At 44.2% G+C, this 115,343-nt stretch carries 102 protein-coding genes, 1 tRNA gene, 9 pseudogenes and 1 riboswitch (1 of these 113 running past the window's edge); of the genes and pseudogenes, 31 read left to right on the forward strand and 81 right to left on the reverse strand.

What is annotated here, in order from left to right:
* Nucleotides 1-518: 518 nt before the first annotated feature.
* The 22 genes from ACGF63_RS10665 to ACGF63_RS10770 form a co-directional block, all read right to left on the reverse strand.
* Nucleotides 519-698 (reverse strand): hypothetical protein, encoded by a 180-nt coding sequence (locus ACGF63_RS10665; protein WP_239002364.1) that lies wholly within the window; start codon nucleotides 696-698, stop codon nucleotides 519-521.
* Nucleotides 699-865: 167 nt separating this feature from the next.
* Complete coding sequence (locus tag ACGF63_RS10670; RefSeq protein WP_387630584.1) at nucleotides 866-1,063, reverse strand: hypothetical protein; 198 nt, start codon at nucleotides 1,061-1,063, stop codon at nucleotides 866-868.
* 50 nt (nucleotides 1,064-1,113) lie between these two features.
* Nucleotides 1,114-1,995, reverse strand: a complete 882-nt coding sequence (locus ACGF63_RS10675) for a DUF6282 family protein (RefSeq protein WP_152962547.1) — start codon at nucleotides 1,993-1,995, stop codon at nucleotides 1,114-1,116.
* Nucleotides 1,992-2,669 carry an RraA family protein gene (locus tag ACGF63_RS10680; RefSeq protein WP_118987873.1) on the reverse strand — a complete coding sequence of 226 codons (678 nt, stop codon included), beginning with the start codon at nucleotides 2,667-2,669 and terminating at the stop codon, nucleotides 1,992-1,994. The genes ACGF63_RS10675 and ACGF63_RS10680 overlap by 4 nt, the downstream gene beginning before the upstream one ends.
* Nucleotides 2,669-4,834 carry an isocitrate/isopropylmalate dehydrogenase family protein gene (locus ACGF63_RS10685; protein ID WP_152962548.1) on the reverse strand — a complete coding sequence of 722 codons (2,166 nt, stop codon included), beginning with the start codon at nucleotides 4,832-4,834 and terminating at the stop codon, nucleotides 2,669-2,671. The genes ACGF63_RS10680 and ACGF63_RS10685 overlap by 1 nt, the downstream gene beginning before the upstream one ends.
* Nucleotides 4,831-5,574: an alpha/beta hydrolase gene (locus tag ACGF63_RS10690; protein WP_152962549.1), complete on the reverse strand. Its 744-nt coding sequence runs from the start codon at nucleotides 5,572-5,574 to the stop codon at nucleotides 4,831-4,833. The genes ACGF63_RS10685 and ACGF63_RS10690 overlap by 4 nt, the downstream gene beginning before the upstream one ends.
* Nucleotides 5,571-6,509, reverse strand: a complete 939-nt coding sequence (locus ACGF63_RS10695; protein ID WP_152962550.1) for a 3-hydroxy-3-methylglutaryl-CoA lyase — start codon at nucleotides 6,507-6,509, stop codon at nucleotides 5,571-5,573. Before ACGF63_RS10695 ends, ACGF63_RS10690 begins: the two co-directional genes overlap by 4 nt.
* On the reverse strand, nucleotides 6,502-7,737 hold the full coding sequence (locus ACGF63_RS10700) for a multidrug effflux MFS transporter (RefSeq protein ID WP_152962551.1): 1,236 nt from the start codon (nucleotides 7,735-7,737) through the stop codon (nucleotides 6,502-6,504). Before ACGF63_RS10700 ends, ACGF63_RS10695 begins: the two co-directional genes overlap by 8 nt.
* Before the next feature lie 701 nt (nucleotides 7,738-8,438).
* Complete coding sequence (locus ACGF63_RS10705) at nucleotides 8,439-9,188, reverse strand: creatininase family protein (protein ID WP_387630589.1); 750 nt, start codon at nucleotides 9,186-9,188, stop codon at nucleotides 8,439-8,441.
* 16 nt (nucleotides 9,189-9,204) lie between these two features.
* Nucleotides 9,205-10,032 carry a dihydroorotate dehydrogenase gene (locus tag ACGF63_RS10710; protein WP_241826068.1) on the reverse strand — a complete coding sequence of 276 codons (828 nt, stop codon included), beginning with the start codon at nucleotides 10,030-10,032 and terminating at the stop codon, nucleotides 9,205-9,207.
* Between the two features lie 123 nt (nucleotides 10,033-10,155).
* Nucleotides 10,156-10,653, reverse strand: a complete 498-nt coding sequence (locus ACGF63_RS10715) for a hypothetical protein (protein WP_036842361.1) — start codon at nucleotides 10,651-10,653, stop codon at nucleotides 10,156-10,158.
* A gap of 35 nt (nucleotides 10,654-10,688) precedes the next feature.
* Nucleotides 10,689-12,437 carry an aminotransferase class III-fold pyridoxal phosphate-dependent enzyme gene (locus ACGF63_RS10720; protein WP_387630592.1) on the reverse strand — a complete coding sequence of 583 codons (1,749 nt, stop codon included), beginning with the start codon at nucleotides 12,435-12,437 and terminating at the stop codon, nucleotides 10,689-10,691.
* A gap of 50 nt (nucleotides 12,438-12,487) precedes the next feature.
* On the reverse strand, nucleotides 12,488-14,188 hold the full coding sequence (locus ACGF63_RS10725) for a beta-ketoacyl synthase N-terminal-like domain-containing protein (protein ID WP_387630594.1): 1,701 nt from the start codon (nucleotides 14,186-14,188) through the stop codon (nucleotides 12,488-12,490).
* A 36-nt stretch (nucleotides 14,189-14,224) separates the two neighbouring features.
* A complete protein-coding gene (locus ACGF63_RS10730; protein ID WP_387630597.1) occupies nucleotides 14,225-18,307 on the reverse strand; it encodes an SDR family NAD(P)-dependent oxidoreductase in 4,083 nt (1,360 codons plus the stop codon).
* Nucleotides 18,300-21,578 carry an amino acid adenylation domain-containing protein gene (locus ACGF63_RS10735; protein WP_387630600.1) on the reverse strand — a complete coding sequence of 1,093 codons (3,279 nt, stop codon included), beginning with the start codon at nucleotides 21,576-21,578 and terminating at the stop codon, nucleotides 18,300-18,302. Before ACGF63_RS10735 ends, ACGF63_RS10730 begins: the two co-directional genes overlap by 8 nt.
* 113 nt (nucleotides 21,579-21,691) lie before the next feature.
* A complete protein-coding gene (locus ACGF63_RS10740; protein ID WP_152962556.1) occupies nucleotides 21,692-23,443 on the reverse strand; it encodes a beta-ketoacyl reductase in 1,752 nt (583 codons plus the stop codon).
* A gap of 99 nt (nucleotides 23,444-23,542) precedes the next feature.
* Nucleotides 23,543-24,859, reverse strand: coding sequence for a condensation domain-containing protein (locus ACGF63_RS10745; protein ID WP_387630604.1), 1,317 nt, complete (start codon nucleotides 24,857-24,859; stop codon nucleotides 23,543-23,545).
* Nucleotides 24,860-25,400: 541 nt separating this feature from the next.
* The gene (locus ACGF63_RS10750; protein ID WP_036842340.1) at nucleotides 25,401-26,879 is read right to left on the reverse strand and encodes an MFS transporter; all 1,479 of its coding nucleotides are present in this window, start codon (nucleotides 26,877-26,879) and stop codon (nucleotides 25,401-25,403) included.
* Between the two features lie 50 nt (nucleotides 26,880-26,929).
* Nucleotides 26,930-27,535, reverse strand: a complete 606-nt coding sequence (locus tag ACGF63_RS10755) for a DUF1062 domain-containing protein (protein ID WP_051477058.1) — start codon at nucleotides 27,533-27,535, stop codon at nucleotides 26,930-26,932.
* A gap of 295 nt (nucleotides 27,536-27,830) precedes the next feature.
* Complete coding sequence (locus tag ACGF63_RS10760) at nucleotides 27,831-28,715, reverse strand: bifunctional metallophosphatase/5'-nucleotidase (RefSeq protein ID WP_387630607.1); 885 nt, start codon at nucleotides 28,713-28,715, stop codon at nucleotides 27,831-27,833.
* A gap of 18 nt (nucleotides 28,716-28,733) precedes the next feature.
* Nucleotides 28,734-29,501, reverse strand: a complete 768-nt coding sequence (locus ACGF63_RS10765) for a ribonuclease (protein WP_387630610.1) — start codon at nucleotides 29,499-29,501, stop codon at nucleotides 28,734-28,736.
* A gap of 75 nt (nucleotides 29,502-29,576) precedes the next feature.
* Nucleotides 29,577-31,532 carry a bifunctional 2',3'-cyclic-nucleotide 2'-phosphodiesterase/3'-nucleotidase gene (locus ACGF63_RS10770; protein WP_036842335.1) on the reverse strand — a complete coding sequence of 652 codons (1,956 nt, stop codon included), beginning with the start codon at nucleotides 31,530-31,532 and terminating at the stop codon, nucleotides 29,577-29,579.
* An 808-nt stretch (nucleotides 31,533-32,340) separates the two neighbouring features.
* Here ACGF63_RS10770 and rdgC point away from each other — a divergent pair.
* The 3 genes from rdgC (at nucleotide 32,341) to ACGF63_RS10785 (ending at nucleotide 35,791) form a co-directional block, all read left to right on the forward strand.
* Nucleotides 32,341-33,252, forward strand: coding sequence for a recombination-associated protein RdgC (rdgC, locus tag ACGF63_RS10775; protein ID WP_036842333.1), 912 nt, complete (start codon nucleotides 32,341-32,343; stop codon nucleotides 33,250-33,252).
* A gap of 530 nt (nucleotides 33,253-33,782) precedes the next feature.
* On the forward strand, nucleotides 33,783-34,634 hold the full coding sequence (locus ACGF63_RS10780) for a bifunctional 2-polyprenyl-6-hydroxyphenol methylase/3-demethylubiquinol 3-O-methyltransferase UbiG (RefSeq protein WP_036842331.1): 852 nt from the start codon (nucleotides 33,783-33,785) through the stop codon (nucleotides 34,632-34,634).
* A 134-nt stretch (nucleotides 34,635-34,768) separates the two neighbouring features.
* Nucleotides 34,769-35,791, forward strand: a complete 1,023-nt coding sequence (locus tag ACGF63_RS10785; protein ID WP_387630614.1) for a Fic family protein — start codon at nucleotides 34,769-34,771, stop codon at nucleotides 35,789-35,791.
* Nucleotides 35,792-35,929: 138 nt separating this feature from the next.
* Here the strand turns inward: ACGF63_RS10785 and ACGF63_RS10790 are convergent, their stop codons facing one another.
* The 3 genes from ACGF63_RS10790 to ACGF63_RS10800 form a co-directional block, all read right to left on the reverse strand.
* Nucleotides 35,930-37,678 (reverse strand): glycoside hydrolase family 39, encoded by a 1,749-nt coding sequence (locus tag ACGF63_RS10790; protein WP_387630617.1) that lies wholly within the window; start codon nucleotides 37,676-37,678, stop codon nucleotides 35,930-35,932.
* A gap of 222 nt (nucleotides 37,679-37,900) precedes the next feature.
* Nucleotides 37,901-39,655: a glycoside hydrolase family 39 gene (locus tag ACGF63_RS10795; RefSeq protein WP_387630619.1), complete on the reverse strand. Its 1,755-nt coding sequence runs from the start codon at nucleotides 39,653-39,655 to the stop codon at nucleotides 37,901-37,903.
* Between the two features lie 787 nt (nucleotides 39,656-40,442).
* Nucleotides 40,443-40,763 carry a DNA-binding transcriptional regulator gene (locus ACGF63_RS10800; protein ID WP_036842324.1) on the reverse strand — a complete coding sequence of 107 codons (321 nt, stop codon included), beginning with the start codon at nucleotides 40,761-40,763 and terminating at the stop codon, nucleotides 40,443-40,445.
* 62 nt (nucleotides 40,764-40,825) lie between these two features.
* Between ACGF63_RS10800 and ACGF63_RS10805 the strand changes: the two are divergent.
* A pseudogene (locus ACGF63_RS10805) lies at nucleotides 40,826-41,129 on the forward strand (3-oxoadipyl-CoA thiolase); the annotation flags it as partial.
* Between the two features lie 17 nt (nucleotides 41,130-41,146).
* Here ACGF63_RS10805 and ACGF63_RS10810 read toward each other — a convergent pair.
* The gene (locus ACGF63_RS10810; RefSeq protein ID WP_387630622.1) at nucleotides 41,147-42,043 is read right to left on the reverse strand and encodes a LysR family transcriptional regulator; all 897 of its coding nucleotides are present in this window, start codon (nucleotides 42,041-42,043) and stop codon (nucleotides 41,147-41,149) included.
* A 178-nt stretch (nucleotides 42,044-42,221) separates the two neighbouring features.
* Here ACGF63_RS10810 and ACGF63_RS10815 point away from each other — a divergent pair, with 178 nt between their 5' ends.
* Nucleotides 42,222-43,406, forward strand: a complete 1,185-nt coding sequence (locus ACGF63_RS10815; RefSeq protein WP_331251344.1) for an MFS transporter — start codon at nucleotides 42,222-42,224, stop codon at nucleotides 43,404-43,406.
* A 373-nt stretch (nucleotides 43,407-43,779) separates the two neighbouring features.
* Here ACGF63_RS10815 and ltrA read toward each other — a convergent pair.
* From ltrA to exbB, 7 genes and pseudogenes are all read right to left on the reverse strand, one after another.
* A pseudogene (gene ltrA, locus ACGF63_RS10820) lies at nucleotides 43,780-45,113 on the reverse strand (group II intron reverse transcriptase/maturase).
* Nucleotides 45,114-45,141: 28 nt separating this feature from the next.
* Nucleotides 45,142-45,267: a hypothetical protein gene (locus ACGF63_RS10825; protein WP_387630626.1), complete on the reverse strand. Its 126-nt coding sequence runs from the start codon at nucleotides 45,265-45,267 to the stop codon at nucleotides 45,142-45,144.
* A gap of 599 nt (nucleotides 45,268-45,866) precedes the next feature.
* Nucleotides 45,867-46,061 (reverse strand): annotated as a pseudogene (locus ACGF63_RS10830) (transposon DNA-invertase); the annotation flags it as partial.
* Nucleotides 46,062-46,193: 132 nt separating this feature from the next.
* Nucleotides 46,194-46,481, reverse strand: coding sequence for a helix-turn-helix domain-containing protein (locus ACGF63_RS10835; RefSeq protein WP_132355883.1), 288 nt, complete (start codon nucleotides 46,479-46,481; stop codon nucleotides 46,194-46,196).
* Nucleotides 46,471-46,791 (reverse strand): type II toxin-antitoxin system RelE/ParE family toxin, encoded by a 321-nt coding sequence (locus ACGF63_RS10840; RefSeq protein WP_152962564.1) that lies wholly within the window; start codon nucleotides 46,789-46,791, stop codon nucleotides 46,471-46,473. Before ACGF63_RS10840 ends, ACGF63_RS10835 begins: the two co-directional genes overlap by 11 nt.
* A gap of 604 nt (nucleotides 46,792-47,395) precedes the next feature.
* Nucleotides 47,396-47,821 carry a TonB system transport protein ExbD gene (exbD, locus tag ACGF63_RS10845; protein ID WP_021324166.1) on the reverse strand — a complete coding sequence of 142 codons (426 nt, stop codon included), beginning with the start codon at nucleotides 47,819-47,821 and terminating at the stop codon, nucleotides 47,396-47,398.
* Between the two features lie 3 nt (nucleotides 47,822-47,824).
* Nucleotides 47,825-48,796, reverse strand: a complete 972-nt coding sequence (exbB, locus tag ACGF63_RS10850; protein WP_152962726.1) for a tonB-system energizer ExbB — start codon at nucleotides 48,794-48,796, stop codon at nucleotides 47,825-47,827.
* A 352-nt stretch (nucleotides 48,797-49,148) separates the two neighbouring features.
* On the opposite strand from exbB, the gene metC reads away from it, so the two are divergent.
* The 5 genes from metC (at nucleotide 49,149) to dkgA (ending at nucleotide 53,249) form a co-directional block, all read left to right on the forward strand.
* Nucleotides 49,149-50,342, forward strand: a complete 1,194-nt coding sequence (gene metC / locus ACGF63_RS10855) for a cystathionine beta-lyase (RefSeq protein ID WP_036842310.1) — start codon at nucleotides 49,149-49,151, stop codon at nucleotides 50,340-50,342.
* A gap of 131 nt (nucleotides 50,343-50,473) precedes the next feature.
* A complete protein-coding gene (locus tag ACGF63_RS10860) occupies nucleotides 50,474-50,824 on the forward strand; it encodes a type II toxin-antitoxin system PrlF family antitoxin (protein ID WP_387630630.1) in 351 nt (116 codons plus the stop codon).
* A gap of 6 nt (nucleotides 50,825-50,830) precedes the next feature.
* Entirely contained in the window at nucleotides 50,831-51,325 is a 495-nt protein-coding gene (locus ACGF63_RS10865) for a type II toxin-antitoxin system YhaV family toxin (protein WP_387630632.1), read from the forward strand.
* Nucleotides 51,326-51,432: 107 nt separating this feature from the next.
* On the forward strand, nucleotides 51,433-52,104 hold the full coding sequence (locus ACGF63_RS10870; protein ID WP_036842303.1) for a DedA family protein: 672 nt from the start codon (nucleotides 51,433-51,435) through the stop codon (nucleotides 52,102-52,104).
* 290 nt (nucleotides 52,105-52,394) lie between these two features.
* Nucleotides 52,395-53,249 (forward strand): 2,5-didehydrogluconate reductase DkgA, encoded by an 855-nt coding sequence (dkgA, locus tag ACGF63_RS10875; RefSeq protein ID WP_152962572.1) that lies wholly within the window; start codon nucleotides 52,395-52,397, stop codon nucleotides 53,247-53,249.
* A gap of 108 nt (nucleotides 53,250-53,357) precedes the next feature.
* On the opposite strand, the gene ftsP is transcribed toward dkgA, so the two are convergent.
* From ftsP to nudF, 7 genes are all read right to left on the reverse strand, one after another.
* Nucleotides 53,358-54,779 (reverse strand): cell division protein FtsP, encoded by a 1,422-nt coding sequence (gene ftsP / locus ACGF63_RS10880; RefSeq protein ID WP_387630635.1) that lies wholly within the window; start codon nucleotides 54,777-54,779, stop codon nucleotides 53,358-53,360.
* Between the two features lie 380 nt (nucleotides 54,780-55,159).
* Nucleotides 55,160-55,903 (reverse strand): 1-acylglycerol-3-phosphate O-acyltransferase, encoded by a 744-nt coding sequence (locus ACGF63_RS10885; protein WP_387630638.1) that lies wholly within the window; start codon nucleotides 55,901-55,903, stop codon nucleotides 55,160-55,162.
* A 55-nt stretch (nucleotides 55,904-55,958) separates the two neighbouring features.
* The gene (gene parC, locus ACGF63_RS10890) at nucleotides 55,959-58,220 is read right to left on the reverse strand and encodes a DNA topoisomerase IV subunit A (protein ID WP_036842296.1); all 2,262 of its coding nucleotides are present in this window, start codon (nucleotides 58,218-58,220) and stop codon (nucleotides 55,959-55,961) included.
* Between the two features lie 43 nt (nucleotides 58,221-58,263).
* Nucleotides 58,264-60,159, reverse strand: coding sequence for a DNA topoisomerase IV subunit B (gene parE / locus ACGF63_RS10895; protein ID WP_036842295.1), 1,896 nt, complete (start codon nucleotides 60,157-60,159; stop codon nucleotides 58,264-58,266).
* A 72-nt stretch (nucleotides 60,160-60,231) separates the two neighbouring features.
* Nucleotides 60,232-60,840 carry an esterase YqiA gene (gene yqiA / locus ACGF63_RS10900; protein WP_387630642.1) on the reverse strand — a complete coding sequence of 203 codons (609 nt, stop codon included), beginning with the start codon at nucleotides 60,838-60,840 and terminating at the stop codon, nucleotides 60,232-60,234.
* A gap of 131 nt (nucleotides 60,841-60,971) precedes the next feature.
* On the reverse strand, nucleotides 60,972-61,811 hold the full coding sequence (gene cpdA, locus ACGF63_RS10905; RefSeq protein ID WP_387630645.1) for a 3',5'-cyclic-AMP phosphodiesterase: 840 nt from the start codon (nucleotides 61,809-61,811) through the stop codon (nucleotides 60,972-60,974).
* Between the two features lie 99 nt (nucleotides 61,812-61,910).
* On the reverse strand, nucleotides 61,911-62,552 hold the full coding sequence (gene nudF, locus ACGF63_RS10910) for an ADP-ribose diphosphatase (RefSeq protein ID WP_152962577.1): 642 nt from the start codon (nucleotides 62,550-62,552) through the stop codon (nucleotides 61,911-61,913).
* 217 nt (nucleotides 62,553-62,769) lie between these two features.
* Here nudF and tolC point away from each other — a divergent pair, with 217 nt between their 5' ends.
* Nucleotides 62,770-64,161, forward strand: coding sequence for an outer membrane channel protein TolC (gene tolC, locus ACGF63_RS10915; RefSeq protein ID WP_152962578.1), 1,392 nt, complete (start codon nucleotides 62,770-62,772; stop codon nucleotides 64,159-64,161).
* A 121-nt stretch (nucleotides 64,162-64,282) separates the two neighbouring features.
* On the opposite strand, the gene ACGF63_RS10920 is transcribed toward tolC, so the two are convergent.
* Nucleotides 64,283-64,684 (reverse strand): DUF2628 domain-containing protein, encoded by a 402-nt coding sequence (locus ACGF63_RS10920; protein ID WP_387630649.1) that lies wholly within the window; start codon nucleotides 64,682-64,684, stop codon nucleotides 64,283-64,285.
* A gap of 431 nt (nucleotides 64,685-65,115) precedes the next feature.
* On the opposite strand from ACGF63_RS10920, the gene ACGF63_RS10925 reads away from it, so the two are divergent.
* The 3 genes and pseudogenes from ACGF63_RS10925 to ACGF63_RS10935 form a co-directional block, all read left to right on the forward strand.
* Complete coding sequence (locus ACGF63_RS10925) at nucleotides 65,116-65,829, forward strand: DUF1190 family protein (RefSeq protein WP_036842287.1); 714 nt, start codon at nucleotides 65,116-65,118, stop codon at nucleotides 65,827-65,829.
* A 6-nt stretch (nucleotides 65,830-65,835) separates the two neighbouring features.
* Nucleotides 65,836-66,996, forward strand: a complete 1,161-nt coding sequence (locus ACGF63_RS10930) for a glutathionylspermidine synthase family protein (RefSeq protein ID WP_152962581.1) — start codon at nucleotides 65,836-65,838, stop codon at nucleotides 66,994-66,996.
* A 131-nt stretch (nucleotides 66,997-67,127) separates the two neighbouring features.
* A pseudogene (locus ACGF63_RS10935) lies at nucleotides 67,128-67,577 on the forward strand (Hcp family type VI secretion system effector); the annotation flags it as partial.
* A 134-nt stretch (nucleotides 67,578-67,711) separates the two neighbouring features.
* Here the strand turns inward: ACGF63_RS10935 and ACGF63_RS10940 are convergent.
* The 3 genes from ACGF63_RS10940 to ACGF63_RS10950 form a co-directional block, all read right to left on the reverse strand.
* Nucleotides 67,712-68,146 (reverse strand): hypothetical protein, encoded by a 435-nt coding sequence (locus tag ACGF63_RS10940; RefSeq protein ID WP_387630652.1) that lies wholly within the window; start codon nucleotides 68,144-68,146, stop codon nucleotides 67,712-67,714.
* A gap of 147 nt (nucleotides 68,147-68,293) precedes the next feature.
* Complete coding sequence (locus ACGF63_RS10945; protein ID WP_387630654.1) at nucleotides 68,294-68,641, reverse strand: hypothetical protein; 348 nt, start codon at nucleotides 68,639-68,641, stop codon at nucleotides 68,294-68,296.
* Between the two features lie 65 nt (nucleotides 68,642-68,706).
* On the reverse strand, nucleotides 68,707-69,282 hold the full coding sequence (locus ACGF63_RS10950; RefSeq protein WP_387630657.1) for a hypothetical protein: 576 nt from the start codon (nucleotides 69,280-69,282) through the stop codon (nucleotides 68,707-68,709).
* Nucleotides 69,283-69,312: 30 nt separating this feature from the next.
* Between ACGF63_RS10950 and ACGF63_RS10955 the strand changes: the two genes are divergently transcribed.
* Entirely contained in the window at nucleotides 69,313-69,558 is a 246-nt protein-coding gene (locus ACGF63_RS10955; RefSeq protein ID WP_387630659.1) for a CopG family ribbon-helix-helix protein, read from the forward strand.
* Nucleotides 69,559-69,664: 106 nt separating this feature from the next.
* On the opposite strand, the gene ACGF63_RS10960 is transcribed toward ACGF63_RS10955, so the two are convergent.
* From ACGF63_RS10960 to ribB, 3 genes are all read right to left on the reverse strand, one after another.
* A complete protein-coding gene (locus ACGF63_RS10960; RefSeq protein WP_387630662.1) occupies nucleotides 69,665-69,898 on the reverse strand; it encodes a hypothetical protein in 234 nt (77 codons plus the stop codon).
* 233 nt (nucleotides 69,899-70,131) lie between these two features.
* The gene (gene ygiD / locus ACGF63_RS10965) at nucleotides 70,132-70,917 is read right to left on the reverse strand and encodes a 4,5-DOPA dioxygenase extradiol (RefSeq protein ID WP_387630665.1); all 786 of its coding nucleotides are present in this window, start codon (nucleotides 70,915-70,917) and stop codon (nucleotides 70,132-70,134) included.
* Nucleotides 70,918-71,111: 194 nt separating this feature from the next.
* Nucleotides 71,112-71,765: a 3,4-dihydroxy-2-butanone-4-phosphate synthase gene (gene ribB, locus ACGF63_RS10970; RefSeq protein WP_387630667.1), complete on the reverse strand. Its 654-nt coding sequence runs from the start codon at nucleotides 71,763-71,765 to the stop codon at nucleotides 71,112-71,114.
* A 153-nt stretch (nucleotides 71,766-71,918) separates the two neighbouring features.
* Nucleotides 71,919-72,096: riboswitch (FMN riboswitch) on the reverse strand.
* Nucleotides 72,097-72,231: 135 nt separating this feature from the next.
* Here ribB and ACGF63_RS10975 point away from each other — a divergent pair.
* The 4 genes and pseudogenes from ACGF63_RS10975 (at nucleotide 72,232) to ACGF63_RS10990 (ending at nucleotide 74,021) form a co-directional block, all read left to right on the forward strand.
* On the forward strand, nucleotides 72,232-72,519 hold the full coding sequence (locus ACGF63_RS10975; protein ID WP_387630670.1) for an accessory factor UbiK family protein: 288 nt from the start codon (nucleotides 72,232-72,234) through the stop codon (nucleotides 72,517-72,519).
* A 673-nt stretch (nucleotides 72,520-73,192) separates the two neighbouring features.
* Entirely contained in the window at nucleotides 73,193-73,561 is a 369-nt protein-coding gene (locus ACGF63_RS10980) for a hypothetical protein (protein WP_387630765.1), read from the forward strand.
* Nucleotides 73,446-73,700, forward strand: a pseudogene (locus ACGF63_RS10985) (hypothetical protein); the annotation flags it as partial. The gene ACGF63_RS10980 and the pseudogene ACGF63_RS10985, both read left to right, overlap by 116 nt.
* A gap of 49 nt (nucleotides 73,701-73,749) precedes the next feature.
* A pseudogene (locus ACGF63_RS10990) lies at nucleotides 73,750-74,021 on the forward strand (PAAR domain-containing protein).
* A gap of 998 nt (nucleotides 74,022-75,019) precedes the next feature.
* On the opposite strand, the gene ACGF63_RS10995 reads toward ACGF63_RS10990, so the two are convergent.
* The 4 genes from ACGF63_RS10995 to ACGF63_RS11010 all read right to left on the reverse strand — a co-directional run bounded on the left by ACGF63_RS10995 (nucleotide 75,020) and on the right by ACGF63_RS11010 (nucleotide 80,744).
* The gene (locus tag ACGF63_RS10995) at nucleotides 75,020-75,160 is read right to left on the reverse strand and encodes a hypothetical protein (protein ID WP_157890161.1); all 141 of its coding nucleotides are present in this window, start codon (nucleotides 75,158-75,160) and stop codon (nucleotides 75,020-75,022) included.
* A gap of 264 nt (nucleotides 75,161-75,424) precedes the next feature.
* Complete coding sequence (gene hldE, locus ACGF63_RS11000; RefSeq protein WP_152962588.1) at nucleotides 75,425-76,849, reverse strand: bifunctional D-glycero-beta-D-manno-heptose-7-phosphate kinase/D-glycero-beta-D-manno-heptose 1-phosphate adenylyltransferase HldE; 1,425 nt, start codon at nucleotides 76,847-76,849, stop codon at nucleotides 75,425-75,427.
* An 84-nt stretch (nucleotides 76,850-76,933) separates the two neighbouring features.
* Nucleotides 76,934-79,777 carry a bifunctional [glutamate--ammonia ligase]-adenylyl-L-tyrosine phosphorylase/[glutamate--ammonia-ligase] adenylyltransferase gene (glnE, locus tag ACGF63_RS11005; protein ID WP_387630674.1) on the reverse strand — a complete coding sequence of 948 codons (2,844 nt, stop codon included), beginning with the start codon at nucleotides 79,775-79,777 and terminating at the stop codon, nucleotides 76,934-76,936.
* 16 nt (nucleotides 79,778-79,793) lie between these two features.
* Nucleotides 79,794-80,744: an inorganic triphosphatase gene (locus ACGF63_RS11010; protein ID WP_387630676.1), complete on the reverse strand. Its 951-nt coding sequence runs from the start codon at nucleotides 80,742-80,744 to the stop codon at nucleotides 79,794-79,796.
* A gap of 266 nt (nucleotides 80,745-81,010) precedes the next feature.
* Here ACGF63_RS11010 and ACGF63_RS11015 point away from each other — a divergent pair, with 266 nt between their 5' ends.
* On the forward strand, nucleotides 81,011-81,631 hold the full coding sequence (locus tag ACGF63_RS11015; RefSeq protein WP_036842256.1) for a TIGR04211 family SH3 domain-containing protein: 621 nt from the start codon (nucleotides 81,011-81,013) through the stop codon (nucleotides 81,629-81,631).
* A 14-nt stretch (nucleotides 81,632-81,645) separates the two neighbouring features.
* Nucleotides 81,646-82,872 carry a multifunctional CCA addition/repair protein gene (locus ACGF63_RS11020; RefSeq protein ID WP_387630679.1) on the forward strand — a complete coding sequence of 409 codons (1,227 nt, stop codon included), beginning with the start codon at nucleotides 81,646-81,648 and terminating at the stop codon, nucleotides 82,870-82,872.
* Between the two features lie 93 nt (nucleotides 82,873-82,965).
* Here ACGF63_RS11020 and bacA read toward each other — a convergent pair whose 3' ends face one another.
* Nucleotides 82,966-83,784 carry an undecaprenyl-diphosphate phosphatase gene (bacA, locus tag ACGF63_RS11025; RefSeq protein WP_387630682.1) on the reverse strand — a complete coding sequence of 273 codons (819 nt, stop codon included), beginning with the start codon at nucleotides 83,782-83,784 and terminating at the stop codon, nucleotides 82,966-82,968.
* 178 nt (nucleotides 83,785-83,962) lie between these two features.
* On the reverse strand, nucleotides 83,963-84,313 hold the full coding sequence (gene folB, locus ACGF63_RS11030) for a bifunctional dihydroneopterin aldolase/7,8-dihydroneopterin epimerase (RefSeq protein WP_387630760.1): 351 nt from the start codon (nucleotides 84,311-84,313) through the stop codon (nucleotides 83,963-83,965).
* A gap of 106 nt (nucleotides 84,314-84,419) precedes the next feature.
* Here folB and plsY point away from each other — a divergent pair, with 106 nt between their 5' ends.
* Complete coding sequence (gene plsY / locus ACGF63_RS11035; protein ID WP_036842251.1) at nucleotides 84,420-85,076, forward strand: glycerol-3-phosphate 1-O-acyltransferase PlsY; 657 nt, start codon at nucleotides 84,420-84,422, stop codon at nucleotides 85,074-85,076.
* A 72-nt stretch (nucleotides 85,077-85,148) separates the two neighbouring features.
* Here plsY and tsaD read toward each other — a convergent pair whose 3' ends face one another.
* Nucleotides 85,149-86,162 (reverse strand): tRNA (adenosine(37)-N6)-threonylcarbamoyltransferase complex transferase subunit TsaD, encoded by a 1,014-nt coding sequence (gene tsaD / locus ACGF63_RS11040; protein ID WP_036842249.1) that lies wholly within the window; start codon nucleotides 86,160-86,162, stop codon nucleotides 85,149-85,151.
* A 306-nt stretch (nucleotides 86,163-86,468) separates the two neighbouring features.
* On the opposite strand from tsaD, the gene rpsU reads away from it, so the two are divergent.
* The 6 genes from rpsU (at nucleotide 86,469) to ACGF63_RS11070 (ending at nucleotide 92,103) form a co-directional block, all read left to right on the forward strand.
* A complete protein-coding gene (gene rpsU, locus ACGF63_RS11045; RefSeq protein ID WP_001144069.1) occupies nucleotides 86,469-86,684 on the forward strand; it encodes a 30S ribosomal protein S21 in 216 nt (71 codons plus the stop codon).
* A 121-nt stretch (nucleotides 86,685-86,805) separates the two neighbouring features.
* Complete coding sequence (dnaG, locus tag ACGF63_RS11050) at nucleotides 86,806-88,551, forward strand: DNA primase (RefSeq protein ID WP_387630686.1); 1,746 nt, start codon at nucleotides 86,806-86,808, stop codon at nucleotides 88,549-88,551.
* 170 nt (nucleotides 88,552-88,721) lie between these two features.
* Nucleotides 88,722-90,572, forward strand: a complete 1,851-nt coding sequence (gene rpoD, locus ACGF63_RS11055; RefSeq protein ID WP_387630689.1) for an RNA polymerase sigma factor RpoD — start codon at nucleotides 88,722-88,724, stop codon at nucleotides 90,570-90,572.
* A gap of 328 nt (nucleotides 90,573-90,900) precedes the next feature.
* Nucleotides 90,901-90,977: transfer RNA gene (locus ACGF63_RS11060), tRNA-Ile, on the forward strand.
* Nucleotides 90,978-91,624: 647 nt separating this feature from the next.
* Nucleotides 91,625-91,774: a hypothetical protein gene (locus ACGF63_RS11065; RefSeq protein WP_387630691.1), complete on the forward strand. Its 150-nt coding sequence runs from the start codon at nucleotides 91,625-91,627 to the stop codon at nucleotides 91,772-91,774.
* A gap of 8 nt (nucleotides 91,775-91,782) precedes the next feature.
* Nucleotides 91,783-92,103 carry a helix-turn-helix transcriptional regulator gene (locus tag ACGF63_RS11070; protein ID WP_265513297.1) on the forward strand — a complete coding sequence of 107 codons (321 nt, stop codon included), beginning with the start codon at nucleotides 91,783-91,785 and terminating at the stop codon, nucleotides 92,101-92,103.
* A gap of 547 nt (nucleotides 92,104-92,650) precedes the next feature.
* Here the strand turns inward: ACGF63_RS11070 and dinQ are convergent.
* From dinQ to ACGF63_RS11175, 21 genes and pseudogenes are all read right to left on the reverse strand, one after another.
* Nucleotides 92,651-92,743, reverse strand: a complete 93-nt coding sequence (gene dinQ, locus ACGF63_RS11075; protein WP_274521077.1) for a damage-inducible type I toxin DinQ — start codon at nucleotides 92,741-92,743, stop codon at nucleotides 92,651-92,653.
* 422 nt (nucleotides 92,744-93,165) lie between these two features.
* Nucleotides 93,166-94,685: pseudogene (locus ACGF63_RS11080) on the reverse strand (hypothetical protein).
* Nucleotides 94,685-95,221, reverse strand: a complete 537-nt coding sequence (locus tag ACGF63_RS11085) for a hypothetical protein (protein ID WP_118985428.1) — start codon at nucleotides 95,219-95,221, stop codon at nucleotides 94,685-94,687. Before ACGF63_RS11085 ends, ACGF63_RS11080 begins: the two are co-directional and overlap by 1 nt.
* The gene (locus tag ACGF63_RS11090) at nucleotides 95,193-95,921 is read right to left on the reverse strand and encodes a hypothetical protein (RefSeq protein ID WP_387630695.1); all 729 of its coding nucleotides are present in this window, start codon (nucleotides 95,919-95,921) and stop codon (nucleotides 95,193-95,195) included. The genes ACGF63_RS11085 and ACGF63_RS11090 overlap by 29 nt, the downstream gene beginning before the upstream one ends.
* Nucleotides 95,921-96,175 (reverse strand): annotated as a pseudogene (locus ACGF63_RS11095) (tail fiber assembly protein); the annotation flags it as partial. The gene ACGF63_RS11090 and the pseudogene ACGF63_RS11095, both read right to left, overlap by 1 nt.
* A 15-nt stretch (nucleotides 96,176-96,190) precedes the next feature.
* Nucleotides 96,191-96,541 (reverse strand): hypothetical protein, encoded by a 351-nt coding sequence (locus ACGF63_RS11100; protein WP_387630698.1) that lies wholly within the window; start codon nucleotides 96,539-96,541, stop codon nucleotides 96,191-96,193.
* Nucleotides 96,541-98,349 carry a phage tail protein gene (locus tag ACGF63_RS11105; RefSeq protein WP_387630700.1) on the reverse strand — a complete coding sequence of 603 codons (1,809 nt, stop codon included), beginning with the start codon at nucleotides 98,347-98,349 and terminating at the stop codon, nucleotides 96,541-96,543. Before ACGF63_RS11105 ends, ACGF63_RS11100 begins: the two co-directional genes overlap by 1 nt.
* A 9-nt stretch (nucleotides 98,350-98,358) precedes the next feature.
* Nucleotides 98,359-99,015: a phage tail protein gene (locus tag ACGF63_RS11110; protein WP_387630703.1), complete on the reverse strand. Its 657-nt coding sequence runs from the start codon at nucleotides 99,013-99,015 to the stop codon at nucleotides 98,359-98,361.
* A complete protein-coding gene (locus ACGF63_RS11115) occupies nucleotides 99,008-100,192 on the reverse strand; it encodes a baseplate J/gp47 family protein (RefSeq protein WP_387630705.1) in 1,185 nt (394 codons plus the stop codon). Before ACGF63_RS11115 ends, ACGF63_RS11110 begins: the two co-directional genes overlap by 8 nt.
* Entirely contained in the window at nucleotides 100,182-100,517 is a 336-nt protein-coding gene (locus ACGF63_RS11120; protein ID WP_387630708.1) for a DUF2590 family protein, read from the reverse strand. Before ACGF63_RS11120 ends, ACGF63_RS11115 begins: the two co-directional genes overlap by 11 nt.
* The gene (locus tag ACGF63_RS11125) at nucleotides 100,510-102,615 is read right to left on the reverse strand and encodes a phage tail tape measure protein (RefSeq protein ID WP_387630710.1); all 2,106 of its coding nucleotides are present in this window, start codon (nucleotides 102,613-102,615) and stop codon (nucleotides 100,510-100,512) included. The genes ACGF63_RS11120 and ACGF63_RS11125 overlap by 8 nt, the downstream gene beginning before the upstream one ends.
* Nucleotides 102,612-102,752: a DUF6890 family protein gene (locus tag ACGF63_RS11130; protein WP_157975293.1), complete on the reverse strand. Its 141-nt coding sequence runs from the start codon at nucleotides 102,750-102,752 to the stop codon at nucleotides 102,612-102,614. The genes ACGF63_RS11125 and ACGF63_RS11130 overlap by 4 nt, the downstream gene beginning before the upstream one ends.
* 50 nt (nucleotides 102,753-102,802) lie before the next feature.
* On the reverse strand, nucleotides 102,803-103,072 hold the full coding sequence (locus ACGF63_RS11135; protein ID WP_118985435.1) for a putative phage tail assembly chaperone: 270 nt from the start codon (nucleotides 103,070-103,072) through the stop codon (nucleotides 102,803-102,805).
* 101 nt (nucleotides 103,073-103,173) lie between these two features.
* A complete protein-coding gene (locus tag ACGF63_RS11140) occupies nucleotides 103,174-103,566 on the reverse strand; it encodes a hypothetical protein (protein ID WP_387630713.1) in 393 nt (130 codons plus the stop codon).
* Complete coding sequence (locus tag ACGF63_RS11145) at nucleotides 103,563-103,901, reverse strand: M15 family metallopeptidase (protein ID WP_118985437.1); 339 nt, start codon at nucleotides 103,899-103,901, stop codon at nucleotides 103,563-103,565. The genes ACGF63_RS11140 and ACGF63_RS11145 overlap by 4 nt, the downstream gene beginning before the upstream one ends.
* Nucleotides 103,898-104,191 (reverse strand): phage holin family protein, encoded by a 294-nt coding sequence (locus ACGF63_RS11150; protein ID WP_118985438.1) that lies wholly within the window; start codon nucleotides 104,189-104,191, stop codon nucleotides 103,898-103,900. The genes ACGF63_RS11145 and ACGF63_RS11150 overlap by 4 nt, the downstream gene beginning before the upstream one ends.
* Before the next feature lie 9 nt (nucleotides 104,192-104,200).
* Nucleotides 104,201-104,656, reverse strand: coding sequence for a DUF2597 family protein (locus tag ACGF63_RS11155; RefSeq protein WP_118985439.1), 456 nt, complete (start codon nucleotides 104,654-104,656; stop codon nucleotides 104,201-104,203).
* Nucleotides 104,653-105,564 (reverse strand): DUF2586 domain-containing protein, encoded by a 912-nt coding sequence (locus tag ACGF63_RS11160; protein ID WP_387630716.1) that lies wholly within the window; start codon nucleotides 105,562-105,564, stop codon nucleotides 104,653-104,655. Before ACGF63_RS11160 ends, ACGF63_RS11155 begins: the two co-directional genes overlap by 4 nt.
* A complete protein-coding gene (gpM, locus tag ACGF63_RS11165) occupies nucleotides 105,521-106,234 on the reverse strand; it encodes a phage terminase small subunit (protein WP_387630719.1) in 714 nt (237 codons plus the stop codon). Before gpM ends, ACGF63_RS11160 begins: the two co-directional genes overlap by 44 nt.
* A complete protein-coding gene (locus ACGF63_RS11170) occupies nucleotides 106,234-107,265 on the reverse strand; it encodes a phage major capsid protein, P2 family (RefSeq protein WP_387630722.1) in 1,032 nt (343 codons plus the stop codon). The genes gpM and ACGF63_RS11170 overlap by 1 nt, the downstream gene beginning before the upstream one ends.
* Nucleotides 107,266-107,297: 32 nt before the next feature.
* Nucleotides 107,298-108,128 (reverse strand): GPO family capsid scaffolding protein, encoded by an 831-nt coding sequence (locus tag ACGF63_RS11175; protein ID WP_387630725.1) that lies wholly within the window; start codon nucleotides 108,126-108,128, stop codon nucleotides 107,298-107,300.
* A gap of 158 nt (nucleotides 108,129-108,286) precedes the next feature.
* Between ACGF63_RS11175 and ACGF63_RS11180 the strand changes: the two genes are divergently transcribed.
* The 3 genes and pseudogenes from ACGF63_RS11180 (at nucleotide 108,287) to ACGF63_RS11190 (ending at nucleotide 111,420) form a co-directional block, all read left to right on the forward strand.
* Nucleotides 108,287-110,065: a terminase large subunit domain-containing protein gene (locus tag ACGF63_RS11180; protein WP_387630728.1), complete on the forward strand. Its 1,779-nt coding sequence runs from the start codon at nucleotides 108,287-108,289 to the stop codon at nucleotides 110,063-110,065.
* Nucleotides 110,065-111,118, forward strand: a pseudogene (locus ACGF63_RS11185) (phage portal protein). The gene ACGF63_RS11180 and the pseudogene ACGF63_RS11185 overlap by 1 nt, the downstream one beginning before the upstream one ends.
* Nucleotides 111,119-111,153: 35 nt before the next feature.
* Complete coding sequence (locus ACGF63_RS11190; protein ID WP_176692807.1) at nucleotides 111,154-111,420, forward strand: ogr/Delta-like zinc finger family protein; 267 nt, start codon at nucleotides 111,154-111,156, stop codon at nucleotides 111,418-111,420.
* 25 nt (nucleotides 111,421-111,445) lie between these two features.
* Here ACGF63_RS11190 and ACGF63_RS11195 read toward each other — a convergent pair whose 3' ends face one another.
* The 6 genes from ACGF63_RS11195 to ACGF63_RS11220 all read right to left on the reverse strand — a co-directional run.
* A complete protein-coding gene (locus tag ACGF63_RS11195; RefSeq protein WP_157975302.1) occupies nucleotides 111,446-111,616 on the reverse strand; it encodes a hypothetical protein in 171 nt (56 codons plus the stop codon).
* A 224-nt stretch (nucleotides 111,617-111,840) separates the two neighbouring features.
* Entirely contained in the window at nucleotides 111,841-113,928 is a 2,088-nt protein-coding gene (locus ACGF63_RS11200) for a replication endonuclease (protein WP_387630748.1), read from the reverse strand.
* Nucleotides 113,929-113,953: 25 nt separating this feature from the next.
* A complete protein-coding gene (locus ACGF63_RS11205) occupies nucleotides 113,954-114,160 on the reverse strand; it encodes a DUF3850 domain-containing protein (protein ID WP_387630763.1) in 207 nt (68 codons plus the stop codon).
* A 304-nt stretch (nucleotides 114,161-114,464) separates the two neighbouring features.
* On the reverse strand, nucleotides 114,465-114,674 hold the full coding sequence (locus ACGF63_RS11210) for a TraR/DksA C4-type zinc finger protein (protein ID WP_387630751.1): 210 nt from the start codon (nucleotides 114,672-114,674) through the stop codon (nucleotides 114,465-114,467).
* 166 nt (nucleotides 114,675-114,840) lie between these two features.
* Nucleotides 114,841-115,044: a DUF2732 family protein gene (locus ACGF63_RS11215; protein WP_118987915.1), complete on the reverse strand. Its 204-nt coding sequence runs from the start codon at nucleotides 115,042-115,044 to the stop codon at nucleotides 114,841-114,843.
* A 79-nt stretch (nucleotides 115,045-115,123) separates the two neighbouring features.
* Nucleotides 115,124-115,343 carry the 3' portion of a DUF5347 family protein gene (locus ACGF63_RS11220; protein WP_387630755.1) on the reverse strand. It continues 134 nt past the right edge of the window, so 220 of the gene's 354 nt are visible here — the last part of the coding sequence; its start codon lies off the right edge, out of view — the gene reads right to left on this strand; it ends in the stop codon at nucleotides 115,124-115,126.

A 115,343-nucleotide genomic window follows, 5' to 3' on the forward strand; every position in this document is an offset into this window, starting at 1 on the left:
ATCCGCACGTAAAATAACATTTTCGAAAAAATGGGTATTTAAGCGCTTTCTCGCCGATTATTTTACGGTGAAAACCCTAAAAGTAACACAATAAAAGCAAGGGATGTTTTTATCTCATCAGGCCATTTACTTACTGATTTATGAAAACCAAATAAAAGGGGTGACTAATGAAAACCGCTCAGGATTACCAGTAAATCTTATCGTAAACGATATAACGGTAATGAAAAAAGGGAAAAATAGAACAACAGAGTCAGTAAAGATAAAAAGTGGATATGAATTAACTTTCGTTAAAGGTAAAACACGATAGCCGATAATGATTAAACTCAATAAAAAGCAGGCATTAAAAGTGGTAAAACAACTATGAAAACTTTATACTGACTAAAACCATAAGTTAAAACAATGACTTTTAATAACAGTTTAAGGCCTACACATTATAAAAACGCAGGAAAAATTAAAACCAATCAGTTGTGATTTTAGCTGGAAAAAATAATCAAAAGTATCCATATTCTCTCCGTTCATTATGAGGCGGTGGCGAATGTCACACTCGCCAATATTGCCAGGACGGCAGCTAAAATGTCCACCAGTTCAATCAGCGCAGCAGCAATGGTGACGAGGATAACAACAGCAACTTCGGCAATAATCACAACCACTTCCAGCATTCCTTCACCCACCTTTTTCAATATTTGCATCCAGGTCACGATTTTCCCTGTTTGTTCACTGATCCAGGAAAAAGCGTAGCTGACCTGATGGGTTATCGGATCAATAATCTCGTTACATACCCACTGGCCGGTTTCATTGAACCATGCCCCAAACTGAGCAAGGAGCTCACGGGTACTGTTACGGATATAATCTAACCCCTGTTCTGTCAGGCCACTTCCTGCCCGAGAATAACCCAGTCTTCATAGCTGGATAAGAATAGACCAGGGGTTGCGGAATGGTCCCCGCCACGCCCTCTTCGGGAGGAGCGAGCGGGTAAGGAGCTATCGTCAGGAGGAGAACCGGGCGGCAGGGGGCCAGTGGTATCGGACTTTGGTTGGTTTTTGGCAAAAGCAATTATACCCAATCATCATGCTGTTCAAATTCCCCTCATAAAACGTCAACAATCCCTAATATCTAATCCGGAGCCAACATCCGCAGTGGATTCAGTAAAGAGATATCTCGGATGTGTTTTTCACCAAGGCCCGCGGTTTTAAACCAGTGTTCACTATCGCTCAACCATTGCTCAACATCAGGCTGAACTGGCTGTCCAAGATCGGAGCTATAGACAACATTACTCACCTCCGATAACACTTCAAAAAAATCCTCAGTTGTCTGATAACCAAGATAAACAGTTAATGCCGCTTGCTCCACATAAAGCCACTCATGCTCACCCAGCGCTTTAAGATCTTTCGCTTTTAATCCTGTCATAGGGCTGGCAGGTTGGTTCAGCATGAACTTACAACCACCCGCAGCAGTAATCGCATCAATAAGTTGCATAACTTCATAACGTGAAGCATGGCCGGATGACAACACAATATTATGCTGCTGCGCAAAACTAATTAACTCATGGATCTCGTTATGCAACCGCCCATTGCTATCAACAACAGATAAAGGTTGCTGTGCGAAAGTTTGCGCGAAAGCATTTGCCCAAGCACGTTTCATTACACTTTTATGGCTTGTCGGGACAATAGTTGGCAGATGAACCAACAGCCGCGGAGCTTTACAGAACTGGTACTGACTCAGTGACTGGATAACAGAGTTAATTGCCAGCCCCCCAGCGGTTGCGTTCAATACTACCGAACCAAAAACCGGAAGCCCTGCCTCCTGAGCCAGTGACGACAAAGCAGTAACACTCCCCAGATGGTTTTTAAGTACAACTCCACCACCATGTCGGGCGTATTCCCTTCCAGCTTCAAGTACATTGTACCGCCGAATATAACTATCGGGGCGGGCATGATAATGTACATCCAGAAAACGAAGTTTTTTCTCCCAGTATTCTATAAATATCTGACTCATTGAACAGCTTTCCAAGGTACGGCATATCCCAGTTTTTCACGGGCGTTAACCAGATCTTCTCCATTAGTTATAGCCTCAATAATAGCTTGTTCAGTTTTGTCAACATTTTCCGCACGCTCAATAACAGTAAGCAAATGCTGCTGCGGGATGACTAGCGCACCATTATCATCAGCAAAAATCCAATCTCCTGGGGATATCGCTACACCGCCAATATCCAGAGTGCATTGTTTTGCAGCAACCTTGGCACGATTCTTTCCGGATACCATATAAACCCCCGTCGTGAATAAGGGATATTCCAATCTGCGAACCTCAGACAAGTCTCTGGCTGACCCATAAATCACAGAACCTGCGATTCCTTTTTGTACAGCCTTAAAAGTTAAGATATTACCCCAACTGGTACAATCCGTACGCCCCTGATTATCAACTACTATTACATATCCAGCAGGTACTTCATCAATGTAATTTCCAGCATTAAGAAACTTACCCTGTTCCGGAATGATAGGTTCATAGCGCACAGTAAAAGCGGGTCCCGCCATTTTAATCCCGACATTACTACGTGGCACAATTCCAGCCAATCCAGCAGGAATATGCAGACTATCCATTGCATCCGATATGGCCGCACTATCAAGTTCCATTAAACGCTTTTTAATTTGATCAATTTGTATAGTTTGCATTACATTTCCTCTTTGGATGCATGTGCGCGCAGGACACTCCAGGCGGCATATTCTGGTATAGATTGTTGCAGTAGCAATTTATTACATGGAAAATCCACCGAATATTGTCGTCCTTCATCATCTATGGTCGTCAGGGTCATCTGCCCAAGCATTTCTTCACCAGACAAAAATGAGCTTATAGAAGGAAACGCTGTAATATTCACCGAAAGAGATTTTGAAGGACTATTTACTGCATATGTTGTGTGTAGATATGTATTTAATTCATCATCATCTGTGAACCAGTTAATACGGTATTGTTCACTGAGTTTTTCCATAGCAGTCATCTGGCAATCACTAACCAATTTGTTTTCAAACATGGCGCCAAAGTTAGCCAATTGCTGTACGGAAAGAGGGGAATCAGCAGGAGTAATAACTTGTACTACTACATAAGGCGCTTTCCACAGATAGTGAATATCACACTCAATACCATCAAAGAATGCATTCACCATCGTACCTACTTGACTTTCACTAACGCCGATGAGTGTCCAATGGTAGTTTAGCTCTCTCATGCCAGCTACTGGAGGGATAGAATGTTCCTCTGACAACATTAACCGCATTTGGGACGGAGGCCCTGGCAACACAACTATTTTGCTACCATCAACATTAAGACTGAAACCAGGTGCTGTACCTGTAATATTGGGAATAACCTTTGCTCCGGACGGAAACATGGCTTGGAATCGATTCGAGGGATCACAATATACTCCCAGTTTTTCCAATTGTTGCTGTACTTCCACCCAGACATTATCACGTATTTCCAGAGGGCTTCCTGCCGCTTTTGCTATCGCCTCACGGGTTTTATCATCCGGTGTCGGGCCAAGACCACCACACACAACAATGAGAGTATCCTGCCCCAGCCTGCGAACCACTGCGGTAGCAATCTGGTTAATATCATCAGCACAAACCTGATGTTGCTTCACCTTATATCCCTGCTCCGTGAGATATTCACTAATATCCTGAAGATTAGTATTAGGATATTTACCACTCAGGAGTTCATCACCAACAGTAATAACCGATGCAGAATAGCTAGTGTATTTTTTACTTAGAGCACGAATAATAGCCCGAGCCATTTGTTGGGTTGTTGCGCTACCGCCCAGATCATAAGTAACAGTTCGACCTTCACGTATCACATTATCTACTGCACAGTTAATTTGCCGTGCTGCATCAGCAAAGCCAAGATGTTCCAGTAGTAATGCGATTGTGTAAAACATCGCTGCCGGATTGGCTTTATTTTTACCTGCCATACCAGGCGCACTACCGTGTACAGGTTCAAAGTACGCAATATCACTACCAATATTAGCGCTAGGCGCTAAACCAAGCCCTCCCATTACGCCCGCTGCCAAATCAGACAAGATATCACCGAACATATTCTCAGCGACAATGACACCAAATTCATGCGGTTTTTTTACCATCCATAAAGCCACTGCATCCACATTGTGGATATCCGCTTTTATTTTAGGGTAACGCGCCGCAACGGTATCGAAAATACCTTTTGCAAAGTGCCCACTTTCCCGCATTACATTTGGTTTATCCGCGAAGGTTACACGGGAGTAGTTATTTTCCTTTGCATATTCAAATGCAGTGATAAACAAACGTTCTAAACCAAAACGGGTTTGTAGACGGACTGTCCATGCCGCTTCTTCAGGACCATATTTATCTATATTTGGGTGCTGTAACCAAGTCGTTGCAGTCACGGGAATTCCTTTAAAATCGAACCCTGCATATAGTCCTTCGGTGTTTTCCCTGATAACACAACAGCGAAATGGTTTACGGTCCCCTTCTACATAACGCACTGGTCGGATATTTGCATATAATCCCAAACGCTGGCGTAATTGGATAACAGGTGACACATAATTTCTCATTTTCCCACGCAGATGCGGCGGCAACGCTTGTTGTGCTTCTTCTTTACCTTTACTAGTAATAGCGCCGAGTAACACCGCATCTACTGAAGCTATTTTTTCCCAAGTACTGGCAGGTACTGGGTTACCTTCTCTTTCCCAACAAGTCCAACCAATATCCCCAACTTCCAATGTCACAGGAAGATTTAAAGCCTGAAAAACCGGAAGGGCAGCATCGCATACTTCCTGACCAATACCATCCCCAGGCAATACAAGAATTTTTTTATTCATAAGATTTTGAGCCAATCGTTAATTACATTGTTAATAAATGACGGCTTATCTTCCCAAGGCCGCATTCCTGCTCCATCCACGACAACAAAACAGTGCGTAGGATTAGTGCTGACCACCTGATTACATTCTGTGGCTAATTGCGAACATCCGCCAACTATGCTCAGAAATTTTCCTTCGTAATTGCACAATATTGTTCTGGCATCCAGTTGTAGCAACAGTGAAAATCCCACTATCATGCGTTCCCGAGCAGTATTTCTTAAATGGTCAGGTACCGCAGGCACCTTAGGAAGTGGAGTCCCACCTTCAGGAATAACAAAGTCATGTAACACAGAAATCGCTTCATCTAGCTGATTTCTATTCAGTAATGCTATTAATTGTTCCAGCCTATTGGTCAGCAACGAATCAGCATATCCAGGACCGCTCACTGAGATTACTCCCGTGAGATTTTTCAGGCGCGACGCAAGCAATTGCACTAGAGTACCTGACATCGCAAAACCGATAAGCAAATAAGGCTGGGAAAAACGTTGATTGAGTTCAGATTCAATAATATTAATAGCGTAGTCGGGATCAGATGAATTAATTAAGGATAATGTATCAATAATAGACACCTGATATCCCACTTTCTGTAATAATATGCGCAATGGAGTGCAAAAATCGCCATGATCCCAACGCGGCATTACAGGTGCAAGAATTACCGCTTCGAGACTAAAACATCCGGCACGGTTATTATGCCGTGTCATGCCGTTGCTCCTCGCAAAGATTTAACAACCTGAAACGCATAATTAATACCATTTCGTAACCCTTCTTCGAGAGCTGTTTTATTTTCCACACTCAAGTTGTACATACCCATCATTATATCGATAAGATCGCGCCTGGAGGCGGCAAAAAAATGATGGGATTGCAGTTCATTGAGTTGATTAAATACTCGTTCAAGGTCATATTGTTTACTATTTTGGCTCAGATTGAGAAATGATAGCCAGCTTTCCAAATTGAGATTTCCGGCGCCTTTTCCCATCCCTGATAGAGAACTATCAATAAAATTGGCTCCAGCTCTCATAGCTTCAATACTGTTCGCTGTGGCAAGACCCAGATTATCATGAGGATGGAATCCCAATTGCAATTGCGTGGCAGACTTTAATTTATAAAACATCTGCGCTACCTGTTCAGGGAACAAACTACCATTTGAATCCGCCAGGTAAATAATATTAGCACCAGCTTGTTCACACTGTTTGGCAACTTCAATAATTTTACTGATAGAGAGCTGACTCACTCGTGTAAAATTAATACCCACAGCCATTCCAGTAGATCGAGCAATCTCGCACAACTCTAAACATGGCTGCGGGTTATCAGCTTTAATACATAACCTAAGCAAGCTAACGCCATTCGTCTTCATTGCATAGATATCATCAGCATTGATATTGTGAGGATGGGCAATGACTACCAATTTTGCCTCAGGTACCGATTGATGAATATCTCGGATATAACTATCCGGAGACATACCTGTTAGGCCAATATTAGAGATAGGTTTGAAAGAACCATTGCGATAACCGATTTCAAACCATTCCACGCCACTTTTAGTCAACGCTTCAACATGCTTTATAGCGTATTCTGTTGTAAAATTAAAATTATTCAGGTATCCACCATCACGTAATGTGACATCTATATTATTAACCATTTTTCATTCCTATTTTAGTTTCTATTGTTTGTTTTTTACTTATTTCTTTATTGCCTCTATTACCCGTTATATAAATAATGCTACCGACTAAGGAAACAACTGTGATGATAGATGCCACTTTAATAGGTTCATGGTGAGATATATAACCAATAAGCAATGACGCCAGTCCTGCACTACCTAATTGCAATGTTCCCATTACGCCGGAAGCTGTCCCAGCCGCTTGAGAATGAGTGGCAATTGCCGATGCAGTACCAAGTGGCAGCAAAAAACCATTACCGAAAGTCAATACTGATATTGTTAGCACAGAAGTTATCAATGGGTAGGAACTAAAAAACATTTGTATCGTGAAAGCAATACCTCCAACAGCAAAGATGAGATAGCCATGAGAAATCGTCTTTCTCATGCCCTGCTGACGACTTAATTTCTTAGCAGTAAGATTACCCAACACATAACTCAAAGAGAGCATTATATAGGTGTAACCAACATATTTTTCCGGTAATCCCATAGCTGTAAGAATAAATGGAGATTCAATCAAATAAGAAAAATATGCCGTATAAGCGAAGCAAGGTATTGCTGCATAGTAAAGAAACTCTTTATTTATTATCACTTGGTAAGTACTAACCAATAAATTTTTAACACTCAATTTTTGGCGTTTTTTCACTGGCAGTGATTCTTTCAGAACTAGCAAGCACAATATAAGCGTGGCTGTTATAAATAAAGTAAGAAATAAAAAACAGGCTTTCCAGCCATAATACTCACTTAACACACCGCCGATCATTGGTGCGACAGCGGGTGACATTCCCACAAAAGGGAAAATAATCAGATACAAATTGGCTGCTTCTTCCTTCCCCATCAAATCATTAATAATGGCACGACTTAATGTAATACCAGCACAAGCGCCAACTCCCTGGAATAAACGCAATAATAGCAACTCATTAATATGCGTACTGTAAAAAATACCGATTGTTGAAATCAACCATATAATCATTCCAGAAATAAGAACCTTTTTTCTTCCTAAACAATCACTTAATGGACCATAAATAAGTTGAGAAAAGGCTATACCAAATAGAAATATAGCTATTGCACTTTGTATACTAGATTCGCTAACGTGATAATAGTTTCCCATTTTACTCAAAGCGGGTAGGAATATATCCGATGAAACCAACCCCCCCATAGAAAGAAAAGCCATTAAAACGATAAATAATAAAGATGAAGATTTATTGTTCATGGACCATTAACCAATCAATATAATAAACATTACCCAAGAATAAATTCCGTATAAAATAAAAAAGCCACGCACCAGTTAAATTTACATTAAATGCACACAACCACTTATTTAATGAATAAATTAATAACATTAAAACAATCTTAATTTCACGTTGGCATAGTTATTAAAGCACCAGTTCATATTTAACTCAAAGAAAAACACCTGCCTATTTTATGTAATAAAACTTCAGCTCAGTTTGATAAACAATTAATTACTTTGCATATCACCTTGTTCTGCAAGAATTAAGAGCTCTTCATAACAACATAAAAATTAAACCCCACTCACTATTTAGATTAATAATTTTTCACTCTATAAACAATTTCTCCAAATAGTGAAATGCTTTTACACAACTTCTTTAATAATTAACCTTTATAAAAATAAACTCACGTAAATATTAACTAAAAGTATAATAACATCAACATCATTTTTTAGTAAATAAAAAAACACAAAATTTAAATTCAAAAACAAATAAAAAAAACACAAAACACAACATATAATACTAAAAACAAAGTCATTATTATGATAAATATAATAACAAATGTTATTATTTGAACAATGATATATGCAGCTGTTACTGGAAAAGACCCACCATTAATGAAAATGGTAAGCTCTTTTCCAAGTAGCCAAGGTAAAACCAAAAAAGCGCAGCAATATTCAGCGGGTTACTCCTCAGTAATAAGTTCCAATATTTGCTGTCTGACATGCTCGAAAATGAGTTCGCCTATTTCCGCACTTGAACCGGATGTTTTAGAAAGAACGCCTCTCGTTGAAAATTCTTTTTTAATCGGTACTTGATAGATCCCGGCACGTGGAGGTTTATCATGATCAGGTCGCTCCGCTCTCACTAAATCTGGACGCAAATGCAACATCAAACTCGTTTCTGTTAACCCTGCGTGCTCAGCATGCCAACCAGGAAAATCAACTAAATGCTCACGAGTCCAATCATCAGATACCAAACTCCACCAGCTAAATACGATAACGGATCGATCGTTAAAATGTCCTTCTGCCCGTAATTCGTCTACCGCTTCGAAAATAAAACCTTCATTCTCAAAATGACCATTAATGATCACCAGTTGTTTAAAGGGTAATGAGCACAAACTCTTAATTGTTCGGTTGATATAAGCGGTAAATGTTGATCCATCCAAGTAAATCGTGCCAGGAAATTCAAGCCCACCTCCACTCTGTGGCAATGATCTGGCAGACACCGGCTGTACCGGCAAGGTGAAGCCATTAATATCCTCCGCCAGCACGCGAGCGAAAGCTTCTGGGATTACTGAATCCACATTCAACGGCAGATGAGGCCCATGCTGCTCAATACCACCAATCGGCCATATCAAAGTCTTACCTTCAACCGCAGTTAAAACCTGCTCGCTGGTCAGTTCTGCAAATTCTCTCACTTGATCGTAGCTCATAATATTGTCCCTTCTGCTAATACTTTTTTGATGTCGTGACTTGAGCATATTCATGAACAATACGCCGTAGTGTTTTGTACATATGCCGGTGAAGGGCGGTGTAAACTTGCACAGTATTCGCGCCTGCAAGCATGTACTCATGGACGTCATTACCATCCTGCACACCTCCCGATCCAAGTATCGGAATTGTCAGCCCTCGTTTACGCAGGTTATAGATCGCGGCAAGCACCAACGGTTTTATCCCTGGCCCGGAGTATCCGCAAACCCCATTAAGCAAAGCCTCACCACTCACTCCGTCGAATACGATCCCCGAGATGGTGTCGCTCAACGTTATCGAATGAGCACCGCCTTCTATGGCAGCCTGAACACGCCCATACAAATTGTCTCCAAGCGCGAGTTTGACAGAAAAAGAGGTATCCACCCGCTCTCTCACCGCTTTCGCGTAGTTGAATACACGTTCCGGTGTATCTTCCATAAAATCATCTGCATGCAAGCACGAAATGCCCAATTCCAAGGGTGCATCGGTTACCTCTGAGATACGAGCAGCCAATGAACCCAGCTCCCCAGGCGATTCTGCATGGATCGAGACTATCACCGGAAGCTGTTCATTTTTAAATTCACGGAGAATGGTCAACCAATGTTCAACTGTTTTCTTCGAGTAAGTCGTATTGTTCAACATCCCTGTACTGATGGAATAGGTCTTTTCTGTATGTAATTTTTCCGAATTCGGGTAAATGGTTTTTGTCACAACCGCCCCTGCGCCGTGAACAATAAACTGGCGAATATATTTATCCTGATCAGAAAGCAGACCCGATCCAACAATTATGGGGTTTTTTATCTTCATGCCCAAAACATCATAGGTTTGTTCGACAACTTGATTTTTCATCTCAACTCCATGAATTAACTTATTCAAGCAAACCCGCTATTAATCAACCCCCAATAGAACAGGCAATGCTCCCAAAGGTGCTCAATAGCTGCTACTCAACTGAAAGTTTCTGAAAATCTCACCAATCTGCCACGGATTATTACGAAAATCGTGAATATCCAATTTCGATAAATTGCAAACATGTTCCAATCCCTTTAATAAATGACTACCACCGCGCACAATCGGCAGTTGAGTGATCAGCAGTACAGGCCGTTTCAGGGCCGAGGCCCAACCAAGTTCAATATGTGTGCCATCAGTACGCAATAATTCTTCACCACAATGAACCGGAAGAATGGGCATGAAAAAATCACACTGTTGCATCCATTGGAAATCCCGTTTTGATACCATCTCCGGCGTATAATTGGGTGTATCAATGCCAAATCTCTCAGTCAAATGTGCCGATAATACATTGCCATTCAATGCCTTTACTGTCTTAACCGCTAACTGGATAGTCATTCTCAGCTCTTCATGAAAACCACCATCATAAATCGCAGACTGAATAGGCCCACCAATGAAAACACTTTTGTTTGCCAACGGCATAACACACCCCTTAATTTCCGTTAATCCCGTTTGATCTAGCTATACCGTGGAAGAAGGTTGTTTTCCTCAAGTTCATCTAAGCTATCCACAAACGCCAAATAAACTTTTTCCAGATGAGTGTCATCGTGTGCATCAGAGATAAACCAGCATCGCCACTCCCAGATATAAACACCTCTCATCAGCAAGTTGTAGTAAAGCAAGTCCATGTTGTCACGATGAATTAATCTAAAAAATGAGGAGAACGATCTTGCCTCAATGGGAACCCGGCGATTCAAGAACAGACGATTCAAACGTAAAACAAATGATTCAGTACGCTGTGTCAGTGCCTGAGTAAAAGATTCCCCTCGCCTCTTGATCTCCAGCAAAGTGGCTTTCGCTGCGGCCATGGAAAGTGGATGTTGAAAATATGTTCCACCAAAGAATGTCGGCTCCGCTGCCGGGAAGCTGTCATCGTTGAAATTCCAGTTTCCACCGTCAATCGAATCAAGCCTATTTCCCCTGCCGGTAATCACGCCCAACGGCATTCCACCTCCTATCGTTTTGCCATAAGTCACAATATCAGCCTCGATCCCAAATAATCCTTGGATACCGGCAGGGTGAGATCTGAAACCTGTCACGATTTCATCTAATATCAACAGAATATCTAAGTCTCTGGTCACTTGGCGCAAACGTCTCAAGTAATCTGGATTACTGAGACTAGGGTCACGCGTTGGTACAGGTTCTACGAGCACAGCCGCAACTCTAGTGCGATTGACTTTGAGAAACTCAATAGCGTCATTGGAGCCAAATTCAAACACCGAAACATCAGCAACCATATTCTCAGGTATGCCCACCGAAACGGGTTTTGCAACACTGACATCATCATATTCACTGGCTTTAGCCAGTACTGCATCCCAATGCCCGTGGTAACTGCTGGAAAAAAGTACGATGTGATTTCGACGAGTGAGCGCCCGCGCTGCCCGAACCGCATTCATGACCGCTTCTGTTCCACTATTCACAAAAGCCACACGATCCATGCCGGTAATCTCTTTGATAAGTTCGGCCACTTCCAAACCTATCGTGTGACGGGTTCCCAAACCAAAACTGTTGTTTATTTGCTGAGTGAGCGCTTGAATAATGAAGGATGGGCTATGCCCAAACATGTGTGCGCCAAATCCCATCGTCATATCAATGTAATCATTACCATCAATATCCTGGACAACGGCCCCCTCAAACTTAGTGCATACAATCGGGTAAAGCAGTTCCTTTATGGAGGGTTTAAATCCAATACCAGAACGGCTATCTGCAATATTTTTACGTACCGCTACCGAATGCGTTTTTGACTGAATCGTTCGCTGGTTATATCTGGATATGAATGAAGCCAGATATTTTCTTCTCTCCTCAGATTCGATGGATGGCGCACTTCTCGACATCCATTGGAAAAAGCGTTCTTTCTTAACATGTGGAATATCTATCGCGGCTGCCTGATCAGGAGTTCTTTCTTGATCAATCAATACTTTTTGGGGTTGAATTGCCGAATCATTATCTTCCCCGGCACTTTTTTTATCTGCCATCAACACATATTCACTGAGTTGACGAACCGTTTGTAATTCTGCAAAAAACTGCCGTACCGAAAGTTTTATACCAAATCGTTTATGGATGGGATCCAACACTTCGAATAATAAGAGTGATTCCGCGCCCAATTCAACCAACGGTATTTCCAGTTTTATCTCTTCTCTCGGTAAACCAAATGTTTCTGCAAAAATAGTTATTATCTCTCTCTGAATAATTTCAATATCACTCATATCAACCTCACCTTCTTTAAAATGAAGACGATCTCTACCGTGTTTACAACTCAGATTACTGTTCTTTCAAATGGATAAGTTGGAAGCGGAAGCCGTTTGCGATGTTCGTTCTGGTAAAAAATACCCCAATTGATATTTTCCCCAGCCTGCCAAGAAAAAGCAGGCGAAATATAGGTGTCTTGCAGTCCGATCAATTCGGGAACCACCACAATAGCCTTATTTAACAGGCCTGATAGCAGCTCATGGATATCACGTGCGACAATCATCTTTCGTATTGGTAAATGTCGTCGGCCTCGCTGCAAGGTAAATGCAACATCAGCGATATTCACCTCCGGGCACTGCTCAAGATATTTCACCAGATCCAAGATTTTGTGCGTTAACGCCGCCTCAGTACGTGCACTCAGCGGGATCAGATGCGCCGCCTCCTGGGAAGGCATATCCGGTTTTCTCGCCGGTGGCCCGGCAACCACAACATGCACATTTGTGCCACCTATTCCAAATGAGCTAACCCCAGCAATTCTGGAGGAATGACCGCTATTCCAGGCCCTGGATTCGGCAGGGACATAAAACGGGGATTCAGGCGCCCGAAGTTCAGCACAGGGATATTCACAATTCATTGAAGGGGGAATAATGCCTAAGTTAACAGCGTAGATGGCTTTTATCAGTCCGGCGATACCCGATGCACAATCAGCATGACCAAGATTGGATTTAATTGAGCCTAAAGCACAAGCTCTGGCAGAGACGCCTTCAAACACCCGCCCCAACGCCCGTAATTCAATCCCATCACCGACTGGCGTACCGGTGCCGTGCGCTTCGATCAAACCAATCTGATCGGCCCGTACATCAGCAGCAGCAAGTGCACGACGGATCACCTGCTCCTGTCCTGAAACACCTGGTGCGCTATAACCCGCCTTATTAGCGCCATCGTTGTTTATTGCCGATCCTTTGATAACCGCCAGAATCGGTTCACCATTGAGCAGAGCATCTTCCAGACGGCGCAATACCACGAATGCCGTCGCATCAGAGAAAATCGTACCGTCGGCTCTCTCGTCAAACGTACAAACCCGTCCCGTCGGAGACAATATGCCGCCTTCATGATAAATATATCCAACATGAGCGGGATACCTGACGCAAACACCGCCAGCCAGAGCCATGTCACTTTCACCTAACAGCAGACTGTTACAAGCCATATGTACAGCAACAAGCGAGCCTGAACAAAAAGTTCCTACGCTCACAGCCGGTCCTAAGCAATTGAGCTTATACGCAACACGAGTTGCCAAGGCATCAATAGAACTTCCCCCAAACAGCAGCATCGCGTCAGCCGGAGAATTGTTCAGCGTCGGCACATTTGCGTGCCAGGTACTTTGGCGAGAACCAACAAAAACCGAACAGAGTCCCGCGTCCGCACCGCTTGCATAACCGCTCAGTTCAAGCGCCTCATGGCAAACCTCCAGGCAAATCCGTTGTTGGGGATCCATTTTCGACACTTCCCTTGGCATGAGTTGAAAATAGCCGTAATCAAACTTTTCCGGATCCCGAAGGTATGCACCACGCGGAACGTAATGCAATCCTTTTGCATCCGCATTAATGCCCCTATCATGAAGCTCTGTATTGGTATAACCAGAAATCAGTTCCCGTTTCGCTAAGATTGCATCCCAAAGCGCCTGACTCGAATCCGCATTAGGAAAACGCCCAGCTATACTGGTGATCGCGATATCTGTTGAATAGCGCATTTGTGTTTTTGATTTCATTCCCTTCCCCGAACAAGTTATTCTTGCCAATTCAAGCTACAGCACACCACCTTCATTTCGCTTTTTCTTTACCTGCATCGCAAAGGTCACCACTGTGCTGAATTCGAAAAGATCAACCATAGATACAACAACATTAAAATGAGTATTAACCTGTCGCACCAATTCGGCCCCCACTAATGAATCGCCCCCTAAATCGAAAAAGTTCGATTCATGATCAACAGGACAACGCAGTAGATCACACCAAATAGCCGTCATATCATCGATGATGGCTTCGTCTGATGTAATGGGAGGCGTCTTTACAGGCTCCTCGGCATCACTTTGAAGGAGCGCCTTCGCCAGATCGTGCAACCGTTCATTTAAAGGTATGGTGGAAACAGCAAAACGTGGCTCTATATGGCATGAGGCAAAAATAATATTCAATGCATTGACGACATCAGCATGACATAACGGACGAGCACGATTTACGCTGTATTTGAAGCTATTTGACTCATCCCAACCCTCCCATCCATCCCAATCAATTGTGAAATAAGGTTTATCCACATTGTGCATTGAAGAAAATACCGTGCAGGCTTCGTTTGAAGCGGCATAAGGAGCAAGGCCCAAACCACCAGCGAAAACCGACAGAGACGAGATAAAACAACCGAATTTCAGAGGGCGATCAGCAAATATTTCATGCAAAACAGCAGCCCCTTTTCGTTTTGGATGCATGAGCTTTTGCCAATCATGATGGTCCGAATTTTGCAGCCACTGGATCGTTGCCTGACCAGAAAGCCCGGCAGCATGGACAAAGCAATTCACTTCACCCAAGAGGGATTCCACCCGGGAAAGTTCTGCAAGCACGCAAGTTTTGTCTGTCACATCGGCGGTAATCACTTCAAAGTTAGCACCAATATTTCGCAATTCCGCTAATCGTTGACTCTGCAACGTATCAGGCTTGGCAGAATCTATGGGTGTCTTAACGAGCAGGATGAGTTTCGCGTTAAACTTCGTAGCAAGATATTGTGCAATACCAAAACCAACCGTACCCAATCCCCCGGTCACCAAACAGATCATTCCAGATGAAATTTCCCGACCGACCGATGGGCTGACAACCTCAAAATAGCGCTCCCACCGCCAGCCTTGACGTACCCCAACCACTTGCTGGTCGCCGGCAGTGAAAAATTCAGCCACGATATGTTGAGCATGATTAAGATGGCAAATTTCTTCACCAGGTACATCTATCACTTTCACTATCATGCCAGGCAATTCCTGACTGATTGCAGAGATGGATGCCAGCGCAGTGGCCCGTTCGATAACCCGTGGTTCGCCGCCAGTAACATCGATAAAACCTTGTCCTATCAATGTCAACGAAATGGCTTTATTGCCAATTTGGGAAAGCGCTTTTACCATATTAAATAGCGTAAACGGGAAACAATCCTCCTCTGTCCGCCTGTCACAATCTGGTGGGATATCACCCAAAATGAATAGGATATGATCGGGAGTATCCACCGGCTGTTTCTTTAGCGTGAGCATCAAACGCTGCACACTTGCGGTATCGCCAAAGTTGACTATAAACTCTGTTTCATGGAAAAGCGTGGCTCGGTTTTCATGCACCTCAAACACTTTCTGTCCCAGATCACGCAGAACATCAGCGATCGGACAAACTTCGTTACAGCTCTTATCGTATAAAATCAGCCAGTTACGCTTATCTACTGATGATACAGGCGATAAACGCCGCGTTCGTTTCCAACGTTCAACATAAACACCGACTGGTCCGTCAACAATTTCAGGGCTTGCCACAGGCTGATCAGCATAAAGTTGTTGTTGGTGCTCCGTCCCTGCTGAACCGGTATACCAGCACCGCCGACGTTGCAAAGGTTGAACCGGAAGCGGAATACGCGAAACAACTTCCCCGCCTCTCAATACAGACCAATCTATAACTAAACCACGTTGCCATAACTTTCCGGCCAGCTCGACTAAAGCCCTGTCATCTTCTTCATGAAAGGCACCTAAACGAATAATATTTTCCGCGTTTGAAACTATTTCAGAGATTCCAGAGAAACGATCAGACGAATGGCTAAAATCTAATATCACATCATTTGCTGATATAACCTCACTCTCTTGCCGTAAGATCGGAAAGGTGCCATCAATCAAGATGGCTTTCACATTATTACCATCAACCACTCCATGATGCCTGGACCAAAAACTTCCGGGCAACGCCATACGCCCGCTGGTTAAATGCCGTAGCGCATTTCCCAACAACTTATCAACGACTTCAGGCAATGTCAGTATGCCCAACGAGCAGGCAACGGCGAGATCATAGCGGCTATCTGATATGATAAATATCGGCGTCGAAATCATTCTCTGCCAACAATTGATAACCGCGATCACAGCCACGACATTGGCAATCCTCCCTTTGTTTCCATCACTTTCTGTCATGTCAGTGATGTCAATTCTCTTGATGTCATAGGCAAGATCCGCCGGTAATTCAGCGAGTAGCTTATCTACTTCTTGCCAATAGCAAGGCATCTTCACGAATAAAGAGGAGTGAATACCCGGCCCAAGCGCAATCACCAGACGTGGCGGTTCAGAAACTTGTGCGGTGACGGTGAAATCGGTGTTTCTGATGCTGTCGATCAACATTTTCACATCTTTAGCATACAAACAGGCTCGGTATGGCTGCGCTGCGCGTCCTTCCGCATAGGTAAAAGCCACTTCATCAATATGAGTATCTGGTTTAGCCTCCAGCATTTCCGCCAAACTTGTCCTCAACGTGTCCAAAGCATCGGCACTGCGTCCCCCCAACGGAATGGCTCGCCAGCCAGATTTACTTTTACCTGACATTCGTACCGGCGCTTGCTGCAAGATCATATGAACATTGCTGCCACCCGCGCCAAAAGAGCTGACTCCCGCCCGTCGTAGTCCTTTCACCGGCCAATTGATGGGAGTGGTGTTGATAATGAAAGGACTTTGCTCAAGGTTCATAGCAGAACTGGCTCTGCTGAAAGTCGGATGTGGGGTAATCGTGCCTGTTTTCAGTGCCATCATCGTTTTTGCCAACCCCGCGAATCCCGCCGCCGCCGCCAAATGACCAATGTTAGCTTTGATCGATCCTAACGCACAAAATCCCTCACGATCCGTACCCTGACGGAAAGCCTGACAAAGCGCGGCATATTCGACCGAATCCCCAAGTGGCGTCGCGGTACCATGTGCCTCGATCATCCCTAATTCATCCGGCTCAACCCCGGCAATCGCCTGAGCATCCAAAATGAGTTTTCGTTGCCCATCGACACCCGGCGCGGCAAAGCCTGCCCGGGCAGACCCATCATTATTCGCCGCTGAGCCAAGGATCACGGCATGAATGGTATCCCCATTTCTCATGGCCTCATCTAATGGTCGAAGAGCCACAAGTCCAGCCCCATCACCAAAGAAAGTGCCCGATGCCTTCTCATCGAATGGTCTACAATATCCATCCTCCGAGAAGATCATATCGCGTTGATAAAAATAGCCCGGTCGGGAATAAGCATGCACAGAAACCCCACCGGCGAAAGCAATCTCACACTCGCCAAGCAAGAGGCTTTGTATCGCGGTATGAACCGCCGTCAATGATGTCGAACAGCCCGTCTGAATAGCTATACTCGGCCCGTCAAAACCGAGTTTGTATGAAATGCGTGCCGGCAGATAATCCTTATCATTGGTCAGCATTAGCTCTGTTCCCATTAGCGAAGCCAGATCACATTCAGACCCAATGACATTAGGTAAATAGGTATTCATCGAACTTCCGATAAAAACACCAATACGGGGGCGTCGGAAAGGATTACCATAGCCGGTCACTTCCGCCAGCTCCCATGCGCACTCAAGAAGAATTCGCTGTTGAGGATCGAGTAATTCAGCCTCTCGCTGGCTTATCGAAAAAAAATCCGGATCGAACAAATCAATATCCGGCAAACATGAATCGACAGGAACATAATTTTTTGCAGTGATGATATGCCGGGCGACGCCAAAACGGGCAAGTTCTTCCTGGCTATATCTTTTTGCCAAGATTCGGCCCGCAACAAGATTATCCCATAGCACATCCAGGCTATTAGCCAGAGGTAACCGACAAGTGACTCCAATGATTGCGATCGCATTCTCAGACATCTTGTTCCCCCTTGAATGATCTTCTTGAACTCAGCGTTTTCTGACGTCGCGTTTGGGAGGGGGTATCTGCAACTTCTGTCGGCGTCACCGGTTGCAGAGGACGCAAAAGGTAATTAGCCAACATGCGAATAGTCGGAAAGCGGAACAAATCTGAGGGAAGCACGGTACTGCATCCCGGTAATTGCACAATATGCGCATGAATCTGCATCAGTGCCAGTGAATTACCACCAATATCAAAAAACGCGTCATCCAGTCCGACTGTCGCTCTTCCCAACACCTCACACCAAATCTTCGAAATCTCTGCAAAAACCGAGTCGACAGGTAACACAGGGACAGGTCTCAACGAGCTGATATCCGTCAACCTCCCCGCTTTAATCAAATCATTTAACGCTCTTCTATCAACTTTGTTATGGGTATTACATGGCAATTCATCAGCCAGCATAATCCGGCCGGGCAACATGTAGATGGGGAGATAAGTTCTGAGATGCTCACGAATGGCAGACTCTTCGGGCAGATTGCGCTGACTCGCAGGGACCAATATTGCAACTAAACGATCTGTGCCCTCGTGAGATTCAACGATAACAGCAGCATCCGCAATAGCATGATAGCGATTGAGACAATCCTCAATCTCTGCAATTTCAATTCGGTAACCGGCGACTTTTACCTGATTATCCACGCGACCACAAAAATGAATTCGTTCCCCGTCCCAATACGCTAAATCACCGGTTTTATAAATACGTCCATTATCAATATAGGGATCAGGAATGAAACATTGAGCCGTTAACTGTTCAAGACCGACATACCCCCTGGCGACACCACGACCGCCAATGTAAATTTCACCGACCTCACCCATCGCAGGTGTTTGCATTGAGGTATTCAGAAGATAGACCGTTGCGAAACCTAACGGTTTGCCAATCGGGATCACATGGTAGTCGGTCAGTGCTTCAGTGACCTTCTCCACTGTGGTGTAAACGGTTGCCTCCGCTGGACCATACATATTCCATAATGTCCATTGGGTATTCAGATAAGGCCGAACAGTGGCACTGAGAAGTGCTTCACCACAAATGACCCAATGTTTTATCGCATAAGTTCTTGGCAGGCTCTGAAACTCAGATAGCAGGTTTTTCAAACTGGCAGGCGTCTGTGTGACAATAGTGACCTGCTCCGCGGCTATAAGGTCCAGAAGCTTGTCAGGTTGGTTACGTATCTCATCGGGTACAATGACTAAAGTCCCTCCAGAACAGAGGGAACCCCAAATCTCCCACACAGATAAATCAAAACTGGCAGCATGGAACCAGCTCCACACCTCTCCAGGCGCGGGTGACAAGTATTCGTCCATTGCGTTGAGAAAGGCAATAACATTACTGTGTTCAACATCAATGCCTTTGGGGGTGCCCGTAGAACCGGAAGTGAAAACACTATAGGCAATTGAAGAAGGTGTACAATAATCAACCACCTCCACAGCAAGTTGCGGCTCCATAGCGGTCATTATCATCAGCTTGGCCGTAAACGAATCATCTGAGTCAACATCAGCGTTAACAACAATCAGCTTCATCTCTGATTGTTCGACAATTCTCTCCAGACGTTTCTGGGGCAACCGGAGATCTAACGGTACATACCCTGCGCCAATACGCATAATCCCAAGCATCGTCACCACGGCTTCTAGTGAAGGCAACAATGCGACCCCCACCCGATCGCCAGACACGACCCCATTTTGTATAAGCCGGTCAGCAACCTCCAGCGACCAACGCTGCAAATTCTGGTAAGTTAACCTATCGGCACCACAACGAATCGCTACGGACGCCGCTTGTTGCACAACCCGGTGATCAAAAAGCGAAACTATGGTTTGGTTCGGTATTTCAGGGAGCATGTCCGTATTAAGCGGACCGGATGGAAGATTGTAATCCTCTGATTTTGGTGCCAACAAAGCGCTAATCTCCCTATCAGGCTCCGCAATCAGCGTTTCAACCACTTTTTTGAAGCGCTCTGCAACTATCTGAAGACCTGAATGTGAGAAAAAATGTTTGTCCCCTTTGAGTTCACATCTTAATTGGGAATCAGCATCCAAAAATAACAGTTCAATATCAACCTGCCCTTCCTGCTGACAAAGCCTGAATGGAGAAATCGTCCGCCCCGCCCATAAAACCTGAACAGCATCCTCAGCCATCGCCAGTTCCAATTTCAACCAACGCGACTGCCCTACGTGCCCCAGCATATTCACTGCGGTCTGAAACAACGGATTACGCCCCTCATGCCGCTCCACAGCAAGGTGATCAAGCATTTGACTGAGACAAAAATTTCGATTATCAAGAGCCGATAACGATCTTTCTTTTGCAGCCAATAACAGGTGATGAAATGTTTGATCAACGGACAAACGTATAGGTAATACATTAAACAGGCAACCGATAATATGTTGATGAACTGAGTCACGCATCGACACCGGCACACCCATCACAACATCTGACGTTTTTGTCTCCCTGGCTATGTAAGCCCCCCATGCCGCTAGCATGACAGTAAAGACCGATCCGCCTATTTGCCCGGCAAGCTGCTTTATTTTTTTGGTAGTTTCTTCACCGAGATTAAAAATCACGGACGACTGACCACTATGGCCTTTTCGCCAAAAACTATTCCATTGCAGCATTGCCGGCTGTTTCTTTAAACATTCACTCCAATACGCTTTCGACTCCGCCGCCGCTTCACTCTGGTAATACGCCTGTTCTCTAGAGACATAATCCTTGAAAACTTCGGCTGGCGGTAACCAGGAATCGTCATCTTCGCCAAGTTCAGCCAGATAAAAGTGCTCAAGCTGATCCCACATAAAACCAAGTGAAGTAAAATCCGACACAATATGATGAACACACATCAGTAAAACGTGCTCTTCGGCACTGACCACATAGATACCGAAACGCAGAGATGACTCTTCTTCTAACTTAAAAGGTATGGAATGAAAGTCCTGAACTGCCTGTTCGAGAACATCCTGACTCCATTCCGTTGCATCGAAAACCGCCAACGCCGGCGGTAAGTGTTCGTTGATAACCAGCTTTGGTTCGCCGTTCATGTTCACGAACGTGCTTCTTAATGTGACATTTTTGGAAACCAGCCGATTAACCGCATAGCGAAAAGCATCAATTTGAAACGATCCGTGAATACGGAAAGCCAGGGCAATATTATATCGGGTATCGTCAGGGGTATAATTGGCAATGAACCATAAAGCTCTCTGCTGCATGGACAGCAACTCTGCATCACCAGTCTGTGGACAATCTTTATACATAACGTGTCAAGCTCCATCAATACTAAACAGTATCCCCACCTTCCGGCTACGCCAACTTCGTCACGGAAAAGGTAAGGTTTGTGCTTGGTGTTACTGCATCAGGCAATAGCTTGTCAGAAATAGCGCTTCAATTTTTCAACAACCTCAGCAATGCTACAGTCGTCAAAAAAGACTGATATGGGGACGAGTTTTCCAATGATCCCCCGCAATCGCTGAACAATCGCAACCGCTGACATGGAGTCCATATCAATTTCACTCAACTTCGTGTCGACGGTGATTTCTCCTCCAGCAACAAGTTTCTTCAACTCTTCTATCACTATTTCCGTCATCGCATTGCGTTGCTCTTCATGCGAAGGTTGCCCAGACGCGACCATAGCATCATCACTTCGAGCAGAAGCCAAAGCAGTCTCTATATCATTCACAGGACCTTGAGAATCAATCAGCCTCTCCAGAGCAACACGGCTAAAGTTTCCGGCAATCAGCCCTGTATCGTGATGAATACTCTTTCTGGTAACGGTATCCATGACATCTTTGATATCAAGGAGCAACAATCCCATGGCTTCAAGTCTGCTAAGGTGCAACGGATTGAGACGCGCAGTCATCCCACCACGCCAGGGTTGCCACGCGATAGCCGTACCTGGAAGCCCAGTTGCCAACCGATATCGCATTAAAGAATCCGCGAATGAGTCCGCAGCGGCATATGGCCCCTGCCCCGCAATGCCAATAATTCCGGCTAATGAAGAAAATGCGATGAACCAATCCAGGCTTAACCCTTGGGTAGCCAAGTGTAAGTTCCAGATTCCGGCAATTTTCGGACGGAAAACTTTTTCAACCGAACGGCGACTTAACGTGGCAAGCATTCCGTCTTCAACAATACTTGCCAGATGGTAGATTCCCCGTAAGGGGAAACCCGTTCTATCGATACGCCGCAGCACCGCCTTGACATCCTCAATATCGGCTACATCACCCTGGAACAAATAGAGACTGAAACCTTGCGCTTTCAGTTGCTCAGATTCGGTAATCAAATCAGCCGGCGGAGCAGAATGTCCCATCAGCGTTACATGCCTTGCTCCTGACGCAAAAAGATTCGTGGCCAGCATCCGCCCGGTCTCGCCAAACCCTCCGGTGATAAGATAGTTGGCGTCCTGCTTTATTTCGGTCTTTTCATGGCTAATGGCGACAGATCCAACCTGACGCTGCCAAATGCCCTGAGCATCAATGAGAAACTCTCTCTTCTCACTCGCATTTGTCATGATGTTAAGAGCCGATACGATCCCTTCGTCCCCAATCTGTTCAAGAGGTAAATCAATCAGTCCAACTTCAACAGAGGGGTACTCTTTCGCCATCACCCGGCTTAATCCCCATAAACCACTACCAGACAAACCTAGCGCATCAAATTGCCCGCCAAGCACCTGTACACCCTGGGTAACGACCCAGAGTTGCGATTTTTCCTCATGACGGCATTCAGCAACTTTGTTAGCAATAAGACGTAAACTTTCGAATTGGTGTAACTCATGAGCCACAATATCTGAAGCGCTCAGAAGCTTCTCGTGGCCGGCTAAATAGAGCAATGTGCCTGTGACTTCTATCGAGTCAAGTTGGGAAACCAGATCTGCATCAAGATCAAGAGTGACAACATCAATTCCCTTAGCCTCAATCAATCCCTTCACATTGTGGGCAAAATCGGTATTTCTGCTAATGACAGTACATTTAGTTAATAACGGAGCGTTAGGAGAGGCTATATGACACTTCACCCAATTCAGATTGAACAGTTGCATGCCACTCTCTTCCAAATCACGAAGCAAGGGATCACGCACAACGGGTTTGATCGGTGACACTTCACGCCCGTAAATTTCTTGACTCATCAATATTCCCCCATATCAAAATCCTCTCAATAACGATCAGATCCAGAAAACAGCCGTGCTACTAATGAAACCATAAAAGACGAAAAATGGCAGGGTATGCTATTGATAACCAGAGTAAAACGGCAATTCAATTCCAGACTCGCCGATGGTTTCCAACCAAATAGCCATCAAACGGGATGGTAAAAACTGAAGATTACAATCTGGCCTGGAAGAAATGGTGACGTCCATAGTACTGGCATATATCTCTATATCCATGCTCAACGGTACGTCTTGCGCATCTTCATCCGGCTTGCCAATACGTATTTTTTCAGGGGCCAGTTCATAACCAATAACATTAGGCGATCGTCGTTGATCCCCAACGAAATTGAAAGAAATCGCAGGAAGTTCTGGCCAGCCAAATGAAGAGTCAGACACAAAGTAAGTAGCCGCATAATCCGCCGCTTTTTCTATTGCGCCATTCAATTCTTGGGCCATGTGCTGAAGGGTGCTATTCAGCGATAGATTCGGGTCAATATGAAACTTAACGGTGATCGGAAATGATACTGACCCGACAAGATTAGAAACCGAAGTTTCCCAATAACCCACAAAATGAGGGCTGACCCACATCAACATATCCAGGCTGCCTTTCCCGAAGACAACCGCCAGGGCCTTTAACCAACTACCAAGCAACAAATCTGCCACACTGACACGACGTTGCTGAGCCAAAAGACGTATCCTCTTTAAAGCCTCATCATCAAGCTGCCTGAATTCTGTAACGGCTTCAGCTAATTTACTAATGGGAAGTGACTCAACACGCTGCTCACCGAGAATATTAAGTGTGGTATTTTCAATCGTTTGTTCAGTATCGGGGATGACCGCCTTTGCCATTTGCTTATGCCGTTCATACAGCTCAGCGCAAAATTGCTCATAATTAGCGGCATGCTCAAAATCAAGAGGCTGACCATTTACAGACATTCTGTACGCCTTTGAGAGATCTCGCCATAAAATCCGACTGGAAATGCCATCACATACCAGATGATTGAATATCAATACCAGCCTCTGCGCACGGGCACCATCGCCATCAAACAAGCAGTAACGCAACAGTGGAGGATTTGCCACATTCATATTGGCTCTAACTTCAGCGATATAATTTGATATTAAGCGCCGTCGATCATCTTGACTACCGGTTAGCTCTCTGACTTCAAAAACCTGACGCAATAATTCACTGCTGGGAGGCACCAAGTCCATTTCCATATTCATGCCATCACCGACAAATCGTGCCCTCAGAACAGAATACTTATTCAACAGGTATTCAATCGCCACCCTGAGATGTTCAGGCACCAATCGTTCCAAGGGCATTAATACTTCACCGACACATAACTGATCAATTCTCAGCGAATATCGCAAATCATATAATTGCCCTAATTGAACACGCATAATCTTCACCTTTCCATTACAAGCCCTACGGGCGGAGACGAAAATTAAAACGTTGTGCCGACTCCACACTATCCTGCATACAAGTTAGTTGGATAACACAGCGTTTACTTTTGACGACCAGAGAAAGCGAACATGCAGAGTAAAAAAACGAGAAGCGATAACTTACCTACCCTGTATGGAATGATCATTAGCGCCATTTACTACAGTCATAAACAACATAGTGACAATTTTAAAAGTAGCAATAAAAAAAGAAACCTCCATGAATCAATCTAGATATTTGAACTACACCAGAATAATTAAGATATTATTACTATTAAATAAGTACTCTTTTTAATAAAAACGAGTGATAAACCAATCAGCCCATCAGAAACCCCATATATATCGAAGCGCACTCACCAATCAAAAGAGAAGAAGCCACAAAAATGTGGCTTCCTATTAAAAAGCACCTGCGAAATCAATCTATTCACCTATTTCACTAGGTTGCATACCATCTACTTTGATTCAATTACGCAATGATGAATCGAAGAATGAGAGGAGTCACTCAGGAAGAACGGCGAAAATTGAACCATACCAACGCAGCCATCGCCATAAGAAACAGGGATGAGGCCCCCATCACAGAAAAAACTGCATCGTCGAACGCTGACCTGGCAAGGTTTGCAAGAGCCAAACCAGCATCAGGTGCCATTCCTTGCGCAGCGATCAAAGCACCATCAATACCATCTCTGGCAGCATCATTCACTGGAGAATCAGCCGGAAGTTTAAGAGTATAACTATAGACAGCCGACATGATGCTCCCCATTATCACAATGCCCAATCCACCGCCCAACTCGTAGGAAACCTCTTCAACGGACGCGGCCATACCTGCCCGATTTGGTGGTGTAGCCTGCATGATAGTACTGGACGCAGCCGTCATTGTTGCCCCAAGACATGTTCCCAGCACAAAAAAGCAAATGACCTGCAAAGGCAGGGGAGCTGAAAAACTGACCATGAGTGCAAGTATGGCAAAGGCATACATCAACAAAGAGGTAATGAGCAATCGGGCACTACCCAAACGAGGAAGAATCCAACCACTCACAGGACTTGCCACAATCGCGCCCAATGAAAATGGCAGAAAATAGAGCCCCGATTGCAAAGGTGTTAATGACAATACAAGCTGCAAACGTTGGCTTAAAACCAGATTAATCCCCATCAAACAGGCGGAAGCCACCAACCCAGCGATGACCGCAGACGAAAAAGCCGGACTTTTGAAAATGTCGAAATCAATCAGTGGATACACACTTCGTTTTTGGCGTCGAATGAATAACACCAGAAAACTGATCACCAGAGTAAAAGTCACCAGTATCCCGATATAGGAGGGATCTCGCTTGGCGAACTCCTTGATGGCATAGGCAAAACTGATCAATATAACCATGACCTGCAATGAACCAACAAGATCCCACGGATGAGACGAATCGGTCTTAGAGGCTGGGACAAACAACCATGACAGGATTAATGTCAAAATCACAATAGGAACATTGATGAGGAACACCGATCCCCACCAAAAATATTCAAGCAATAAGCCTCCTATCAGTGGCCCTACTGCCGCTCCCCCAGAGGCAACGGCTGCCCAAATCCCAATTGCGAATGATTTCTCGTCTTCATCATCGAATGTTAAGGCGATAATCGACAGTGTGGCAGGCATCATCGTTGCCGCCCCTACCCCTAACAGTACCCGGGAAACAATCAGCATTTCCGATGAATAAGAGTAAGCTGCCATCAGGGATGAGCAACCAAATATCATGAGACCACAAACCAACAACCGTCTATGCCCGACGCGATCTCCCAAAGTACCCGCCCCCAACAACAGCCCAGAGACGACAAGAGGATAGATATTGACTATCCATAACTTTTCCGTTGTGCTCGCACCCAAACTGTGAGTCAAGCTCGGAAGCGCGGTATACAACACTGTCATATCAACAGCAACCAGCAATAACGCGGCTGAAACAGTAGAGAGCACCCACCATTTCTTTATAATATTCATTTCACTCATCCATTCTTATTTTTATGTCATCTCCGGGAAACCAGATTAATTCAGACAAAATGACTATCAGACTCTTGCAATAAATCGTTAACATTGATGCTAAGAGTGATATCACGCTTTAGCTTTTTATTTAATTCAACTGTAGTTACCCCCTGAATAGCGCCTTGATCAACGAGCTTAGTCACTCGACTACGTGACAACGAAAACTTCTTCGTCAGAATTGAGATAAGTCTGATAGGAATGGGATATTCAAGCTGAATCGTAATCTGTACGGCCGGTGTTTGAGCCATATCCTGAAGTTCTTTACCTTCTATAATAAAGTCAGGAGAAACACCGAGTTCAGCCCTGTTTTTTGCCAATATTCGATAATCAAAGGCATATCGCCGAATTTCATCTTGATCGTTGTGCAAAAATCGCTCATACAAGTCGCCATCCAATTTATTGACATTGACCCTCGAAAAAATATCAATATTCCAAGTGTAATCACACTTTTCGCATTTATAGATACTCCACACATCCAACACTTTTTTTTGCGCATTAACCCTGAATGTACCTGCTGGATAAAACTCCTTTTTCACCTCACAGCCAGGGCAACGTTTCAAAATGGCCTGATAGCCTACAGGCCTGACTAACCATGTAACATTTCTATTTGTCATGATAGATCCACGTTTTAATTGGTTAAGTTACGGCTAAATTGGTCAATTTAAAATCTAAACTTGATGATATTCTATAACATCAGATCTTGAAACTATTTATCAATTCGTTGCTTAAGTGACTTTACTGTTTTTATTTTGGGGAGCAGCGGATAAAACGGGGAGAATCGGGATGTGGTACGGTAGAACATTGACTCCCCGTTTCCACATCCCGCTCAATAAATCAGAAAGGTAATTCATTTAGGATCTGTCTCGTTGAGTATTATTAACAAAATAACCCAACGAAACAGGTCGTTGATTATTTTTTATTCACATCAACAATATGGGCTTGTTTAGGATAAGCAATCGGTGATTTCTCAGAGAAATATTTCACCACCGCATCGACATCCGGCACACCGTATACCGGGTCAGTACCCTCTTTAAATACAGAGAAACTACTCCCTCCGGTTGCCAAAAATTCATTAGCCACCACACGGCATTTCCCCTTTAATTTCACAGGCTTGCCGTTAATTTTCATGGAACTGACAATGACACGATCCCCTTTTGGTTTAGAACTATCCCACTGATATTGGAAGCCATTCGAAACCGCCAAAATTTGCGGCTCAGAACGATCCCATTGTTGTTCCAACAGGCGTTTAATTTGCTCACCAGCCAAGTCAGCACGGATACCACCGCTATTTATAAACGCAATTTGAGCGCTGCCGCTCTCTTTCGGCGCAGCGGTATACAGATAAGCATCCACAATCACTTTACCCAGAGAAGACTCACCCGCACTGTTGCTTCTCCTGCTCAAATTACGATCCAACTTACCAATCACACGGTTTTCCAATGGCGTGGCTATTTTTCCATATGCATCCAACATCTTGGTGATTTCTGCATCCTTTTCATATTTATGGTTATCTACCCAAATATTTTTCGCTTCGAAATCAACAACATCTTTGGTGATTTTATCCAGCTTCAAATCCAGATTAGTTATCAGAGCACCATTAGCCTGGGCAGACGTGACCGGCTTACCATTAATCACACAGTTATAAGCCTGATGTGTATGACCGCTAAAGTCATTTATCGCCAGCACACGAACATCAACCTCACCGGCTTGATCATAACCGGGGTCAGTGGCACACCCAGCCAATAGAGCGCTACCAACCGCAACAACAAGCAACTTATATTTATAATTCATCATGTTATCTTTTGGTCATCATCACTCACGTTTCGGACAGTCAATCACGTCGAAATCTTTGCTGTAGCAAATGTAAAATTCATTATGATTGATCGGAATGGCTTTACCTTTTAATAACGGGTTATTTTCCTTAAGGAACTTAATTAACTGCTCGTTAGATAGGCGATCCTTTGGCAATACCAATCCGCTGAACAGTTCTTGCTGTTTACTGAAAAATTGATCTGGCGTTTCAAACGCACAGACGCCATGCTTTTCCCACTCGGCTTGCAGCAAATCTACACCTGGAGAAGTACACAGATAAGGTTTAATTGCCTGATAATCCAGTGATGGCAAATCACCCTTACACAAACGTGGATGTTTACGGATATCAGACCAATCACGACACTGATCCATTGATTTACCATCACAGGTTTGCGCCCACAAGCCATGAATTATCCAGCCAAATTTATTTTCTGAGAAACATTGCAGTGCAAATTTTTTATATTCACTCTGTGCTTTGGCAATTTTATTATTCTTTTTCAGTTTGTTAATTTCATTCTCTTTGTTTTTACAAAATGCCGGAGAATAATTAATCGCCAGTTTGAAGTAATCTGTAGAAGCTTTAGCGTTCTGACCATAACGGTCATTTTTAGCAACGTAGTCATAATCTTCCGGTGGATTAGCGGGCAATATACAGGAAATAGCTTCTTCCGGTTGTGACTCTAAAGAATCAATTAATTCTGGTTGCTTCGCACAGCCGACAACCAATAAAACAAATACTGCCGGTAATAAGTTAGAAAAGCGCATCATCGTTCCTTATGGGAAACTCTTTCCCTATTGAATGGCAAACAAAAACCTGCCCACAAGGGCAGGCGACTATTAAGATTATTTTTTTCCGGTCAGATCAATTTGATACACTGCAAAACCGACATCATCATTTTCCAGATATTTCACTGGATACTGAGAGAACTCTTTGATAAATTTCGCTGCTTTTTCACTCGGAGAAGTTTCGAAACGAATATCCAATTTCTTGTCGGTTTTGATTGGCATAATCGACCAGTTATTATCGGCCTTGGTCGCTACCATACCTTTCTCTTTAGACATTTTGACAATGTAAGAAGCCAGGATAGCGCGGTTCTCATCCGGTGATGCGAATGCAATATGACCTTCGCCTGTACCGGCAAATTTACCGCCATATGCACGATAATTATTGGTAGCAATCAGAAAGTTAGCTTGAGGATCGATAAGCTTACCCTGATAAGTCACCTCCTTGATACGGTTCGCCTCTTGATTGATGACCTGACAATCAACGTCATATTTAGCGGGTTGAGTCAGATCAATTTTATAATTCACGCCACTAATCGTGTCGAAGTTATAAGTACGGAAACCGCTCCAGTTCAACAGATACTGAGGCTGAGTTGAATTTGGATCGATCTGGTTATACATGCCGGCAGAACACTCCAACCATTCAATCACATCAGCACCGGTTACCTTCACAACAGCCAGTGTGTTTGAATATAGATAGAGATCCGCCGCGTTACGGAACGTCAAATCACCTTTTTCAACTTCGACGAAGTCTGCGGGGGCATTCTTACGACCACCGACTTTGAAAGGTGCCGCCGCTGCCAAAACAGGAATATCTGCTAAATCCGGATCACCCTGAATAAAATGCCGTGTGTAATCTGCCTGTGCATCATTCACGATCTGTACTGTCGGGTCACTTTGGATTAGGGCAAGATAGCTGTACATATTGGCGGAAGCTTTACCAATCAATTTACCGACAAAACCCCGGGTTCCCTGATGGGCTTGCTCGATAATCTTCACTAACTCGCTATCGCGCCCGACCAGTGCCTTTTTACCCACTTTGTCATAAATCGGGCGCGCTTCCGCCTTTGCTTCCGCCACCTTCCAGATCCCGCCATCATTGTTGATAACCATATCAACAACGCCCAAATGATCGCCCCACTGACCGGGCATGACAGCCGGAATACCATTAACCGTACCTCTGGCAACGTCAACCCCTTTAATGTCTGCAAATTCCTCACTTGGGAACACACCGTGCGCATGACCAAACATAATCGCATCAATACCTTCAACCTCACTCAGATAATAAACCGAGTTTTCAGCCATTGCCTTATAAGGCTCTTTGGAAAAACCAGAGTGAGGAATAGCGATAATCAAATCTGCGCCCTGTTTTTTCATTTGAGGAACAAATTTCTTCGCAGTTTCAGTAATATCGTTAACAACAACTTTTCCATCCAGATTAGGCTTATCCCAGATAGCAATCTGTGGCGGTACAAAACCGATATAGCCAATTTTAATGGTGTGATCTTTACCCTCCCGATCTTTCACTGACGTATCAACGATAATATAAGGCGTGAAATAGTTTTTACCGGTTTTAGCATCCATTATGTTGGCATTGATATAAGGGAATTTCGCACCCGCAATGACTTTTTTCAGATAATCCAAACCAAAGTTAAATTCGTGGTTACCAAAGTTACCCACGGTATAACCCATTGTGTTCATTAATTGATGGGCTGGATGAGATTCCCCTTTTTTCAGTCCCTTCGCCGCCATGTAATCTGCCAACGGGCTACCTTGAATCAAGTCACCGTTATCGACCAGAATCGTGTTGGAGGCTTCTGCTTTGGCCGCTTTAATTAAATTCGCAGTACGTACCAAACCAAATTGCTCTGTGGATTTATCTTTGAAGTAATCAAAGTCAATCAGATTACTGTGAACATCAGATGTTTCCATTACTCGCAAGTCAACCGTTGCAGCATTGACATTAAATGCGACCAATAAGGCTAATGTGGAAACCTTCAACACATACTTAACCATTTCACACCCCTTTTTAGGCTAGTTAAGGAGAACTTTAGCTCTCCTTATCACTTTCAACTTAGAAGTACAGACGAGCTGCTGTTTCCAGAATAGTCTGTTTTTTATTCTCATAAGCTGGGTTGTCGCTGTGTGCACCATCATATGCCGCTGCAACGAACAAACGCCGGCTATTAAACTGCAAAACGTTTATCTAAACCAACAGCGTAAGCCTGTTTTTTATAGTTAACCGTATTTGCATTTCTATCACGCAGATAGTAACCCGCACACACACTAATTTCGATGTTATTCCAGTGCCATGAAAATCGAGTAGCTTTCTCTGATTCCTGAAACGATAAATAAACTAATCAAAGTGGCTAAAGATTTCATGTTTTTCATCATAAAATATCTATTACGATATTTTCGGATAAAACAAAACCATCTATGGATTATAAATTTCAAATATTATTTACAAATACTTTAGATATTCAGACAAAAAAAATCATAAGTTTACAATTAAAACAATCTAAAGGCATTAATTAAAAACAGAGAAAAAGTTAATGCTTAATTACATTTTCAGATTATAGCCAGACAGTGCAACTTTAATTTCATCAATGATTTTTTGATATAAAAATTTATTTCCTGATCGTAGTGACACACTCACCACCAAACACCCATTTTTTCAGCAAATCCGGCAACGTCTGATAGAGACGATCCACATTCAGGATAAATTGACACAAGAGACTAGGGCTTACCTCTGTGATTCGTTATCATGCGGACTTATGTTTGAGATGCTCAACGATTAAATGAGCAAAAATATGGGATAACTTCAATGTTGTGGTTCAAAAATTTAATGATTTACCGTTTAAACCGGGAAATTTCACTTTCTGCGGATGAACTGGAAAAACAATTAAGTCCGTTAGCGTTCACCCCATGTGGCAGTCAGGATATGGCGAAAACAGGCTGGGTATCGCCAATGGGTTCGCACAGCGACGCTTTCACCCATGTTGCGAATAATCAAATCCTGATTTGCGCCCGTAAAGAAGAGAAGATGTTGCCTTCACCGGTTATCAAGCAAGCGCTACAGGCAAAGATTGAAAAACTGGAAGGAGAGCAGCATCGCAAACTTAAAAAAACAGAGAAAGACTCTCTGAAAGATGAGATATTGCACACCTTGCTGCCACGGGCATTTAGCCGTTTCAGCCAAACTTATATCTGGATCGATATAGCCAATAATCTCATCATTGTTGACGCCGCCAGCGCTAAACGGGCCGAAGATAATTTGGCATTACTGAGAAAAAGCCTCGGCTCTTTACCTGTTGTTCCTCTGACATTTAAAGATCCAATAGAATTAACCCTGACAAAATGGGTACGTTCCGGTGATCTGCCGGCGGGCTTTGCTTTAATGGATGAAGCCGAACTGAAAGCAATTCTGGAAGAAGGTGGGGTAATCCGCTGTAAAAAACAGGATCTGGTTTCTGATGAAATCGCCACCCATATTGAAGCCGGAAAATGTGTTACCAAACTGGCTCTCGACTGGGAAGAGCGTATTCAGTTTATGTTGTCAGATGATGGTACTTTCAAACGCATAAAATTCAGTGATACCCTGCGTGAACAAAATGATGATATCGACCGGGAAGATTATACCCAACGGTTTGATGCTGACTTTATTTTAATGACTGGTGAATTAAGTGCACTGATTAAAAACACCATTGACGCATTGGGTGGCGAAGCGGAAAAATAACAGCAGCCCTTAAGCTATCCGCCGCTTTGGATTATTTTTCAGAGCGGCATTTTTATGCCTTTCTTAACTTTATACTTTCATTTGGAGAGAAAGAAATCCAAAATTTTCTCGGCCATATTAATATGATCTGGCAGGATTCTTAGGGATTTAAACTCACTACACAAGACTGGTATAAGTTCCAACAACTAACAAAATAGAACCCCATCTAGTCAATAATAGTGCTCATATCTACAAGTATGAGTAATTGGATTCACTAACGAATAATAATCCTATTCACTGTATAACTTTACAATTACTTAATACTAACCTCTCCGTTTAAACAGCTCTTATTCTTATAAAAACTTATAGTAAATAATATTATTAAATATAACATGTAGCTGAGGTTATATTTACTGATAATTTTGCCAAAGTAGAGTTTTAATTACTATTAAAATAAATACAATAATCCTAATTTTTATTGTAATATCTTTCTTACCAACCAACATAAGCAATAAATAAATTTATTTTCGTTCTGACACAGGTAAAAACAGATGAATAAAGAATTTCATGAAGCGAACCGTTTGTCGTGGAATGCCGCTACTGTTGCTCATAACAGTCATAAAGGTGATCAGGCCGTTTTTTTCAAGCAAGGCGGCAACACTCTCTATCCGGAGGAATTATCACTATTGGGTGATATAAAAGGTGTAAATATCTTACACCTACAATGTAATTCGGGTCAGGATACTTTAAGTTTGGCGCACTATGGCGCCAAGGTAACCGGAGTCGATATTTCTGATGAAGCGATTAATTTCGCCCGTCAATTATCCTACGATAGTGGCATTCCAGCCCAATTCCATCGCGCTGATATTTTTGATTGGATGGAACAAGCCATTACAGAAAATTTAAAATTTGATCGGATTTTCTGTTCTTATGGTGTATTGGTTTGGATTTCTGATCTGAAAAACTGGGCCAGACTTATTTCACAATTATTAACACCTGAAGGAAAATTTGTACTCATTGAATTTCATCCATTCGCTCTCTATTTTAATGCACAATGGAAGCCACATTATGACTATTTCAGGGAAGGCGCAATAATTGAAGAAAACGGTGTTCACGATTATGCTGCTGAATCCACCGAAACCCTCTGTCCAAGTGGCATGATAGAAGAAGGTATTAAAGATTTCCAAAATCCTCACCGTAGTTATGAATTTTACTGGGGGATCAATGAAGTACTCAATGCTCTGATACAAGCAGGATTACGCATTGAACAATTCAATGAATACCCTTACTCGAATGGATGGGGTGGATTTGAAGGAATGCGTCATATCGGTGGCGGCAAAATGGTACAACCGGAAGGAATGCCCCGTATGCCGCTAATGTATGGTGTGCTGGCAGGGAAATAATAAGACACTCCGTGTAACAATCGCCAGTCTGTTGCTCAATATCACCTTACTGGCGATAATACCGATCTTTTCAAAACCCAATAACAGAATTAAAGCTATTTACCGTAACCCTATAAATCCAATTAAGGTGTTCAATGAATTCGGCGAAAAAAGGTTATCAACCACCTTTCTCAATTACAGTTAAAATGATCCAATTAGTCGCCGAAATCAGTGAGAATATCGGGCGGTTAAGTACAGAACAGGAACAAGCAAAAGCCCTGCGATTGAGACGTATCAATCGGATACGAACAATTCATGGCTCGCTGGCGATTGAAGGTAACTTGCTTGACACAAGCCAAATCACAGCAATTATTGAGGGAAAGCGAATCATCGCACCAATCAACGAAATACAGGAAGCACGTAACGCTATTTTAGCTTATGAGCAGCTCCAGCATTGGCATTTCACATCAGAACAGAACTTACAGGAAGCCCACTCTGTTCTGATGAAAGGGTTAATAGATAATGCAGGTCGTTACCGGAATAGTGGCGTTGGTGTCATGAATGGAGAAAAAGTCATTCATATGGCTCCGCAGGCAAACCGGGTTTCAAAACTGATGGCTGATCTTTTTTACTGGCTGAACTCTACGGATATTCATCCACTTATTGCCAGTTGCATCTTCCATTATGAATTTGAATTTATTCACCCGTTTGCCGATGGTAACGGCAGAATGGGCAGATTGTGGCAGACATTAATCTTAAATCAATGGAACTCATTATTTGAATTCATTCCAGTTGAAAGTCTGGTTTACAAGCATCAGGCTGATTACTATCAAGCAATTAATCTCAGTACCCAACAAGCTGATTGTGCAACCTTTATTGAATTTATGTTGAGCATGATACGTGACGCAATTCTAGAATCTACCCATCAGGCTACCCATCAAGCTAGCCATCAGGTTACCCACCAGGTTAGACAATTAATTATGGCGTTGGAAGGAGAAATGAATCGTGAGCAACTTCAATTAGCGCTTGGATTAAAAGATCGCAGCTCATTCCGTCTACGCTATCTGCAACCTGCACTAGAAGCCGGATTGATTGAAATGAGTCATCCAGAAAAACCCAGTAGTCCATTACAAGGTTATCGTTTGACAGAAAAAGGGTTGCATTTAAAACAACAATAAATTAGCTCTCCAAACTATTCGTTATTATTAAACAGGCTCTTCTCAGAGCCTGACAGGTTAAAATAATTTTATCCCTTGATTTAACTTATTAATAAAACAGGAAAAAAACTTGCCATAACATTTCTATTTTATATCAAACTAATGATGACTGAACTCTAATGAATATAATGTTACCGTTGAAGGAGTTGCTCCTTTATCTACCAGCGTTAGCTTATTATTAGATATAGACACATTAATTTGGTTGGTCACCTCTGGCGGCGACATTTGTTCCAATCCTCCGCCTTCCTGAATACGGTACGCTTTAACTTTAAATTTTTTATAACCTATATGGTTAATCACCACAGTAACACCTTGGTCACTATTCGTATAATCACGACTTTTAGCTCTCAACAAATTATCATCCGGAAGTTTCTGAACAGGATCATGTTGCACTACCATATTATCAGAATTCATTGTTGTCGGATCAACACCACCAAACCATTTGTTTTTGCTCCAGGTATCGGTTAATTGATTAAGTGATCGGCTAGTATCCAAATAATATTGTTGATATAGATAATCAGGTGCCGAATTACTATCTGCAAAACTCTTATCAACTTTATAATTTGCAGCTAAGATATTAACTTTATTGCCTTCTGCATTCTCAGCCGCCAAAACGGTTAAGCCTGTGGAAAAATCCTTATTACCACTTAAGATATAAGGTGTTTCAAACATTCTGGAAAACAGATAAAAGGACTGAGCTGAATACGTACAGCAATTTTTAACGCATGGATTTTTAGGACTAGATTGATTATTAAACAGACCAAAAGATAGGCCATCACCTCGATAATAATAAGCTCTATCGGCTTTGGTATATTGCATATAAATAAACGTGGAAGCAATATATGCCGCATTTTTAGGGCTCTGCACCTTTGTATATGTATTTTTCGTCCCAATAGCGCTGGAATTCCACTCAGTACAGAAACTTTCTGCATCGGTAAAACCATAAGTATTCAAACTTTGTTGAACCGCATTCCCCACGTCAATAATGTTTTGTGGGTCTCCAGTTATAACGTATCCATGCCAGGAAAAGAAATCTAACGGTACATCATTATCTTTACAATATCGTAAGAATCCATCAACATAATCTTCAAGTTTTCTATTAACAAACGCAATACCAGCGCCACCTACTTTAACCGAAGGATCAACAGCTTTAATTATTCTTGCAATTTTCGCATATAATTCATAATATTTTTTAGGATCATCACTGTTCCAGAAATAAAGTAAGTCAGGTTCATTCCAAACCTGCCAATAAGTTATTTTTCCCGGCAAGCCGATTCTGGCATAGTTTAAAGCATAGCGATTCACTAAGATGCCCACTAACATTGCATAAATATCAAAATCTTGTGGTATTTCATAACCACCCTCACCGGAACGCCCAATACGAAACATGATTTGTCGCTGAATATTACAGGGATTCAACTCGGCTTTATTATTCATAATATCGCGCAGATAAGCGTCAGTCATTTTATAATTAGCCTCTTTTAATGCAAGACTAATATCATGATTTCTCATCCCAGCAGCAGCATAGGGAAAAATGCTTCTGATATTTGAAATATCAGAAAATAGTCTTTTAGCCGCGAGTTTATTTTCTTCTGGGACATTAATAATCATTTGACTCTGATCACTTAGTCTATCCACCTGGAAATAGTTATCCATATCGCCAATACCAAAACCATCATGAAGCCGGATATGGGTAATGCCCATCTGATTAAATTGATCATCTAAATCGGGGAAGCCAGGTGCCAGAGATTTAGGTACACCATTCAAGCCATTAACCTCTTTAAGCAATGAGTGATGCCCAGCCGATAAATCTCGATGATTTTTATTGAATGAAAAAATTTTAGTCATAATAAACCTCTATGTTAATTAAAAAATTACATTATCAATGACAATCATTGTATACACTCTGAATTAAATACATTTCGTCCGACTCCTCATGATTAAAAAGGCTCCTTTCAGAGCCTAATGGATTAAAATAAACCTCTTATACATGACTATAATTATTTTATTTTCCACTTAATAATAAAACAAAGAAAAATAACTTACTATAATATTTTAATTTCATAAGAACTAATGATGGCTTAATTCTAATGAATATAATGTCACCGTTGAAGGTTTTGCCATTTTATCCACTAATGTTAATTTATTATTAGATATAGATACGGTAATTTGGTTAGTCACCTCTGGTGGTGTCATTTGTTCCAATCCTCCGCCTTCTTGAATACGGTACGCTTTAACTTTAAATTTCTTATAACCTATATGATCAATCACTACGGTTACACCTTGATCACTATGAATATAATCACGACTTTTCGGTCTTAAATACGTATCAGTCGGAATTTGTTGTACCGGATCATTTTGCACTACCGCATTATTATGATGAATTGTTGTCGGATCAATACCACCAAACCATTGATTCTTGCTATAGGTATCGGTTAATTTTTCCAATGTTCGGCTAGTATCCAGATAGTATTGTCGATATAAATCCGCAGGAACGGGAGCGACATTACCATCTGAAAAACTCTTATCAACTTTGTAATTTGCGGCCAGAATATTAATTTTATTACCTGATTCATTCTCGGTTGCCAAAACGGTTAAACCTGTTGAGAAATCCTTATTACCACTTAATATATGAGGTGTTTCGAACATTCTGGCAAAAAGACTAAAGGATTGAGCTGAATACGTACAGAAATTTTTAACACATGGGTTTTTAGGATTAGGTTGATTATTAAACAAGCCAAAAGATAAGCCATCGCCTCGATAATAATGCGCTAGGTCAACTTTCGCATATTGCATATAAATAAGTGATGAAGCTATATATGCTGCATTTTTAGCACTCTGCACTTTTGTAAATGTATTTCTCGATCCAAAAGGACTGGAATTCCATTCAGTGCAAATACTTTCAGTCTCGGTAAAATCATAAGTATGCAAACTTTTCTGAATCGTATTACCCATATCAATAATGTTTTGCGGGTCTCCAGTATCAACATATCCATGCCAGGAAAAGAAATCCAATGGTACATTATTATTCCTACAATATCGGAAAAACCCATCAATATAATCACCGCCTGCATTATTACTGAATGAAATCCCAGCACCACCAACTTTAGCATCAGGATCAATCGTTTTAATTACCCTTACTATTTTATTATATAATTCGTAATATTTTTTCGGGTCATTACTATTCCAGAAAAACAGTAAATCAGGTTCGTTCCAGATCTCCCAGTAGCTTATTTTCCTTGGCAAACCAATTCTGGCATAATTTAAAGCGTAACGACTCACCAAGGTACTGACTAATATTGCATAAATATCAAAATCCTCTGGTGTTTCATAACCTCCATCAAGAGAACGCCCGATACGAAACATGATTTGGCGCTGAATATTATCTGGATTCAGATCTACTTGATTACTCAGAACATCGTGCAAATAAGCATCCGTCATTTCATAATTAGCATCTCTTAATGCAAGATTAACATCATGATTTCTCATCCCGATAGCCGCATTGGGAAAAATACTTCTAACATTTGAAATATCAGCGACAAGTTTTTTTGCCGCAGATTTATTTTCCTCTGGGACATTGACAATCATTTGATTTTGATTATTCTTCCTATCCACCTGGAAATAGTTATCCATATCACCAATACCAAAACCATCATGCAGACGGATATGGGTAATTCCCATCTGATTAAACTGATCATCTAAATCGGGGAAGCCAGGTGCTAGCGATTTAGGCATCCCATTCACACCATTAACCTCCTTGAGATGTGAGTTATGCCCTGCTGATAAATCTCGATGATTTTTATTAAAAGAAAAGATTTTAGTCATAATAAGTCTCTATATTAATTAATAACTTACATCTTTATAAATCAAAAACAACATCAGAGAATAAATATATCTCTCTGATAACTCAATAATAATAAATGAGGCGAATGCTTAGATAATAGTTAAATATCTCTTTTAACTACTCATTAAAGTTATCAGCTATTAATTTAGATTTGGTTTATTAATCAACTAATTACATTGATATAATTATCAATAACAATAAGAACAACACTGTAGTTTACTTGATAATATCAGAATTAAAATAATCACAAAAATAAAGTTCCCAGTAAGAAATTGATAATAATAATCATAAAATAGCACAAGGTAAAACCATATAGTCAGTAAACTTTACCAATGAATATATAATTGCAAGTCATTAATACGTGCTATAAATATACTTGAAGTTTTAGTCATTTAATAAAATTCCTTGCAATTTTAAATTATCCATTACCAAGCAATATTAAAAAATAAAAACAAATGACTACATTCATAATAATCGCACTGCTAATTTTATTATCTATAGAGAAAAATTATCAGATAATAATAAAAAATACCAAACAGTTAATATATGTGAAATATATTCTTGCATTTTATGCAAAGCACTTATACGTTAAATATAGATTTACAAAGTTAAAAAAAGAATGAAATATAAAACTCACACATAATGAGGTAACAATAGTGATGACCAAGAAAAATGCTTTATTGACTGGTGCAACAGGTTTTATCGGTGCATATGGGCAGGGAGCGTGAAACAAACAGCCTTGGAATACCAAGGCCGTTCAGAGTGCAGTTAAATAACCAGTGCCTTCTGGTCAATTAAATTAAGTATACGCAATGCAGCGCCATTAGGTTTTATTTCACCTCGCTCCCATTTCGATACGCTTTCTTTTGTCATGTTTAATATCAAAGCAAGCGAAGATTGGGAAATGTTGTATTGAGCACGGATCCGCTTAATATCATCCCCTGTCATAGAGAGTATATTTCCGTATTTTTCTTTTAGCTCTCTGTCTTTAATTCTGGCTTCAATACGGCGAACTGACTCACCATCTGTTAAACCCGCAGCCTCAATTTCCTTAGCGAAATCAAGCATTTCATTCATTTTACTGGTCATCTTTAACCTCCACCAATAGTGATAGCTCAATCATTTTATTAATTTGGGTATCATTAAAATCTAAAAAAGCCTTAGCAATATCTGGAACAAGAATTGAAGACATGGATGTTATCGAAATCAATGAAGCTTTTGCTGCACAGACTCTGGCTGTAATGAAAGAGCTTAATATTCAATGGGATGCATCCCATGTCAACTGTAACGGCGGTGCTATCTCTCTGGGACATCCATTAGGTGCATCTGGGGGACGGATTTTAGCGAATGCCGTCTATCAATTACACCGCCAACAAGGAAAACTGGCCTTATGTACTATGTACTATGTGCATTGGCGTTGGACAAGGAATCGCGATGATCCTTGAGAAAGTTTGATCACTTTTCTATTAACGCTAAATCGCCTTGGCAAGCCACTCCTGCAATAGTGATATAAATACCGTTAATTTTGCTGGCAGGTGCGCAAGTGCCCGTAATAAATAAATACCATCCTTACGTTCATCAGGATCATTGAACAATGCAATAAGCTCTCCAGAACGAATATCCGATGAAACAACCCAGTTAGGAAGAAGCCCTACTCCAAATCCATTGACGGCGGCTATTCTCAATGTGTCAAAATCGTCACTGCGAAAAATCCTATTCTCATTGCTGAGATTGATAGCATCCTGATAGTGTGACCAGCAAATGCCAGCAGGATCATGATGTTTATCAAGCAAATAATGGTTAGATAACTCAGAAAGTGTTGTCGGAGCCCCGTACTTCTGGATATAACCTGGACTGGCGCAAACAACCCAAGTCTGGGTGGCGATCCGTTTTGAATAAAGCGAACTATCTTTTAATTCACCAATCCGAATAACCGCATCGAGACGATCCCTAACGGGATCAGTCAATCTCTCTGTTTGATCAAGTTCAACTTGAATTTTGGGATATTGGATGAATAGTTCTTCCAGCATGGGAATTATATGGTGACGCCCAAACGTTGGCAGACAGGCGACACGCAGTACCCCTTGCGGTTCTCCATCCAAAGCCGCTAACTCAGCCTGGATATCGACAAGATTATCGATAATATCTTGCGCTCTTGAAAACAAAATCTCTCCTGCGTCAGTCATTGATAAACCACGGGTAGAACGCAAGAAAAGTTTTACCTCCAACATCTGCTCAAGGCTGTCTATCTGACGTGTAATAGATGAAGCTGCCATGCCCTGTAGACGAGCAGCAGCTGAAAAACTCTGTGAATGGGCAACATTAACGAATGTTGCCAGAATATCGGTACGTAACAAATCTTTCATCATAGATTTTACCTATATATGATTAAACGTATCTGATATTACAAACAAGGTATGGAATTTGATAGCGCTATCAATTTTGCATTCTATGCAAAGCAATTTCGCTTGCCATCTTTATTCCCGCAATCCTGAGATAGTGGCAGAATTCTTTTACGGTAATACAGATCAAATGCTGGAGGTTTTCGTGTCAAACACAGCAATCAAACCCGATCCTACTTCTTCTATTTCTCTCATATTATTATCTGCCGCTTGCGGTTTTGCTGTGGCTAATCTTTATTATAACCAGCCATTATTACCGGCAATAGGCATAAGCTTTGGCATTGATGGCGCAACATCCGGTTGGATCGCCACGTTAACGCAAATTGGTTACGCTGCGGGGCTTTTCTTTTTTGGCCCTCTTGGGGATACATTAAGTCGTCGTAAGCTTATTTTCTGTCTACTAATCGGCAATATAGCCAGCCTTATCTTATGTGCCACCGCACCGAATTTTATATGGTTTTTGACCAGTAGCCTGATATTAGGGCTAACCTCTATTTCAGCACAAATTATCATTCCGGCAGTATCTGGGTGGGCAGCGCCAGAAAAACGTGGCCGGGTTGTAGGAAATCTGATGAGTGGCCTTTTCGCGGGAGCACTGCTTGCCAGAACACTGAGTGGCGCAGTCGGAGAGCATTTCGGCTGGCGTGAAATGTTTTTACTGGCAGCTTTAATAGATCTGTTCCTGTTTTTTCTGGTCTGGTTTGTTCTTCCAGAAACAGCAACACCACAAACTATGGCTTATGGTCAGCTTCTTTCCTCACTCGGCAAGCTGGTTAAACAACAACCACTTTTGCGTGAAGCCGCTTTATCCGGTTTTTTGTTATTTGCCGCTTTTAATACGCTTTGGGGCTCTCTGGCCTTATTGCTTTCTCAACCCCCTTATGATTGGGGTAGTGATATCGTGGGTCTCTTTGGCTTGACAGGCATTGCGGGAATGTTGGCTTCATCAACAATGGGTTCAATGACCGATCGTTTCGGGGGAAGAGCTGTTGTGACTACTGGCGCTTTATTGGTGACGTTGGCCCTGTGCCTGATTGGTGGAACCCGTCACAGCATTCTGTTTTTATTCGCGGGTATTATTTTCCTGGATCTTGGCAGCAGAGCGGGTTTAGTGGCGAATCAAACACGGCTGTATACTTTACTACCTGATGCCCGGAGCCGACTGAATACTGTTTTTATGACATGCTATTTCTCCGGTGGCGCAGCGGGTTCCTCTTTGGGAGCGATAGCAGCCTGGCATCTTTCATGGAGTGGTGTCGCTCTCAGTGGCGGCGGATGCGCACTATTAGCAACTATTTTGGTTCTGTTTGGTGCAAAACGTTTGGTATAACCGCGCTAAGAATAGCTTTATACACAATGGAATGCCGGTAACAAGTAATCAAATAAAAGTACTTATTAATGATGTTTGTATTGATATTGAAGCATTAGCCAGGCGTCTGGAAATTACAGTTCCGATGCTGCTTGAACTGGCTAACGATAGTTCACTTTATGAGCTTAACAATCAGACAGATTCTGTAAACGTCATTTCGATGTTTTCATATCGATCCAGAATAGCCTGATTATTCCCACCCTGACAAAATTAAGCTCTCATTAGGGGTTTGGGTTGAGTAGACCTGCCGGTTACCCGGACAGGCCCCTCCTCAGAACCGGACTTGCGGAACTACCGCATCCGGCTCCCGACAGATCAGTGTCCCCACACATATTCAGCGAGTTAGTAACAGCATTGATTTGGTTTTCCATTTATCTGGATAACCCAGTATTTTCAGGATCAGATTCAGCCTTTTCCAAGTCATCGGATGGCGGCCACCCTTACGGTTAAACCACCTGTAGAGTATCCGACGGCTCTGGTAAATGAACTGCCCGATGCGCCTACGGTTATCCGAGATCCCGTGGTAGTTAATCCATCCACGAACCACCCGGGTAACCGTACTGAGGGTTTGTCTTTTGTTTGCGTTGAGGCTCTTCCACAGGAAATCTCTCAGCCCCCTCAGTTTTACCGCGAAACGGTCCTTTCTGCTCGTATATTTCAGCCTCCAGAACCCTTTTCGTGTGCGCCCCCAGTAACAGGTAAACCCCAGAAAGTTGAACGTAGGAAGACGTTCTCCCCTCTGATTTACCCTCATCGCCGCCACGTGACCCGCCGCAAGAAGCTGCGATTTATCTTCGTGAAGCTCAAGGCCAAACCGGCCCAGTCTTTTCGGCAACACACTGTAAAAGCGTTTCGCCTCATGCTGGTACTCGAAGGTAAATACCATATCATCTGCGTATCTGATCATGCCTGCCTTTCCCCGAATATGCGAACGGCTGATTTCAGCAAACCATTCGTCAATGACGTGGTGCAGGAGATGTTGGCGAGTACAGGTGACAATATGGAGCCCTGCGGACAGCCGATTTCGTTGCTGAGGATATTTCCATTTTCCAGAACAGGAGCCGTTATCAGGGCTTCCGTCAGTCTGAGAAAACGGCGATCTGATATTTTATTCCGGAGCAGTTCCATCAGTTCACCATGCGGTATCCTGTTGAAATATTTCCGGATGTCTATCTCCACTACTGCTCCATTCCAGTTGCGAATGGTTTGCTGTTGCAGAGCCTGTAGTGCCATGTGACAGCTCTGTCCCGGTCTGAACCCAAATGAACACGGCAGGAATAGTGGCTCATAAATTTTGCCGAGGATCGTGCTGACAGCAAGCTGCACAACTTTATCTTCCACACAGGAAATGGCCAGTGGTCTTTTGCTGCCATCCTCTTTTGGGATCTCCGTGATTCTGGCTGGTTTAGGGCGATAAGAACCCCGGCGTATACGCCGGAGCAGCCTGTCGATATTCTCGTCCAGTTGTTCACCCCATTTGGCCTTCGTCACATGATCAATTCCGGGGGCTTTATTCCCGTCCAGACGCCGGAACTGTTCTTTCAGCATATCGCTATCAATCAGGTGTCCAAGGTTGCTGAACATTGCTGACCGATCGCGAACTGATTTCTCGCCTATGCGCTCAAGTTTCGTTAACCATGATTGCCCGTCGTTGCTGAGTACGGTCATTGTTTCTCTCTTACGCTCGATCTGTCTGTCAGCCCTTCTCTCCACGGTCGTTACCCGCATCACTACTATGGCTGACTCCGACTTCCGGGTGTTCATCTCCGTAGCCTTGTGTTTGGCACTTGTGCTGCGGATACCCCATTCCTGGGGGAAACATCCGGATCTCCTGTGTTCCATCATTTATCTCTGTAAACTCGCCGACGCCTGCACTCCCGGTGGTTGGTATCCTTCGGCAGTTCGCCAGTATGGCCTCCGGTAACCTGTTGCCTGCCAGGTGCTCCAACCTGTCGGCTTCCACAATTAGTTCAATTTCGGGAGTATCACGTTCACCATTTGGTTTCGGCTCGGATACTTCGCTGTCTACGCTTCACCTTCCAGGTTACCCGGGACGGCGCAAGACTCGCTATCCGGTGGCACTGGCTGCGCCTTCCGGAGTAGGACTTTCACCTGCAAGATAAATGCAGCTTTTCACAACGCACGGAGCAACGAGAGCATAAAAAAGCGTGGGGCACTACATTGGTGTTATGCTGTGATAGCTAATGTAGAACTATCAACCGTACTCCAGCTAGCTCATAATTTTGATGCCAGGATACCAACGCTCAAGTTGTGCCTTTAGCTTGCCATTCAGAACGGTCATCTGAGGGGAACATTAAAAGATTGCCCCAAGGTTTTTATGCTCTCTACATTAGGCTATTTTTGCCCATCCCCCGATAGGGTTCAAAGTTGATGAGGAAAAAAATGGGTATTCAGTTAGCGCTAAGATTTTAATACTCTTTTGCCGTATTCTCTGAGTTCCCCATCTAGCCCTACATACTTATAGATAGCCTGCCTGCTAATCCCAAGCTCTTCACATAATTCAGATACGCTACAATCCCTACTTTTCATGGAAGCTTGTGCCAGGCGAACCTGAGATTTTGTGAGTTTAAAAGAACGTCCACCTGCACGTCCTCTTTTATACCGCCAATTTTAACTATTATAAAAGTGCCAATTTGGCACTTTTAAGGGTTTTTATGAGCGGGTTTGAATTGCGCATCTGGCGCAGGGGAATGGGCTGTGGGGTTCCGGCGTAGAACCCCAACATTATTACAACGTAATTTGTGGGTGCTCGATGCCGCAGGCCGCAGCGTAACGAGCCAGCGTTTCCAGACTGGCTTTTTCAGCATTACGCTCAGTACGGGATACTGCCGCTGGTGACACCCCCAGACGTTCAGCTATCTGGGAACTGGTCAGCCCGGCAGAAGAACGCCATTCGACCAGCTGGGCGCGGATTTTTTCGGCCCGCAGATCCGCTTCATATGCTGAACGAACTTCCGGGTCGGATAAAATTTCCTCGCGGGCTTTCGCCCACGGGATTGATTTTTTAGTTGCCATTTAACATCTCCTCTAACCTGTTAGCTGCCGCGTTTAGCATTGCCGGTGGTAATTTTGCCGTATCCTTAACAAAAACTTTAAGGATGAATACCCGCCGCCCCTTCTGGTACACATAGATTGCTCGCCCGATGTCTCCGGCTTTAGCCCTCAGTTCGAAGAATCCATCCCGGATCGGTTTTGTATCAGGCTCCCGGAGTGTGGTTCCAAAAGCAGCCAGCTTGTCTATCTGCCGGGTCATTTTTGACTGCAACGCCGGGGGCAGCTCCTGTATCTCTTTCAACGCTTCTTCGTGGATTTCAATATCAAACATTTAGCGCCTCCATGTATATGATATTAATCCATGAGTTAATTTAACTCAAGAGTTTACTTTGTAATGGGAGGCTAAGGTGCAGACTCCTTCATCCAGACCTCTGTGTGACGGAGGTGAAAAATTTTCTGGGGTTCCGGTGTACCAATGGCATTCGGTTAAGATCTTGCCGGCGCATCAAAAGAGAGAGCATAAAAATCCGTGGGGCAATCGTTTAAATGCTCTCCGCATCAGAATTAATGAGCTAGCCGGAGTACGGTTGATGGTTCTACATTAGCTATAGCAGCATAAACACCAATGTAGTGCCCCACACAATTTCATGCTCTCCTAATGTATAGAGCATAAAAACCTTGAGGCAATCTTTTAATGTTCCCCTCAGATGACCGTTCTGAATGGCAAGCTAAAGGCACAACTTGAGCGTTGGTATCCTGGCATCAAAATTATGAGCTAGCTGGAGTACGGTTGATAGTTCTACATTAGCTATCACAGCATAACACCAATGTAGTGCCCCACGCTTTTTTATGCTCTCCCATTACACAAACCAATTACCACTTTAATCTCAACCGCGCTTTCCAGCGCGGTTATTTAATGGAAGAGTCCGTGATAACTAACCCGATGAAACTGCTTCCATGCCTACCAATCCCACTTTCAGATAGCCCGATTTACGCAGAGCATCCATCACACTCATCAGTGTTTCATAATCCACAGTTTTATCAGCCTGAAAGAAAATTGTTGTCTCTTTATTGGATTGGGTTGTCTGATCCAATACCGCCGCCAGAGTATCATGATCTACCTGTTGATCACCGACGTAAAGCTGACGATCAGCCTTAACCGTCAGAAATACCGGTTTTTCAGGACGGGGTTGCGGTTTTGCCGACGATGCGGGTAAATCCACTTTAATATCAACGGTTGCCAGTGGTGCCGCTACCATGAAGATAATCAGCAGCACCAACATCACGTCAATAAATGGTGTGACGTTGATTTCGTGCAATTCGCCGCTATCGTCCAAATTTTCATTAAGACGCATTGCCATACATCACCTTGTCTTGCTATTTGCCAAATCCAGATCACGGCCAAGCAGTAATAATGCCTGTGCCGCCATATCACCAACCTGACCACGGTAAGACGCGATCATACGGGCGAAGATGTTATAAATCACAACAGCCGGAATCGCCGCGACCAGTCCAAGCGCTGTCGCTAACAACGCTTCCGCGATACCCGGTGCCACCACGGCGAGGTTAGTTGTCTGTGAGTGAGCGATACCGATAAAGCTGTTCATGATCCCCCACACCGTACCAAACAGACCCACGAAAGGAGAAATCGCGCCAATAGTCGCCAAATAGCCGTTACCACGCCCCATATGACGGCTGATAGCCGCAACTGAACGTTCCAGACGGAAAGAGACACGCTCTTTTGTGCTATTCAGATCACTACTTTCACAAGATAGTTGGCGTTCTGCCTGTGCTTCATTCAGCAGTAAGCGGCTAATACTGAGTTTGCTGAAACCTTCTGCAATTTCCGCAGCCTGATCAAGACTCTTAACTTCCGCCAGAGCCAATTGCTCTTTACGTAAACGACGACCGGCAGCCAACAGTTCAGTTCCTTTTGAGAAGAACAGCGCCCAGGTAATAACAGAAGCAATCACCAGGCCAACCATCACGGTCTTAACAACAATGTCAGCGTTCTTATACATGCCCCAGATAGACAAATCGGTAGCAAAACCACTGGAAAGACTGGTTTCATCGGCTGAAACATCAGGAGCAACAACATCAGTAGCCACCGGAGTCACTTGGGTAGAGTCTGTAGCGGATGCCGTTTGTGGTGCAACCTGATTTGCCGGCGGTGCAGTTGTACCCGAAGTTGTTGAGGTCGCCGCCGGAGCAGGTGTTGCAATCTGTGCGGTTTTTGTCGTGGTATTGTTGTCTGTTGCAGATGCTGGTGTTGTATCAGCCAACGCTGAACCTGTCAGCCCGAACGCTAAGATAATTGAAGCAGTCAAATTACGCATCAGTTGGCCTTTACTCCCTTTCTTATAAACCTTGTTATTTAGCAGTGAATTACCTTTCGTCATCTCACTAACCTTATTTACACTGAGTCTTCATTCATCTTCGCCAGACTGAATGAAAATGAAGGCTGATGATATCAAACATTAAGTGATTTGATAGTAATTATCATTATTGTTTAATAAAAAAGTGTTACCCCTTCACAAAATAAAATCAAAGAAACCTCACTCGCAAGTAATCAGATGAATTTTCGTCAAGTTGGCCTAATCCTTTTGTACAAAAAGGACTAAATCTTTTAACGTGTTAACTCTATTTTTTACACCATTTCAAACTTTGAAATTAAGGTGGCAATGGATCATGACAGAAAAAAAACTGGAAACTTCACTGGTCAATGCAGGCAGAAACCGTAAATTTACTCAAGGCGCAGTCAATCCAATCATTCAACGAACATCATCTGTGATTTTCGATTCTGTCGCATCCAAAAAGCAGGCAACACACAACCGCGCCAATGGCGAACTGTTTTATGGCCGGCGTGGCACCCAAACCCATTTCTCTTTTCAGGAAGCCATGGCTGAACTGGAAGGAGGCGCAGGTTGTACGCTTTATCCTTCTGGTGCCGCCGCGATCAGCAATGCCATTCTCTCTTTTGCCGCCGCCGGCGATCATATTCTGTTGACTGGTTCAGCTTACGACCCGACACAAAGCTTTTGTGACAAGATATTGTCACGGATGAATATAACTACCGATTATTTTGATCCGATGATTGGCGAGGAGATGGCTGAACTGATTAAGCCCAATACCAAAGTGGTGTTTCTTGAATCCCCAGGCTCCATCACCATGGAAGTACAGGATATTCCGGCGATTGTTCGCGCGGTACGGCAAGTCAATCCAGATATTGTCATCATGATTGATAATACCTGGGCCGCGGGTGTGCTGTTTAAGGCACTGGAGTTCGGCATCGATATTTCTATTCAATCCGGCACCAAATACATTGTTGGTCACTCAGACGCAATGTTAGGTATTGCCGTCGCAAACGAACGCTGTTGGGTGCAACTGCGGGAAAGCTCCTATTTGATGGGACAAATGGCGGATGCCGATACGGTGTATATGGCAAGTCGCGGGTTGCGGACTTTAGCCATTCGCCTGAAACAACATGAAAAAAGCAGTATCGAGATAGCACGATGGCTGCAACAGAGATCCGAAGTTGCAGCAGTCTATCATCCTGCCTTCCCCTCCTGCCCCGGCCATGACAATTTCATTCGCGATTTCAGCGGCAGTAATGGCCTGTTCTCTTTTCAATTGAAAGAAAGATTAACACACCAGCAATTTTCAAATTATCTGGATAATTTTCACCATTTTAAAATGGCATTTTCATGGGGTGGTTTCGAATCACTGATCCTGGGTTATCAACCAGAAGAGATAAAAACAATACGCCAATACGATGCCCCACAAAGAACAGGCACCCTGTTCCGCTTGCATGTCGGGCTGGAAAATGTTCAGGATTTGATTGATGATTTAGCTGAGGGATTTAGTCGAATTTTTGCTGATTAATCTTATTGTTATCTAAGGTAATAAACTGAAAATCTCAACACTTAAAGACAATATAAACTCATTGTCATTACAATGCATTTGCATTACACTTTGTTAGAAAGATGATTAAATCAACATAATGAGGTCAAAATATGCACGCATTCCCAAGTGTTGAGTTCGAGGTTGGTGCAGAATCCAAACTTACCCGTCGCAGCCAAACAACCATTCCAACACCAGTTCGTAAAGCTCTCAAACTAAGACCGGGCCATGATAGTATCGAATATAAGATCTTATCTTCCGGTGATGTACTTATTAGTCGTAAAAACAACGAAGAAGAAAAAGATCCTGCAATTGAATCATTTCTGAACTTTCTGGCAAAAGACATTAAGGAACATCCTGAACAAGTACAACAATTAAGTGAACAGCTCATCAACCGGGCACAATCACTTACCGCAGGAATAGACATAGATCTCAATAACCCACTATCTGCTGACGATGAGTAAAGGATTATGTACGATCGAGTATGTGTAATAAACGGGTGGGCTCTTTTTGCCCATCCGTGCTTTATAGAACAACTGAAACAAATAATAGATAAAACCGAACAACTTCAACAGAAATATCCAAATGACTATCTGAAAAAAAATGATACAAAACGCTTGGCTGCAATCATAAAACTCGTTACTGAAATTATTCCCAGTGACCCAGCTAATATAGCCTTTCGTTTGGGCCATACATTAGGTGGCAAAAGAAAACACTGGTTCAGAGCAAAATTTTTCCAACAATATCGACTCTTTTTCCGTTTTCACACCGAAAGTAAAATTATTATCTTCGGTTGGGTAAATGATGAGAGAACAAAAAGGGTGTATGGTGATCAACACGACGCTTACAAAGTATTTGGTGAAATGCTTAACGCTGGACGCCCACCAGATGACTGGAATTCGCTTTTAAAAGAATCGATCGATTCACCACACTTATCTAAATTTATTAATGAACACCAACCATAAGTTTTCCCCAGCAAGAGATCAATCAAGCTATGCTCAAAATTTTGCGGTAAACTGACTTTTATAATGCAATTGCAATAAATTCACTTATAACAGTCACAGGATAAACAATGGAAGTACTAAACGAGATCATGCAAGCATTATGGCAGCATGATTTTTCCAAACTTGCCAACCCCGATGTTCTCTGGATTATCTATGGCATTCTGTTTGTAACACTGGTTCTGGAAAATGGTTTATTACCCGCCGCTTTTCTGCCCGGTGATACGCTATTAATCCTCGCCGGCGCGTTGATTGCCAAAGGGGTAATGAGTTTTATCCCAACCGTTTTCATACTGACAGCTGCGGCAAGTATCGGTTGCTGGCTCGGCTACCTTCAAGGACTATGGCTTGGTGATACAAAACGGGTTAAAGGTTGGCTGGCGCAACTTCCTATTCAGTACCGCCAACGGGCCAATATGCTGTTTTTCAAACATGGTCTGGCCGCTTTGTTGGTTGGCCGTTTTCTGGCTTTTGTCCGTACTCTGTTACCAACACTGGCAGGTATATCCGGACTCAACAGTAAACGTTTTCAAATTTTTAACTGGCTCAGTGGCTTACTATGGGTAGTCATCATGGTCGGTTTTGGTTATCTCCTCAATCAGATCCCGTTTATTAAAAACCACCAGGATCTGGTGATAAACATTTTGATCATTTTACCCATCGTGCTGTTGTTAAGTGGTTTAATCGCCTCTCTGCTGATGTACTGGTGCCACAGGAAAACCACCGCAGCAAAACGTAAATAAAAGTCATTATGGTTTACAAGCCGCAACAGGATTTTTATTCTTAACTTAATGCGTCAATATTATGTGAACTGCGGCCCAGTCAATGGGTGATATTCCTGGTGTCGCCGCTCCATAAAACCGGTCAATTCATGTATTGAGCCATATCTTAGTCAAAATGCATGGCTTAGATCACGCCTGTCGTATTACTTTCTTCAATTACCTTTAACATCAACTTAATATCAACCACCCTGCTATGAGGCTACGTTATTAATTTTAGCTGATATTTTAAATCTATCTTTTAGGAGGTAGTCATGGACAACCAACCAATCATCAGACTCGCTGATGGAAACCATATGCCACAATTGGGGCTTGGGTCATGGGCCGCAGATAATCAACAGGTAATTACCACAATCCATGCTGCTCTGGATATCGGTTATCGGGCAATTGACACCGCCGCTATTTACAATAATGAGGAAGGAGTAGGCAAAGCGCTACAAGAAACAGATATCCCCCGTGAAGATATCTTTGTCACAACCAAATTGTGGAATGACCGGCATGGTGATGTTCGCGCCGCGTTGACAGAAAGTCTGGAAAAATTGCAACTGGATTATATTGATCTTTATCTGATGCACTGGCCTGCACCACCGCAAGATCAATATGTAGAAGCCTGGCAGCAATTTATTGAATTACAGAAAGAGGGGCTTATCCGCAGTATCGGGGTTTCTAACTTCCACACCGAGCATCTCCAACGGCTGATCAATGAAACTGGCGTTCATCCCGTGATTAATCAGGTCGAATTACACCCACTACTGCAACAACGCCAGCTTCATGCCTGGAATGCCACTCATAATATTGTTACCGAATCCTGGAGCCCGCTGGCACAAGGTGGTGAAGGCGTATTTGATAATCAATTGGTTCAACATCTGGCACAAAAGTACAGCAAGACACCAGCTCAGATAGTTATCCGCTGGCACATCGATAACGGTATGATTGTGATCCCAAAATCAACCACATTATCAAGACTCAGAGAGAATTTTGAAGTGTTCGACTTCAAATTGGACAAAGAAGATCTGACCACGATGACGACACTGGATATCGGCAAACGTCTGGGGCCAACCCCTGAGACATTCGTTGATTTCAGTGAATTCAGTCATCTCCTTGATTAATTGATTTCAATGATTAATGCTGAAAGGTGACTAAAAAATCCATATAGCGATAATAGACCATAAGAATTAAAACGTGCGCGGCATTAATACCGCGCACCAAATTTTGATTTACTGATTGGCAGGTATGGTCACTAACTGCCCCACAGAGCCGCGATCGGCCATTTCCAGGATCTGGCTGTAATACAGGAATGGGAAGTGTTCATAAGATGGCTGGTTCATATAAACCAGTAATTCCACGCGCCCATTAACCCAGACGGTATCCTTCCAACCATAATCCTGTGGCTGAGGTGTCTCACCATTGTGATTTATCACTTTAAACTGCACACCGCCAATATGGAACGGCTGTGGGAAGGTTGCATTTACGATCCAACGCTCCCATGTTCCCTGCTGGCTGGTAATATCTACCCGGTTCATATCCCACAACACACCATTAATTCCCGGCGTATTACCATCAAGATAAATTTCCCGGTTACGGATTACGTTAGAAACCGGCATAACATCATCGACCAGACGGGATGGCAAGGCATCTGTCACCAAAGATAACAAACCTGTCGGTTTAATGGTCAGAACAGTGCTGGAAATCAGCATAGTAGAGGGTTCAAACAACCCACGCAGCCTGTCAAGTATGCCAGCTGATTCACCTGCGGTAATAGAAACTTCATCCCCTTCAGACATATCAATCAATACTTCACGCCGTTCACCTGGCGCAAGGGACAGTTGCGGAACCGCTACCGGCGCAGGTAATAACCCCAAATCGGTGCCTATCATATAGAAAGGACGACCATCACTGATCTGTAGCTGATATCGGCGGGCATTGGATGCATTCAGTAAACGCAGACGGATCCAACCACGGGATACTTCAATAAAAGGATTTTGTACGCCATTAACCAACAATGTATTACCGATAAACCCACCACCCGCGACGGGTTGATACTCAGGAACACCAAAATTATCCAGCCGTTTATCCTGCAAAATAACCGGAAGGTCATTAACACCATAATGTTTTGGCAACGGCAAATGACGGCTGGTTTCATCTTCCACCAGCCACATTCCCGCCAAGCCATTATAAACATGCGGTGCCATCCGGTTAGGGGTATTGGCATGATACCAGCAAGTCGCCGCCTGCTGACGAATAGGTAACACCGGCGACCAGTCAGCCCCTGGAGAAATCTGACGGGCAACCCCACCAGTCAGCGTTCCCGGTAATTGCAATCCGCTGACGGTCATCGAAACCGGCTCCGCTAACCGATTACTGTATATCAGTTTGACGTCATCGTTTTTATGAACCCGTACCGTCGGACCAAGATATTGACCATTAATCCCCCACACACTGGTTTTATATTGTCCATCAAACGTCCAGTGGGCTTTTTGTAAAGTCAGAAATAGTGGCTGCCCACCACGAGATTCCAATAAAGGGGGAATCGGCAAGGCAGTTTGCTGATTTTTGCTGGCCCCAACCACAAAAGGAGCGGCTCCGATACACATTGCCAAGCCTGATGTCTGAATAAATTGGCGCCGACTAAATGACATATTTTCTCCGCAACAAGCCCAATTAAATTCCGGGTATTATGTGCCTCAGAAATACCTGAAATATTGCAATCATTCATCTGGAAGCTAATAACTCATTATTGAAGTTATTAAAGTTTATTATCCTTTTGATTGCATTTAACAAGAATATTATTTATCAAGCGCTCATCATAACGCGAATAGGCAGAGAATTAAACTATCTGAATGCATTACACGAATCTATCTCTGTAAGCGATCAGTACATATCATTTCTATCAATACATTGTGGACACGGACAACAGGCAAAAATCCTCACATACACCAGATATGTGAGGATTAAAGTACGTTCGCTTTTGTCAAACCCACCCTTAATTACAAAAAAGACGGCAAACAAAAATAACCTATTATGAGTACTTACCCTGCTCCTTCATTGCAGCTAATTCCTCATCCAGCGCGTCTATTTTGTCTTTCATTATCTGATGACAATATTCTGCCAATTCACGCACCTGCTCTTTGGTATATTCGGAAGTATCAATGGGCGGCAACATTTCCACAATAACGGTGCCATTATCCCAGCGATTCAACTTAATATTGCCATTCGTGATGGAAGAGACACAAACCGGGACAATCGGCACTCCCGCAGAGATAGCGGCATGGAAAGCACCGGTTTTAAACGGCAGCAAGCCACGGCCACGGCTGCGCGTCCCTTCCGGAAACATCCAGACAGAAATATCGCGTTCTTGAATCTGCTCGACAACCTGGGTAATAGTGCCGTGTGCTTTAGCACGGTTATTTCGATCAATCAGAATATTACCTGTCAGCCAATAAAGCTGACCAAAAAACGGGATCAGCACCAGACTTTTTTTACCTACCGTCACCGTACCCGGCTGAACCGCATTGGACATGGTTATCATGTCATAGTTGTTCTGATGGTTGCCTATATAGATACTCGGACCATAATTTTTGGCGTCAGCAGGAATACGCTCAATTATTTTAATGCCAAATATTTTCGACAACCGACCAAACATATTACCAAATACCATGACATGGTCCGGATGACGGGGTCTGAATAAACAGTAAATACCACCGAGTACACACACCACAATCGAAAACAGGATAACAATAATGCCACGAATAATAGCTAACATAGCTGCCTCTTGTTTAACGGGCCTCACTCAAGCCCGTTAGTTTCATTTAATTCCACTATTTAGTTACACCGATCGCAGAGAGAGGTGTATCAACCTGAACCCGCTCAATACGTTGCAACCCACGAGGTAGAGATGTTCCTTTACGCCCACGCTCTGCACGGAATTTCTGTAAATCCTCAGGACGCAGAGTCAGTTTACGTTTACCAAAGTAAAGTGTAATTGACGATTGTGGCGGTAGTATCAATAACCAACTCAATAGATCATTTTCTGACGCTGACTGAACAGAGATGATCTTATTTCCTTTCCCTTTGGAAAGCTGAGGCAAATCCGCAACCGGAAACATTAACATCCGGCCTGCACTGGTGATTGCCAGCAGCATATCATCCTGCGCGTTATTTATTTCCAGCGGCGTCATGACGCCAGCCTTTTCCGGCAATGTAATCAGTGCCTTACCCGCCCGGTTTTTGGCTACCAGATCACTAAAAGTACAGATAAAACCGTAACCGGCATCAGATGCCATCAAAAATTTCTGTTCATCAGGTGCCATCAATACATGTTCTACTGTTGCACCCGCGGGCAGAGTCAATTTCCCCGTCAGTGGCTCCCCCTGGCCTCTGGCAGAAGGCATATCCCGCGGATCAAGCGAGTAGCTACGGCCCGTTGTATCAATAAAAACCACCGGCTGATTGCTCTTACCACGAGCCGCGCCACGGAAACTGTCGCCCGCTTTGTAATTCAGCCCAGCCGGATCGATCTCATGACCTTTCGCACTGCGCACCCAACCCATCTCTGACAGTACGATGGTCACTGGCTCACAAGGTGTGATGTCGTGCTCGCTCATGGCTTTGGCTTCATCACGCTCTCTCATTGGAGAACGACGTTCATCGCCATAAGTCGCCGCATCAGCAATAATCTCTTTCTTTAATAACGTGTTCAGCTTACGCTCAGAACCTAAAATTGCCTGTAACTTATCACGCTCTTTTGCCAATTCATCCTGTTCGCCACGGATTTTCACCTCTTCCAATTTAGCTAAGTGACGTAATTTCAGTTCCAGAATGGCTTCCGTCTGAGTCTCACTTAAACCAAAACGTTCCATTAACACCGGTTTTGGCTCATCCTCACTACGAATAATGTGGATGACCTCATCAATATTGAGAAACGCGATCAATAGGCCTTCCAGCACATGCAGGCGTTTAAGGACTTTTTCCAGACGATGGTTCAAACGCTTACGTACCGTTTCCCGGCGAAATACCAGCCATTCGGAAAGGATCTCAACCAAACCTTTTACGGTCGGGCGGTTATCCAATCCGATCATATTCAGGTTGACGCGATAACTCTTTTCCAGATCGGTTGTCGCAAACAGGTGGTTCATTACCTGCTCCACATCCACCCGGTTTGTCCGGGGAACAATCACCAGACGGGTTGGATTTTCATGATCAGATTCATCACGTAAATCATCAACCATCGGCAATTTTTTAGCCCGCATCTGGTTGGCGATCTGTTCCAGTACTTTGGCACCAGAAACCTGATGTGGCAGCGCAGTGATCACCACATTGCCATCTTCTTTTGACCAAACTGCACGCATTCGTACCGAACCGCGGCCACTTTTATAAATTTTACGGATATCTTCATGCGACGTGATGATCTCCGCTTCGGTCGGATAATCAGGACCTTTAACATGTACCATCAGCTCATCAAGGGAGCTTTGTGGCTTATCCAGCAGCGTTATCAGTGCATTAACCACTTCACGCGCGTTATGAGGCGGGATATCTGTCGCCATCCCTACCGCAATACCGGTGGTGCCATTCAGCAGGATATTTGGCAAACGCGCCGGCAGCATTTTCGGTTCCTGCAATGTGCCGTCAAAGTTCGGTACCCAGTCAACAGTGCCGTGCCCTAATTCGGTCAGCAACAACTCTGCATATTTGGACAGACGGGATTCGGTATAACGCATCGCGGCGAAAGATTTAGGATCATCCGGCGCGCCCCAGTTCCCTTGTCCATCCACCAGCGGATAACGGTAAGAGAATGGCTGCGCCATCAGCACCATCGCTTCATAACAGGCACCATCACCATGTGGATGGTATTTACCCAATACATCACCTACAGTACGGGCGGATTTCTTAAATTTAGCGGTATTGTTCAGCCCAAGTTCTGACATGGCATAAACAATACGGCGCTGAACCGGTTTCAAACCATCACCGATAAAAGGCAGCGCCCTGTCCATGATGACGTACATGGAGTAGTTCAAATAGGCGTTTTCAGTAAACGAGTGGAGCGGCAAACGCTCCACGCCATCGTGAGTTATCTCACTCATTCGTTAATTTCCTCAGAATCTTCTTTGACTATCCCTGTGGGCGTTACACTTCAATTTCCACAGTATCACCCTTATCTTGCAGCCAGTTACGGCGATCTTCTGAACGCTTCTTCGCCAGAAGCATATCCATCACAGAGAAGGTTTCCTGGTAGTTTTCATCATTGATAGTCAATTGCACCAGACGGCGGGTGTTCGGGTCTAACGTCGTTTCACGCAGTTGCAGTGGGTTCATCTCACCCAACCCTTTAAAGCGCTGTACGTTAGGCTTACCCCGTTTGCGGCTTAGGCGATCCAGCACCGCGATCTTTTCCTCTTCATCCAGTGCGTAATACACTTCTTTGCCCAAATCGATACGATATAAAGGCGGCATTGCCATATAAACATGGCCATTCTTAACCAATGTTGGGAAGTGGCGGACAAACAATGCACACAACAGCGTCGCAATATGCAAGCCATCTGAGTCGGCATCCGCCAGAATACAGACTTTACCATAGCGTAACTGGCTGAGATCGTTGCTATCCGGGTCGATGCCAATAGCAACTGAGATATCATGGACTTCCTGTGACGCTAACACTTCATCCGAAGAGACTTCCCAGGTATTCAGAATTTTTCCTTTCAACGGCATGATCGCCTGATACTCACGATCACGGGCCTGTTTCGCCGAACCGCCCGCAGAATCCCCTTCCACCAAAAATAACTCGGTGAGATTCAGATCCTGTGATGTGCAGTCAGCTAATTTTCCCGGTAACGCAGGGCCACTGGTCAGTTTTTTACGCACCACCTTTTTCGCGGCGCGCATTCTGCGCTGTGCGCTGGCGATCGCCAATTCAGCCAATTGCTCTGCTTCCTGAACATTCTGGTTCAACCACAAGCTGAAAGCATCTTTGACGACACCAGAAACAAAGGCAGCGGATTTACGGGAAGAGAGACGTTCTTTCGTCTGACCGGCAAATTGCGGGTCCTGCATTTTTACAGACAGAACGTAAGCACAACGATCCCAGATATCATCGGCAGAAAGCTTCACACCGCGTGGCAGGATATTGCGGAATTCACAAAATTCACGCATGGCATCCAGTAACCCTTGACGCAGCCCGTTTACATGGGTACCGCCCTGCATCGTCGGGATCAGGTTCACATAACTCTCAGTCAGGAGATCCCCCCCTTCAGGCAACCAGAGCAGCGCCCAGTCAACCGCTTCGGTTTCACCGCTGAAAGTACCGACAAAAGCGGCTTGCGGCAATGTTATCAAGCCATTAACCGCCGCCATCAGATAGTCGGTCAGACCATCGGCATAACACCATTTTTGCTCGGTATCGTTGATTTTATCTTTAAAAACAATTTCCACCCCCGGACACAAAACCGCCTTCGCTTTCAGTAAATGCGTCAGACGGGAAACTGAGAAACGTGGGCTGTCAAAGAAACTTTCATCAGGCCAGAAGTGAACACTGGTACCGGTATTGCGTTTACCACAACTGCCGATCACCACCAGCTCCTGCACTTTATCGCCATTCTCAAAAGCGATTTGATAAACCTGGCTATCACGGCGGACGGTAACTTCAATCCGCTTAGACAAAGCGTTAACCACCGAGATCCCCACACCGTGAAGGCCCCCGGAAAACTGATAGTTTTTATTAGAAAATTTACCACCGGCATGTAAGCGGCTCAGGATCAATTCAACCGCTGAAACCCCTTCTTCCTGATGAATATCAACCGGCATACCACGGCCATCATCAATGATCTCCAGTGACTGATCGCTATGAAGGATCACTTCAATATGTTTAGCGTGACCCGCCAAAGCTTCATCCACGCTGTTATCGATCACTTCTTGTGCCAAATGGTTCGGACGAGTTGTATCAGTGTACATTCCCGGACGACGGCGAACCGGCTCCAGACCACTGAGAACTTCAATGGCATCTGCGTTGTAACTAGATTGAGTCATGTTGTAATTCTGTCGGTTGCTTCTTGATTAAAGGGCTAATCAGTTTTGTATACTGTTGATAATACCAGTCGTTCAAACATTTTTGGCAAGTTTTTTCTCGCCATCACTGGAAAACCCAAGAAAGTTGATGATTTGTGGGAAATAGTGCTCAAACCCGATAAAAGTGTGATTACCACCAGATTCAATAGTTTGCTTACATAATACAAGATAGGCAACGGCCTGACGATAATCCAGCACCTCGTCCCCGGTTTGCTGCAATAACCAGATAAGATCCGGTGACTCTAGCGGTTCAATATGCATGATTTTGAGATCATGGATATGGCGCTGTTCAAAAGTATACCGTTGATTGGTATAGGGGTTAATATTTTCCCCAAGATAATCCCGCAGTAACTCAAACGGGCGAACAGCCGGATTGACAACAACTGCGGGTAAACTGAAACATTGTGAAAGCCATATCGCCAGATAACCGCCGAGAGAAGAGCCAACAATCCCCAAATTATCCCCGGCACGTTCCACCACCAGATTTTCCAGCAGTTCAGCCGCTTCTTCAGGATACGGCGGTAACTGAGGCACCAACATGTCAATGTCAGGATGCTGCTGATGCAGCCACTTTTTCAGGGCATTCGCTTTTGCAGATTGCGGGGAACTGTTAAAACCATGCAGATAGAGTAATGTTGGCATCAGGCTGTGTCCCTCAATTGTGCGTAAATACCACTGGCCGCTATGTTCCTATGCGATAAGCCACAAATGGTGAGGCTTGGCAGGCCCAATAAGCAGAGAGTAACACAGCGGCACAAGGAGACAAACACAACCTAGTATCCATCCGAATCTAAATCAGGGCAGAATTCATTGCTCTCCAGTCTATGGACCTGAGTTGTCAAACCAAATTCGCCACGGTCAGAAATAGATAATTCGAGATAACGCCATCCCGGCGCAACCGTATCAAGCGTAAAATTAGTGCAGTGTGGCTTGAATTGCACGCTTGTTGATGGTGTCGCCATCATACGAATGCCATTCCAGTCCATATCCACCTCCTGATGGATATGCCCGCAAAGCATCGCCTTAACCCGAGAATAACCTTGCAGGTACTCAGCCAAGATATGTGAATTACGCAAGCTATGCTGATCCAGCCAGATGCAACCCGATGGTAATGGATGATGATGAAGCAAGATCACCGTGTAACGCTCAGGATATATATCCAGGCACTTTTTCATCCATTCAAGCTGATATTCCGACAGCTCTCCGTGCGGAACACCTGCTACCTGACTATCAAGCATCAGGAGTTGCCAATGCTCACCGACCAAAATCTGTTTCGACGGAGAAACACCCGCGGCCGCCAGAGCATCCACCATAGCAGGCTGGTAATCATGATTACCGGGCAACCAGACACAAGGTGCCGACAAACGGGCAATACCATCGGCAAAATGCCGATAGGCTTCCAACGACTGATCCTGTGCCAAATCACCTGTCGCAACGATTAAATCAATATCAGCATTTTGTTTGAGGATGGCATCCAGCACCGCGTGGTAACTGCGATAAGTATTAATACCCAACAAAGTCTCTTCTTTGCCGGCAAAAAGATGCGTATCTGTTATTTGCAATATTTTGGCTGTGGTTCCTTCTACCACAGGCAGTTTAAACTGGCTTTCCAAATGGTTTCCTTGTCCTATAAATCATTGGCGAGCATCATAACCCGTTTTAACGCAAGAGATCTGCTGACTGGCACACACTTCCCTTTTCTCGGTTAAAAATCAGGAATTATCTGAATTCCACGCTTTTTTTAACTTTTCATGGTGCAATGCTAACCATTGTATCGCAATCACTGAAGCGGCATTATCAATAATTCCCTCTTCCATCCATTGATAAGCCTGCTCACGGCTGACCACATGCACCCGAATATCTTCATGTTCACCCGACAATCCATGAATACCGGCAGCTTTAGTGGCATCAACTTCCCCCACCATCACAGAAATACGTTCAGTTGTTCCTCCAGGGCTGGAGAGGTAACTTAACACCGGTTTACAACGTTTAACTTCAATTCCCGCCTCTTCCATCGCTTCACGGCGCACCACACGCTCTACATCTTCGCCCTCTTCAATCATACCGGCAATAATTTCCAGCAACCACGGCGTTGCTTTAGTTTCTATCGCCGGAATTCGTATCTGTTCGATCAACACAACTTCATCGCGGCGTGGATCATAAGGCAACAGAGCCCCCGCATGTCCCCGTTCAAAAACTTCGCGACTGACCTCTTCGCTCCAACCACCAGCAAACAGACGATGACGGAAGCGGTAATTTGTCAATTTGAAGAATCCTTTGTACAAACTCTTTTTCGCGATAATTTCCACATCTTGTTTATTCAGCATGACTGGCATTGACAGCTTTTTATTCATAAAATTCTCCTGATATACTTCCTTATTGGCTAGCCACTAAATGATATTAATCAAGCAGAGTTAAAAAATTCACCTTTTGGTGGTGTAAAGTTAAGCTAAATTAAGGCAATATGGCACAAACGGCTACCTTCGACTGATAGCATACTCTGCTAGAATCAGTGATATTTCGTTTTTCATCAAGGCAACAAGCAAAATAGCTGCACAACAAGGAATGCAAATGAAGAAACTGCTCTCCCTTTTTATCGCTATGAGCCTAGCGGGATTTAGCTCTGTCAGTCAGGCTGAAGATCTTTTGCAGGTTTATAAGCAAGCAAAAGAAAGTAATCCTGAACTACGTAAATCAATGGCTGAGCGTAATGCGGCTTTTGAAAAAATTAATGAATCCCGTAGTCCATTATTACCTCAGTTGGGATTAAATACGGGATATACCTACAACAGTGGTTACCGCGATACACGTGACACAGAAAACAATGCCTTAAGCGCGACGCTTAAGCTGACTCAAACCATTTTTGATATGTCTAAATGGCGCCAGTTGAACTTACAAGAAAAAACGGCGGGTATTGCTGACGTTACCTACCAGAGCAGTGAACAAAAACTGATTTTGGATAGTGCAACGGCTTATTTCAAAGTACTGCGCGCTATTGATTCACTCTCTTACATTGAAGCGCAGAAAGCAGCTGTTTATCGCCAGTTGGATCAAATCACTCAGCGTTTTAATGTCGGTCTGGTCGCCATTACCGATGTTCAGAACGCCCGAGCTAACTACGACAGCGTACTCGCTCAGGAAGTTGCCAGCCGCAATGATCTGGATAATGCATTGGAAGCTCTGCGTCAGGTAACCGGTACTTATTACCCTCAGTTATCCTCGCTGAATATTGATCGTTTCAAAACGCATAAACCAGAAGCCGTGGATATTCTGGTGAAAGAGGCGGAGAAACGTAATTTAAGCCTGTTATCTGCACGTTTAGGTCAGGATCTGGCTCGTGAGCAAATCAAAGCAGAACAAACCGGCCATATGCCAAAAATTGATCTAAGCGCCTCTACCGGCGTTTCAAACGTCCAGTCTCACGGCTCCGGCTATGAGCCAGGCAGAAAACCCGGCAATGCCTATAATGGCGAAAACAGTGTTGGTCTGACACTCAGTCTGCCAATTTACAGCGGCGGGGCAACCAGTTCCCGCGTTGAACAGGCACAATATGGTTTTGTCAGCGCCAGCGAACAACTGGAAAGCACCTATCGCAATGTTGTACAGGTTGTCCGTTCCTCTTTTAACAACATATCTGCCTCCATCAGCAGTATCAACGCCTACAAACAGGTTGTTGTTTCCGCGCAAAGCTCACTGGATGCAATGGAAGCCGGTTATCAGGTCGGTACACGTACCATTGTTGATGTGCTAAATGCGACGACAACGTTGTACGATGCCAAACAAAAACTGTCCAACGCTCGCTATGATTATCTGATTAATCAACTGAACATTCAGCACGCACTTGGCACGCTTAATGAGAACGATTTAGCAGCTCTGAATAATACGCTGGATAAACAGATCTCAACATCAGCCAGCAGTATTGTTCGGGAAACAGACGCACCCGTAACATCTGGCCGTAATTAATTCAGCCCTTCACCTTCACTAATTAACGGCCCGCCATAAAGCGGGCTGTTTTATTGCCTGCCAACGACAATCTACTCTGTAAGAAAATCTGATATTTACCTTAGTGCAGAAAATATATAAATCAGAAAAATCCTTCAAATGGGTTCCAACTCTGACTATTCACCTTTTCTTTTAGATAATAAGCATAGTTAGCGGTTATTCCCCATATTGCCGCGAAAGCACAGTTAATACTCATGCTAACAACTGGAGAGATCTCAATATTCAGAATACTTTCAATAATCCCTAATAGTATACCCACTACAACAGCGATACCGAATAAAGCCAGATTTTTACGCCATAAACCTAAAACAAAGAAGTAAATAAAACCAAAAAAGAAGGCGATAAAATTCATGTTCAACAAGATACGGCGTCCAAAAGATTCCGCTTTTATAGCAGCGCTATACTCAGATGCCTTAGGAGCACCATGTTGTTCAAAGAATGTAAAACGCGCTTGCCATTTTTCTGAATATTGACTTTTATCCATACTACTTAAGCTCCTTAATTAAAATAGAAAATACAACAACAATAATATAATAACAATTAGTGACTAATTTAAGATTATATTACCGAGATTATTTGCTGACGCTATAACAGCAGATAATATAATTAGTAGATTTATTTACTTCATAACGTTACCCGTTTAATTATCCTTAATTTACTAGAACTTATACGGGCAGGATTAATACCACAAAATGTCAATTACAGCACTGTTTTTTAAAATTCACATATCTATTTCACCACATTAAAACCAGATTTAACGGAATACCAGACAATCAATATCCAGCAACCGCTTTGTCAGACAAAAAATTAGGCTATCAATTCGAAGGTTTATGCTTTAATTTTGCTCATCTTTCCCCTATCCTTAGAGCTATTTCATTAAAGCATCACAGACACTTAAAATCTGGGTATACGACTATGACAATAAAGCGGACCAAAAATATTAATCACGACACATTCCGTAAAGCCTGGCGCAGTTATCGCCTTGCGCCTGTGGCAATCGCTGTCAGTGCGGTTTTCATGTTATCTGCCTGTGAACAGAGTGATGAAACCGTCTCTCTTTACATGAACGCAGATGATTGTTCTCAGGCAAACCCATCACAAAGTGAACAATGTAATCTGACTTACAACAACGCGTTGAAAGAAGCGGAAAAAACAGCGCCTAAATATGCGACCAAAGAAGACTGCATCGCTGAGTTTGGTGAAGCACAATGTACTCAGGCTCCGGCACAGGCGGGCCTTGGCAGCAGTGCATCGGATGGCTCCAGCACAGCTGCGAATAGCAATGCACAAGCCCAACCGCAGCAAAGTGGCAGCTTCTGGATGCCTCTGATGGCAGGTTTTATGATGGGGCGTCTGATGGGCGGCGGCGCAGCACCATCACAACCGCTGTTTAGCTCCAAATCTGCCACCAGCCCGGCAAACGGTAAATTTGTTGATGCGACAGGCAAAAGCTATGGCCCTGCTACTGCTGGTGGCCGTTCCATGACGGTTCCTAAAACCGCTATGGCGCCAAAACCCGCCACGACAACAACTGTCACCCGTGGCGGTTTCGGTGACTCTGTTGCAAAACAGTCAACCATGCAACGCAGTTCCTCTTCTGGCTCCACTTCACGTTCAATGGGGGGCTAATCACGGATGAAACGCATTGCTATTACTGAGCGCCCGGACTGGCGCGAGAAAGCGACAGAATATGGTTTTAATTTTCACACCATGCATGGCGAGCCATACTGGTGTGAAGATGCTTATTACCAGTTTTCTCTTGCTCAAATTGAAGAAATCGAGAATACCACTGCCGAGTTGCATCAGATGTGTTTGCAAGTGGTAGAAAAAGTCATCGACAGTGAAGAGCTGTTGACTAAATTCCAGATCCCAAAACATTGCTGGGATTTTGTCCGCAGTTCCTGGATTACCAGCCAGCCGTCACTCTATTCCCGGTTGGATTTGGCTTACGATGGTAAAAGCCCGGCAAAATTGTTGGAAAATAATGCCGATACGCCAACTTCACTGTATGAATCTGCTTTTTTCCAATGGATCTGGTTGGAAGATCAGATGAATACCGGTTTGTTGCCAGCACATGCCGATCAATTCAACAGCATGCAAGAGCAGTTGATTGAACGCTTTGCTCAGTTGCGTGATGAACATGGTTTTGGCTTACTGCACATGGCCTGCTGTCAAGATACGCAAGAAGATCGCGGTACCATTCAGTACTTACAGGATTGCGCGCTGGAAGCCGGTGTCCCGACTGAATTCTTGTTTATCGAAGAGATCGGTCTGGGTGAGAAAGGCCAGTTTACTGATCTGCAAGACCAGGTGATCAGCAATCTGTTCAAACTCTATCCTTGGGAGATGATGTTTCGTGAGATTTTCGCCACCAAACTGGAAGATGCCGGCGTTCGCTGGTTAGAACCTGCCTGGAAGAGCATTATCTCTAACAAAGCATTACTGCCAATGTTATGGAAGATGTTTCCGAATCATCCAAACCTGTTACCCGCTTATTTTGCTGATGATAACCATCCAGCAATGGACAGCTATGTTATTAAGCCACTGTTCTCACGGGAAGGGGCGAATATCCGTATCATTGAGAATGGTAAGGAAATTGCCAGTGCTGATGGTCCTTACGGTAAAGAAGGCATGATCGTTCAGCAATTCCATACACTGCCAAAATTCGGTGACAGTTATACGTTGATTGGTAGCTGGTTGGTCAATGATCAGCCTTGTGGTATTGGTTTGCGTGAAGACCGTGAACTGATAACCCAGGATTTATCCCGCTTCTATCCGCACATTATTTTGGATTAATATCCAGACAAGGGAGGAATAAGGAAGATCGTAAAATACCGCAAATTCCTCCCTTGAAAATCCGATGAAAAAACATTGTACCCTTACAAGCTTATAAAAAAAGGATAAATAATATGGCGAACACAATATAAGGTAAAAAGCAAGGGCTGATATCCAGCGGTTGTTCTACCTATGATTCTATCGGCAATAAATATCAAACTGGTCATGAAAATGAAATTTATGTCTACTCATTTGACCATGATATCAGCAGAGAACAAAATGTTAATCACTCACCTATCTCAATCACTAAGCCAATAGACAAATCCTCGCCGCTATTAGGCATAGCAATATCAGAAAACGAATCAATAAATTGCAGATTAGATTTTTACAGAACATCAAATAATGGTTCTCAAGAAAAATATTATTCAATTGAAATCATGCATGCATCGATAACCAATATATCTACCCATTATCCCAATTCACTTACCCATAATGATGCACAACCCTATGAGATTATATCCATTGCCTATGGAAATATAACTTGGAAACACCATATCGCAGGTACATCAGGATATAGCATATGGGATGAAAGGGTTAGTTGAAATTAATATTTTGGGGAGTAATCCCCAAATAATTCAGATCATTTTATTTCTTTTGAAAAGGCCAATACCAAACATTCTTGATTAAAAACATTAATTCCTTAATAATATCCGTTAATAACCAGAGATTATTAAAGTCATTTAACACTTTCAGAAAAGGTCAATCCTAAGCAATTCTCTTTCTTTTCACTTCCAACTACAGGCGATTTTGACAGCATAAAAGCATCGTCATATATAGTTTCAGCGCCTTTTATATACCATACGTTATCATTATTTACTGTATAACCAGTTGATTTTATATAATTAACGATTTCATTATAGTTATTCGCCATACGTTTCAAATCACAAAAATAAACAGAGCTATATATAGGTGATGATTCATCATTCGGATAATATTCGAAGAAATAATTTTGAGAAATACGCGGAACTTCTTTTATTTTTTTATGCGTAAGCAGATGATATTTTAAGAAGTCATTTTCTTTATAAATAAAATTAGGCATCATAAATAACCATAAATAAACACTAATAAAAGTAAATATTATCACCGTTATTACCACTGTTAACTTATTCATAATTTCGACCCATAAAAATTTTATATCCATAATTAATTATAAAAAACCTTAATAAAACCACTATATTATATGCATCATAAAACACCATGTATAAAATAAAATCGCTCGTTAAAATTATAACTTATAAAACAAAAGAAATAATTAAAATTATTTAATCTCTTTTGAAAAAATCAATTCTAAACATTCCTTTTTATTAAAAATCACTTTATCCAAGATAAAATACACATCATCTTTTGAGCTATCTTTATATAACAACGAATTATTTCTTGATATAAAAAAACCATTTCCATTTATATAATGAACCAGTTCATTATAACTGGAGCTTATATCTTTTAAATCACAGAAATAAATGGTGCTTCTTTGTGGTGATGTTTCATCATTCGGCGAGTATTCGAAAACATAATTTTCTGATACACGGGGAGAGTTCCTTATCTCATTATAAGTTAATAAATTATATTTAAAAAAATCTTTCTCACTATAAAATACATTAGGCATTGATAAAAACCACCACCCCCAAAAGATAAGAACGAAGAAAAAAAATACGAAAAAAAATAATGTTCTCACAACTTAACCTCATAAGAAGCTATTGGCTTTACATGACTTATAACAATATCTTTCTCATAAGAAGAAAAAGGTTTAATTGTATTTAAATAATATGGCAAATTCTTCTTATACGGAAAAGCATTGTTAGGATACCTCTCCGGATCAGGAAAAACCCAAGGTCTTAACTCTTTATTCTTATACTTACCTACAGGACCGTAATAATCCCATATTTTATATGCATACTCTTTAGATTTGGGTTTTATTAAAGACATATAATCCCTTGGTTGCACTGATTTATAAAAACCCAATAAATTTGAAATTAAATCTTCACAACTAAACCCACTGTCAGTAATATTTGAAAAAACAAAATTTGACTGTAACTCTTCGAACTCTAACGATACACAATACATCATTGAAAATGCAATGGATTTTTTCACTTCAATAGGCAACCCTTTTTTTACCATCCATTGAGCATGAATTGATGATTTAAAAATGTATTTACTCATACCTTGAGCATAATTAACCAGAAAGTACCCTTTCATAAAAGGAGAACTACTTTTCTCAGCAAAGAATCTGACTATTATTGATGCCATAGTGGTCAATAACGATTATTGGAAGTTCTTATGTCCATATCAGCAAAACAGACGATTACCGCGCAGATACCTATCAAACTAGCTACAGCCATAAACGATTTAGCCAAAGAGTTAGACCGCTCAAAGTCGCGGATCATTAAAGAGGCTCTTACCTCAATGATTGAGGAACGTGAACGTCGCCACCAAATGATTTTGTCTGGCCTTACGGATGTCGATACAAGCCGTATTGTTAGCCATTCAGATGTTATTAATTTCACATCCAAGCTGAAAACATGATAAGCATGGAAGTTTATTGGACACTTAAAGCTCAAGATGATTTGGAACGTATCTACCTCAACAAAGCCTACATCCATTAATTTATGGCTGATATATCGGTCTTATATCAATCCGAGAATATCAGGGTTCTCCGTTGTTGATGCCAGCGCCAACAAGCTTGACCTCCCGTAATAAGCACACCTCCCAACCAGCGATCCAGAGGAAAACTCTCTATCCAATCCCGCTTATTAGCCAGTAATTCCTGGCCAAACTGCGTCAGCATCAATGTTGAAGACGCAGAGTCAAAATATATTGCCGGTTCTGGTGCAAGGCACAGATTATCAATAATGACATCAAGCATAATATCGCCCAGCCACGGCAGAGGTTCATTATGCTCAGTGAGTTGCTGAAATAATTGCTTATTTGTATGAGGCTGTTCTGCCAGTCAGACAGAAAAGGGAAAGCCATACGGCATACCGTTTCAATGATCATGGGCGCAGCCCTTTCCGCGGACAAGGTGGCGATGATCTCGCCACCGGGGATCCTAACAAAAGGGTAAAAAACTTCAATCAATACAGCACAAAAATTGACTATTTAACCAACCCGTACAGACAACATACTCAATGACCCGGACACAATGCCATCGACAGGAATAGAAACCACCTCTTTTCTATCCCACGTTCCCATGACATACAGCAATGGCAAAAAGTGTTCAGGAGAGGGATTGGATAACTGACCATCTTCTCTGTCCAATGCATGAACCAAAGGATAAGGCTGCTCATTGCTGGCAAGGTTATCACGCACATAATGGTTAAATGTTTCTGCCCAAGGGTACGGTTCAGCATTAGGTTCCTGCCGCTTCATGGCATGAAGGTTGTGTACCACGTTACCACTTCCCAGGATCAACACACCTTCATCTCGCAAAGTAGCCAGCTTTTTCCCTAATTCATAGTGATACGTCGCTGGCTTAGCGTCATCTATACTCAACTGCACCACAGGAATATTGGCCTGAGGATACATCTTAATCAGAATGCCCCAAGTCCCGTGATCTAATCCCCATTGATGGTGATCGGCATAAACCTCCACAGGTTCCAGTATTTCTTGCACTAAAGCGGCCAGCTCAGGTAATCCCTTTGCCGGATACTGAGTTTCATGCAATTCCTGTGGAAAGCCACGAAAATCATGGATAGTCTTCGGCTGAGTCATGGCAGTTACAACAGTGCCATTAGTGTACCAATGAGCAGAAATCACCAGAATCGCTCTGGGGACAGGCAACCTTTCGCCAAGCTCACGCCAGGCGTTGGTATAACGATTTTCTTCCAGTACATTCATTGGGCTGCCATGACCAACAAACAGAGCTGGCATTCTGGAAATATTCATACGACCTCCCATACCAAATATAGATAATTTTAATACTTGCAGAGAGATTACGCCTTTCAGACAGGCAAAACAGTGTGCCAATGGTGATGGATTTATTCAAAAAAACTGAAAACCACAGCTTGTGCGAACTGTGGTTTAGGTAAATATATGTGCGTTATAACCGATATTTCAGCCGATTATCAGATGATTACGTTTCAACTGGCTTTCTGATCTACTGCCTGACGATAAGCCACCAAATCTTCAATGGTTACCACCGGCATATTATGCAATTTCGCAAATTGGACCACTTCAGGAGTACGCGCCATTGAACCGTCATCATTGGTCAATTCACACAACACACCTGCTGGCTTGAAACCTGCCAAACTGACCAAATCAATTGTCGCTTCAGTATGTCCCTGACGGGCCAGGACACCACCAGGCTGTGCGCGCAGTGGAAAAACATGGCCCGGACGGTTCAAATCACTTGGCTTCGCATGATCCGCAATCGCTGCACGAATGGTTGTGATACGGTCAGCCGCAGAAACACCGGTTGTCACACCCTGAGCAGCCTCAATGGTTACAGTAAAAGCAGTCTGGAACGGACTGGAATTATTTTCCACCATCATTGGCAATTGCAATTGCTGGCGGCGGTCCTCTGTCAGGCACAAGCAGACAATACCGCTGCCATGACGGATAGTCAGTGCCATTTGCTCTACGGTCATCGTTTCGGCCGCAAAGATAATATCACCTTCATTTTCACGATCTTCATTATCCAGCACCATCACACCGCCGCCATCCCGTAAAGCGTCGATAGCGCGTTCAACACGTTCTGATGATGTGCCGTATTCAGAAAGTAGCGTCTGATTCATGGTAAAAAACCTCATTAAAATTTATGGATTACCAGAATCAGGGCAGTCTTGAGGAGTTCTCACTATGACACCACATCGTAACATTAATATTATTAATATAATGTTCGCATACCATAGCCGGAACAACAGACGGGCAAAAAGCCCGACAGATGCCGTTATTCTCTCCCATCCGGACTATAACCGTCGGCTCCAGAATTACACTGGATCTGCTGACCTCCGATTTATCATAAAGATAACTACAAACGGAGCGCTCGCGGGCTTCACCTAGTCACCCGTAAGATGACCTGATGTTTACCGCCGGTGGGGACTTTCACCCCGCCCTGAGATAAGCCAGCAAACTATAACGCTAATATTTACCGGGGGCAATCAACAAAATCAGATGTGAAACCTGGCTCACAATGGTTTGTGGTTTTACCATCTGGTATTACACTATCGGAGATTATTTATGTCATAAAAAGGATGCATCATGCTCGATCCCAAAAAAATTGAACAAATTGCCCGCCAAATCCAGGATTCCTTACCAAAGGGAGTTAAAGAGTTTGGTGACGATATAGAGAAGAAATTACGGATGATTTTGCAATCCCAGCTTGGCAAACTTGATTTAGTTAACCGCGAAGAATTTGACATTCAAACTCAGGTTCTGCTGCGTACCCGTGAAAAATTAACGGCGATGGAGCAGCGTTTAAATGAATTGGCGGCGAAGCTTGAAGATAAGAATACGCCATCTGGTAATAACTCAATAAAAGAAGAGTAATGGGCAAGTTAATTGCTAATTAACTTCGACACCATTTTATCTCATTGCTATTCAATTAAAGGTGATCGTCAAGACGGTCACCGAATTCAAATAGAAACACGCAAAGCATATATTGTCAGCCCAAATACACCGGATTAATATCTTGACGCTTCTGGGGTTTTAGATTTCTCCCGAATTAGGCGAAAATTTACGGCGACTTTTATTAATTCCATGCATTGAGAGCAATTAATTGGCCATTTTATGTGATGAGCATCACATTTTTGTCATGTTCATATGATAAATATCGTGATCTCATGGTCATAAAATACAGAGTGCGAAATGCTCTGTTATTCATTTCCTCTCGACTCAACGGGAAGTTGTTTATTGTTCTCTCAAATGCCACGTATTAAGTGACTTGTGTTTTCTGCTTACATTTTTTACTAAGGAACAGGCTGGAACTATCTTTGTATTCAGAGCCATCAGGTTGAAACACCGGCTCGGTAATATGAAAAAGCGTTTTGCTGCGCGATTAAAAAAACAAAACGTGATTATTCGCTTAATGGCCGCTGTCGTCATTATCCCGTTTCAGAATGATGTAAGGGTTCAAATATGGATGGATTAGTCTTTATCTGCCGTATTGGCTCACTATCCCAAACAACCTTTCAGTGTTATGGAGTTTAAGGAGAAAGTAAGTATGACAATATCCAGCAGCGGTAAGATGTGCCCGGCCGTCACCTCAATTAACTGTACGATGGAAATCGGGATCTTTCCCGCCGATGAAGATCCCTGTTATCTGTCGAGAAAAGCCGAATATGCCCTGCGTTTGCCTGCGATGATTATCACTAAGCAGGGTGCCATCCGTTTTCTTAATCAAATCATTATGAGCGGGTTGATTAATATTGGCGAGTGTGAAATTGGCTACCGCCTGATAATTCACGGAGAAAATGATGAAAACTGTAGATTACTTTGCCCGGTTGAGATCACAACTGACCTCTTTTCTTTTTATCAATGGCGATGGACTGACCGTTTCCCGCCTGGGTCTCTCAATTACCCTGTTTTTTAAACAGGGTTACACGCAGGAGAAAAAACAGTGCATTCTGGCCTGTTACCGCCGCTTTCGGGAGGAGTTTGGTACTCACCTGCGTTTTCACCGTCATGAGCTGAAAGGGTTAAAAAAATATTCACCGGAAAATATTGCCAAAAACGATTTGGCATTTAATACGCGAAGCGGAAAATACAACGGAGTAAATAATGCGAAGTATAGTAGAAAGAAAAAAATTATCCTTAAAGGTGATACCACCACAACCGGAGGCGATGTTTTAAATGGTTCCGGCTTAGTCAACCAACAACTGGCGGTTGCCCGTAAAGGCGATCCGGTATTTTGTCCCGCCTGTAAACAAACAGGCGCTATTGCGGAAGGCTCCAACTTGTTCAATATACAGGGAATACCTGTTGCACTGGAGGGACACCGGGTTAATTGTGGTTGTTCGACCGGTGCCTGCCGATTAAAGGTGCGGTCATAAATATCACATTCTCAGGCCCTTAATTGAAATACCCATAAAACCAGAGCAGGTTTCAAACTGTGATTAAAAGCTATTGTTTTAATTTATGGTTTTTAATCGGTATAACGTTTTCACCGTTGTTTTTACCGCTTTTAACACCTGCTTTTTATTAAGTTTAATCATCATTAGCGATCGTGTTTTACGTTTAACAAATGCTAATCATATCCACTTTTTATCTTTACTGACGCTGTTTTACCCGCAGTTTTAATAAGTCACCACCCTTTATTTTGTCTTCATAAATCAATAAGTAAATAGCCTGATGAGATAAAAACATCCCTTGTTTTTTCTCGGATAATCCACCTCATTTTCAGAGCTTAAATCCTGCCGGATTAACCGTTTTATCCCTTTTTTATTACGTTATTTTTTCAGTTTTCTTCATAAAATAACCGGCGAGAAAGCGTTTTAATCCCCGTTTATTCGGGTAATATTCTTTTACATGCGTATTTCTTTTCAACTCGCTTTTAATGGTCAATGATTTTCGATTAAACTCAATTAACTCTTCTGCTGAAAAGTTTCATTTAGTTAAATCCAATTTTAATATTAAAGCCTTAATGCTTTTGTATTCGCGATTTTAAATGATTATGGAAGATGGAATTCTGCCATGAGTTTTATGATAGGCAGTTTTTAAACTGTTATTAAAGACTATTTTTTTAATTTATGGTTTTAATCAGCATAACGTTTTCACCGTTGTTTTTACCACTTTTAATACCTGATTTTTATGAAGTTTAATCATCATCGGATATTGTGTTTTCCCTTTTTTCATCACCGTCATATCGTTTACGATTAAGATTTACTGGCAGTCCTGAGTGGTTTTCATCGGTTAATCCTTTTTATTTTTTCTCCATAAATCAACCAGTAAATAACCTGATGAGATAAAAATACCCTTGCTTTTTCTCGGATAATCCGCCCCATTTTCAGGGTTTAAATCCTGCCGGATTAACCATTTTATCCCTTTTTTATTACATTATTTTTTCAGTTTTCTTCATAAAATAACCGGCGAGAAAGCGTTTTAATCCCCGTTTATTCGGGTAATATTCTTCTCCATGCGGATTTCTTTTCAACTCGCTTTTAATGGTTAATGATTTTCGATTAAATGCCATTAACGCTCCTGCTGAAAAGTTTCATTGAGTTAAATCCGCCTTTGATATTAATGCTTTTATATTCGCGCTTTTAAATGATTATGGCAAATTAGGTAAATGTAAAATAAGTGGAGTATAAAATGGCTGCTAAATGAATTAAAAAACAAAGTAAAATCCCGCCCTGTACAAAACCATGCCGCTGGAGTGTCGCTAATTCTTCACTCCAATCGGCATACTCCTGCCAGTACCTTATTTCCCAGCAAACTCCGTTTTATAAAACATTATTCACTGCTTTTTAATCGCGTTAATGATATTGGTTGTTGAAATACCGTTTTCAAAGTTCAGCACTTTGACTTCACCCCCCGCAGCCCAAACTTCTTCACTGCCAGCAATCTCTTCAAGCTTATAGTCTCCACCTTTCACCAATACATCCGGCAAAACATCCGTAATCAAACGGCGTGGTGTATCTTCTTCAAACGGAACAACCCAATCCACAGCCCCCAGCGCCGATAGCACTATCATTCGTTGTTCCAGTGGATTGACAGGACGGGTTTCACCTTTCAGCCGCTTAGTTGATGCATCACTGTTAACAGCGACAATCAACCGATCACCCAGTTTACGAGCATGTTCCAAATAAGAGACATGACCCGCATGTAGAATGTCGAAACAGCCATTAGTCATCACAATCTTTTCGCCACGCTGGCGAGCATAAGCCACTGCCTGTTTAAGCTGAAATTCACTCATAACACCAAAACCGGTTTCAGCACGGCCACGAACAGCATTCTCCAGTTCAACCGGCGAAACCGTTGAAGTCCCCAATTTGCCAACCACAACACCCGCGGCAGCATTCGCCAGGAAACAGGCTTCATTCAGTGGCTTTCCAGCCGCCATCGCCGTTGCCAGCACACCAATCACCGTATCGCCAGCACCAGTCACATCAAACACTTCCTGAGCCAGTGTTGGCAAATGCAGTGGCGGCTGATCAACACTCAATAAACTCATCCCCTGTTCAGAACGGGTAATCAGTAATGCCTGAAGATCCAAGTCCTTAACCAGTTTAGTGCCCTTATCAATCAGTTCGTCGTTATCTTTGCAGTGGCCTACCACCGCTTCAAATTCAGACAAATTCGGCGTTAGCAAAGTTGCGCCACGATAGCGTTCAAAATCACTCCCTTTCGGATCGATTAACACCGGTACGTTGGCATCATTTGCCAGTTTGATCATCTTTTGAACCTGACTCAACGCGCCTTTAGCATAGTCAGACAGAACCAATGCGCCGATATGAGGTAACGCTTGTTCAATGCGCTCAAGTATCGGTTGCGCATCAACGTTATCGAAACCTTCTTCAAAATCCAGGCGGATTAACTGCTGGTTACGGGAAAGTATCCGCAGTTTGGTAATTGTCGGATGAGTCGGCACAGCAACAAAATTACAGCGCACTTTAAAACTACTCAGTTTTTCATCCAACGCACGCGCCGCATCATCAATCCCCGTCAAACCAACCAAATGTGAATTCGCCCCAAGGGCAGCAATATTCATAGCAACGTTAGCCGCCCCTCCCGGACGTTCTTCAATGGTATTGACTTTGACGACAGGTACTGGGGCTTCCGGTGAAATCCGGCTGGTTGGTCCATACCAATAGCGGTCTAACATCACATCTCCGACAACTAAAACTTCTGCACGGTGAAAATCCGGGAGTGTCACTTTCATCCTTTGCTCCAAATATCAGATATCAACTGGTGCCAAATATTATCATAAGCCAGTAAAATCCATGCACCAAACCGCTATAACCCGTTATTGTTCACCCAACCATTGTTGCCAGCTATGACCTATCTGTTCCTGCTGCTTACTGAAACAATTGGCTGATACCCGGCTGGAAAACTCCTGTAACACCAGATGATGCAATTCATCACGCATGGAAATATAAGCCTGCGTTAATGTGGCGGCTTCAGCTTTATCCATAATTCCATAAGTTGCCATTAACTCAAAAATCCGCACATTATCCGACCAGCGCGTCAAGCGTTCATTTTCAGGGGCGTAACGCAATACCAGATACTGAGCAATAAATTCAATATCCGTGATCCCGCCCGGATCAGCTTTAATATCAAATTGATCTGAATGGCAGCTTCCTAAATGTTTATGCATCTTCTCCCGCATTTCCCGAACTTGCTGACGTAATAAAGCCGGTTCTCGTCCTGTGCATAATGTCTGATGGCGTATCCGTTCAAAATCCTGATGCAAATTTTCATCACCAAATACCATTCGGGCGCGTACCAATGCCTGATGTTCCCAAGTCCACGCTTCATTCTGCTGATAATCAGCAAATGCTCCAATGGTACTGACTAACATTCCTGATTCGCCCGAAGGTCGCAGGCGGACATCGACGTCATACAACACACCAGAGGAAGTTCGGGCACTGAACAGATGCATAATGCGTTGGGCAAGACGCAAATAAAATTGCCGGGCATCAATCGATCGATCACCCTCGGTCATGACATCCATTGGGCAATCCAACAAGAAAACCAAATCAAGATCAGAACCGTAACCCAGTTCCCATCCCCCTAGTTTGCCATAACCAATCACAGCAAATCCCAACCCTTGCCGCTGATCCAGATGTGATGGAACACCATAACGTTTTGCCATTTGTCCCCACGCCTGTTGAACCACCGCCTCAATAATTGCCTCTGCCAAATAAGTGAGATGATCACTCACTTTCATCACCGGCAACACGCCGGTGATATCCTCCGCCGCAATTCTCAGTAATTGCGCCTGTTTAAACTGGCGAAGAGCCTCTAATTGCTGCTCTTCATCATCTTCCGGTATTCGCAACAAATATTGCCGCAGTTCATCTTTATAGGCATTCAGAGGCAGCGGCTTATACAGAAATTGGGGATCAAGCAGCTCATCCAGCAACAAGGGGTGACGGGCAAGCTGAGTAGCAATCATCGGTGAAGCCGCACACAGTCGGATAACGTGTGTCAGTACGGCTTCTGATTCCAACATCAGTTCCAGATAAGTTGTGCGGCTGACAATACTCAACAACAATGGAATAACTCGCTCCAACACTGTATTGGCATCTTGTCGCAAACAGATTTTTACCAACAAACGTGGCATCAGATGATCGAGTACATCACGTCCACGAGGGCCAATGGTTCTTTTTCCCACATCCTGACGGAATAGAGCAATGACGTGTAATATCTGCTGTGCAACCAATTCATCCAGATGCGGAGCCAGTATGATTAACTCTTCTTTTTCGAGATTTTCCAGCCATAAGCTCTTAAATGGCACATGACCAGCTTCTTCTTCATTATTATCACTGTCATCACCAATTAATTGCGTGAAAATAATCCGAACAGCGCCCATCCTGCTGTTCAATGCAATCATCAACTCATCCCAGCTTTCAAATCCCATTCCCCACGTCAACCGTGAACGGTTCAGTTCATCTTCTGGCAACGTCTGAGTTTGCTGATCGTTAATTGACTGTAAAAGATTTTCCAGCCGCCGTAAAAAGAGGTAACTGCCAGCGAGTTGTTCTACCTGTGATGACGGCAAAAGTTCCAGTTTTTCTATTACTTGAAGCGTGGGTAACAGAGCCGGAGATTGCAGACACCATTCACGGCCACCACGAATAAGCTGGAATACTTGAGTGATAAATTCAATTTCACGGATACCACCCGCACCCAGTTTGATATTGTCTTTCAAACCACGGCGACGAACTTCACGTTCAATCATCCCTTTCATATTTCTCAGGGACTGAATCACACTGAAATCAATATAACGGCGGAAGATAAACGGCCTTAACATCCGGCGTAATTCTTCGCAATACGATTCACTACCCGCGCCCATAATTCGCGCTTTAACCATCGCATAACGCTCCCAATCACGCCCCTGTTCCTGATAATAATCCTCCAATGCGGCAAAACTGAATACCAGTGGACCACTGTCACCAAATGGACGCAAACGCATATCAACCCGATAAACAAAACCATCTACCGTTTGCTGATCGAGCACTTTGATAAGACGCTGCCCCAGACGGGTAAAAAACTGAGCGTTGTCCATTTCACGGCGGCCACCGCGGGTAATACCGTTTTCAGGATAGGCAAAAATCAGATCAATATCGGAAGAGAAATTCAGCTCGCCACCACCCAGTTTCCCCATGCCCAGAATTAACAGAGGTTGTGGTTCGCCCTGCTCATTGCAAGGGGTTCCCCAATCACGACAACAACGCTGATACAACCCGTCGCGAGCGGCAATAATCAGCGTTTCAGCCAACATACTGAGCTGTTGCAATGTCTCCTGAGTCGTACTGGTGTGCAGCACCTGTGACCAGGCAATTCTGACCAGAATTTTGTTACGGAACTGACGCAAAACCCGCATCAGGGTATTTTCATCCTCTGCGGATGAAAGTACCTGTTGCAGCCATTCAGCGTATTGATGCCACTCCCGCGCTTGCGGTGGATTCTGGCGGATTTCAGTTAACCATTCAGGGTGAATTTTAAGGTTTTCAGCAACAAAATCACTCAGTGATAACACAGCCTGCTCATGAGGAGCAAAAGCTTCAACACACAAAGCCAGCTCCTGAAAATGCTTAGTCACACTCGGTAACTGAGCCAAAAGCGGGGTTGAAAGTGGCAACATAGAGAATTCCTGTTATTCAAGCGGAGAGATGGATCAACCATATAGTCAGCGCCAGCTTACATTGCAAATAGCCTGAGCTGTAACACAGCGTTTCAGCCGTTGTTTCCGCTGCTGATAATTTCTGGTTGATCGCCGCTAATTGACCATCCAACTGTTCCGGCCTGCTTGCCGGCTCATTGCAATATTCAAACGCCCGCTGAACTAAAGTCAATACTTGCTGCAAGCCATCCCGATTTTCTGACAAGCCAGTCAGCCAGCGCTCTTCCTGCTCTTGCCAATGAGCCAATATTGACGAAAGTACAGAAGGTAATGACTGCTGCATATCAATTTCTACCGGTACTTGAGGCAAAACTGTTTTTGGTTTTCCTTGGGCTAACTGATAGCCACGAGCAGCTTTACTTTTATTTCCCTGTCGCAAGCCGTCTGATTTTGCCAACTCAACGGCCAACACTAATACATCCGCTACAGTTCCTTGTTTCAGCTCCAATTCAAACTCACAAATGGGTTCTTTGCGGCCTGCCGCGATGATTTCTCCCTGATCGAGCACAACTTCAATCTCACTTTGCCCGTAAGTAACCACCCACTTCTCCCGCATAAAGTCAGTGCTGAATAACGCATTTAAACGGGATTGCAACGCTTCCACATCACAGTTTTCAGGCCAGATATGAGGTGGAAACAACGTCAACGCCAGTTCCGGCTTTAACAATGGCACATTATATTCCGGCCGTTGATGCAACCCGCCGATCACTTCCCCCGCTGTTTTGATTGTCATCTCATATTGATCATCAAAACCACGGATACGCAGCCCCATATCAAGACCGCGCAGTTGGTTATCCGCTGTTTCAAAATAGATATTGGTCAGTTTCTGAGGAGCAAAGTAGTGATGAGGAAATAACAATAATTGCTGACAGATTCCAGGAATAGCCTGCGGTCTGGCGATAAGTTTTAATTCAATTTCTACACTCATATTTGCACCATTGATGGCAATCTTTGGTCATTATCTTACCCCGCTTTTACTTTTTTCTATGATTAAGTGAAAAAATTAAAATTTTCTCTGTTCTGAAAGTTATGATAGTAATTGGCAAAAAACGTGCTGTTAAACAAACAACCAGTAAGCCCCGTATTCGACCCGTTAAGATAGTTCCTATTTTGGTTTACTGTTTGCTCTAGCAAACTTAACTCTTTACTATCAAATTCTAAACTCACCATAGATAAAGAATAGTTGAAATCACAATGCGAAAATTACCTTTACTTCTTACGACGCTATTGAGCCTAAGCTTTTCGCTTACTACCCACGCGGAAGAAAAGCGCTATGTATCTGATGAGTTATCTACCTATACGCACGCTGGACCGGGTAACAAATATCGTATCGCCGGCACACTGAATGCCGGTGATGAAGTCACATTGATAAGCATCAACCGGGACAGTAATTACGCTCAGGTGAAGGATGATAAAGACCGTATTGTCTGGCTACCCATTAACCAGCTCAGTGATAAACCGAGCTTGCGCACACGCCTCCCAGAGATGGAGCAGGAAATCAAAATACTGACAGATAAGCTAGCCAATATAGACAATAGCTGGAATCAGCGCACTGCCGACATGCAACAAAACGTTTCAAACAGCAGTGACATTATTGCAGGGCTGAAAAAAGAAAATGAGCATTTGAAAAATAAACTGATTGTGGCAGAGAAAAAACTTGATGCTGCGAATCTGCAACTTGATGACAAACAACGCAATATCATTCTGCAATGGTTTATGTACGGCGGTGGTGTTGCAGGTGCGGGTTTAATTTTAGGGCTGTTACTACCACATATGGTTCCGCGTCGTAAGCGTAATGACCGTTGGATGAGTTGATAAGGAATATTCAGGTGAAAATCTATCTGGTTGGCGGTGCAGTACGCGACCGCCTGCTAAACTTTCCTGTGAAAGAACGGGATTGGGTTGTTGTTGGCGGGACACCGGAAGAGCTATTGTCTCAGGGATATCAGCAAGTTGGCAGAGATTTCCCGGTGTTCCTGCATCCCAAAAACCATGAAGAGTACGCGCTGGCACGCACTGAGAGAAAATCCGGCCCAGGATATACGGGTTTTACCTGCTACGCCGCGCCGGATGTCACACTGGAAGATGATTTGCTGCGCCGTGATCTGACCATTAACGCGATTGCTCAAACATTCGAAGGCGAACTTGTCGATCCTTGCCGTGGGGTTGATGACTTAAATAATCGTATCTTGCGCCATGTTTCCGATGCTTTCTCTGAAGATCCACTGAGGGTATTACGGGTAGCCCGTTTTGCCGCCCGTTTCGCCCATTTGGGATTTACCATCGCACCAGAAACATTAACGTTAATGTCAAAAATGGCAACTAACGGAGAGTTATCAGCACTCACACCGGAGCGTGTCTGGAAAGAGACAGAAAAAGCCCTTTCCACCCATTCACCACAAGTTTTTTTTCAGGTTTTGCGTGATTGTGGTGCATTGGCGGTATTGTTTCCTGAAATTGATAATCTGTTTGGCGTTCCCGCACCAGAAAAGTGGCATCCTGAAATTGATACCGGTATTCACACATTGATGGTGCTGAAAGTTGTCGCTGATCTGACAGACGAAATAGATAGCCGTTTTGCTGCCTTATGCCATGATCTTGGCAAAGGACTGACACCGCCAGAACAGTGGCCTCATCATTATGGACATGGCCCCGCAGGCGCTAAATTAGTCGATCAATTATGCCAACGTCTGCGTGTTCCTCATTCCGCCCGTGATTTGGCAAAACTGGTCGCTCAATATCATGACTTAGTGCATACCATCGATCAATTGCGGCCAAAAACATTGCTTAAATTGTTTGATTCCATTGATGCATGGCGTAAACCTCAGCGAATAGATCAGTTAATTATCACCAGCGAAGCAGATGCACGGGGTCGTACCGGTTTTGAAAATACCCCCTATCCACAAGGTCATTATCTGCAACAGGCATTTAAGGTTGCCAGCCAGGTCCAGGTGAAAAGTATTGTAGACAACGGCTTACGTGGTGCGGATATTGGTGATGAGTTACGACGCCAGCGTCAGCAAGCATTGGCTGAATGGAAGCAACAACAAGATTAATACTGTCGTCTGAAAGATCAAATATTCTGTGCATCCCCTGATATCAAACGTTGGATGATATCCGAATTAAATCAATATCAGGGGAATCATTCACTACATAAATACCCAGTAAACAGCGGCGGCGACAATAAAGCGGTAGATAGCAAATGGGATGAAAGACATACGCTTAATCAATGCCAGGAAGGTTTTAATTGCAATCAATGCGACAATAAATGCAGTAATAAAACCAACAGCAAACATTGGGATATCAGAAGCAGTCAAAAAATGCAGGCTCTTATATAAATCCAGCCCGCTCGCCCCCATCATCATCGGTACAGCCAGAATAAACGAGAACTCTGATGCGGTATAACGGTTAACCCCCATCAGCATTCCACCCGAAATTGTCGCGCCTGAACGGGAGAATCCCGGCCACAATGCCAGACACTGGAAGCAACCAATCATAAAAGCCTGGCGATAAGTAATATCATCCAGCCCTTCTGCTTTCGGTGTCTTAGGTTTCAGAATTTCTGCGATAATCAGTAACACACCGCCAATAATTAAGGCGTACATAACGCTCCGTGGGTTAAACAGCGATTTAATAGTATCGTGGAACAGCAATCCAAGCGTTACCGCAGGTAACATCGCCAAAAGAATGTGGCTCAGTTTCAGCTTGCCGTTGGTTTTACCTTCGTGAGGAGCTTCACCAAAGTGAATACCAATTAACCCAAACAAACGACGCCAAAATACCACTACCACGGCAAGAATCGATCCAAGCTGGATAATAACTTCAAATGTTTCCGCTTTATCGCCGGTAAATCCCAGCAAATGACCCACGATGATCATATGACCCGTTGAGGAAACAGGAAGAAACTCAGTCAGCCCTTCAACAACACCAAGAATAAATGCATGAAACAAGGTAGAAAGGTCAGTCATATAGCGAGATCGCACTCCATTAAACAAATCTCCAAAACAGGTAGCACAGATGAATCCAGCTACCATTTTTCCATTGCCATTAATCAATTGACATAATTATCACGCCTGGCAATGACGCATGCCAGCCTATGCAAGAATAATGACAATAATATGACAACTGAATTCACTGCTGATCGGATTATTTTTTTCTCTCAATAACAACACCGACCTGACGAGCCTGTGCCACCGCCCCCGGCTTACTGACTTTTATCCGTACCCACGGCGAATTAAAACGGTTTAATAACAGATTGGCCACCTCTTCCGCCACTCTTTCAACCAGAGCAAAACTCTGACTTTCTACGTGGTTGATAACCGCTTCGCTAACTTTAGCGTAATCCAGGCAATGTTCGACATTATCGCTGGAAGATGCGCGTTTATTATCCCATCCCATTTCGATATCGAACACTAACTTCTGTTTAATGGTCTGTTCCCAGTCGTAAACACCAATGGTGGTGATGACAGCTAATTCCTCAATAAATACGATATCCATCACGTCGCTTTCCTGTTTTTCAACTTGTCGGATACCACTTCCGACTAAATATGCGTATTATCCATGACTAGGCTAAGAAAACGACCATTATTATTGGAGAGACATTATGAGTGCTATCGCGCTTGGCATGATTATCTTCGCGTATCTTTGCGGTTCAATCTCCAGCGCAATACTTATCTGTCGGCTGGCTGGGCTGCCAGATCCCCGCCAGCATGGCTCAGGTAACCCAGGAGCGACAAATGTATTACGGATTGGTGGCCGCAGTACTGCGGCAGTGGTACTGATTTGTGATGTTCTGAAAGGTATGGTCCCAGTCTGGCTGGCTTATCAGCTTAATGTTCCCCCTTTCTATCTGGGAATTACGGCAATAGCTGCTTGTCTCGGCCATATTTATCCGATCTTTTTCCATTTTAAAGGCGGTAAGGGAGTAGCAACGGCTTTTGGTGCGATTGCCGCAATTGGCTGGGATCTGATGGGTTTGATGACAGGTACCTGGCTGTTGACGGTACTACTGAGTGGTTATTCCTCTCTAGGTGCAATTGTCAGCGCTTTGATAGCACCTTTTTATGTCTGGTGGTTTAAACCTGAATTTACTTTTCCGGTTGCCATGCTCTGCTGTCTGGTACTGCTCCGTCACCATGATAATATCCAGCGCCTGTGGCGCGGCCAGGAAAGTCGTATCTGGAACAAACTCAAAAGAAAAAAAGAGATGACTGAGGAAGAAAAAATTCAGGCAGAGAAAGAGCAAGGAAAAGAAGATTAACAACGTTGCCAAATAAAAAACCAGCTACTGCTGATTGAGTGACTGGTTTTCTATTTTCACTATATAAAAGATTTATAATGCAGGTAATTCAGACAGTGCCCAGCGGGCTTTAACTGCCACGCCAAGAGAGTCACTTACTCCGCCTTTCAGGCGGATCATACCGGCAAGCGCAATCATAGCGCCGTTATCTGTACAGAATTCAGGACGCGCATAAAATACTTCGCCGCCCAATTTTGCCATGACCTCTTTCATCCTGGTACGCAACGTGAGGTTGGCGCTGACGCCACCTGCCATTACCAGCCGCTTGAACCCGGTCTGCTCAAGCGCCCTTTTACATTTAATCGCTAATGTATCAACAACCGCATCTTCAAAAGCACGGGCAATATCCGCTCTGGTTTGCTCATCATCACTGTTGCTGCGAATCGTATTAGACGCAAAAGTTTTCAGTCCTGAAAAACTGAAATCCAGCCCTGGGCGATCTGTCATCGGACGAGGAAACACAAAACGTCCGGCTTCCCCTTTCTGAGCCATCTTGGAGAGTAACGGACCTCCCGGATAATCCAGACCCAGTAATTTAGCGGTTTTATCAAATGCTTCACCCGCGGCATCATCTATCGATTCACCAAGCAGCTCATATTCACCGATACCGGTTACGCTAATAAGCTGAGTATGACCACCGGACACCAGCAAAGCCACAAACGGGAATTCAGGGCTATTATCTTCCAGCATCGGAGCCAGTAAATGCCCTTCCATATGATGGACAGGAATCGCCGGAACATCCCAGGCAAATGCCAGAGAACGGCCAATAGTCGCCCCTACCAACAATGCGCCAACCAGACCAGGACCCGCAGTATAAGCCACTGCATCAATATCTTTACGAGTTAATCCTGCCTCTTTCAAAGCAGCCTGAATCAAGGGAACGGTTTTGCGGATATGGTCACGTGAAGCCAGTTCAGGCACAACACCGCCGTAATCAGCATGCAATTTAATCTGACTGTATAATTGATTTGCTAATAAACCGGCTTGATCGTCATAAATTGCGATTCCGGTTTCATCGCAAGACGTTTCTATACCTAAAACTCGCATTACACTACCTATATTCCACAGGAGAGAGCCAGTTTATCATTAATAAGATAATTTGCGCGGTTTACATGCTGACTATTTTTACTGTTTAGTCTATAATCAGCGCCCTACGTAAAATCCCTGTGTGGTTATCTTCAATATTACGGAACTGACTGGCAAATTTCGCTGTAAGTCACCATGGTAATGTTGTTGTTTCAATTTGCTGCGGCGCTTTACAAAGCCGTGTTCATTGAAGTAAAATTCCGCACCATTTTAAGATGGCTGGCATCCCACGCCAGCAAGACCGATTTCTATTGAGGTGAGAGGCACATGCCGGTAATTAAAGTACGTGAAAACGAGCCATTCGACGTAGCACTGCGTCGCTTTAAGCGTTCCTGCGAAAAAGCAGGTGTATTAGCAGAAGTTCGCCGTCGTGAATTCTATGAAAAACCAACGACTGAACGTAAACGCGCTAAAGCTTCTGCTGTAAAACGTCACGCTAAAAAGCTGGCTCGTGAAAACGCACGCCGCACTCGTCTGTACTAATCCTTGCGGTTGACCCGCATAGTGATTGAATTTGCAGACAACAGTAGTTGCAGATAAAGGCCGTGCTTTCCGAAAGGGAGCGCGGCTTATTGTCGTTCATCAACAGGCGTAAAAAGGGCTTATGGCTGGACGAATTCCGCGCGCATTTATCAATGATTTATTAGCTCGTACCGATATTATCGACCTGATCGATGTTCGTGTGCCACTTAAAAAACAGGGTAAAAATCACCACGCGTGCTGTCCGTTTCATAATGAAAAGACACCTTCGTTTACTGTTAATAGCGATAAGCAATTTTATCATTGCTTTGGTTGTGGCGCTCACGGCAACGCTATCGATTTTCTGATGAATTACGATAGACTGGAGTTTGTCGAATCTATTGAAGAATTGGCTGCTATGCACGGGCTGGAAGTCCCTTATGAAACAGGTTCCGGCAGCAGTCAGATAGAACGCCACCAAAGACAAAATCTTTATCAATTGATGGATAAGCTCAACAGCTTCTATCAGAATTCACTAAATAGCCCCGCTGCACAGCAAGCCCGGCAATACCTGGTTCAACGTGGACTTAGTGAAGAGATTATCCACCGTTTCTCGATTGGCTTCGCTCCCGCTGGCTGGGATAACGCTTTGAAACGGTTTGGCCGCAGCACGGAAGATCGTCAACAGTTAAATGACGCCGGTATGCTGGTGTCAAATGATAATGGCCGTACTTATGACCGTTTCCGTGAACGAGTCATGTTTCCAATCCGTGACCGCAGGGGGCGCGTGATTGCATTTGGTGGACGGGTTCTGGGAGATGCGATCCCAAAATACCTCAACTCACCAGAAACTGAAATTTTTCATAAAGGCCGCCAGCTATACGGCCTCTATGAAGCGCAACAAAATCACAATGACCGTTCACGGTTATTAGTGGTTGAAGGTTATATGGACGTGGTGGCTCTGGCGCAGTTTGGTATTGATTATGCCGTTGCCTCGTTAGGTACTTCGACGACATCGGAGCATATTCAGTTACTTTTCCGCGCTACTGACAGCATTATCTGTTGTTACGATGGCGACAGAGCGGGACGTGACGCAGCATGGCGAGCTTTGGAAACAGCGCTGCCTTATCTTAATGATGGTAGGCAGTTACGTTTTATGTTTTTGCCTGACGGCGAAGATCCTGATTCACTAGTTCGTAAAGAAGGCCGTGAAGCATTTGAACAAAGAATGGAACAATCTCACACGTTGTCTGAATTTCTGTTCGAATCGTTACTACCACAAGTTGACTTGAGTAATCCTGAAGGGAAAACAAAACTCAGTTCACTTTCTGTACCATTGATTAACCAGATCCCGGGAGAAACTCTGCGTCTCTATATGAGGCAAGAACTTGGCAATATGTTAGGTATTCCCGATGCAGTACAGTTGGAACGTTTATTACCGCAGCGTCTGGAAAGTGGGAATAATTATCAGATGCCACAGCTAAAACCGACAACTATGCGTATACTTATAGGACTGTTGATACAAAACCCACACTTAGCCGCTTTAGTTCCCCCGCTACAGGGAATTATGCAGGCCAAAATTGCAGGTTTGCCATTGTTTATGGAGCTTGTAAAGGTTTGTCTTACTCAGCCAGGGCTGACAACGGGACAGTTGCTAGAGCAATATCGTGACAATAAATTTAGTAAACAACTTGAAAAATTAGCTGCATGGAACGATATACAAATAGAAGAAATAGCAGAAAATACATTTCGTGACGCGTTGGATCATCTCGTTGATTCAGCGTTGGAAGAACGTTTAGATATTCTTATCGCCAGAGCAAGAACCGAAGGCCTGACACCGGAAGAGCGCGAAGAAGTTCGCTTAATTAATGAATCCCGTGCCAGAAAGTAAATACTGAATTCACGGCTTAAGTGCCGCATTAGGTAGGGAAACAACCCTACATTTTGCCGCTATAAGTGGGCAGTGGCAATACAACGAAAACGCCCCTAAAAGTTATTGTTGGCAGATTAGTTTCGCCGACCGACACCAACCCAAATACTCTGAAGTGTGGATACCGTCTTATGGAGCAAAACCCGCAGTCACAGCTAAAGCTACTTGTCACCCGTGGTAAGGAGCAAGGCTATCTGACCTATGCTGAGGTCAATGACCATCTGCCGGAAGATATCGTCGACTCCGATCAGATCGAAGATATCATCCAGATGATCAATGACATGGGCATTCAGGTAATGGAAGAAGCACCTGATGCCGATGATCTGATGCTAGCAGAAACCACTAACGACACAGATGAAGACGCTGTGGAGGCTGCTGCGCAAGTCCTGTCTAGCGTTGAATCTGAAATCGGTCGTACCACCGACCCGGTACGTATGTACATGCGTGAAATGGGTACCGTTGAGTTATTGACCCGGGAAGGTGAAATTGACATTGCTAAACGCATTGAAGATGGCATCAATCAGGTACAGTGCTCTGTTGCTGAATACCCTGAGGCAATCACCTATTTACTGGAACAATATGATCGCGTCGAAGCAGGTGAAGCCCGTCTGTCAGATCTTATTACCGGTTTTGTTGACCCGAACGCAGAAGAAGACCTCGCGCCTACCGCCACTCACGTTGGTTCTGAGCTCCCACAGGAAGAACTTGATAATGATGAAGACGACGAAGATGAAGACAGTGACGAAGATAGCGATGGTGATGATGACAACAGCATCGATCCGGAATTAGCTCGCCAGAAATTCCAGGAACTGCAAGAACAGTATGAGGTCACTCGTCAGGAAATTAAGAAAAATGGCCGTAACCATCCAAATACGGCTGCCGAAATCTTAATGCTCTCAGAAGTTTTCAAACAGTTCCGTCTGGTGCCAAAACAGTTTGATTATCTGGTCAACAACATGCGTTCTATGATGGATCGCGTTCGTCTTCAAGAACGTCAAATCATGAAAATGTGTGTTGAGCAGTGCAAAATGCCGAAGAAGAACTTCATCACTCTGTTCTCCGGTAATGAAACCAGTGACATTTGGTTCACCGCGGCAAAAGCAATGAACAAACCGTGGTCTGAAAAATTACTTGAAGTTGAAGAAGAAATACAACGTAGTCTGAACAGACTTCGTCAGATTGAAGGAGAAACCGGTTTAACTATTGAACAGGTGAAAGATATCAACCGTCGGATGTCCATCGGTGAAGCAAAAGCTCGCCGTGCGAAAAAAGAGATGGTTGAAGCCAACTTACGTTTGGTTATTTCAATCGCCAAAAAATATACCAACCGTGGTCTGCAATTCTTGGATCTGATCCAGGAAGGTAATATCGGTCTGATGAAAGCGGTTGATAAATTTGAATATCGTCGTGGTTACAAGTTCTCAACTTACGCTACATGGTGGATACGTCAGGCAATTACACGTTCAATCGCCGACCAGGCTCGTACCATTCGTATTCCCGTTCATATGATTGAGACAATCAACAAACTCAATCGTATTTCCCGCCAGATGTTGCAGGAAATGGGACGTGAACCAACACCGGAAGAACTGGCGGAACGGATGTTAATGCCGGAAGATAAGATCCGTAAGGTACTGAAAATCGCCAAAGAACCTATCTCAATGGAAACCCCGATTGGTGATGATGAAGATTCACATTTAGGTGATTTTATTGAAGATACAACGCTGGAGCTGCCGCTGGATTCTGCAACCTCAGAAAGCCTGCGTTCAGCAACCCACGATGTTCTGGCTGGCCTAACCGCCCGTGAGGCCAAAGTACTGCGTATGCGTTTCGGTATCGATATGAATACTGACCATACACTGGAAGAAGTCGGTAAACAGTTCGATGTCACCCGTGAACGTATCCGCCAGATCGAAGCGAAAGCACTGCGTAAACTACGTCACCCAAGCCGTTCTGAGGTACTGCGTAGCTTCCTGGATGAATAATCGGCAATTTTAAGTCATGCTAACTGAAAAGCGTCTGCGTCGGCGGACGCTTTTGTTTTTTTATAAAGGGAGATGATTAATATAATCACATATAAAAATATATTGATCATCATTGGGATAATAATATGACCAGGTTGACGCCAAAGATCTTATTAAAAATTAATCCAATGATTTATAAAAACGACAAATAAGCCATAAAAACAACCAATATATACCGCTATCCCCTTCTACTACTTAATAAAAACCCAATTCTGTATATAAAGTGATCATACGAATTTACAAAGCTAGACCGCGAGCAAAACTGTACGTATAATCCTTCCCATCCAACGGCCCCTTAGCTCAGTTGGTTAGAGCAGGCGACTCATAATCGCTTGGTCACTGGTTCAAGTCCAGTAGGGGCCACCAGATTTTATCTGTGAAAACAGATAGATAGACCACTCAAGTAAGAGTGGTTTTTTTATGTCTTTTAGTCAGTGTCCCCTTTTTGTCCCCTGAGAAAATTTTCTTGTCCCTGTTGTGCCATTGTTCATACACAAGGAAGATTGTTTTTTGACCGAACGAACCAAACGCGAAAAAAATTTCTGCCAATGAAAATATATTTACTTAACTTAATTGATTTCAATTTTCTAATAGCCACGAGACCGCGCTATTACTGTGTTTTGAAATTTCCTTCGGCTTATCTTCGTGATCTTACTTCTTACGTAAAATAGAAATATTCCCTTACTATCATTGCGTTAATCTTTCTGCTGTGATCCTTCCTGGATCTACAAACTGAAATTTCCTGAAAATCTTTTCAAACCTTTCAGTTTGTGATTTCTCTCACACCGCCAGTTCTGGTGCGGTTTGGCAGTTTGACTTGTAGGATTTTAAAACTGAAAAAATTTTTTGATCCAAAACATGCAGGCGGGTGCGGTGTAGTGCCGTTTTCGTCATAAGTGCAGCGAGACAAACCGTGACTAAGGTATTTATTTGATTCTTGAGTCAGATAATACAATCGGTTAAAGTAGTGTCGCCATCGGCAAAATCCGATGGTCAGGGGGTCGCAGCCTTGAATGAGTAACCCACTGGTAAGAGATTATTTCCTTACCAGTGTGCCTGCTATCGCTTCTATGGTGGTTCAGGCAGGGGAGGCTATGCCTCGCTGGAATGGTTACTCTCCGGTACTGCGAACCCTGTTTGAACCGCCACCATCAAAGAGGTAAGCAGGAATATGAAAAAAGACTGGCATACCGCCGATATTATCGCTGCGATACGTAAGAAGAATAAGACGCTGGCATCATTGTCCAGAGAGCACGGTTTAAACTCTTCAACATTAGCCAATGCTTTAACGCGACCCTGGCCTAAAGGGGAATTGTTGATCGCTCAGGAAATTGGTGTAACCCCTGCTGAAATATGGCCTAGTCGGTATTTTGATGAAAATGAGCAGCCTATCAAACGAACCGTTCGACATGATTTACCAAACAATTCTGATATCACATCAGTTATTTCTATATCCGAAAAAGTAACGACAACGTTTAAACCATTAAACTAATACAGTACTCTGAATTATCAGTTTCTTATTACACTCATTGCCCATTCTTTAATATCAGAATTGTATTCATAGATCTATGAAGGTGTAAAAAAGCCCGCATGTTGCGGGCGAGATAATTGTATTTCAGCCCATCAGAACACGAACCAGTAGAGTTGATTGATACCGCATTTAAAAAGGCGTCCTAATGTTATTATGCGTATGACTCGCAGTAAACTGAAAATTATTTAACTATATCAATCGATTAACTCATTAACTCATTAACTCCATTATACTAATCTGTTGACTACCCTCCCATACTACTGGAGCAATAATCGCTTGAGCACGGGTTCAAATCCAGTCGGGATTGCCAAATTTAAGCTGCCAGATCAGTATATTAGACCACTTAAACAAGAGTGGCTTAGTAGGTTGATGAGTGCATGATGCTGCATGCATCTGGTTGCGTTTTGTGAGAGGTAAAGATTATAAAACACAGTAGCTTGATCAAAAGCCGTAAATGTTAAAGGCCACCGGGAGGTTACCCCGATGGCCTTAGCTACGTTTCCGTTATCTATTTCAGAAATGCACGGATCAGCTCTAAAAGCGCGATTAACGCTTTGAGAACGATGATAGCAGTATCAATAAAGGCTTTGAATGCTTTCATCCGTTTGCTCCAGTTGAGGAGCACGATTTACCCAGCCGTTGCCTTTACATTGCCTGTCTGGCTGGTTCTCATCAATGTTAGTTGAAGTGGATCGCGCTCCGGCCGAGGCTCTGAATCAGCACCACCTGTATTCAGCCAGGACTGACGAAAACTTGCGTAAGAGATACACAGGCTAAAACGCTCCTCAACTAACAGCCGTTGATTATAAGTTTATTTGGATACGATTCAATGGATTAATAGATAGGTAAAAACAAAAAAACCAACTGGTGAGGTTGGTTTTTTTGTTTTTGCGCTCTTAAACAGGTTGGTAACCCCAAGCTTAGCGCGATCCACTTCAACTAACATGAGAATTTTAATGCTTAGAACCGGAAATATCAACCGATAACATGACTATAAAACAAACAACACAGGCAGATTAAAAGTCACCCAATCACCGGCAAATATTTCTGTTTCAGTCCATCGGATTTATAGACCGTGTTCCTTATCGCGCTGGCGTTCTCCGGCGTGCCTGTGTTATGGTGCGTATGCGCGGCGGTCAGTTCCGCTAATTCCTTAACCACATCCAGCGTCTCTAACATCAAAGTCATAACGTTGATTTGCTGGCTGCCCACCCAGACCACTGGCGCGACGATTTCTTGCCGGGCTCCGGCGATACTCTGCTTAAGCAGGCCAATCTTCTCAATCAGCTTTTGCCCGATTTCGATATTGGCCTCTTTCCCTACACTGGCAACGAAATTTGATGATGTCGCCATACTATAGTCACCGTCTGCGATTTGCTGGACAGCCCCCGCCAACAGCGTAGACGTGCCCAAAACCGTGGTTTTATCCGTGGCCTGTATCGTGGTTTCCCGTGCAACTACCGTGCGTGTTTCCGTGTCTGCCCTGACTGCACGGTGCATGGACGATTCATTAATGGTCTGGTCAGTTTGACGAATCCAATGCCCTTCCTGCGTGACGCGCTGCGAAACTTCCGCCCGCTGTTGCTGCAATTGTTCGCCTGGCTTGATATCGGGTAAGGCAGCGGGACAGCGTGGTAAACAGGGACAGCGGCATCCTGACCATCATTATCTAACAATTGAACATCAACGGCATAGCGCGGTCGGAATGGGTCGGAAATATCACCGCTAACCGTGCTTTCGGTGTGTGCCTCAATGCGGGCAAATTTGGGTAAGTGCAACCCTGCCGACAATTCGGGGTAGACGACATCAATCTGGCGCTGCATGGACGTTCTGGTCTGAGACTGACCGATCAATTCGTTGATGGCTTCCCATGTAATCACCATGTTTTCATTATTCAGATTAACTTTGTTCAGCCGGTGCTGATTGACTACCACACCTGGGCGCAACGATGGGATCATGGGAATGGTCATGGCATTGCCCGCCGTCTGGCGCTGGCTAAATTCATTGGGGATCTCTACCGGTTTCCCCGCAAACATCGAATGCGCCCCACTGCCGACATAAACCGAACCATCCGGCAACTGATACCAGAGATAATCCTCAATCGAAAAGACCTGTCCAAGATTAGCCAGCAACTGATAGCCGGTACCATAATGGGTAAAATGCGGGATGGGTGTCTCCGTATAAGGGGCAGCCGGCAATGTAAAGGTCAGTCCGCTGTGCTCCTGCAACCAGTCCACAATCTGGTTCAGTGTTGGATGCTGAAATGAACACGGCCATAATCGGTCAAACACCCCGACCAGCTCACGCACAAACAAACGCTGGTAACCGTTTTGGGCTGGCTGTGAGCGTTCCACATAGCCCGTGAACCAGCGCAACACCAAATCCGTGTAACCGACATCCAGCCGCACCCATTTTCCAGTGTAATCGGTTGTCGTTTCCGCCGTGATAAAACCACGGCCACAGGATGACAGTTCCAGTATAATATTGGCGTCAACCAGGTGAATTTCATCACCGGAAAGATAGAGCCGGTTAATCGGTGTCATTATTTGGCGGGGCCTATTTTGTCATTAATCGGTTTCAATACTTTTCTTTCAAACCAGCTAAATTTTTCCGGCGCTTCTTTTGCTATGGTTGCGCCCTGACCTGTTTGCTTTTTGGCCTGAATATTATCAGCAGTGCGGGCGTCCCGTTTTTCGGCAATAGAGAAATGTTCACGTAAAGTAAATGTGACCTGCCATGCCTGTTTACCGTCAATTTTGCTGGCATCAAGGGTATGAGTGAATGTCCCGATACGAAAATTGATGGCCTGCGCGGTAAGGTTAGCGACACGGTAGCGTTTTAGGCTGCCGCCGTCTTTCGCTTCCGCCAGGGCAAATAAGCGTGACAGCGTTTTTTGTTCGGTAAAGGGGATGATCCCCGTAATGCGCAACTCTTTAGGCTTAATGCCTTGCTCTGCCACGGCGGTACTGGATGACTGGCCGCTTTGGTCTGTGTCCTGAAACATCATCGATGGGGTTACGGTCAGACTTTTTAATGGTACGGCCTCGCCATCAAGGGCGAGTGTGATAATTTGGCTCATTGTGTAGCATCCTTTCTAATGCGCTAATATCGTCCCCGGTAAATAGTGTCGCCAGCGTGTAAACGGCGTCCTGTTCAGGGATATCCTGACGCAATTTTTCGGCCAGAAATGCGCCATTCCCTTTCCCTGAGAATACCCAGACACCCGCCGATTTGTCTCTGACGCCATTCAGGGCGGCAGTGACTTGTTGTAAGGCGTTCTGTCTTGCCGTGGTGAAGTGTGTTAATTGCGATTTCAATCCCGCAATACTATTGCTCACACTGACCTGTGCCTTCGCCTGCGCAACCAATTGCGCATTCACGGCCAGGCGGCTGGTCGATGTTGAAAACGGTTGAGACGGCGGCAAACCGCCCCCCGCTCTCCCAGGCAATTGCATTTTGGTGATCGCCAGCCGTTCCGCTGTCTTTGCCATACGGGTGACCTGAGAAAATACCGGCAACGGCAACACCGCTGAAAATTGGGTTAAATACTGGATAAATTCATTATGCGTCTTCGCGCAGATCATGAGTACCACTGCGCTTATGTTTCCAGCGCCCCTGATTTTATTTGCCAGATAATTGATGGCGTTTGCCGGACTCAGATAGCGACCGCTGTCCGCTTTCTGTCCGATGCCGTATAAGAACGGATGGACGGATAGCATCGAGCAATGCATCCCCGTCATATTCGAGGAGATGCGCATCATTTTCCGTTGCCAGTTCATCACGCGGGTTGCTCAGGCCAGTTGATACCGGGAGCAGTTGAAAGGTCTACCCGGTTCACCCGCACACGATATTTTTTCCATTCTACGAGTGCTGATTTTTCGGCATCAGTGGCGATATCCAGATCAACGGCATCCTGTAAGGGCTTAATTACCGCATCGGCCTGCTGCTGTAGCGAGATTTTCTGCTGCTCAGCCTGTTCAATTTGATGAGCTTTTAGGGCTGATTTATCTGTGACCCATTGCTTATTCTCCCATTTATCAAAGGGAGTTTAGGGTGATTGCAGGGTGAGATTATCTGGCAATGCACCGATGGCGGTAATATTGATCGGCTGGCCTGTATCGGTTGCATACACCGTTTTACCCCGATAGTCAGGCACATGTCGCCAGGATTTTTCATCTACACGACGACAAATCGCAACGTCATGGGTGTCAGGTAATTCGGGCGCATCCAGATACGCATTAGCCGCAACAGAAAAACCGCGTGGCACCCGATCCATATCGGCCCCAATATATTCTCGTGTTTCAGGATGACAACGATAAACCGCCACCCATCCGCTAACAATGGCTAACCCATCATCATCAAACCGGGCCATTTGAATATCTGCACTGTATTTAGCCATTACTTTACCCTCGTAATATAAATCACTGATTTGTTGACAGGTCGGTTTTCATTTGCGGTCGGAACCACTCTGGACGCGTCAAATGTCCATGAAACCACCCCACCACCGGCACCGGCTGCGCGACCGCCTGCCTTATACCGGTAGCTGAATGCCCCAGACGCGTTGCTCCCGCTCTCAATAGTGGGATTACCTAATGATCCCGTGATATTTCTGATCGCGTCCCCCTGAACACTCCCTAACGAACGACCGGAATCTAAACCGCGTCCTCTATCCAGACCACGCTTAAATAAGCCTCTGTCATCAGGTAATTTCAGATCGGGAAAAATTTTGGCCAGCTCAGGGTAATCTGCCGCACGGAATGAGCGCCCCTCATTGGGTTCATATCCGGCAGGTATCGGCGCAGCCGAATGCCATTCGATAGTGGCGCCAATAGGGATACCCATCGTCATCTTTTGCTCTACGGCACCGTTAGCGTTGAGAAATCGAGTGTGCAACTGTGCATCGGCATCAATCCAAATTTGCCCCGTGTCACCCCCTACTCCGATGCTCACCCCTTTGGCCCATCCATTTTCCCGCCCACAAGAAAACGGCCCTGAATAATGCCTGCCCGGTAGCGCAGTCATATAGGTAGTCTGATGATAGGCGCCAACATCACCCGCCATCAAACTGATATCAGACAATAGCGATTTCCCGTTAATTTTCCTGTCATTGGGTACAGCATTCCTTGCCCGTTCGACGGTTTCCACTAAGCCTAGGTTTTTGACAAATTCATTCTTATTGAGAATATCTGCGCCGTGCTGGTTTTTAGCCAGGCGACTATTGGCGTTTTCGCTGACAACGGTTAATGCTGTATTAGTGGCATAGTCCCCTTTCGACTGTTTCCCATGCAGACCGCTTTCCAATGCCTGCTGAGTCGCATATTCCCGTTTCATGCTATCAATCTCTTGATGAATAGCGGAAATATCACGGTCATTCAATGACCCTTTAATGCGCAAATCCATCACATCACCGTTGCCATCAACACCCGCAACCGCAAAGACAAAATGCGGATACCCTGCCGCATCGACGTAGTTTTTAAGATCATTGGCTGCGACGATATGAACGACAGTTTTCCACTGGCTCACCAAATTGCCTTGATAGCTAAAATCCGCATAAACACGGGTATCACGCAGGCGGTTAAGCGTTTGGTCAAACACCAATTCACCCCGCAACCCGCCAACATAAGCCAGCCCTTTTTTTACCGTGTATTGATCACCACTGCGAACCACGGAAAACCCATCACCGAAAAAAGCCGCCTCACCGTAACTGTCAGCATTAATCAGGCGCTGCATTTCATCGATGCCAGATAAACGGGCGGTAAAATCAATCTGCCAGGTTTCCGCCGTGGTCGTGATAGCGGTCTCTTTAGCTGCCCCGTCAAACTCCAGCAAGAAAGAGCGGGTGAGTACATTTCCCTGTAATCCGTTCGCGGTCTTAATTTTTTTCTGAGTTGGGGCATGGGTAATCATGCCAATAATGCCAGAAGCCTTATTTATCAGGCCAATCCAGTTAAAATCAAAATGACCGGCTTCCGTTCCCAATGTGACACTGTAGGCTACGGCGTTTTCGCTCGCTAACCCTGTTTTGTTCACAGCCTGACGATGCACAATATGACTTTCGGCAGGTAATTTCTCCTCGCGATTAATGGCAAGAGCGGGATCTAAATCCGGCACATAAGCAAAAACAAATTCATCCAAAACCACGGGCTTTCCCGCCGCGGCCTGCTGCGCTTTCCATTTTTCAAAGTCTACGGTAATCACTGATGCCATATTATTTCCTTATAATGATGCACCGTAGGTTATATTCGGTGCGGTAATCTCCTTTAAACTGGCGCAATCAAAAACGGATTCACCCGACATGTCACCCACTTTTAATAGCAAGGACGGCGAGGACATGGCCGCGTAATAACAGCAATATTCCGCGCCTAAACTGCCCACACGCATAAACAGTTTGTTATTCGTCACCACGTCAAAACGGTAGCGTCGGCAGGTACGGCCGTACTGACGAATGATGTTCATCAGCAAATCAGGATGCTCGGCTATTTGGCCGTCACTGATCCGCAAAATAATCACATCCCAATCTATCCCTGGCTGACGTTCCAGTACTTCAACATGACCGACCCCTAAACGTTCAAAGATGGCGATAAATCCCGCGACACTGCCCGCCTCTCTGGCGTTAATAAAGGCAAATGTTACCCGTTTGCGAAACAATTCCATTGGCTCACCATTAAATCGGTGAATATCCCGCTGATAGGCCAAAACTGATAATAGCGATTCTGAACACGTCTCCGCGTCCAGTTGGGCTAACGGCCATTTCAGCCAGGCATACATTGTCAGCCAGAATGCCCGCGCAGCACGGAGCAATTTGGCAGGTTCCCCCTTATCCATCCATGAAGGCAGCGCCAGCCGTGTTAGCCGCTCCTTAAATTCAGACATGCTTCACCTCAACTGACAGCGATTGCAGTCTGGGTACACTCAAATCACTGAGAATGTCATCCAATGAAAATGACAAAGATTCAATGTCGGTAAATTCACGGTGAATTTCACGCCCTAAGTTCGAAAAAGAAAATCGGGAGTACGGCCAAGTTTTTTTCACGTGATATTCGGTATTTTCCCGAAAAGCACAGCGGATAAGGTTTCCTACATCCATTTTCAAAGCGACGATTTGTTCCTGGCTGTAGTTCGCCACGTTCTCGACAAATAGCGTCACCGTCAGCGCGTGATGTGTTTCCGGCAGCGGTAAACACTGCATATCATCACCATGCCCATGATGTCCCCGATGGGTGATGTAATCGTTCACGACGTCAATAAAGGGCTGGCTGATGACGCCCGAATCCAGTAACAAATAGGCGTTTGCCGTTCCGGCACCACGAGGCGCATCATGCAGGAAAAAAATGCGGTCGATACTTAAGCCTACAACACTGGCAATCATGCCGCGGTAAACTGCGTCCGTGTGATAGTTACCCACAAGGTTATATTGATTCCGGCAACGATCACGCAAATCATCGTCAGATTCCGCATCTGCGCCGGGTGTCAATAACCAACCTTCCTCATTTTGTACTCTTTCAATACCGGATACGGACACGGGCAAGAGACGAAAATAGCCAGGCGCAAGGTTGAATGCGCCCCCTGCGGTCTCTGCGATTACAGGCAGTAAGGCACTGGTGACCCCTTCCGCAATGACCACGCTTTCCGTGGTGCTGACGCGATAGATTTCGCCATTAATGCGCTCGGTCTGGATAATCGTTCCCATCGGCACAGTGACCACCGATACCCCTGCGGATTTATAGAAGCGGATAACTCCCTGTGCCGCCGTAGCGGGCTTACGTATAAGGTTTACCCCCCACGCGAACATATCCAGCCACGCCCCCGATGTGGTTGTCAGATACATATTTTTCAGGGTGACATTAATTAATGCCTCTTTCAGCCACAACACAGGGCGCGTCACTAGGGTGTTAACCAGCCGCCAAAACGGAGACATTTTCGACGTGTTGGTGACAAGCCCTGCCTCATCCACAACTTTAGCAAAGGCGGCGCTGATTTCGGCCTCGGTGGTCGGCATCCCGCCATCATGTAACACCTTTTCGTAATCAATCGTCGGTTTAGTTTCCATTGCCCACGCTCACGTTGATACGGCCAAACTCGTAAGTTTCGGCGAATATCCATAATTTAGTCGGTGATTCTTCATTAATGATGATCGTCCCTGGAATAATTCGCTCGTCGTCTTCGACCAGAATTTCTATCTGTGTGCGAATGTCTGCCCGTAGTGTTGGACTGCGTTCGGCAATAAGTTTCGTTGCCAGACCACTTTCAATAATGGCGTGTACACAATCCTGACCGATAGAAACACGGTTATTGCAGAAACGCGGTTCATTCCCTGAATTGAGCACGAAATTGCACTCGTTAATTAACAAATCAATATATTTCGGCTCATCCATATGCCACGTGCTCCCATTCTGTTAATTGCTCAGGTGTCATGCCGTTGGCAATATTCAGCGTCACATTTTCAATACGGCGACTGTTATCATTGAGGATCTGTGAATGGGTTGTTATCCCTTTTATCAGGCCATTTTTGCCGATACCCTGCTTTTTCCCGCCCGTTAATACACTCCCGTTTTCTGGCGGTTTAATTGCTTGCACAGGCGGGATCATGGCTTGAGGTTGCCCCTGAAAAATCCCCTTGGATTGGGTCATCAATTTTGGGGGACTGTCCCCTACGCCCATACTAGGAGCCGTCGCTTTTCCCATGGGTTCAGCGACGGTTTTTTCAATGGCCTGGGTTTCAATATTGATACCGGGAATACCATTTAATTTATCGATAATCCCATGGTAGCTGTCAGAAAACGATTTCATCAGCCAATCCCATAAACCGCCGAAAATATTACCGATACTCTCCACAATGCCCGAAAAAGTATCCGCCAGTGAAAAACGGCCAAACCCGTGACACAGATTATTCCAACCCTCCGCGATCCCATCCCAGACCGCACTGAATATCCCACCGACCCATTGCACATAAGCCGCCACCATCTTAAATGCCGTGGTGTTCATCATGGTGGCTTTAATTTCGTCCCAATGCTGGATCAGCTTATAAATGCCGTAAGCGAGCAAAGCGATAACGGCAATAATCAGCAGTATCGGCCAGCTCATAAAGGTGAAAGAGACACCCGCCGACATTGCCGCAATCCTGACAGCCAACAGAACACCCCGCAAAACTCTTAGCGTAACGTTCCATACGATAATCGCAGCGTTATAGAGCCATACTGCCGCCGCGCCCAATTTTAAGCTCAAAGTACAGGCGGTCCAAATCCCCTTAAGGCCAATCCAAATAAATTTAGACACGCCCATCACGATATTGGCGGCAGCCCCCGCAGCGGCAAAACTCAGAATACCGATAGTGATATAACCAACCCAGCGGGCGATATTCGGAAATAATTTCAGCCAGCGCCCCAGTAATTGACTGGCATTGGCAAGCCTATTGACCAGTGAAGAGATCACCGGGAGCAATGTTAAACCGACGGCGATACGGATATTCTGCCAAATAGCGTGTAACCGTTCCCACGGGTTCGCCATCCGCTCGGCCATTTCGCGAGCACGTTTCAGGCCATCATTGGCCCCTAATGCCGAAATAGTCTTACGCAGTCTATCCACATTGCCATACAATTGTTTTACGACGATGGCAGAATCGCCAAACGCCTCCTCAATTTCCTTTTGTGCCTTGAGGTTGCCCTCAATGTTCCTGCCATATTTGGCCTGTAACTTTTCCAGCATTTCCGGCAGGGTTAACATATGACCGGACGCATTAACAAAGCTGATACTGAGTTTCTTCGCGCCCTCAACGGCATCGGTCAAAAACGATTCATAAACACTACTGGACTCTGTACCCAATGCACGGTGCAATTCTCCCAATACCGCCAATTGTTCATCAATGCCTACCCCGAAATGCGTTCCGGCTGCACGTGCCCCCTCCATCAAATCCGCGATTTCATCCAGACTGGCGCCAAATGTTTTCGACATGATGATGGCTTTTCCCGCCAGTGCCTCAGCAAATTGAATATTTCCCACGGCTTTGGCATGGCTGGAGAAATTCGAAAACATCTGCCCCATATATTTGGCCGTCTCTGTTGCGCTGGATTTCAGGGCGGCAGCGGTGATATTGGCAATGTGAGTCATCTGCGGTAAGTCATTTTGTGACAGTTCGCTCATCTTCTTACTGATTTCCACAGTTGATTGCACAAATTCAATAGAGGATTTGCCATACCGTGAACTGAATTTCATGGCATCCGCAGCCACTTTTGCCATCGCACCACTATCAACCCCCTGAAGTGATGCTTCTGTCATCGCATCATCCCATTGGATAGCCGGATCAAGCACTCCCTTAATTGACCAGAACGTCCCCGCTAACCCTGCGCCGCCGACGGCAATTTTTTCAAACGCTGTTTGTGATACTTTGGCAAACCCAGAAACAGCCGCTTTCGCACTGGCAAGCGGTTGTGTCAGTTTATCAATTAGGCTCAATGTAAAATCTAATTGCCTCATGGTTCACCCTTTAATGCCAATGCAATACCATTCGCGGTGGCGATCCGCATATTTTCCCAATAACGATTATCCAGCCAAATTGCACGGGCTAAATTGTCCTTATTATCGTTCTCATTCGGTAAATAATGACGGCGCAATATTAGCGCTTGTTCAAACAGGCTGTTATCAATGGATTTAACCCGCGTATTTAGTTTTTTATTTCAATTTCCAGTTTTGGTGCATATTCCGAATTAACCTTCTCAACAATTTGCATCGCTGCACCAGGGATTTGTAATAACTCATCCAACACGGATTTAAACGCAGGTTGAATAATACGGCGCAAATAGGTAACAATGGGCACGACCTTATTATCCATTGTCATATCATTAATCATGCTGTTATAGGCAATAATGTTCGGCTCGAATGTCATTTCATTTTCGCCAATCATTAAGGTAATCATTTTATTTTCTTTGATCATGAGTTAATTCCTTTCTTTTATTAATTTCATCCACTAATTGATTATGCCGCGCGGCGCAATTGCCATATAAGGTGGAATACTCCATCACGATATTGGCTAAATTATTTCCGGTCATCCCCATCAGTCGCGGTAACGTTTCCTGGCACTTTTTCAGTAGGTTTTCCTGATAGAGTACGCTCGATATTTGCGGCTGTATCGTTGTACATCCTGACAAAATCAGGGCTAACGCACACATGAGTAAAAACAGGCTTGACCACCTCAGTACGAATTTCTCGTGAGGCAGCATTAGCGATCCCCTCCAATTTAGATTCCAGTTGCCTTGCGGATTCACTGGAAATCTGTTGCATTTCCTGCTGGATTTTCTCCCCTGCGACATCCACGGCATGAATAATTTTCAGCTCAACACTGTCACGGTAATAGCTGTTTACCTGCCAACCTGCACAGAACGCCAGGGCAAGGAAAGTCAAATACAGCATCCGGGCATTGAACATCATTTCACCCCATTATGCGCCAGTGAGAAATGATTGCCGTCCGGTCGGGAAAATCGCCCGCCCCATGTACCGCCAAGGGATTCCCAATATTCTCCTAACGGTAAATAAGCATGACTGTTTGTCTGATACTTACCCCGAATAAATAAATTCAGATCTATCGCCAGTCGCTGAATATGCAGACTATTAGCAATGCCTTTCCCTGTCTGAGCGTTCAACTTCGCTTGTTCTGGTGTACGGTAAGCCTCGCCCAAAGTGAGGTGATAACCGCGCTCATCTGCCCATAAAATCAGTTGAGCGATCAAGACTGTAAAAAGCTGTTGTTTTTCACTCAGTGTCATTTCTTTAACCTCCCTGTTAACAAGGCGCTACCTCGCTTACGTAACCAGACTTCAATTAACTGATATCCAGCAATCCCTAATGCGCTGCCTATCCCTGTAACCGCTATCGGACTGATACCCGGCCACCAGATCAGCAATGCCCCCGCCATCACCGACACCGCCGACCCTAAGATAATCCGACCAATAAACAGCCGTAAGGTGATCGGTTCGTTGCTTGTAAGCATTTTTCCTATTGCGATAAGTGCCCCTAGCCATACCAACGTAATAAATGTCTTTTCGTGCTCTTCCATGAGCGCATCTTATCCAATTAGACTTTGCGTCAGTTCTGCTTCCAGATAGGGAATACCATTAATGCGCACAAAATCGGGGCTGGTCACCACAAATTTCACTTTGTGAGTCATCACACTACCGCCTTTAGGGTCAACGTCCAGAATGTCGCTAATGATGAGTTTGCAGCCGTAGGCTTCAATCTTGATTTCTTCATTGCCTGCTTTGGCATACCACATCAAATCAACGGGCTGAATGCCTCGCCATGAACCCGCCGCGCGCGCTTTGGCAGTGACGATATCCAGATATTTGGTGCTGAGTTCAATTTCCCCCTCTGCCGCCACATCACCGGAGAGGTAACCATCCGGCACGCCCTGCGTTTGGGCGGCGGCGGTGTTATCAGTAATAGACAAACTGACCTTTTCGGCATGAACCAGATCCCCGTCCATATTAAAATCAACCGACTGGCCTGAAATCCTTTTGCTCATGCGATTTTCTCCAGACGGCTATCCAGCAACAGACTGACAGCGATCCCTTTCGGACATTCATAAGTGCGGATAACGATATAAATTTCCACCGTGTTTTTATTGCGCCATGTAATCACCACATCGCCATCTTTCGGGGATTTCACTTCCCCCGGAAAAGTCACGCCGTTAATCTCGGTACTGCGCGACATTTCACGCAAGGTACGGGCGAAGTATGCCTGATGCGTTGCAACACTGCCCGGCGTACTGTTTAAGCTACGGTCAGCAATTTTAGCGATAGCCTGCAAACGTACTCGACGCGCGACTTTATCAACAACCCGCAAGTTTTCGATACTCTGGTAGTCTCCGCCTTCTACGTCCAATGTGCGACCATCTGACCAATACATGCCGTCATAATCGGGATACCACATCGGCACACTGAAACGCAGTTTTTCCAAGGCTTGCAAGGTTGCCAGATCCATCGGTTTCCCTTCCCCATCAAGCGGGAAATCGGTTGAACCCAAATCCATCAATGCCCCGGTTTGTACCCGTGTGGGACTGTCCGCCACGGTGACGGCGCGGTTACATAAACGCCCTGCCAATACTCCCGCCTCATTGCCCCACAGGCACGGCACCAGTTGCACCGATGCCACAGCTTCGCCCTTTTGTAGCTCGGCCAAACGGGTGACATAATCCGCCCAAGTCTCTTTCGCCTGTGCGCCATCAACCGCCAGAATGGCCCACTGCCAGCGGCCAAATTTAGCCATCGTGTTGGCTCGCAAAGTTTGCGCTGCCTTAATCATGGCTTTGGTTGCGCCGACCGTCAGCGTATAGCCCTCAACACTGGCTATACGCTGCGCCGACGTCACCGCCTCAACAAACGCCAATTCATCCGCCGATTCCGGCAATACATGGATATAAACGGGCGGCAATCCGTTGCCGATAGGTTTTTACCCCTGATTTTGGATTGCACTGATGAGCTTTCAATAACCAGATATCCGCCTGCTCCAGCACATCCAACCTATCAACCGAACTCGCCTTAATGTCGGCGTTATCCCCTTTCAGCAAGTTCAAAGCCGCAAATTTGTAGTATTTCGCCTTGATTTTCTCGTGTATTTGCCATTTTTCAGTCACATTGTTGAATGTCCTTGAAAAATAGGGTTCCACGCTGTTTCCTGTTTCGGCCTCCGCCAGTGCCCAGAGTAAAACGGTGTCGGCAACAAACGCCGGAAAGCTACTGCGAAAATTGTCGGGGGTGAGCTGTCCTTGCTCAATGGCGATATCCGCCCAATCCAATCCTTTGGCAAAATCCCCAATATCAAATAACCAAATCACACAGTAGGCAAAAATCGGGTTTCGGTAAATTTCCCCCTCGGCTATGTAGCGTTCCGCCGTGGGCAGATAATTAGGCAACAGTTCCCGCTTTTTCATCTCTACCCGCTCCGCCGTTAACGCCAACTGGCGTAACCACTTAATATCCTGCTCAATGGCGCGGGCTTGCAGGTACATACTCGCCCCCTCTGCAATGGCAACCGCTTGTTGCCGCGCCAGTTTCTGGCGAAGTTCAACCGCAGCCCGGTGTCGTTGAGCAGGCGACAGCATTATTCTGTATCCAGTTTTTCCGCAGGTTCAGCCACAGTACCGATAGTGACGGCATCTTCATCATAGGCGGCATACAATTCCGGGGTTTCAAGCGCATAACCTTCATTGCGCAGGTATTTATTTTCGAACTGCTTGCGGTCATCCTCAAACGCCGCCTTACGCTGGCGAGTATTACGCTGTGTCAGAATTTGCAGATTCGGCAACATGGTGACTGTCATACGTTTACCCGGCATAAATGGCGGGATCATCGCCAGACGGCCAGCGATGGAACTCCCCAACATTTGCGCCGCAATTTTTTCAGTCGGTTTATCTGCCGCCTGATACAGTCGATATTGTTCCGCTGCCACTAAGTCAGCACCGACCAGCACCACTAAGCGCGGATCATTCCTGAATTGTTGCGGAATACAGGCGTTAATCAGGTCTGACGCCATCGCATCCAGTGAGGTAAAATCACCGTGCTCATCCAGTTTCACCGGTGTCGTAATCACCTGCTTACCGTTACTCCATTCTTTAGCGATTTGATGCCAACCCATGTTCACATCTTCACCATTCGGGTTGGCTTCTGGATCTGTGGTTTCCGCCACCCCCTGGCCGTTAAAACCAACACGGATCATGTCCAGTACAAAGGATTCATGAGTGAATTCCTGCATACGTTGGAAAAATTCATTTTCTGAACCAGAGTTCGCCCAGACAGATAACAAATCCCAAGGCAAGGCTGCGCCGGAATCGGTTTCAACCAAGTTGTATTTATTGCCGTCAACACCGGTTTTACGCATAAAACGGCCATCTTTTTTACGCCCGGTGAATAATCCAGGATTGCCGACTGACACTACCTGGCCGGAAAGGTGATCCACATCCGCACAGGTGATCATGCTGAGGAATTCCACAGATTCCAACAACGCACTGCGCAAGGCAATTTCCTTCGGGTCAGCCAGCGCAAAGTAACGCGATATATCTTCTACTCCATAGTCTTGGGCTAATCCCGCCGTATATTTCTGTAAAAATGACCGTGCCCGATGATTCAGTTGCATAGCTCTTCCCTTTGCCTTTTTCCATCATGGAATTACAGAAATTTAAAAGGCTCGTTTTTGTCGCCTTTGGGGTTACGCGAGGGCAAGCGGGTAGCAATACCTTCCAATTTGTTAAATTTTTTTAGAATATCGGGCAAACTGTCACATAAACGCGCAAATTCTTCGGTATCGACAACCGCTTTCATTGTCTCGACATCTTCCTGAACGTCAGCGACTTCTCGCTCAGTGGACTCCTGTTTATCTTCAAGCGCGGTAATTCGCGCTTCCAAATCTGCTACAGCCTGGGCCAGCGCCTGCAACGCATCATCGCTTGATGGTGCTGGCTCAGTTTCTTCGGGTTCTTCAATGTTAAAAAAGCTTTTCCATCCTTTTTTGGACCTTGTCATGTCGTTATCCTTAATGTGTTTAACCTCATCAATAACCCGTGGCTTATACGCACCGAATCGACGATGCTGGTTCCTTTTTTTAAATTGCAGACGCGTTGTGCCCACACTGGCGGGTGAGTCAGTCACTGCCAGTCCTTCCAGATAGGTTTTGCCGGTTCCGCGAAAATTACCATCAGGCGTCAGTTCAACAGAGGTAAACAGTAATTGCCCCTCTCGATTGGCCTGTAACAAATGATGATTGGGTCGCAGTCGCGCATATAAGCGTAAAACCCCGTCATCATCTCGCTCGGCTTTAACGGCTAACACTTCGCCCATTGCACCAAACCCACGTTCATGTTCCGGCCAAATGCGGGCGGTGTACAACGCTGGGTTATAGAGTTCGGCAGCCTCTAAAATCCATTGCGGTTCCATCACTCGGCCATCAACCGTGTCGCCCTCCGTGGCAATACATATCCAGTTAGTCATTAACTGAGACATATTTAATTCCTTCCATTTGAATCCAATACAGTATTGCGGATTCAATAAAATGCTGCGAATGGTTTAATTCTGATGAATTCGGATATAACGCCATAACCGATTCAGGTCGAAATTGAATTAGCGTCAGGATAAATTTAGCCCTGCATAATATGATGACTATGGCTAAATACTCTGATGAACTCATAAATGTCGCCCGTTCTTTATACCTGCGGCGATATACTCCGGCAGAAATTGCCTGTGAATTAAATCTGCCGAATCGGCGGATCATTTACTATTGGGCGGAAAAATGGCATTGGGCGGATATGCTCAGCCATGAAAGTGTGATTGAAGCGATTAACCGTCGGATTACCGTGCTCAGAGAACGCAACAATAAAACCACGCGGGAATTAGACGAACTCGACCGATTAATTACCCATCATATAAAACTGATGGCACAGGAAAATAAGCATAAAGAAAAGCTGGCCGAAATTAAGGCGCAAGAAAAATCAGGCGGTGATTATATCCCATCCAGTGATGGTGAACCCAAGAAAAAGAAACGCTATCGTAAAAATGATATTTCGACACTGACTAAAGAAGATTTCCAGAAATTTGTCGATGAGACGCTTTTCGGCTATCAAAAACATTTGCGCAATAATCTGGCAAAACAGATTAGAAATATCCTCAAGAGTCGGCAAATTGGCGCGACCTGGTATTTCGCCTTTGAGGCATTCGAAAATGCCGTGTTAACCGGCGATCCTCAAATATTCTTATCCGCCTCAAAACCACAAGCAGAAGTTTTTCGCTCGTATATCGTCAATATCGCTGAACACTTCTTCGGTGTAACGCTGACAGGCAACCCTATTCGACTCAGCAACGGCGCCGAACTGCGTTTTTTATCAACCAATAAAAACACGGCACAATCCTATTCCGGTCATTTGTATTGTGACGAATATTTTTGGGTGCCTGATTTTAAACGCCTCAATGAAGTGGCGTCAGCAATGGCAACCCATGACAAATGGCGTACCACCTATTTTTCAACCCCCAGCGCCAAAACCCATCCCGCCTATCCATTTTGGATGGGTGACGAATGGCGCGGCAATGATCCCAAACGTAAGAACATTGAATTTCCCTCTTTTAATGAACTGCGTGACGGGGGTCGTGATTGCCCGGATGGTCAATGGCGCTACGTCATCACGCTGGAAGATGCCATTAAGGGCGGATTCAACCTGGCATCCATTGAAAAACTGCGCAACCGCTATAACCCAGACACCTTTAACATGCTGTATATGTGTGTGTTTGTTGATAGTGGCGCCGCTGTTTTCAAATATCACCAACTGGAAAAATGCGGCGCTGATATCCATCTCTGGGAAGACCACGATCCCAACGCACTGCGTCCCTTCGGGGATCGCGAAGTCTGGGGCGGCTTCGACCCGGCCCGTTCTGGCGATACCTCAACCTTTGTCATTATTGCCCCGCCCATGATGGCGCCCGAAGTTTTTCGGGTATTGGCAACGTTCTATTGGCAAGGCATGAACTGGAAACACCAGGCGAAACTGATTGAAGATCTCTTCAAGCGCTACAAATTTACTCATATCGGCATTGATACCACGGGGATTGGTCACGGTGTCTATGAAATGGTGCAAGACTTCGCCCCCCGACAAACCCACGCTATCCACTACAATCCGCAAAGCAAAAACCAACTGGTCATGAAAATGATTGATGTGGTCAGTGAGGAGCGTATCGAATGGGATATGGAACAAAAAGAAATTCTGGCCTCATTTCTGGCTATTCGACACACCACAACGAAAAAAGGCGGCAGCATGACCTTTGTCGCTGACCGTTCGCGGGAAACCGGACACGCTGACGTGTTCTGGGCAATCGCTCATGCCCTGATAAATGAGCCGTTAAATTACGACAAGAAACGCACCTCTAAATACACATTTGCCAAGGCTGCATAATGAAGAAAAAGTTAAGGAAAACCCGTGCATATTCCCCACGCACAAACCACCGTCAACGGCAAATGAGCTTAATCACGTTAGGCAAACCTGAACCGATACTCACCACCCAGGACGGATTATCAAAATATCGGGTATGACAATGACTATGACCATTACACACTACCGATTGACCGGTTGGCCCTGGCACAACTGACCAACATGAACGGTCAACACGGCGGTGTACTCTATGCTCGTCACAATATGATTGCCTCGGACTATTTCGGCGTTCGAGGCGGAGTAAGCCATGAGCAATTCAAGTCCGCTGTAATTAACTTCCTAATTTTCGGTGACGTAGCGATCCTGAAAGTCCGTAACTTCTGGGGTGATGTGGTCGCATTGGAGGTCTTGCCCTCGCTATACCTGCGCCGCCGCAAGGATGGGGATTTTGTGGTATTACAGGAGGATGAACCCTTGGTTTACTCACCGGAAGAAGTGATTTTCATCAAGCAATATGACCCACAACAGCAAATTTACGGATTGCCGGATTATATCGGCGGTATTCATGCCGCCCTGCTCAACGCTGAAGCCACCATTTTCCGTCGTCGTTATTACCACAATGGCGCCCACACTGGCGGTATCATTTACACCAACGACCCGAATATCTCTGATGAGACCGAAGAGGAGATCATACGCAAGCTGCACCGAAGCAAAGGCATTGGCAACTTTGAAACCCTGTTCGTAAACATTCCCAACGGCGACCCTGACGGCATTAAATTTATTCCGGTGGGTGATATTTCAGCCAACGATGAATTTGCCAACGTCAAAAATATCAGCTCTCAAGAGGTGCTGACCGCTCACCGATTCCCGGCAGGACTGGCTGGCATTATCCCGACCAATGTCGGCGGGTTGGGTGATCCTGAAAAAGCCCGTGAGGTCTATCGCCAGGATGAAGTTATCCCCGTCCAAAATATGTTCATGAATGCGATAAACACGCATGATATACCTGAAATATTACATATCCGTTTTAAACAAGATCGCGTAAGTTCGGGTGCAAAATGTGCAAAAAACAGGTAAAATTACCGAAAATGGATACTTTGGGAATAAGGAACATGCGCGTATTAAAAATAATCTGCCCTGAATGTGGCGCTAAGGCGGTTATTCGCAAAACGAATCGAAAACACCGTGAAATTGCTGATCTGTATTGCGCGTGTTCCAATGTTGAATGTGGTTATACATTTGTGATGAATTTGACGTTTTCACACACGCTGAGTCCCAGCGCAAAAACGGGTGATAAACTGTTGCAGACTGTGATTAACAACCTCAACCCGCAACAGCGTCAAATGGCATTGGATTTGTTGCAAACCAGAGCTGCCTAATTCAAACTTTGAGCCAAGCCACTATTTAGTGGCTTTTTTCATTTTCATCAAATTGCTTAATTAATTGAGTAGTCAATTCTGAACACCAAATAAGAGCTTGATAACGCTCATCATTACTGCAACCTCCATTAATAGCCAAGCGTAACAGCAAATCAACGCGTTCCAGTGAAATTGACTCAGCAAAAAAATCTACCATACTATCCTCTTAACCCTATAATACTGTTTTTTTATACAGCATATATAAATATAATTAACAAGTGAAGCAATTCTGTTATGAAATAGTGTGTTATGTGATTTCTATCGTTTCTGATTCCATTTTCTTCAACATGTTCAGATAATGGCCTTTGGGGTCACGAACTATTTCATTAGTATCAATCTTGATACCCAAATTTTCACTTAACCTACTCATTATCATTTTTGTTATTTCAGTATGCGTTTTTTAACTTTATGTAGATGACCGAACATAGATAAACAATAACGTTGGCCATCTACGACTATGCTACTCCCCCTCAGTAATGAACGGGCCAGAGCATGGCTCATCTCTAAACCGTGCAAGTTAGCTGATTCATAGACCCGCCGTATTTTTTCGTCATCACTCATCTGATACCAACTATGATGAACCTTTTCTAAACACGGATCATTCCCTTTTCTGACCATACTTCGTGCCTCCGTACAGTTATTGACAGAACTCCAAGAGGAAGAAAAAACCAAACCCTCTCCCGCAGATACCGGGCTGGATTTAGGGACAATCTTCCATTTCACAGTACGGGTAACAAAAGAAGAGGACTCGCCCAAGCTGGGCGAGTAAACCCCTAAAATACGCTGGACATCCTCACCGTAGGCATTACCTTGTTCTGTGATCTCATACGAGAGACGCACGGTTAAATCCTTCCGTGCAACCAGTGCACCGCCCTGAAACTCGGTATAGGCTGACCAGTTGCCAACATCTGCGGCAAAGCGCACGTTATCCATATCCTGATCAGGCAAAATTTGCTCATCACCACGCAGACGACGCAGTTCGCGCCAGACAGAAACCGGAGCACCGCCAATCTGCTGAAACTGACGGATGCGCCAACGGCTCGCCCAGGCAGAAACAGAGCGGGACATATCCTTGAGGTTGTGTCCTGTCTCACGGTCAATTTCACCGTCGAGTGCGTACCCGTCGATGTTCTTTGAAATATATTTGGCGATATAGCCCGTTGCACTGCCCTTTTCTGGATCTATCCGCTTAACAAAAAATCGTGCGTTCTGTGCTTCTTCGCTTTTCAACTCGTGCGCATCTTCTTGGGTTGCGTACTTCTGCACAATTTCCCGCATTCCTTCGACGTGCTCAGGCAGCATAAATAACAACAGATGCCAATGCGGTGTACCGTCATGATGTGGCTCAACAACACGGAAACCGAACACGCTTATCCCCGCACGGGAATAAGCCGCACGGATTTTTGCCCAGACCTTACACAAATACTTTTGTGTATCCTTTGGGGTCGCACCGTTCCAGTTTTTCACAAAACCGCCACCACTATGTACAGAGTGATATTTAGAAGGTGCTGTAATAGTATAAAAATCTCCTACACAGCCCATTTCGTTAGCCAAGTCCTCAAAACCACGCTGACGGATCATAAGTTCACAACGACGGACGGCAGGGTTCGCAATGCTGCCCAAGACCTTATCGCTTAACGAAATTCGCTCTCCATCTTCGTTTTCTAAATCGAACGATTGCAGAAACTCCCAATTTAGCCGCTTCTGCTCTGCCCATTCGCTCAAAGTCTGACGTGAAACATAGGATGAAACCGCTTTCTGCACCTGTCCGACAGCAATTGCAATATGTTCGGCACGCATATCACGTATCCGCTTTAAACGGATGTACCACCATTGATCTGACATCATGCGCAGCAATCCGGCACATAATTGATCTTCTGTCGGTTTAATTCGACCTTTTACAAATTGCTGCCAATATGGGGCTATCGTTCCCGCTTGCTGTGTCAATTTAGCCAAACGGGTATAGACATGAATTAATCTACGGCAAGCGTCCTGCTCATTCTGTAGGGCCTGTTCAACATATTGGTCGTAACTCTCAGCCATAAACCGCGCAACCTCATGCGCAAGCTGTTTTATTTCTTTACGTCCTAATGTTGGCAATTGTTCCAGTGATTCGATAAACGGGAACGGCATAACACCAGATACGATATGCTGGAACTCGTATTGTTCATTGACCAATTTTAACCGTGGTAATACGTTCTCGCAGAACTGACGTAAAAACGTATTAGCCCGGCGGCGACCAGATTGATTGAAAATGTTGGCATAACGTGTTGCAAGGTAGATCGCCAGTGAATGCGGCACATTCTCAAGATATTGATGCCGCCATGCATAATCGTTGGGATTTGCCTCCCACATAATACGTTCAGCCAGAGTTGCGTCATTCGGCAACCCTGGCTGAAATTCTATACTCTGGCGATACATTGAACGCAGTGCATCGCCGTTATTTTCTTCTTTTCTTTCAATATTCATGTTACAAACAATTAACGGGAATTAATTAAAATAAAAACAAAACAAATTCTTTCGCTATCTGCGGATACAAATCTTTATTAATTACCGTTACATGGGTTATTTTTCCTGAAATCAATCTTCCTATGAAATTTCCATTATCATCAATTTTATTCAATGCAAGAAAATCACCTGTTTTATATTCTCGATCATTTACTCTAAATTCTGCTTTTTTCTCTCCGTTATCGATAGCTATAAAATAAACTCTTTTTTAAATGATGAGTTTTGTTTTTCACTTTCATGATTATTCACCCTCACGAAAGAAAAAATTCGGTGATAGCGATGTAAGTTCATATCTGATATTTCCATATGAATAATCACAGCTAACATCATCTCTTATGACAGAATTAACGATAAAGGTTTTAACCCTAACGCCTTTATATTCACGCAAAATAACAATATCGTTTTCCTCAATCACGGGCATAAATACCGATACATCAATGCAAAGCTGATGATTTGACACAATGCAATCAAAATTTCTAGTTGTTAGATCATGATATCTAGTCATCCCATACACTCCGATAATGTTTCTGTTCCATCTCGAAAACCTCCTGACAGGAAACACAACGGGTAACACCCATAACTTTCATCCGTCGCTCTGCTGGGATTAATTCCCCACAATCTTCACATTCAAACGCAGAAACACTAACAGGGAGATTTATATGCCTTAATATTCTACGTTCTAGGCTGTGTCCCTCAACTGTCTGCACAGTGAAAAACCATGCAGTTTTCTCGGTGATTGATAGCAAAAATGTAGATTAATGGTTCAAAAAATGAACGGAATTGACGTTTTCTCTTCACCTTCAGTCAGTCCAAATGAATTGCGGGACACAACCTAGTATTTCATCTACATGTTGGCAAGCACGGTCGATAACATCAGACATAGTGCCACTCCTGAGCCTGACGCTCGACGTTCTCAGATTCACGTTGCAAAAGCGCTGCACTGGCCGCGTGATCCATTTTATTTTTCAGAACATGTGCAGACAACTTCGCTAAACGGAATGAAAATAAATCTGCATAATGCTTGCGTTCATCCTCCCGCACCTTTTTTATTAACTGCTCAATACCTGTAGCTTTCATTTATTAATTTCCTTGTTTTTGGTAATAAAAATCCCTGACGTGTTAGCGCCATTAAAATCAAACCGGTAATTATCTTTATTTAATTAGGCAGTGATAGATTATTCGGTAATAATGCACTCGTTGCCTTGATAAGATTTATTGCTCGTATCAAATTAGTCATTTCTTCACTGGTTAATTCATTCAATGCCAGTTCATGCCTATCAGTTGGTATCCGTGCTATATAAAAAATGGCTGCTAACACGCGTTTATTATCCACATAATTTTCGCTACGTTTATCTCTCATCTCATTAATAAAGACA

Origin of the sequence: Photorhabdus sp. RM322S, from assembly GCF_042879395.1 — a bacterium.
GTDB lineage: Bacteria > Pseudomonadota > Gammaproteobacteria > Enterobacterales > Enterobacteriaceae > Photorhabdus > Photorhabdus khanii.

Bases quoted from the DNA above. Each gene is read 5' to 3' on its own strand.
- ACGF63_RS10675 (WP_152962547.1), bottom strand. From the start codon at position 1,995: ATGAGTCAGATATTTATAGAATACTGGGAGAAAAAACTTCGTTTTCTG.
- ACGF63_RS10680 (WP_118987873.1), bottom strand. From the start codon at position 2,669: ATGCAAACTATACAAATTGATCAAATTAAAAAGCGTTTAATGGAACTT.
- ACGF63_RS10685 (WP_152962548.1), bottom strand. From the start codon at position 4,834: ATGAATAAAAAAATTCTTGTATTGCCTGGGGATGGTATTGGTCAGGAA.
- ACGF63_RS10690 (WP_152962549.1), bottom strand. From the start codon at position 5,574: ATGACACGGCATAATAACCGTGCCGGATGTTTTAGTCTCGAAGCGGTA.
- ACGF63_RS10695 (WP_152962550.1), bottom strand. From the start codon at position 6,509: ATGGTTAATAATATAGATGTCACATTACGTGATGGTGGATACCTGAAT.
- ACGF63_RS10700 (WP_152962551.1), bottom strand. From the start codon at position 7,737: ATGAACAATAAATCTTCATCTTTATTATTTATCGTTTTAATGGCTTTT.
- ACGF63_RS10705 (WP_387630589.1), bottom strand. From the start codon at position 9,188: ATGAGCTACGATCAAGTGAGAGAATTTGCAGAACTGACCAGCGAGCAG.
- ACGF63_RS10710 (WP_241826068.1), bottom strand. From the start codon at position 10,032: ATGAAGATAAAAAACCCCATAATTGTTGGATCGGGTCTGCTTTCTGAT.
- ACGF63_RS10715 (WP_036842361.1), bottom strand. From the start codon at position 10,653: ATGCCGTTGGCAAACAAAAGTGTTTTCATTGGTGGGCCTATTCAGTCT.
- ACGF63_RS10720 (WP_387630592.1), bottom strand. From the start codon at position 12,437: ATGAGTGATATTGAAATTATTCAGAGAGAGATAATAACTATTTTTGCA.
- ACGF63_RS10725 (WP_387630594.1), bottom strand. From the start codon at position 14,188: ATGAAATCAAAAACACAAATGCGCTATTCAACAGATATCGCGATCACC.
- ACGF63_RS10730 (WP_387630597.1), bottom strand. From the start codon at position 18,307: ATGTCTGAGAATGCGATCGCAATCATTGGAGTCACTTGTCGGTTACCT.
- ACGF63_RS10735 (WP_387630600.1), bottom strand. From the start codon at position 21,578: ATGTATAAAGATTGTCCACAGACTGGTGATGCAGAGTTGCTGTCCATG.
- ACGF63_RS10740 (WP_152962556.1), bottom strand. From the start codon at position 23,443: ATGAGTCAAGAAATTTACGGGCGTGAAGTGTCACCGATCAAACCCGTT.
- ACGF63_RS10745 (WP_387630604.1), bottom strand. From the start codon at position 24,859: ATGCGTGTTCAATTAGGGCAATTATATGATTTGCGATATTCGCTGAGA.
- ACGF63_RS10750 (WP_036842340.1), bottom strand. From the start codon at position 26,879: ATGAATATTATAAAGAAATGGTGGGTGCTCTCTACTGTTTCAGCCGCG.
- ACGF63_RS10755 (WP_051477058.1), bottom strand. From the start codon at position 27,535: ATGACAAATAGAAATGTTACATGGTTAGTCAGGCCTGTAGGCTATCAG.
- ACGF63_RS10760 (WP_387630607.1), bottom strand. From the start codon at position 28,715: ATGATGAATTATAAATATAAGTTGCTTGTTGTTGCGGTTGGTAGCGCT.
- ACGF63_RS10765 (WP_387630610.1), bottom strand. From the start codon at position 29,501: ATGATGCGCTTTTCTAACTTATTACCGGCAGTATTTGTTTTATTGGTT.
- ACGF63_RS10770 (WP_036842335.1), bottom strand. From the start codon at position 31,532: ATGGTTAAGTATGTGTTGAAGGTTTCCACATTAGCCTTATTGGTCGCA.
- rdgC (WP_036842333.1), top strand. From the start codon at position 32,341: ATGTTGTGGTTCAAAAATTTAATGATTTACCGTTTAAACCGGGAAATT.
- ACGF63_RS10780 (WP_036842331.1), top strand. From the start codon at position 33,783: ATGAATAAAGAATTTCATGAAGCGAACCGTTTGTCGTGGAATGCCGCT.
- ACGF63_RS10785 (WP_387630614.1), top strand. From the start codon at position 34,769: ATGAATTCGGCGAAAAAAGGTTATCAACCACCTTTCTCAATTACAGTT.
- ACGF63_RS10790 (WP_387630617.1), bottom strand. From the start codon at position 37,678: ATGACTAAAATTTTTTCATTCAATAAAAATCATCGAGATTTATCGGCT.
- ACGF63_RS10795 (WP_387630619.1), bottom strand. From the start codon at position 39,655: ATGACTAAAATCTTTTCTTTTAATAAAAATCATCGAGATTTATCAGCA.
- ACGF63_RS10800 (WP_036842324.1), bottom strand. From the start codon at position 40,763: ATGACCAGTAAAATGAATGAAATGCTTGATTTCGCTAAGGAAATTGAG.
- ACGF63_RS10810 (WP_387630622.1), bottom strand. From the start codon at position 42,043: ATGATGAAAGATTTGTTACGTACCGATATTCTGGCAACATTCGTTAAT.
- ACGF63_RS10825 (WP_387630626.1), bottom strand. From the start codon at position 45,267: ATGTTTCCCCCAGGAATGGGGTATCCGCAGCACAAGTGCCAAACACAA.
- ACGF63_RS10835 (WP_132355883.1), bottom strand. From the start codon at position 46,481: ATGGCAACTAAAAAATCAATCCCGTGGGCGAAAGCCCGCGAGGAAATT.
- ACGF63_RS10840 (WP_152962564.1), bottom strand. From the start codon at position 46,791: ATGTTTGATATTGAAATCCACGAAGAAGCGTTGAAAGAGATACAGGAG.
- exbD (WP_021324166.1), bottom strand. From the start codon at position 47,821: ATGGCAATGCGTCTTAATGAAAATTTGGACGATAGCGGCGAATTGCAC.
- exbB (WP_152962726.1), bottom strand. From the start codon at position 48,796: ATGCGTAATTTGACTGCTTCAATTATCTTAGCGTTCGGGCTGACAGGT.
- metC (WP_036842310.1), top strand. From the start codon at position 49,149: ATGACAGAAAAAAAACTGGAAACTTCACTGGTCAATGCAGGCAGAAAC.
- ACGF63_RS10860 (WP_387630630.1), top strand. From the start codon at position 50,474: ATGCACGCATTCCCAAGTGTTGAGTTCGAGGTTGGTGCAGAATCCAAA.
- ACGF63_RS10865 (WP_387630632.1), top strand. From the start codon at position 50,831: ATGTACGATCGAGTATGTGTAATAAACGGGTGGGCTCTTTTTGCCCAT.
- ACGF63_RS10870 (WP_036842303.1), top strand. From the start codon at position 51,433: ATGGAAGTACTAAACGAGATCATGCAAGCATTATGGCAGCATGATTTT.
- dkgA (WP_152962572.1), top strand. From the start codon at position 52,395: ATGGACAACCAACCAATCATCAGACTCGCTGATGGAAACCATATGCCA.
- ftsP (WP_387630635.1), bottom strand. From the start codon at position 54,779: ATGTCATTTAGTCGGCGCCAATTTATTCAGACATCAGGCTTGGCAATG.
- ACGF63_RS10885 (WP_387630638.1), bottom strand. From the start codon at position 55,903: ATGTTAGCTATTATTCGTGGCATTATTGTTATCCTGTTTTCGATTGTG.
- parC (WP_036842296.1), bottom strand. From the start codon at position 58,220: ATGAGTGAGATAACTCACGATGGCGTGGAGCGTTTGCCGCTCCACTCG.
- parE (WP_036842295.1), bottom strand. From the start codon at position 60,159: ATGACTCAATCTAGTTACAACGCAGATGCCATTGAAGTTCTCAGTGGT.
- yqiA (WP_387630642.1), bottom strand. From the start codon at position 60,840: ATGCCAACATTACTCTATCTGCATGGTTTTAACAGTTCCCCGCAATCT.
- nudF (WP_152962577.1), bottom strand. From the start codon at position 62,552: ATGAATAAAAAGCTGTCAATGCCAGTCATGCTGAATAAACAAGATGTG.
- tolC (WP_152962578.1), top strand. From the start codon at position 62,770: ATGAAGAAACTGCTCTCCCTTTTTATCGCTATGAGCCTAGCGGGATTT.
- ACGF63_RS10920 (WP_387630649.1), bottom strand. From the start codon at position 64,684: ATGGATAAAAGTCAATATTCAGAAAAATGGCAAGCGCGTTTTACATTC.
- ACGF63_RS10925 (WP_036842287.1), top strand. From the start codon at position 65,116: ATGACAATAAAGCGGACCAAAAATATTAATCACGACACATTCCGTAAA.
- ACGF63_RS10930 (WP_152962581.1), top strand. From the start codon at position 65,836: ATGAAACGCATTGCTATTACTGAGCGCCCGGACTGGCGCGAGAAAGCG.
- ACGF63_RS10940 (WP_387630652.1), bottom strand. From the start codon at position 68,146: ATGAATAAGTTAACAGTGGTAATAACGGTGATAATATTTACTTTTATT.
- ACGF63_RS10945 (WP_387630654.1), bottom strand. From the start codon at position 68,641: ATGCCTAATGTATTTTATAGTGAGAAAGATTTTTTTAAATATAATTTA.
- ACGF63_RS10950 (WP_387630657.1), bottom strand. From the start codon at position 69,282: ATGGCATCAATAATAGTCAGATTCTTTGCTGAGAAAAGTAGTTCTCCT.
- ACGF63_RS10955 (WP_387630659.1), top strand. From the start codon at position 69,313: ATGTCCATATCAGCAAAACAGACGATTACCGCGCAGATACCTATCAAA.
- ACGF63_RS10960 (WP_387630662.1), bottom strand. From the start codon at position 69,898: ATGCTTGATGTCATTATTGATAATCTGTGCCTTGCACCAGAACCGGCA.
- ygiD (WP_387630665.1), bottom strand. From the start codon at position 70,917: ATGAATATTTCCAGAATGCCAGCTCTGTTTGTTGGTCATGGCAGCCCA.
- ribB (WP_387630667.1), bottom strand. From the start codon at position 71,765: ATGAATCAGACGCTACTTTCTGAATACGGCACATCATCAGAACGTGTT.
- ACGF63_RS10975 (WP_387630670.1), top strand. From the start codon at position 72,232: ATGCTCGATCCCAAAAAAATTGAACAAATTGCCCGCCAAATCCAGGAT.
- ACGF63_RS10980 (WP_387630765.1), top strand. From the start codon at position 73,193: ATGACAATATCCAGCAGCGGTAAGATGTGCCCGGCCGTCACCTCAATT.
- ACGF63_RS10995 (WP_157890161.1), bottom strand. From the start codon at position 75,160: ATGGCATTTAATCGAAAATCATTAACCATTAAAAGCGAGTTGAAAAGA.
- hldE (WP_152962588.1), bottom strand. From the start codon at position 76,849: ATGAAAGTGACACTCCCGGATTTTCACCGTGCAGAAGTTTTAGTTGTC.
- glnE (WP_387630674.1), bottom strand. From the start codon at position 79,777: ATGTTGCCACTTTCAACCCCGCTTTTGGCTCAGTTACCGAGTGTGACT.
- ACGF63_RS11010 (WP_387630676.1), bottom strand. From the start codon at position 80,744: ATGAGTGTAGAAATTGAATTAAAACTTATCGCCAGACCGCAGGCTATT.
- ACGF63_RS11015 (WP_036842256.1), top strand. From the start codon at position 81,011: ATGCGAAAATTACCTTTACTTCTTACGACGCTATTGAGCCTAAGCTTT.
- bacA (WP_387630682.1), bottom strand. From the start codon at position 83,784: ATGACTGACCTTTCTACCTTGTTTCATGCATTTATTCTTGGTGTTGTT.
- folB (WP_387630760.1), bottom strand. From the start codon at position 84,313: ATGGATATCGTATTTATTGAGGAATTAGCTGTCATCACCACCATTGGT.
- plsY (WP_036842251.1), top strand. From the start codon at position 84,420: ATGAGTGCTATCGCGCTTGGCATGATTATCTTCGCGTATCTTTGCGGT.
- tsaD (WP_036842249.1), bottom strand. From the start codon at position 86,162: ATGCGAGTTTTAGGTATAGAAACGTCTTGCGATGAAACCGGAATCGCA.
- rpsU (WP_001144069.1), top strand. From the start codon at position 86,469: ATGCCGGTAATTAAAGTACGTGAAAACGAGCCATTCGACGTAGCACTG.
- dnaG (WP_387630686.1), top strand. From the start codon at position 86,806: ATGGCTGGACGAATTCCGCGCGCATTTATCAATGATTTATTAGCTCGT.
- rpoD (WP_387630689.1), top strand. From the start codon at position 88,722: ATGGAGCAAAACCCGCAGTCACAGCTAAAGCTACTTGTCACCCGTGGT.
- ACGF63_RS11065 (WP_387630691.1), top strand. From the start codon at position 91,625: ATGAGTAACCCACTGGTAAGAGATTATTTCCTTACCAGTGTGCCTGCT.
- ACGF63_RS11070 (WP_265513297.1), top strand. From the start codon at position 91,783: ATGAAAAAAGACTGGCATACCGCCGATATTATCGCTGCGATACGTAAG.
- dinQ (WP_274521077.1), bottom strand. From the start codon at position 92,743: ATGAAAGCATTCAAAGCCTTTATTGATACTGCTATCATCGTTCTCAAA.
- ACGF63_RS11085 (WP_118985428.1), bottom strand. From the start codon at position 95,221: ATGAGCCAAATTATCACACTCGCCCTTGATGGCGAGGCCGTACCATTA.
- ACGF63_RS11090 (WP_387630695.1), bottom strand. From the start codon at position 95,921: ATGAACTGGCAACGGAAAATGATGCGCATCTCCTCGAATATGACGGGG.
- ACGF63_RS11100 (WP_387630698.1), bottom strand. From the start codon at position 96,541: ATGGCTAAATACAGTGCAGATATTCAAATGGCCCGGTTTGATGATGAT.
- ACGF63_RS11105 (WP_387630700.1), bottom strand. From the start codon at position 98,349: ATGGCATCAGTGATTACCGTAGACTTTGAAAAATGGAAAGCGCAGCAG.
- ACGF63_RS11110 (WP_387630703.1), bottom strand. From the start codon at position 99,015: ATGTCTGAATTTAAGGAGCGGCTAACACGGCTGGCGCTGCCTTCATGG.
- ACGF63_RS11115 (WP_387630705.1), bottom strand. From the start codon at position 100,192: ATGGAAACTAAACCGACGATTGATTACGAAAAGGTGTTACATGATGGC.
- ACGF63_RS11120 (WP_387630708.1), bottom strand. From the start codon at position 100,517: ATGGATGAGCCGAAATATATTGATTTGTTAATTAACGAGTGCAATTTC.
- ACGF63_RS11125 (WP_387630710.1), bottom strand. From the start codon at position 102,615: ATGAGGCAATTAGATTTTACATTGAGCCTAATTGATAAACTGACACAA.
- ACGF63_RS11135 (WP_118985435.1), bottom strand. From the start codon at position 103,072: ATGATCAAAGAAAATAAAATGATTACCTTAATGATTGGCGAAAATGAA.
- ACGF63_RS11140 (WP_387630713.1), bottom strand. From the start codon at position 103,566: ATGATGTTCAATGCCCGGATGCTGTATTTGACTTTCCTTGCCCTGGCG.
- ACGF63_RS11145 (WP_118985437.1), bottom strand. From the start codon at position 103,901: ATGACACTGAGTGAAAAACAACAGCTTTTTACAGTCTTGATCGCTCAA.
- ACGF63_RS11150 (WP_118985438.1), bottom strand. From the start codon at position 104,191: ATGGAAGAGCACGAAAAGACATTTATTACGTTGGTATGGCTAGGGGCA.
- ACGF63_RS11155 (WP_118985439.1), bottom strand. From the start codon at position 104,656: ATGAGCAAAAGGATTTCAGGCCAGTCGGTTGATTTTAATATGGACGGG.
- gpM (WP_387630719.1), bottom strand. From the start codon at position 106,234: ATGCTGTCGCCTGCTCAACGACACCGGGCTGCGGTTGAACTTCGCCAG.
- ACGF63_RS11170 (WP_387630722.1), bottom strand. From the start codon at position 107,265: ATGCAACTGAATCATCGGGCACGGTCATTTTTACAGAAATATACGGCG.
- ACGF63_RS11175 (WP_387630725.1), bottom strand. From the start codon at position 108,128: ATGTCTCAGTTAATGACTAACTGGATATGTATTGCCACGGAGGGCGAC.
- ACGF63_RS11180 (WP_387630728.1), top strand. From the start codon at position 108,287: ATGGCTAAATACTCTGATGAACTCATAAATGTCGCCCGTTCTTTATAC.
- ACGF63_RS11190 (WP_176692807.1), top strand. From the start codon at position 111,154: ATGCGCGTATTAAAAATAATCTGCCCTGAATGTGGCGCTAAGGCGGTT.
- ACGF63_RS11195 (WP_157975302.1), bottom strand. From the start codon at position 111,616: ATGGTAGATTTTTTTGCTGAGTCAATTTCACTGGAACGCGTTGATTTG.
- ACGF63_RS11200 (WP_387630748.1), bottom strand. From the start codon at position 113,928: ATGAATATTGAAAGAAAAGAAGAAAATAACGGCGATGCACTGCGTTCA.
- ACGF63_RS11215 (WP_118987915.1), bottom strand. From the start codon at position 115,044: ATGAAAGCTACAGGTATTGAGCAGTTAATAAAAAAGGTGCGGGAGGAT.